Raw genomic sequence first — 108,391 nt, 5'->3', positions numbered from 1 at the left:
GACCGTTGCCCTCACAACGCTGGCTAGTATAGCGAATGCCGCCGATTTTGTCAAGCGCCCTCGTCATACGACGGTTTGCTGCATCAGAATGCGATCTGTCGCCATACAAGCCAGCTTGGGCGCGCCGGCAAATTGAGCGAAATTTCCGCGAATCTTTTGGCGATCTCGCGCGGTTTCATTCATGCAAGGTGTTTTTCGCTGGAATTGACAGGAGGTTGGATATGAGCGACCGGGTACTTTCGACGGCGGCGGCACGTGAGGCGATTGAGCGGTTTCAGCGGATTGTGCAGGGGCCATTGTTGCAGCAGATTGGCGATCTGAACCGGGAAGGGCAGCTTTTGTCGGATCCGAACAATTGGGATGGGCGGCTGGCGGCACAATTCCGTGCTCATTGGGCGGAAACGCACCAAAAGTTAATGGCTATTCAGAGTGCGTTGGAGGATTTGCGCCGGCAGGTTGCCCAGATCAATCAGAACATTATGCAGGCGGGCGGGCAGTAGTAGCAGATGGCCGGCGAGATGCGCTCTCGCCGGCCCATCACACGTCACTAGGAGTGAAACGGAGAAACCGAGATGTCACTTGCTTTTCAAATCAGCCACGCCGAGTTGCTCTTATTGCTGGGCCTGCTCGAATTGCCGCGCCCCTTTGCCCTTGGGCAGGGGACATTGCCGGCGCGGCCAGCGTTAGAGGGTGCGCTGAGCGCAGCGGCCGGCAGTCTGGTGGCGCGCGATCTCTTGGTTTTGCCCCCGTCGCCAGAAAGCCTGCCTACACCGCATGCCGCCTTGGCTGACATGCTTCGCACCGCCGCACTCGCCGACAGCCTGCTCATTGTAGCCAGCGGCCCGCCCACCCAGCTCGGCCATATCAGTCGCGCTGGCAATCGGTTTGTGCTGCACAGCAGTCCGGCGCCCGATGTGCATCGGTTCGAGGCACTTACCGGCGCCGACCAAGTGACCGGCACGATGTTGGGCATGCTGGCGCCGGTCAACCTGCATGAACCAGAACGTCAGACGCCGTTGCTACTTAACGGTGAAACGCTGCTGACCGCATTCAATGCGTTGCAACACAACGATGAACACATAGCGGTTTGGGCGTTAGAACAGCAAGGCCATCCCACAACACTGGCGCGCAGTTTTGTAACAGCGATCGGCCCGCAACCGGCCCGCTACGCGCTGGCAGCTATCAGGCACATGCGGCAACCCCAACCGGAAGCACGCGGCGCATTGCTGATTGCTGGACGCAACAGCGGGTGGTGGGCCGTGCCGGCATCAGATCGCGATGATCGCTTGGCCTTGTGGCCGGTTGGCGGTGAGGGCCTACGCCAACGGATAAGTGAACTTGGCGCTTGGATCTGTGAGGCTGCATGAATACTGTCGCTGCAATTCCCGCCCAGTTGCGCCAATATGCGACGGCCATCACCGCCGAACAGGAACAACTGCTGGCCGAAGCGCGCAGTTTGGCGACAGCGCTGAACCATTTCGGCAGCCGCTGCCGCGAGTATGCGGTCGCGGGGGTGGACGGTCTCAGCGATTCACTATTTAGCCATTGCCGCACCATCAACGAGGTAGCGGCATGGGTGAGCGATACCGCCAACCGGATTGAAGCTGCCGATCGCGGTGGCCTAACTTCGCCGCTCCTTGGGGCCACGGTTGTAATGATGAGCGCCGGTATCGCTCATCGCTTAGCGGGGCAGCGCCCCTTGTGGCCACGGTTGCCCACGCTTGATCTTGGCGCCCGCTTCGCCTTCCGGTTCATCTGGGAACTGCGCGTACCGGCGCGACCCTTCGCACCGGCCAGCCTAAACTTACGGATCGCGGCGCGGCTGGTGACGCAATGGTCAAGCCAAACGGCGAGCCGCTGGAACCCAACGTGGCTCAGCGGCGTTTGGCCCGCTCTGCGCGACGGAGCCGTACAGCAAGGACGCTGGTTAGTGCAAGCCGGCTTGGTGACGATGGTGCCATGGTTGCCTTGGCAAACGGCGCTGAGCCTGATTGCCACCCGGCAGTGGCTGGTGCAGGCGCTAGAACACCTGCACACGTGGTCAGCGCCAATCACACTCTTGCCCCAACCCGGCTGGCCGGCGCGTTTCACCCCTGCTAGCTTCGGCGCATTGGCCCAATGGATCGCGCCGCTCGTGTGGCAAGCGGCTCCGACCTTGTTGTCACCGGCGATGCAGCAACGGCTCGCCGATGCTTGTACTGAGCTTGTCCAGCGCGGCACGAGGATGGCATGGCAATCCGCATATTTCCAAGCGATGCAATGGCTTGGGCCATGGCTGCCACTCGTGCCCAACCGCGCGCAGATTTGGCACCTGTTGCAGCAAAGTCTCGTGATGAGCGGCACGATCGCCACGATCAGACCCGATCTGGCGCTTCATCCGGCTATGCTCTGGCTCACCTGCGCCCAAGCAGGCGGGATGCTTGGTCTCATTAACGGCCCGCGTTTGCCTGCCATCATCCATAATCCGGCTGACGTGCTGAAGCTGTTAGAAAGCGGTTTTTGGATCGACGCCTTCCAATACCTATCACTGGATGAAATGCGTGTGTTGGTGAGCTACCTCGAACAGCTCAACCGCAATACGCGCTCTAACCTGATGCTGAGGCCGCTCACCCGACCAAGCGCAGGGCCGGAAGCCGAGCCAGACGGCTACGCCGATGTGAACGCAGTCTTCCCGCCACACGAATGCATGGTCGATCCGAACCGGCCATACCGGATCACACCGGGAGCATTGCAGGCAACCCCGCACAGCCTGATCAGCCCCTACCTCGGCGAAGAAGTGCGGGCAGCGCGGGTCGGCAAAGACGAATACGTCGTTGGGATCGGCGGTCTCAATCTCGACAATATGGCGTACGGGACCAATGGGCTGGTTTCGGTGATCGAGACGGCCAGTGGGAAAGAGCGACTTGAGCACAATGCCTACTATCATACCGTGCGCGAGCGCATCTTGCGGCTGATCGAGCAGATACCGGCAGGCAGCACCTTCCACCTGATGGGACACAGCATGGGAGGCGGGATGAGCATTCTGTTAAGTAACGATCCGGTGGTGCAGGCGGCATTGGCCCAGCGCCAGATTCACTTAGCCAGCGTCGTCACACTAGGAGCAGTGCGCCCGCAAGGCGAATGGGATGACGTGCCGCCGGAGATTAACAACCAACCGGTGACGGTGCGGCATTACGTTGACAGTGACGATACGCTGGCTCAATCGGTCGGTGCCGGGCACGATGACGCGCGCTACCGCGATGTGGTGTTCAAGCTCAACAACCACCAGCTCGATCAACCGAGTGTGGCGCATAGCGCCTACGAAACGTTCGACTACAGCCGACTGCCGGTTGAGGCGCAGACCTTGCCATTCACAGTTGATCCCACCGAATTCGATTTGCTGCCTCTGCCGGTATTGCCCGCACTACCGCCGGTCGAACCCGACTGGTTTCAGGAACCGCCGTTATCGGCATAGCAGGAGCTGTCTATGTCAGGCCGGAGCGATGTCTGGTGGGATTGGAACGCCACCGATGAGGCAATTGGCGCATTGCGGCGCATCGCAAGCGCGATCGATGCAGCGGCCCGGCAACGGGCGAGCGCAGCCAGCGCATTACTAGCCGGATGGGAAGGGCCGCGCCAACGCGAATGGGCCGCGCGCCACGCTGCGTTACAGGCTGAGGCGATTCGCTTGCGCGAACAATGCTTGCACGCAGCCAATGCGATTGCCCAAGCCAGCGCGCGGGCGCGTGCTGAACAAGATCGGATCAACCGTGAACGACAAGCCGCTCAGCAAGCAACGCAGTATGCAGGACAACCCTAGTTTGTTTAACCGGCCACCCCGTCTGCGCCCGCGCTGGCGCGCCGAGACGGTGGAATTGCCCGCTCCACCCAACCCGCCGCAGCCACGCCCTGCCACGATGTGGCTACAGGCATTGTTGCCGGTGATCGCGGCATTGCTGTTCAGCGCCGGCGCACTGATTGGTTACGGTTCATGGGTAGCAGCCTTGCCGGCGCTGATATTAGGAGTGCTCAGCAGCGGCATCACGCTCCTCAACGAGCGAGACACTGTCCAGCGCAACGCACGCACCCATGCTGAGCAGCAGACGCTCTTTACCGATCGACTAGCCGCAGCACGTACCCGCTTACGCCGCCTACACGAAGAAGAGCGCGCGGCCCGGCGCTACTTAGCGCCCGATCCGGCGGAACTGTTGCGGATCGCCGGCGCCGATGGCCGGCCCCGCACACCGGAGCCGCGATTGTGGGAACGACGGCTGAGCGATGATGATGCGCTGGAATTGCGTTTGGGCAGCGGAACGCTGCCGGCAACGAGCTGCGCCGTACTCCCGCCGGGAGCGCCGGCTGACCGCCGGATCGACCAGCTTCTGGCTGAATACGCCACCTTGCATCAGGTGCCGATCTGCCTGCCCTTACGCCAGCTCGGCTCACTCGGCATTGCCGGATCGCGACCGGCGGTTGTGGGGTTAGCATACGCGCTGCTAGCGCAAGCGGCCACCTTACATGCGCCGACTGAACTGCGCATCGCGCTGATTGCGCAAACGAACACAGCGACCGACTGGCAATGGATAGCGCGCCTACCCCACTGCCAGACACCGGGCGAACCACAGGCCGGGAGGGTACTGGCTGCGATTGAACCGGCGGCGATCGATCGCCTCTTAACCTTCCTGCTCGACGAATTGAGCCGGCGGCGCGAAGCAGCTACGGCTAATCCAGTGCCGGTAGTGATCATGGTCGACAGCGCCGCGCTGGTCGCTGCCTACACCGCGCTCGGCCAGATCCTTCGCGATGGCGGTGCGTATGGTCTGATGGTAGTAGTGTTAACTGATGATTGGGCCAACGTGCCCGAATACTGCGCGGCAGTGATCGAAGTTGATCAGCAGATGGGACGGTGGACACGAGCGGGGGAGGCATGGCCGGCCACTCCCTTCCAACCCGACCTGCTCAATCGAACCAGCATTGAGCAACTCGCCAACCGGCTGGCAACGATCCGCCTGACTGAAATCGGGGCCGGCCAGCATCTGCCGCGCCATACCCGCTTGCTCGAGCTGCTTGAGTTGCCGACCGGCGATGGCCTGCCACCCCACTGGTTGCAACCTCCGACACTGGCATGGCACGAAGCGCCGATCGGCGCGTTGGGGGAAGGCAAGCCGTTTTCCCTCAATCTGAACGAACAATGCCACGGCCCGCACGGCATCATTGCTGGTGCGACCGGCGCCGGCAAGAGCGTGTTGTTGCAAACCATCATCGTCGCGCTGGCCGCTACCCATGGCCCCGACCGGCTCAACGTGCTGCTGATCGACTTCAAAGGCGGTGCGGCGCTCGCACCGTTTGCGCATCTCCCTCACACCACGGGATTGGTGACCGATCTCGACGATCGCTTGGCAACACGAGCCATCGCCGCCATCAGCAGCGAATTGCGACGGCGCAAGACCATGCTGCGCACCGTTGCCGAACAGTATGGCATCCATCTTGAGAACATCGCCGATTATCGCGCACTGGCGCGCCAACACCCGCTGGAACCGTTGCCGAACCTGTTGATCGTGCTCGATGAATTTGACGAAATGGCCCGCAGTTGTCCCGATTTTGTCAGCGCACTGGTGCGCGTCGTCAAGCAGGGACGTTCGCTGGGAGTACATCTGTTGATCGCCACCCAACAACCGGCGCGCGTAGTCAGCGACGAGATCCGTAGCCAACTGAGCTACTTCATCGCGTTGCGGCTGGGCAGCAGCGAAGACAGCCGCGAAATGCTGCAACGTCCTGACGCCGCCTTTTTGCCGCCGCAACTGCCGGGACGGGCCTATGTGCGCAGCGGCGGTGAGGTACGGCTTATGCAAGTGGCCCGGCTAGCCACCCAACCTGACGGCCAGAGTGATCTTGAGGCGATCACCCAACAACTCTGCACAGCCGGTCGCGCTCATCTCACCGCGCTTAACTGGCAACCACCGCCTATTTGGCAGCCGCCGCTACCGGCGCACTTGACCCTCCATACACCGGCGAGCGGCTTGCAGGCAGTGGCCGGTCTGCTCGACATCCCGCAGCAGAGCCGACAAATCCCGTTGGTGATCGATCTCAACGCCGGCCATTTAGCGATCTTCGGCGGGCCAGCCAGCGGCAAGAGCGTGACATTGGCCCGCATCATCCTCGACCTTGCCGGAAGATGTGGTCCCGATGCGCTCTGGTGCTATCTGATCGATGGCGATGGCCGGCTCTTAAGCGCCTTGGCCGATCTCCCGCACGTTGGCGCCGTGGTGCAACCCTTCGATCGCGAAGCGTTACTCACCCTCTTGCGCCAGCTCGATAACCACCTGCGCGAACGGCGCATGCGCGTGAGCGCCAGCCAGCCGCCGGGACCGCCAGTACTGCTCGTCATTGACCGGCTGGCAGTGGTACGCGATGAACTGCGCGACACCTACGGCGAGAGCGATTTAGCCGAATTGGTCCGACTAGCCCGCAACGGGCGCGATCTGGGGTTACGCCTGATCGTAAGCGCCGAGCGGCCATCCGACCTCCCCTACCGGTTGGCGGCGCAGTTCGAGCAACGGCTGGCCCTGCGCATGCCCGATCGCAACGACTACGCCGATGCCTTTGGTCAGCGGCCGCCATCCCAACTGCCACCAGCTATAGCGGGGCGCGGCTATTGGCAGCATAGCGACGAGGGTCTGTTGGAAGTGCAGATTGCGCTGCCGGCAGGAGCCGTCGAAGCTGGCGACAGCCGCGAGCTGGCGCTGGCTATTCGGACACAAGCGACGGCACTAGTGCATACCATGCCGCCAACCGCCGGCGGCGCGCCACCATTGGCATTGTTGCCCGAACGCTTGGCGAAAAGCGCCTTACCGTCAGCCAGCCAATACGCTACCGGCCTCCAACTACCGTGCAGTTGGGCGGCAGAACCTTGCGGCCCAGCAGCGCTGCGCCTCAGTCCGGAAACCCCGCACGCACTGGTGATCGGGCCGCGTCGCAGCGGCAAAAGCACGGCTCTGCTCACGCTGGCCCACAGCGCATTGACCGCATCACCGCCAGCGCATTTGATCATCATTGACGGGCCGCGCCGCAGTCTGAACCAGTTGCGCGCACTTGCACCAACGGCGCGCTACATCGCTGACGAAGCTGGGCTGGCGGCGCTAAACGCCGAACTCAGCGCATTGCGCCACGAGGCAACCAACCGGCACCTTTTGATCATTGACGATTACCACCTATGTCGCGAACGCTGGCGCGACCACTTCACCCAAAGCTACGGCGCAACGCCCAACCTGTTCAATCAGTTGGTCGAATTGGCCCAAACCGGCAACGAATCCTTCCACTTGATCATCGCTGCCGGGATCAGCTATGCTGATGACCCGCTGCTGCGTGCGCTTGACGGCGCGCGTAACGGGATCGTACTCTGGCCGGGCCGGTACGACACCGGCACACGCTTGCTCGGCCTCAACCTGCCGCTGCCTGATCAGCGCCACAGCGAGCAACCGCCGGGACGGGCGCTGTTGGTGAATGGTGATGATGAACCGGTGATGATGCAGGTAGCGGGAGAGTAAGCATTTGAGGAGAACGATAGATGTTCCCGTATGCTCATGCCGTAGTTGCTCTCATCACCCTTCTCCCAAAAGGGGAGCTCAAGGGCGGACAGAAGCCATGAGTACAGATGTGGTTGATGACTTTGTGAGATACCGGTTCGCCCTCACCCTCAACCCCGCTCCCACTGGCGCAGAAGCGGAGAGTAAAGAGCTAAGCGTTGCGGCATTGCACAGCGATCAACGGTTGTGCTCGATCAAATATCCGGTCCGCCCTTGAACCCACTAGCGCGGGCAAGGGGGCAGAGCTAAGCGTTGCGGCATCGCACAGCGATCAACGGTTGTACTCAACCAAGTGTTCTGTCCGCCACTCAACAAAAGGGGAAGTTTATCCATCCGTCTGAGCAAACCGAACGCTACGCCATGAAAGCTTGCCGAAAACGCTCTAACGCTCCGCTTCAGCAAAGCAGAGCATAGCGATCACTGATCGCAACGGAGTAAAGCAGCACCAGACTAAAGCCAGTTCAAGCAAGCGGTGCAGCGCCGTTTGACATGACGTAAGAGACATGGTACATTGCTGGTATCTGTGCGGTATATCACAATCGGATAAGAGGCAACTATACGACAACGAAGGAGTGCGCCGTGAGTGAACCTCTGGGAAGCGCTCAGCGCCCGCTGCGCGTCGCTATTATTGGCGCCGGCCCAGCCGGTTTCTACACTGTTGAAGCTCTACTCAAACAAAAAGATCTAGTCTGCCAAATCGACATCTTCAACCGCTTCCCCACACCTTATGGATTGGTGCGCGAGGGAGTCGCCCCTGATCACCAGTCGATCAAGGCGGTTACGCGCATTTACGACAAGCTGGCCGCCCACGCCTACGTTCGCTATTTCGGGAACGTCACTTTTGGGGTTGATATCACCCACGCTGACTTACGCGCATATTATGATCAGATTGTTTACGCCGTCGGCGCACAGTCAGATCGGCGCATGGGCATTACCGGCGAGGATTTGTTCGGCAGCATGCCGGCGACCGCCTTCGTTGGCTGGTATAATGGCCGGCCCGACTACCGCGATCTTGACGTTGATTTGAATGTTGAGCGGGTCGTGGTGGTGGGCAACGGTAATGTCGCGATGGATGTGACGCGCATTTTGGTGAGCGATCCCGATGAGCTGGCCAAAACCGATATTGCCGACCACGCGCTAGCCGCGCTGCGCCAGAGCAAGGTGCACGAAGTGGTGATGTTAGGCCGGCGCGGGCCGGTGCAGGCCGCTTTCACCAACCCAGAGTTGAAGGAGTTTGGCGAGCTGAAGGGGGTTGACGTCATTGTCGATCCGGCTGACCTTGAGCTTGATCCGCTGAGTGAAGCGGCAATGGCTGAGGATAAGACAGCAGCGAAGAATGTGGAGCTGTTGCGCGAATATGCCGCCCGCGGCGATACCGGTGCGCCGCGCCGGATCGTGATGCGCTTCCTCGTTTCGCCTATCGCTGTTCACGGTGTGGATGGCCGGGTGACCGGCGTGACGATCGAACGAAACCGGTTGGTGCAGGCCGCCGATGGCAGCTTGCGCCCGCGTGGCACCGGCGTGACCGAGGAGTTGAGCTGCGGGATGATTCTGCGTTCGGTCGGGTATCGCGGCGAGCCGTTGCCTGATGTGCCGTTCGATGAAGCGAGCGGCACCATTCCTAATCGCGATGGCCGGGTGCTGAATGGGCCCAACGGTGAGCCGATCCTCGGCGAGTATGTGGTCGGCTGGATCAAGCGCGGTCCGTCAGGGGTGATCGGAACCAACAAACCCGACGCAGTTGCCACGGTCAACAGCATGCTGGCTGACTTGCCCAACCTGCCGAACACGCCGCCCGCCGGCGACATTGCCAATCTGTTGCGCGAACGCGGGGTTGATTTTGTCACCTATGCCGATTGGCAGCGGCTGAACGAGTATGAAACAGCGCAGGGAACGGCACAGGGCCGGCCACGGGTGAAGGTGACGCGGGTGGAAGAGATGATGGAGATTATCCGAGCTAGCCGCTGATGCGCATTGTGATGATCGCGCCCTTCGGCATCAGACCGAAGGGCACCCTACTGGCCCGAATGTTGCCCTTGGCGCAGGCGTTGCACCGGCGCGGCCACACCGTTACGATTGTGGCGCCGCCGGTGCATAATCCGGCTGATGGCGGTACAACCCGCGACTACGGCGGGGTAACGGTGACGCATACCCCCACGCCACCTCTAGGCGGCCCGCCGGCGGCCCTCTGGCATACCGCAGCCCTCTGGCACAGCGCGGGCCGGTTACGGCCCGATGTGCTCCATCTCTTCAAACCCAAAGGCTTCGGCGGCTTAGCAATGCTGGCCCGCGGCAGAGTGCCGCTCGTGGTTGATTGCGACGATTGGGAAGGGCCGGGTGGGTGGAACGACTTGCTACCGTATCCGCCACCAGCCAAAGCATTGTTTGCGTGGCAAGAGCGTGATCTGCCGCGCCGCGCCGGCGCGGTCACGGTCGTTTGGCAAACGCTGGTAACTTTGGTCTGGGCTATGGGTGTTCCCCCGCAGCGCGTCTTTTATCTACCCAACGGCGCGCCAACCATCGAACCTTTACCGCCACAACCAGCCTCTCACCCCACCATTGTGCTCTACACCCGCTTCTGGGAACTCGATCTGGCCGAAGTCGCCGCGGCGCTGGCCGCGATATACCGCGCCCGACCTGACGCACGCCTCTTGCTGATCGGCAAAGGCGAGCGCGGCGAAGAGCAGCAGCTTGTGGCGCTGGCAACGGCGCAAGGTTGGGCGACGATGATCGACAACCGCGGCTGGCAAGAACCGGCAGCGATTCCGCGGTTGCTCGCCAGCGCCGATGTCGCGTTGGCACCGATTCGCGACACGCTGATTAACCGCGCGCGCGGGATGGCCAAACTGGTCGAGCTGATCGCAGCCGGGTTGCCGATCGTGGCGAGCGATGTCGGTACAGCCCGCGACTACCTCGCCCCAGACACCGGCATCCTCGTGCCACCCGGTGATGCACAGGCGCTGGCCGCCGCCACGCTTGAATTGTTGGCCGATGAAACGGCGCGCACCCGGTTACGCGCCGCTGCAACAGCGGCAGCAAACCGCTTGGCGTGGCCTAACCTTGCCCCTATTGCCGAAGTAGCCTACCGGCAAGCCACGGTTCGCGCATAACAGCACCGCGGACTATGGTATGATAGTCACTTAGTTATACATGACATGACGAAGATGGCTGCTTAAAAGTAGGATTTGGTACGCCACAGACTCCATCTAATCCAAGCGAAACCAAGTTTCTCGCTTCCCGCAAGAGTTTCATTCCGGCATCTGATGGAGTGAGGTCAGCGACGTGGCATCTCTCGATACCACGTCGCGTGTTCGGTTACGATGCGCCATTGACTCACAAAGTGGGATGACCAATGATCGCTGGAAGATGCTGAAACTGGTTTCGTAACGATCGCCTATGACAGACCAACCCACCGGCCGGATACTCATCATTGACGACAGTGAACACAATCGATATCTGCTCGCACGCCAACTCGACCGGCTCGGCCATACGGTCGTCACAGCTATCCACGGGCGGCAGGGATTGGAATATGTGCAGCAGCAACCCTTCGATGTCATCCTGCTTGATCTCATGATGCCCGAAATGGATGGGTTTACGGTGCTGGATCAGCTCAAGCGCGATTCGCAGATGCGCCACATTCCGGTCATCGTGATTTCGGCGATTGATGAGATCGACGATGTGGTGCGGTGCATTGATACCGGCGCCGAAGATTACCTCACGAAGCCGATTAACACTACCTTGCTGCACGCCAAAGTGAATGCTTGTCTGGAACGAAAACGGTTGCGCGACCAAGAGCAAGCGTATCTGATGGCGATCCGCTATGAACTCGAGCTAGGGCGGCGCATGCAAGCCGATTTCCTGCCAGAACGACTACCGCACATTGCCGGCTGGGAGATTGCGGCAGCGTTTGTACCGGCGCGAGAAGTGGCCGGTGATTTCTATGACGCCTTTATCTTGCCCAATCAACGGCTAGTTTGTCTGCTTGGCGATGTGTGTGATAAAGGCGTAGGGGCGGCGATCTTTATGGCGTTAACGCGATCGCTCTTGCGCGCCTTTGCTGAACAAGCGGTGCTGAACGGCGACGATCCGCTGCGCGCGGTGGCGATGACCAATGAATATATTGCGCGCCACCATCATGCGAGTCGTACCTTCTCGACCATTTTCTGCGCGATCATCGATCCGGCCAGCGGAACCGTGCGGTATGTGAATGCCGGCCACCCAGTGCCGATATTGCTCCGTGCCGATGGTGGCGTTGAAATGCTGTCATCGACTGGGCCAGCAGTCGGCTGGATCAGGAATGCGCACTTTGCCACTGAGACAACCACGCTCGAGATAGGCGATACGCTCTTCGCCTACACCGATGGCGTCACCGAGGCGCGATTGCCCAACGGCGCATTATTTGGCGAGGATCGGCTGCTGGCAATGCTCGATCCGTCATTAGGCGGCAGTAGTAACCACCTCGAATCGGTTCAACAAGCAGTCATGGCGTATACTGGCCGCCAGCAGCCTGAGGATGATTTGACGATGTTGGTCGTCTGCCGACGCAGCGCGGTGTGAGGTGAAGGTTTGAACCGTACCGCTGCGGAGCAGCTACAGCGGGCAGGCTGCCTGCGCTTCTAGCGCCCCATGGCGGGTAGGCTACCTGCGTTCCTCTGCGCGGGCTGCCGGCCCTCACCCCCAGCCCCTCTCCCACTGGCGCGGGAGAGGGGAGGGCAGCGCTGGGCTTTCAGGCATTGCACAGCGATCAACGGTCGCAACCGAACACCTGTTCTTCCCGCCCCTCAACTACGGTGGGTAGGCTACCTAAGCTCCTCGTAGCGCTTATAAACTCCAACACCGGCGTTCAGTCCTCTGGAGGAAGGAGCGACGTTGGCGGGCAACGTCGCTCCGGTTGGGATTAAAACACTTCCACTTCCAGCGCGACGGCTTCACCACCACCAAGGCACAGAGCAGCGATACCGCGCTTGCCGCCGCGTTGGCGCAAGGCTGAGATCAGCGTCACTAACACCCGCGTACCGCTCGCACCGATCGGATGGCCAAGCGCAATCGCGCCACCGTGGACATTCACCCGGTCGGCGTCGAGCGCCAGCGCGCGGAGATTCGCAATGACTTGGGCCGCAAACGCCTCATTAATTTCAAACAGATCGTAATCGTCGAGCATGCGCCCGGCCCGTTTCATCAGCCGTTCGATTGCAAACGCCGGTGCGGTGAAGACTTCGAGCGGCTTGACCGCCGCCTGCGCAGCCGCGCCGATCCGGGCCAGCGGTTGTAAACCCAATTGGGCCGCCCGGCTAGCGCTCATCAAGACCACCGCCGCCGCGCCATCGGTAATGCCGGGAGCGTTGCCAGCGGTGACGGTGCCATCAGCGACAAAGGCCGGTTTGAGCTTGGCCAGCGCCGCCAGCGAACTATCGCGCCGCGGCCCTTCATCAACCGTCACCACGTTAGCCTGCCCTTTCGGCCCCGGCACCGTCACCGGCACAATCTCCTCGTCAAAAGCGCCGCGGTCTTGGGCCGCAATCGCGCGCTGGTGCGATTGCAGCGCGTAAGCGTCTTGCTGTTCGCGGGTGACGTGAAAGGTGCGGGCAATCCACTCGGCGGCAGCACCCATGTGATGGTTTTCAAATGCGCACCACAACCCATCGTGAACCACGGCATCGATCACTTGGCCGTGACCCAGCCGGTAGCCGTGCCGCGCCTGCGGCAACAGGTAGGGGCCGCTGCTCATGTGCTCCATGCCGCCAGCCACCAGCACCTCAGCTTCACCGGCTTTGATCAGAGCAGCGCCAACCATGACGGCTTTCAACCCGCTACCGCACACCTTGTTGATCGTCAACCCACCGACCGAGTCCGGCAAGCCACCGCGGATCGCTGCTTGCCGGGCCGGCGATTGGCCCAAACCGGCGGTAACAACGCAACCCATGATACATTCATCGACCATCGCCGGTTCGATCCCGGCCCGTTGCACAGCAGCCCGCACGGCGGCTGCGCCTAAATCAATCGTGCCAAGACCGCTATAGGCGTTGTTAAAGCGGCCAATCGGCGTGCGCGCTGCGCTCACAATGACTACGTCGTCCATAAACTATTCCTCACGGTGCAGGAATGGGTAGTGATAGCCACCGGTCATGATACCGGATATTATAGCGGGCGATGTTTCAAGATACCAACCCGCGCAATTGCCGGTAGAGGGACACAACGCTACTACCGTTGTCGTACCCCGGCGGCAGCCAAGACGCTGATCGCAACAGCCACAAACCGGCTTGCGCTGCCGGCAGGCGGGCCGGCGGGACGGTTGGATTGCGAAGCAGAGCGGTCGTCAACCCGGCCAGCTTCCCGTTCGCTAGACTTGGCAGCGCAGTTGCAACCGCGGCTTGCAAGACCACGCCGAATGCCTGCCGGAGCTGGCGCCGTTCATACGGGGCGGCATGGTTTAACTGTGCGGCTTCGGCGCTGGAGAGGCGCATCGCGACGGTCACCCGCCAGTGCGTATTTGTTTCAGCAGCCGGGGAGAGACCGATTGTCACCGGTAGCGAAGCACCGGCCACAATCTGGTAGCGAGGTATATCAGTGGGCAGGCACGAGCGTTCAACGGCGAGGTAGCCGGTCGCGATGAGCGGCGAACGCGCGCTGGCGCGCGCGGCCAAGCGCAACGCCGCCGGGCCGAGGACGATGGCGCGAGCAAACACCTCTTCGCCACCGGCTAAGCGCACCCCCGCCACCCGGATCGGCGTGGTGATCAGAGCGACTGCCCGCTGGTGAGCGCGCCATTCACCGCCGGCGCGGATCAAGGCATCGGTAAAGAGGCGCATGAGCGTCGCGGCATCGCCAATCACTGTTTCGGCAGGAGGCAGGAGCGCCACACTGCCAGCCGGCCACGGACAATGATCGCTCGCCGGCAGACCGCTGGCCGTAAGGATCGTATCCACAACGTTACGCAGCGCCGGATCGACAATACCGTAGCGGCGCAACATATCGCCGGCTGTCAGCCTTTGCTGGCGCAACACTTGCAGTTGGGCCAGCGGATCGAACCGATCGGCCAAGCACAACGCCGCGGCAGCCGCCGTCTCTTGGGCTTGCCAAAACCGACCGGCAGCATCGGCTTGGGCCGGAAAGAGCGCGCGCCGGCTCCGGCGCCACTGGCCCGGATCGCTGGGCACGTCAATTACCCGTTGCGCCAGATGCAGCCGCCACGCCGGGTTACGCCGCGCCACCGGCAGATAGACCCCTAGACGCGCCGCAATCTGCGCATACGGCCCATCGCGCACACCGGCCCACTGCGGCGGGAGGGTATCGTGCCAAGCATTGCCGCAGCGCACCACCGGCTGCAAGCCGCCGACGCCGGCGAGCAGCACCGCGTGGCCGTCGTTGGCTAAGAGCGCAGCGAGGGCCGCTTCAGCAGCAGTATTGCCAACGATGATGAAATCAAAATGTGCGGACAATGCTCATCCTCCGGTCTCGTAGAGCCGCGCCACCACGATCAAGAGCATCAACAAGATGCCGGCATACGACAACCCGACCACACGCACGGGCCGGTCACGCACTGCCAGCGCGGTGGCCGGGATGAGTGCCACCGCCACCACACCGTAGATGAGATGTAACGCCATCCGGGTTAGATCGGCTTGCCACAGTAAGGGAAGACCGATGGCCGCCTGCGCCATGATCAGGAGTTGCAAAATACCGCTCAGCGGCTGCATCCCGCCACGATTGCGCCATGCTATCACCAAGGCCCAGAGCACGCCAACCGCGATCACGATCGTAATGGTGAGTTGTAACCGGCTGTGCAAAGCAACGATTCGCTCCATAACGGCGCTATTGTAGCACGACCGGCAGCGAGGCCAAATACAGTATACTGGAACAAGGCGGAACTACCGCTAAATATCATTTCGTGATGATGAGAGGTTGTCACGGTGAGCGCAGCGAGATCCTCCGTATATCACTACCTCTCGACATTACGCGAAATGATATGCCGATCCCCGCAATGAGTATATGCCAAACATTAGCATTGTCGAATGCCTCATCGTCTTGATCCTCGTGGCGGTTGTGGCCGCGATTGCCTTTCGCACCGGCTATTTTCGCGGGCGAAGGCAGTAGACGATATATGTCTTACCGGTAATGGCGCTCGTGCAGGACTGATACCCGGCCCGGAAGAGGTCAAGGGATACCAGAACCTATGAGTGTAGATATGGTTGATGGCGTTGCGATGCGAACCCTCACCCCCAACCCCTCTCCCGCTGGCGCGGGAGAGGGGCGCTGCTCCGTTCCGCGGCAGCAGTGCCTTTGCCGCCAATCCGGTGGCTCCCCTGCTCCCGCCGTGAGGTGGGAGCAGGGGCCGGGAGGTGAGGGCCATCAGCTCGCACAGCGAGCCATAGTTCGCTCATGCAATGGTTGGACGCGATCCGTGGAAGAGCCGCCAAAAGCGACAACATTTGTGAGTTTTGTGTCTTTTTGTGGCTATTCCAGCACCTCAGAGAGGCGATTTAAGACATCACTATGGGCATTATCTACGGCTTAATCGCTGCGTTAGGGTGGGGAACCGGTGATTTCCTGATCACCCGCGCCACGCGCCAGCTCGGCTAGCAATGGACACTCTTGTTCGCACAGATGGCCGGTATCGTGGCCATTCGTCTGGTGCTGCTTGGTCGCGGCGATCCGCTGCCGCCGTGGGGGCCGGACTGGTTGGCAGCGGTGGCGGTCAACCTGCTCAATGTCACCGGCACCCTGTTGCTCTACCGCGCGTTCACGATCGGTACGCTAGCAATCGTCTCGCCGATCTCGGCCAGTTTTGCGGCGGTGACGGCAGCGTTGGCCCTCCTCGATGGCGAGACGTTGGGAATGATCACGCTAGCCGGCACTGGCTTCGTGATCGGTGGGGTGGCGGTCGTGTCTCGCGGGACGGGGACAACGCCCACCAATCTGCGCGGTGTACCGGAAGCGATTGGGGTGGCGATCAGTTTTGGCCTCTTCTTTTGGTTGATCGGCGATGTCACGGCCACGTTCGGGATTGCATGGCCGGTTTTAATCGGGCGGGTTGTTACCGTGAGCGCGGCAGCGATCATCCTCGCCGTCAGCCGCTCGGCGCTGCCACGGTTGACAGCGGCGCACGGCAAACTGATCATCGCGGCCAGTGCGCTCGACACCATCGCCTTCCTCAGCTTCAACACCGGCATTGCTACGGCCTACGTCAGCGTCGTCACAGCCCTAGCCTCGATCTTTAGCGCCGTGACGGTTATGCTGGCGTGGCTAGTGCTGCGCGAGCAACTGGCACGCAGCCAATGGCTCGGCGTGACCGGGATTTTGGTGGGGGTTTTGTTGGTGAGTTTGGCGTGACATATAGGTACGGCAGTAAAACTGCCGCACTCCATAATCGATCGTTGCGCTACCGCTCAGCCGTCACTGGCTGGCCTGCCGGCTGCCGGCTCGTAGCCGGCCACCACCAGATGATCGCCATACTCACTACCAGCACCAGCGTGGTGGCAATCCCGCCTTCGGGGCCAAACGCGCCGCCAGTCAACCAATCAGGGCCGGTCTCTATCAAATTGAACAGCATCCCGCCACTTGCCACCTGCCCACTCACTTCAAGGCCAAAGAAATTCCCTTGTACCCAGTTCCAGATGGAATGGAACGCGCAAATCCCCCACAACGACTCCTCGCGCAGGGCATACAGCGCGGCGAAGAGGCCGTAGAGAAAGAGATTCAAGAGGGCCAGCGCGCTGAGATTGGGATTGAGGCCGTGCATCACGGCAAAGAAGAGCGATGAAATCACTACGCCAACCCAAGGCCGGTAGCGCACCGCAAGGGTCGGCAACATCCAGCCGCGGGTGAGCACCTCTTCAGCAGCGCCTTGGATCAGCCAGCCGGGGATGAGCACCAGCAATACCCCACCAAGCGCGGCTAAGCCAACTTGCGCTGGATCGCTAGGCTCGACCGCAGCAAAACCAAACGGCGCTAACAAGCCGATGACGGCACAAAACGCAGCAAAACCCAAAAGCAACCCGCGCCCATACAAGAACCATACCCGCTGCGGCTCAAACCCAATGGTGACGATCCCCCGCCGCTCGTAGAACCGGATCCACAACCAAACGAGCAGAATCATCGCACCAAACGAGACGGTCAGGAGGAGTGACAGCCAAAAGCCAGAGACCAGCGGGGAAACAGTAGCAGCCCATTGATCAAAATCAAGACTGCCGCCGTTCAACATCATTTGGGCTAGCACCAGCGGAAACGACAGTACCTGCGAGAGGATGATAATGAGAATGCCGGCCACGATCACGCCCCACCACGGCGTTAAGCGGCGACCGCTGCGGGCGAGATCGTAGAGACGGTTGTGCGTGAACCATGCCGGAACCATGCACCATTCCTTTCCAAAGAGCTGTTACATAATTATCGTTATCAATCTTAATAACGATATTCGCTCTTTGTCAAGAGGACAATCATCAACACATTGTGCTATGATAAGGAAGCTGGTAGTGAACCATGACACATCTTCTGCGCGCGACTCTCCACCGGTTGACTTCGTCAATAACAAAGACAAGATTTAAGCAATTAGAAGGGAGGCGTCCTGTGAGCGAGCCACAATCCTCTGACGACTATGGACGTTACCAGCCTAGCCAGCAACCTCACCAGCAGCCGTATCAACAACCCTACCAACCAGCCCAAATTCAATACCAAGCCACGCCGGGCCACCCCACGTATGGCGCAACGAAGCCTGATGCAGTATTAGCGATCGGGATTATGGCGATTGTCGATGCCGTGCTCAGCGGCCTCAGTGGAATTGTCTGGCTGTTCACCATTTGCGGTATTCCACTGGGCATCTATTCAATCGCGGTGGCAATCTTGGCAGGGATGTACGCTTACAAACTGATGAGCAACCCGCCGCAGCCGGTGCAACCGAACAAGACGCTGGCGATTATGCAGATCGTCAATATCATCACCGGCAATATCTTTTCGATGGTGTTCGGAATTGTCAGTTTGGTGTTCTACAACCAGCCTAATGTGCAGGCCTATTTTGCTTATCGTAACGGCCAACCATTGCCGCCCCCGCCGCAGTACCAACCGCCGCAGTTCTGAGCCGAGGGGCAGGTTTGAAACCCGGCTTCTGCGATACCGGACACTGTAAGGGCGGGTTTAAAACCCGCCCTTACGATCCCCGCCCCTACCAACATCCGCCCTACAATGCCCGCCACACCTGCGCGCCGGTCGCCGGCAGACTGCTGATGTCCAACATACCATTGCGCGCGACCGTCTCGGCGCTGGTGAATAGTTCGCGCAAGGTCACGCCATCGACCAGACCGGCGTGGCGCACCGGCAATACCCGCAAGCCATCGTCGCTGCGGCGCGCGACCACAATCAAGCGTTCTTCCGGCGCTTCGCGCTGAAAGGCGATCGTCTCGCCTTGGGCGTAGAGCTGCTGGAAACCGCCCCAGCGCAACGCCGGCGCGCTACGCCGCAAATGCGCCAGCCGCCGCACAAACGCGCGCAGATCGTGATCCCATTCTGCTTCATCCCACGGCATCGTCCGCCGGCAATCGGGATCGCCGCCGCCGGCCAGCCCAATCTCGTCGCCATAGTAGATGCACGGCACGCCGGGGTAACAGAAGAGCAGCGTCATTGCGACCCGCACCCGCGCCAGATCGTCACCGACGATCGTGCGCAGCCGCGGGGTATCGTGACTGCCGAGGAGGTTAAACTGCTGGGTCGCCACTTGCCACGGAATCGCCGCCCGGAAGACTATCCACTGGGCAGCGACTGTCTCGGCGGCGATCGGGCGCGGATCAGCTTCGGGCCGATTCGGGTTGAATTCAAACCCGCCTAGCCAGCGCCAGATCGGGAAGGTGAAGCCTTGATAGTTCATCGTGGCATCCAGCTCTTCCCCTTGCAGGTGGGGGGTGCCATCAAAGAAGTGCTCGCCGAGCAGGTAGGCGTTAGGTTGTTCGGCCTTGACCGCCCGCCGGATGCCGCGCCCGATCTTGTGGCCGAGGTTGTCGGGGCCGAGCCGGCCTAGCATATTGGCGACATCGATCCGCCAGCCATCAATGCGGTAGGGTGGGCGCAACCAGCGCCGCATAATCGCGTCGGGTCCGGCGTACATCACTTCGCGCAGGCGCACGCTGCGGTAATTGAGCTTGGGCAGCGTCTTGACCCCTAACCAGCTTTCGTAGTCGTCAGGGTGGCGGCGGAAGGTGAAGAATTCGGCGGTTGGCGCGCGCGGGTCAGCCTGCGCGGCGACAAACCACGGATGAGTGATACCGCAGTGGTTGGGCACGATATCGAGCACCAACCGCATCGCGCGCTCGTCAAGCGCCTGCCGCAGCAGCAACAAGCCCGCTTCGCCGCCGAGGTGCGGATCGATGGTCGTGTAGTCTTCGACATCGTACTTGTGGTTCGACGGCGCGCGAAAGATGGGGTTGAGATAGAGGGCCGAAACCCCCAAATCGGTCAGATAGTCGAGGCGCTGGGCAATGCCTTGCAAATCACCGCCAAAAAACTCAATCTGCCCCGTCTCCCGGTTAGGCAATTCGCCCCAACGCCGCGCCACCACCGGCTTCCCCCGATAGAGATACTCGCCATCGCGCACATTGTTAGACGGATCGCCGTCGGCGAAGCGGTCGGGAAAGATTTGGTAGAACACCGCATCGCGCACCCAATCCGGCGCGTGGTAGTTTGCCAACACCACGAAGTCGTTGGCGTCGGTCGGGTAGTGGCGGGTAACTCCACCGGCGCTGTACCAGCGCGTGCCATCTTCAGCCCGTAGGAGAAAGCGGTAATTGGTGCGCAGCATGCGGATCGGCAGCTCGCCTTCCCACCAGCGGCACACCCCATTGCGGCCCAGATCACGCATCGGCGTGATCTGCTGTTCGCCGTCGGGACAGGTGCGCACAAAGACGCTGCTGACCGGCGCATCAGCAGCGAGGCGGAGCCGGATCACGGCGGTATCGCCTAACCTCCCGCTAAAGCGCAAGTAGGTGGGCGAACCGTCGTGATGAATGCTAGACTCCCAATACAGCTCGCTCATACCATCTGCTCCAATGCGGCAATAGCCGCCGCGATCCGCGCCAGTGAGCGCTCGCAACCCACGCCGGCCAGTGTATCGAACAGCGGCGGCGCGACGCTACGCCCGGTGATGGCAATGCGGATCGCGCCGAAGAGCGGCCCCGGTTTCACAGCCAGTTGCTCGCACAACCCGCGCAACGTCGCCTCCAACGCCGGCGGCGTCCAGTCTTCTTGCCGGCTCAGCGCCTCGTGCGCCGCGCGCAGCATAGCAATGGTCTGGGCAGCATCGTGCTTCTTGGGGATCAGGTCAGCCGGATTGTACATCTCGCCCGGCGTCACGTCGCGGTAAAAGAAGAGGAGCAAGTCTGGCGCTTCCTGCAATTCTTCCAGCCGCTCGTGGATGAGTGGGATCAGCCGCAACAGGTAGTCGCGCTCGGCGTCGCTGGCCGGATCGCCGATCAACCCGGCCCGCTGCATAAACGGCAACACCAGCTCAGCCACTTCCGCCGCCGTTCGCTTGCGGATGTAGATGCCGTTCATATCGCGCAGCTTTTCCGGGTTCCAGCGCGCCGGCGAGGGTTGGATGCGGTCAAGGGTAAAGCGCTCAATCAGCTCGTCGCGGCTCATGATCTCGGTCACGCCGTCGTAGCTCCACCCTTGCAAGGCCAGATAATTGAGCATCGTTTCCGGCAGATAGCCGCGCTCGCGGAAACGTTGCGCGGCAACGTCATCTTTGCGCTTCGACAGTTTGCCTTTGCCGTCGTGACGAAGAATGGCCGGCAAATGAGCAAAGATCGGGCGTTGCCAGCCAAAATAGTCGTAGAGCAAGACGTGGTACGGCGTGCTCGGCACCCACTCTTCGCCACGCATCACGTGGGTAATCTTCATGAGATGGTCGTCAACCAGATGGGCAAAGTGGTAGACCGGCATCCCAGTCGATTTAATCAACACAATATCTTGCAACTGGTCATTTTGCACGACGATCTCATCGCCGCCGCGAACAAGATCGCGGAAGCGGGTTTCCCCCTCTAACGGCGCCTTCAGGCGCACCGTGTACGGCTTGCCGCTGGCCGCCAGCTCGCGCTGTCGCTCGAGCGGCCAATCGCGTTCGGGGCCGCGAAAGCGAAACGCCTTGATCCCGGCGGCTTCGGCAGCGGCCCGCATCTGCGCCAGCTCCTCTTCGGTCGTAAACGACATATAGGCGAGACCGGCCTCGAGCAACTGGTCGATGTAGGGCCGGTAGATACCGAGCTCAAACCGTTCCGACTGAACGTAAGGGCCATACGGGCCACCCACATCGGGGCCTTCATCCCAATCGATGCCGACCCAGCGCAGCGAAATACTAATATCGTCGGCAGCGCCGGGCACAAACCGCTTCTCGTCGGTATCTTCGATGCGCAGAATAAACTGGCCGCCGTAGTGCCGAGCACAGAGCCAGTTAAACAAGGCGGTGCGCACGCCGCCGATGTGCAAGCTGCCGGTTGGGCTAGGCGCAAACCGCACCCGCACCGGCCCGTCGATTGAAGTCATGAGCTACTCCTTGTCAAACCTCTGGTGCGACGTCGCTATTGGAACGTCTCTATCCGCTCCTCACCCAGCAGAAGGTATCAGGGTAAGGTACATGAGAGAGGCGTATCTCCACTGCTCGTCTGTGCGCTATGATCCGGCCAACACGACCATATCGTCGCGATGAACGACTTCCGGCCCATAATCATACCCTAAAACCGAGACGATCTGGTGTGAGCGCAGACCGGCAATCATACGCATATCGTTCGAGCGATACTGGGTGAGACCGCGAGCGATTTCGCGGCCAGCAGGGTCGAAGATCCGCACCGTCTGGCCACGATCAAACTCGCCGCTCACCTCTCGGATGCCAGCGGCGAGCAAGCTCTTGCCGTGGCGGGTAAGCGCCGTAGCCGCGCCTTCATCCACCACAATTCGCGAATGGCGCACCGTTTCGGCCAAGATCCAGCGTTGGCGCGCATCGGGATGGGTCGTTGCCGCCGGAAAGAAGGTGCCGATCCGCTCGCCGTTGGCCACGCGCGCGATCACATCCGACTCATGGCCGGCAGCGATAATCACTGCCACACCGGAGCGAGTGGCGAGATCGGCAGCCTGTATCTTGGTCTGCATCCCGCCAGTGCCGCGATGTGTCCCACTGCCGCCGGCCATCGCCCAAATCCGTTCATCGATCACCGGCACCTCGCGCAACAGCTCGGCGGTGGGATCGCTGCGTGGATCGGCGCTGTAGAGACCGGCAATATCGGTCAGGATCAAGAGCAGGTCGGCGTCGATCAAGCCGGACACCAGCGCCGAGAGATTATCGTTATCGCCGACCCGAATCTCGGCGGTCGCCACCGCGTCATTCTCATTGATAATTGGCACGATTCCTTGCGCAAGGCAGAGGGTGAGGGTATTGCGGGCATTGAGATACCGGCGGCGGTCGCGCAAGTCGTCGCGGGTAAGCAGCGCCTGCGCCACCTGCAAGCCGTACAGCTCGAAAATCTGCTCGTAGAGGTGCATCAACCGGCTCTGCCCAACAGCGGCGAACACCTGCTTGAGCGGGATGTTACTACGCTGTCGCGGCGCGACGCCGAGCCGCTCCTTGCCGGCGGCAACTGCACCCGACGAGACCAGCACCACTTCGTGGCCATCTGCTTTGAGGCGGGTAATCTGGCGGGCCAACTCGACAAAATAGGGCCGGTGCAGCCGGTCAGTGCCGGCGGTCAGCACGCTAGTACCCAACTTGACGACGAATCTGGTCATATCAGTATGCGATGATATTTACGAATGTAGTCAATCATTTCGATCATGGCATGTAATAGAGACCGCACAGCCGTGCGACCCTCTATGATTGCCGCCCCCCTGAGTAGACAGTGCTACAGGATTATCCCCAATTCGGCCAAGCGAGCCGGCGTCGGATCGCCGCGGGCATCCCACCCATGCCGGGCGTAATACTCGGCCAACAACGCCTCTAGCGGCGGGGTATGGCCAGCGGTTGGCCCGCTGCTCAGCGGTTCGCGGAGATAACGGTCGGGCAAGGTATCTTGGCTATTGCTGGCATAGCGGCGAGTAAAGAGCCGGTCAAGGGTGACAATCCGCTCGCCGATCCGCACCAGATCAGCGCCGGTGATGGCGCGCCCGGTCACTGCACCGATCAGCGCGATCAACTCGCCGGGAGTAATCTGATAGGCCATCAAGCCGAGCCGGCGGCAAAAGCCGCTGGCATCGAGCGCAGCAGCAAAGCGTTCATGCCAAATCAAGCGCAACGCTTTCCCCTCGCTCTCACGCGGCCCACTGGCCGGCGGCGGCAACCATGCCGGCGGTTCGGCCACCAATTCTTCAAAGGCCATCGCATAGCGATAATCGCCGCCAATCGGACTCGTCGCCATTGCCAAGCCAATCTCGGTGAGTGCGCGCGGATCGAGTGCCGGCATCGCCAAGCCTTTCACCTGCGGGGCGAATGCCGCCGACCCCCACACCGCCTCTTGCATCTCGCCGACGCCAAGGGAAAGAATATCGCGCTTCTCTTGGCGCTGGCTGATCCGGTCGAGAGCCGCAATCACCGCCGCGCCGTCACCCCAATTGAGCGTGCGCTGGCGCACCAAGCCTTCGTCTTGGGCTTCGGTCATAAACGCGATCGCAGCAGCGGCGGCAGCCGGATCAATCCCCAGTCGCAAACAACGATCGGCAATCGCCAGCATCGCGTCGGGGTCGGTAATACCCACCCGAGCGGCAAAGCCGGCAATCAGTTCGAGACTAGGCAACGGATGGGTCTCGCCGCTTTTGGTGCGCAGATCGATATAGCACGGCAACGGGCACTCGGCGCAACCCCGTTCGAGTCGCCCGCCGCGCCGCGCAATCTCGCTGAAGGTGCGGGCAATCGCGACGCCGTCAGCCAGCGCACGCGCATCGCGGCTGGTCAGGGCACCGAGTTTGATCGCCGCCGGCAACAAACCAGCGCTGCCGATGGCCCGAATCGCGTTAGCGGTTGGATGCCGCTCACCGCGCTGCCGGATCGATTGCAGCACGGTCTGCATACGAGCAGCGTCAGCGACCGGCAACAGCGCACGGTCGCGCACCACAATCGCTTTTAGCTTCTTATCGGCCATCACCGCGCCGGTGCCAGCCGGTTCAACCAGATACAGCCCCTCAGCAACAATACTGGCATACGCGACCCCAGCTTCACCGGCTGGCCCAACCACCAGTACACGCACATTGCCGCCCAATTCAGCGGCCAGCGTCGCAGCGGTTGCCACCGTGTCGCGCCCGACTAAATGGCGGGCCGAACGCAAACGCACCGTATCACCATCGATCAGCAGATAACACCAATCAGGCGCTTCACCGCGGATAACCAACACATCAATGTTATTGCGGCGCAGTGCAGCGCCCCAATGCCCCGGAGCCCAGCCATAACCAATCCCGCCGGTGAGGGGCGAGCGGGTGCCAACCGTGAAGCCGCTAGTCGCAAAACCGGCGCTGCCGGCCAGCGGCCCAGCAGCAAAGATCAGCAAATTCTCCGCCGACAACGGCGGGGTATCTGGTTCCAATTGATGCCAGAGCAACCAAGCGATCGCCCCGCGCCCGCCCAAATAGTCACGTTCCACTTCATCGGGCAACAACTGGCGAGCGTGGCCGCGAGCCAAATCAACGGTAAGACTGCGCAACGGCATGCGAGTATCCTGTGTGGGTGCGATTTCCGCCGTTCTATTATACCGCTCCTCGGCAACGTGTATGGTACAATGCAAGGCAGATTGCGCCATCCCCGTCATTGTACCGCAGAGCCGGCTATGTCGTTGCTGAAGCGCCCTCCCCACAACCAACTCGATCAAGCGCGCGCTGCGCAGCGCCAACAGCGCCAACAAGCCGCGATTGCGGCTCTGGCTGCGCTTGATTGCTTGCGCGGCGTGCCAGCGACCGAGCTAATCACGCTCTATGAACGTGGCATCTTCCGGGTGTTTCCTAGCGGCGCCACCGTGATCGGCCAACGCCGCGGCTATCGCTACCTGTTCTTTCTGCTGCGCGGGTCGTTGCAATTGCGTTTACGCGACAAAGATGGTCGCGAAGTACTGATGGGGGTGATCGGGAAGGGTGATTGTTTTGGCGAAGGACCGCTGTTTGGCAAATTCTTCCGCCACATGAGCGCGCTCACCCAAAGCTCGTGCTATTTGCTGCAAATCGAAATTGCCACGCTGCGCGATGAACTAGCGGCCTTACCCCTCTTGGTCACTGCCCTGCGCCAAGTCTATCGCCGGCGTATGGTCGAAGCCACCCTCGCCCGTATGCCGGTTCTCAGCCAGTTGCTGCCGCTCGAACGGATCGCAATCGCTGCCCGCCTGCAACCGCGCCACGTGCCGCGCGGCACGTTGGTGATCAAGCAAGGCGAACCCGCCGACTCGCTCTACCTGATCGAGAGCGGGCAGGTGGTGATCGAGCAGAGCGGGCAGATGATCGCGAGCCTGAGCGAAGGCGATCTGTTTGGCGAAATCTCGCTGCTCACCGGCGAGCCGCACCGGGCCAATGCCCGCACCCTCACCACCACCGACCTGCTCGAACTGCCCGGCGCCGACTTCTACCGCTTGATCCAAGAGCATCCGGCGCTGGAAGCCGATCTGCGCGCGATGGCCGAACGGCGGCTGAAACACTCAGCCGCCGTGCGCAGCGACGCTGCCCGCGCCCGCGACATCGGGCTGGCAGTCAATCGCGGCTTGTTGCGCGCCACCCACATCCTCGTGCGCGATCCCACCCGTTGCCCGCCCGGCTGCCGGATGTGCGAAACCGGCTGCGCCAGTCGCCATGGCCATAGCCGTCTGCACTTACATGGTACGCCGATCGACCGGTTTGATGTGCTCGAAACCTGCCGCCAGTGCAGCGTCGGCGCGGAATGTGTCGAGGCTTGCCCGGAAGACGCGATCGAGCGGGTTGATACCGGCGCCTTGCGCATCACCGCCCGCTGCACCGGCTGCGGCGAATGCGTCACCGCCTGCCCCTACGACGCGGTGCAATCGGTGCCGCGCGCCAAACACACCACCGGCCCGCTCTGGGATCTCTTCCGCCGGCTGCAACAGCGCATCCGGCCCACGATTCCTCTCACCCCCACCGGCCCCACCCACCGCGCCGACAAATGCGATCTCTGCTACGGCTACACCGACCTCGCCTGCGTCACCGCCTGCCCGATCGGCAACCTGCGGCTGGCCCCGGTCGAAGAAATCGTGCCGGTGTAGCGACGCACGAACGTTCGCCTATAGAGCCGCACGGCTATGCGCCATCTTAGACGAACGTTCGCTTTACCCTCTTGACAAGTGCAATTGGCCGGTGTATGATAAAGGCGAACGTTCGCCTAGAAAGAATCGAACCGCCCTATGACAGCCACCAAAGTCACGCTCAAAGACGTAGCGGCGCGCGCCGGAGTCAGTTACCAAACCGTTTCTAAGGTGCTGAACGGTGAGATGCAGGTTGCGCCTGAAACGATGGAGCGGATTCAGGCGGCGGTGCAAGAACTCGGCTACCGGCCCAACCGCATTGCGCGCAATATGCGGGCCGGGCGCAGCTTTATGATCGGGTATTCGTGGACGCAAACCGAACCCGGTCAGGTTAATCACATCCTCGACCAATTCTTGAGCAGCATGGTGCGCGAAGCCGGCGCGGTTGGCTACTATGTCTTGCCATTCCCCTTCCGCGAAGGCAACGCGCAGGTCGAAACCTACCGCGATCTGATCAAAAGCGGCAATGTCGACGGCTTTGTGCTGTCGAGCGTGAATTATCACGATCCCCGGATTCAGTTTCTCTTGAAACAGCAGTTTCCGTTTGTCGCGTTTGGCCGTTCCAACCCGGAATGGGATTTTGCGTGGGTCGATATTGATGGGGCCGCCGGCACGCGGCAAGCAGTAGAATATTTGATCGGGCGCGGCCATCGCCGGATCGCGATCTTGGCATGGCCCGAAGATTCGCGGGTCGGCAATGATCGCTTTCAGGGGTATCTCGATGCGATGCAAGCTGCCCAGCTCGCACCCGAACCCAGCTATATCTTGCGCGGCGAGGGTATCTTCGAGGTTGGCCGGGCCATGACGTTGCACCTGCTCGATCTGCCCGCCGATCGCCGTCCAACCGCGATCATGGCCCTCAACGACACGATGGCGATTGGCGCGATGGCGGCGGCCCGCGAACGCGGCCTGACAATTGGAACCGATCTGGTCATCATCGGCTTCGATGATGCGCCGATGGCGCAGTATCTCTTCCCGCCGCTGAGCAGCGTGCGGCAGCCGATTGCCGAGGCTGGCCGCAAATGCATCGAACTGCTGGTGGCGCTTGTTGAGGGGCGAGAACCGGAACAAAGACACGTCCTGCTCCAACCTTCCTTGATCATCCGCGCTTCGTCCTGATAACTCACGACAATTTGCGTTCCTGATCATCCGCCATTGATCGGGTAGCCGGTTATTGTGTAAAAAAAGGAGGGTAAAAAATGATCTAAGATCGCATCATTGTCCACAGCCAAAATGTATTAGCTTGATATTGCAAAGGAGCAAGTATGAATCGCATAATCAAATTCCTGCTCATCTTGACCGTGTTGGCGCTGGGATTGAGCGCCTGCGGCCAGACAACCACGCAACAACCCACCCCACAACCGCAGACAATCCGTGAGACGGTGACCGTCAAGGAAACTGTCGTTGTGCCCGCCGAAAAGGTGACGGTGCGCCTGTCCGGTTGGGCATCCAGCCCGGCGGAAACCGCGTTGCTTGAGTCGCTGCTGTATAAGTTTTCGGTCGAAAATCCTGACATTTTGGTCAAGTACGAGCCGATTACCGGCGATTACAAGCAGGTGCTGCTGACCTCGATCGCGTCGGGAACCGAGCCTGATATCTTCTACGTTGACATCTTCTGGTGGCTGGAGCTGGCCGCCAATGATGCGCTGCTCCCGCTCGATGACCTTATGGCTGCCAGCGGCGTCTCGCGCAGCGATTTCATCCCGGCGCTGATTGACGCCTTCACCTACGAGGGCAAAACCTACGGTATTCCCAAGGACTTCAACACCCTTGGCATGTTCTACAACAAGGATCTGTTCGATAAGGCTGGCCTTGCCTACCCAACCGACGACTGGACGTGGAACGATCTGCGCGAGGCGGCGGCGAAGCTGACCGATCTGAGCGATCCGAATAAGCCGATCTATGGCTTCTGCACCCCGCCCGATCCGGGCCGGTTCCCGGTCTTCGTCTTCCAGAATGGCGGTACGGTGATGAACAGCGACTTCACCGACACCACGCTTGACAACGAAGCAGCAGTGAAGGCAGCCGAGTTCTACGCCTCGTTCCGCACCAATCAGATCGGCGCGCTGCCGTCGGATCTCGGCGAGGGTTGGCAAGGCACGCTCTTCGGCAAAGGCCAGTGTGCGATGGTCTATGAAGGCGGCTGGCTGATCCCTTATCTGCGCGATCAGTTCCCCAACACCAAGTACGGCGTGGTGATGCCGCCGGCTGGGCCGGGTGGCGAAGGCAACCTGATCTTCACCGTGGCGTGGGGTATCTCGGCCAACACCAAGAACGCCGAGGCGGCGTGGAAGGTGGTCAACTTCTTGACCAGCGAAGCCAGCCAGAAGGCGGTGCTTGAGAGCGGCTTTGCGTTGCCGTCACGCCAAGCGTTGCAGAACAGTGACTACCTGAAGAATAACCCCAACTCGGCGGCGATCTTCAACGGTTCGTTCTTCGGCGCTAAACCCTTCTTCTGGGGAGCGGTCGGCTCGGATGTGAACGATCAGATGGCTAAGGCGCTGGAGCGCATGTTCAAAGAGAACCAGCCGGCACCGGACGCGATGCAGCAGGCTGCTGAGTCGATCCGCAAGGCGATGCGCTGATGGCAATGCGTGGAGTGCGGCAGTTGAACTGCCGCACTCCACGACGCAGAGGTTGAAAAGTCCGGCCAAGATGCCGCCATGGAGCGGACATGCACTGGGGTGACACCCATACCCCGCCACCGACGGAGACGAGGCTATGCGAACGAGAACTGACCGCCGCAAATGGGTTGATGCCCTGAACGGCTATCTCTTTATTTCGCCATGGTTGATCATTTTTCTGATCTTTAGTTTGATCTCACTGGGGTACGCGGTCTATCTCTCGTTCACCGAGTACAACTTGCTCAGACCGCCGCGCTGGTGGGGTCTCGAAGGGTACCAGCGCGTGCTGGAAGATGAACTCTTTATCTCGAAGGCACTGCCGAACACCTTCAAGTATGTGCTGATCGTAGTGCCGATCCAGACCTTTCTCAGTCTGGTGCTGGCCTTCGCGATGGATCAGAATCTGCGTTTCCAGCGCTTCTTTCGCACCATCTTTTATTTGCCGTCGGTCACGTCGTCGGTGGTGATTTCGCTCATCTTCATCTGGATCTTCGCCCCGCAAGGCATCTTCAACCAGATCACCGGCCTGACGGTCAACTGGCTCGATGACCCGCGCACCGCGTTTTACGTGATTATGGGCATGAATATCTTTACCACCAGCGGTACGCTCATGCTCATTTTCTTAGCCGGCTTACAAGATATCCCGTTAGCCGTCTATGAAGCGGCTGAGATCGACGGCGCGAACGGCTTGCAGAAATTCTTCTACATCACGGTGCCGATGTTGCGTCCGGTGATCTTTTTCGTGGTGACAGTCGGCGTGATCGGGTGCTTTCAAGTCTTCGACCAGATCTTTGTTATGACCAACGGCGGCCCGCTCGATAGCACGACCACCATCACCTATCTGATCTACAAGTGGGCCTTCCGCGATACCCGCATCCAGATGGGGCAAGCCTCGGCACTGGCGGTGATTTTGACCCTGATCATTCTGGCGGTGACGCTGTTGCAGCGGCGGGTGATTGAAGGCAGCGGCAGCGGGGCTGAGCGATAGAAAGGCAGGCGACGATGGCAGTGACAACCAGTTCTCCTCAAGCGCAGGTCTATGCACGCACCGTCTTCTTCGACCGTCTGCGCAAGTATCTCTTCTTCGCGATGCTGGCCTTCTGGGCCGCGCTCTCAGTGGCACCGCTCTACTTTACGCTGGTCTTCTCGTTCAAGCCGGTGGCCGATATCTATACGCCGCCGATCTGGGCGCCGACTCCCTTTACGCTCGATAACTACATCACTATTCTCGGCACCTTCCAGCTCTTCCCGCGTTGGGTATGGAATAGCGTCTTTATCTCGGTCATTATCACGATCTTCCGCGTCCTCTTTTGCGCGATGGCCGGCTACGCCTTCGCCCGGATCGAGTTCCCGCTCAAGAGCTTCTGGTTCAACCTGCTCTTGATCTCGATGATGATGCCGGGGGTGGTCACGCTCATCCCCTCGTTCCTGATCATCGGGCCGGGATTGATCCGCGGCGGTTTGCAACTGGGAGATCTGCGCATCCCGACCGGCTTTGGCCTGATTGACAACCCGTGGGGCGTGATTCTGCCCGGCATAGCCGACGCCTTTGGCGTCTTTATGATGACCCAGTTCTACAAGTCGTTCCCCAGAGAGCTGGAAGAGGCGGCGATGATGGACGGTTCGGGCCGCTGGGGCACCTTCTTCCGCATCGTGCTACCGATCAGCCAAACCCAATTGATTACCCTCGCCCTGCTCACCTTCCAAGGGGCGTGGAATAACTTTATGTGGCCGCTGCTGGTGCTGCGTTCGCCCGAACAATTCACGCTACCAATCGGGTTGCAGTGGTTCCGCGGCGAGTACTACACACTCTATTCGGTCATTCTGGCCGGTTCGATCTTTAACACGCTGCCCATCCTGATCATCTTCTTCGTCTTCCAGCAATACTTCGTGCGCAGCATTGCCGCCACCGGCTCGAAAGAGGGGTAAACGAGCGGCTTGACACACAGGTGAACTATGTGGATCCTTTCTGAAGACACCTTCGACCCAGCGAAACAACACCACAAAGAGACGATCTTCACGATCGGCAATGGCTATCTCGCGACCCGCGGCGCGTTCGAGGAGGGCTACCCCAACGACCGCCGCGCGACCTTTATCCACGGCGTCTTCGACGACGCGCCGATCGTGGTCACGGAGTTGGCCAACGCACCCGACTGGCTCGCGCTGCACGTCGTGCTCGACGGTGAGAAGTTCTCGCTCGCGACGGGCGCCATTCTCGCCTACCGGCGCGAACTCGATTTGCAGAGCGGCGTGCTGCGGCGCGAGGTGCGCTGGCGTTCGCCGCAGGGCCGGGTGGCGACGCTGATCTTCACCCGCTTCGCATCACTGGCCGACCAACACCTGCTGGCGCTGTGCTGCGAGATCATCCCCGAATTTGACGGGCAAATCGAGCTACGCGCCGCCGTTAACGGCCAGATGGACAACGAAGGGTTGCTGCATTGGCGTCCGCTCGCCCAAGGCCAACTCGCCGATGGCACGATCTTTTTGCGCACCCGCACCCGCAAGAGCGGGATTGAAGTGGCGCTAGCGATGCGCTTGCTCGGCGACACCTCCCAGACCGCCTTCTGGGATGCCGAGAACGTTCCGACGCTGCAACAGGTCTACCCGGCGCGGGCCGGCCAGCCGATCGTGGCGACGAAATTCGTGGGGATTGCAACCTCGCGCGATGCTGCCGCACCGCTTGAGCTGGCCCATCGCCACGTCCAAGCCGCCACCGATTGGGAGAGCGTGCTAGCCGCGCAACAGCAGGCATGGGCGCGCGAGTGGGAGCGCTGTCACGTCGTGATCGAAGGCGACGCCGAGGCCGATCTAGCGGTGCGATTCAGCATCTTCCAATTACTGATCGCCGCCCCCCGCCGCGACAACCGGGTCAACATCGGCGCCAAAACCCTCTCTGGCTTCGGTTATCGCGGCCATGCCTTCTGGGATACCGAAATCTTCATGCTGCCGCTCTTCACCTACACCGCACCCGACATCGCGCGCAATCTGCTCGACTACCGCCACCTCACCCTGCCGGCTGCCCGCGCCAAAGCCCGCGCCGCCGGCTACGAGGGCGCATGGTACGCTTGGGAGAGCGCCGATACCGGCGATGAGGTGACGCCAACGTGGGTGCCGGATTTCCATGACAAAAAGAAGCTGGCCCGCGTCTGGACGGGCGATCTGGCGATTCACATCTCAGCAGATGTGGCCTACGCCGTGCAGCAGTTCTGGCAGGCTACCGGCGACGATGGGTGGCACATCGAGCGCGGAGCCGAGATCGTGCTCGACACGGCCAAATTCTTTGCCTCACGGGCCGAATGGCTGGCCGAACGCGGCTGCTACGGCTACACCGACGTGATCGGCCCCGACGAATACCACGATCACGTCAACAACAACGCCTACACCAACCTGCTGGCCCAATGGAACCTACGCGCCGGCCTTGAGACGCTGGCATGGCTCGATCAGCACGCACCGCACAAAGCCGCCGAGCTGCGCCAACGGCTCGACCTGACGCCGGAACGCTTACAGCAGTGGCAGACGGTGGCCGAAAAGATGTGCCTCAATGTGAGCGCCAACGGTCTCATCGAGCAATTCGACGGCTTCTTCAAACTGAAGGATGTCAATCTAGCCGACTACGAACCGCGCACCAAATCGATGCACGAAATCTTTGGCATCGAGGGGGCCAACGAGTATCAGGCGATCAAGCAACCCGACGTGCTGATGCTGCAATTCCTCTTGCGCGAACAGTACAGCGACAGCCAGATTCGGGTCAACTACGACTACTACACCCCCCGCACCGACCACACCTACGGCTCATCGCTCGGCCCGCCGATTCAGGCCATTGTCGCCTGCCAGATGGGAGACGTAGCCGAAGCCTACGAACACTTCATCCGGGCAGCGCGGGCCGACCTGCGCGACGTACGCGGCAATGCCGGCGACGGCATCCACGCTGCGTCAGCAGGCGGGGTCTGGCAAGCGGTGGTGTTTGGCTTTGGCGGGTTGCGCATCCACCCCGACGGCACGTGGGAAGTGCATCCGCGCCTGCCCAACCACTGGCGGCGGTTGACCTACCGCTTCACTTTGCGCGGGCAAACCCACACCGTCACCGGCTACCCGGATGGCAGCTACACGATAGGCTAAGACGCAGAGGAGGCAGAGACGCGAAGGGTTTTTAACGCAAAGACGCAGAGGTTTTTAACGCAAAGGCGCAAAGGTATTTGAGGTTGGGTACAAGCGTGGTCACAATTCCAAAACCTTTGCGTTTTCTGTGTCCTTCACGCCGTTGCGTTTGACATGCTTTGCGTTCTCTGCGACCTTCGCACCTTTGCACCGTAAATGATGAGGACTGCGTGATGTCGATCAAAGGATTTATCTTCGATCTTGACGGTGTACTCACCGACACTGCCGAATACCATTACCGGGCATGGAAGCGGCTCGCCGATGAACTCGGCATTCCATTCACCCGTGCAGAGAACGAAGCGCTGCGCGGCATTCCGCGCCGCGAGTCGCTATTGCTGCTGCTCAAAGGGCGCACCTTCCCCGAAGCGACGCTCAACGATCTGATGGAGCGCAAAAACAGCTACTACCTCGAATACATTCGCGAAATCTCACCCCGCGATGTCTTGCCCGGCGCGCGCGAGCTACTGAGCGAAATCCGCGCCGCCGGCCTCAAAGCGGCGCTCGGTTCGGCGAGTAAAAACGCGCGCGAAGTGATCGAGCGGCTCGGCATCGCCGATCTGCTCGACGCGGTTGCCGACGGCTACAGCGTCACGCGACAGAAACCGGCGCCTGACCTCTTCTCGCACGCAGCGGCACTGCTCGGCTTAGCGCCGGCGGAATGCGTTGTGGTCGAAGACGCCGCCGCCGGCGTCGAAGCGGCACTGGCCGGCGGCTTCGCCGTGATCGGGATCGGCCCGCACGAGCGGGTGGGCAAAGCGCACGTCGTGCTGCCCAGTCTGGCTGGCGCGCGTCTCGCCGATCTGTTGGCGCGGCTGCCGATGCATGTATGACGCACCAGCGTATCGGAACAACCATGGGGAAGAGCCGGACAGCCGTCCGGCTCTACATAGAACCTTCGCACCCTTCGCGTTCTTGGCGCCTTTGCGTTACCCGTCTTTGCCCCCTTTGCGTCTTGGCATTATCCCTCTTGCCAACCAGCGTACTTTCTGTCACACTGCTCTTGCAACTGTCATTCGGTCACAAGGAGCATCTGTTATGTCAGAACCGCTGGTTCTCACCTCTGAACAACCTCCTACTCACCGTCCGGGTCTCTGGATAGCTGGTGTAGCAACGTACATTCTGCTCATCAGCGTTGGCTCCAGTCTTGGCGGCGAGTTGGGTATCTTCACCACCGCCAGCTTCAACGCGCTACCCTTCGTCGGGTTGGCTGTGTTTGCCTATTTCGCTGGTTCGCAGTTCAATTGGGCGTGGCTCGCCACCGGTCTCTGGTTGGCGCTCGTGCTGGGCTTGGCATCGCTCTACACATTTGGTCTCGGCGTAATTACTCTGCTCGATCTGCCGCCGGGAGGGATTAATCCAGAACAACCGCCCAATCTCGCACCAGCAGATCTTCGCAGCATCGTGCTCTTAATCTTGAGCATCTTCGCCGCCATCGGCATTGGCATGTTCACCCTGTTGCCGCCGGTCCGGCGAGGATTAGCGCGGGTGCTGCCGATCGATCCCGGTTCATTTGTCCATGCCATCGCATTGATGGCAATTGTCAGCATCACCCTCATGATGTTTGTGCCGCTGCTGATAACCGGCGAACCGCCCTTGCTGGCGCTGGTTAACACCATCAGCGGCACAGAGCTGAGTGATCTGAGCGCTGATGAACAGTTACGCAGCCAACTTTACAGCTTGGTCTGGACGATCCCAGCGGCGTTTCTGGCGGTTGGCTTTGGCATTCGCCGCCATCTGGCCGCTACACTGGAAAGGCTGGGGTTGGTGCGCCTGACGCTGCGCCATCTGCTCATCGGGCTTGGGATTGGGTTGGGATTGGCCGGGTTGATGTCGCTCGCACTACCGCTGATGGAATCGCTCTGGCAAGCGCTCGGCTGGCCAACCACCGACGAAGAAGCCTTCGGTGAACTGATGGCTTTCGCGATTAGCCCGATCGGGGCGCTGGTGATCGGCGTTACGGCTGGCCTTGGCGAAGAGTTAGGCGTACGTGGCGTCTTGCAGCCGCGACTGGGAATTTGGCTCTCGAACCTCTTCTTCACTAGTCTGCACGCTTTTCAATACCACTGGGACGCCCTGGTGGTGGTGTTTGTGATTGGAATGGCATGCGGGTTGGTGCGCAAGCATACCAACACCACCACCGCCGCAATCGTGCATGGGGTATACAACTTCATTATGGTGATGCTTGCGGTGGTGTTTGGCCAGTAAGAAAACTAGGTCATCGGCTGGTGATTCCCGCCGCTAGAAAAAAGAGGGAACACCTATCCACGAAAGCTGGAGGAGGCATTCACCATCCCTCTTCCGGCCACCGTCGCTACGGCACCTGATACGAGCTGACCAAACGGCCTTGCGCATCGAGCAAGTGCGCCGTGTCACCGCTGCGCCAAACCGGCGCGCGCTGATTCCAGTAAAAATCGCCGGTGGTCAGATTGCTCGTACCACTCCCGCTGTAGAGATAGACGTCTACTTCCGGTTGGAGGATAAATGCCGGAAAGGTAAAGGTAGGCTGTTCAGGGCGTGAAATATTCACAATCCGCCAACCTTCAATCGTAAGGTCGTTGTCTTCTTCACTTCTGAGGGTGATACGTTCGTCATTTAATGTGGTTGACGTGTTTGGATCGTAAGGTTCGATCAACAACGTCACCACCAATCCAGCCGGTACAGAGGTCGGTGTGCGCCCCGGTACAACGCTAGCCGAGCCGGATGTAGCGGTAGGGGAGGGCGTACTAGTAGCCCGCGCCGGTGTGACTGTACTGACCGCTACCGGCGTGGGCGTGCTCGTGCCCCGCGTGGTTGGCGCCGGCGTGCTCGTGCCCCGCGTGGTTGGCGTCGGCGTGCTGGCGCCACCCGCTGCCAGCGTCGGCGTGCTGGTAACCCGCGAGGTTGGCGTCGGCGTTTGCGTCGGGCGTGGTACCGTGGCAATGCTGGTTGCGGTGGCGGTTGGCGAGGGTTGCGAACCTGGCTGACTGGCGACCGGAGTATCAGTTGGTACGAGCGTTGCCATCGCCGGCAACGGCGCATTAACATAACATAGCAGACTGGCGATCACCTGTTGGCTAGCCCGCACCCGCACCTCAACCGGGTAGATGCCGGGTGGCTCGTTGGTGCGCAGCGGAATCTGCCAACTGCCTGCCGCATCGCTAAACCCGCCGCCAACCGGTTGGCCGGCAAAGAGCATGATCAACCCTTGCAGCGGTGGCGCATTCGCTCCGCTCAGAGTGACGGTTTGGTTGCGGGGGCAAGCAAGAGGGGTAGGTTGCGCGTACACCTGTTGCGCTGCCAATGCAATAGCACTGGCCAAAGCCAGCGTTGCCAAAAGAGCTATCCAAAACCGGTAATGCTGATGTGGCATGGGGTACGATACAACTGATGTGGTGGGCGATAGTGGATTCGAACCACTGACCTCCACGATGTCAACGTGGCGCTCTAACCAACTGAGCTAATCGCCCATGCGTGCCTTATCCTACCATTGAATGCCGGGCCTGTCAAGCGGCCCACCTGTCATTGCGCGGTGGCAATAAGGGCAGCGCGACGCGCTGCCTACGCCCGACCGCAGCACTCTCCCCCTGTGGCGGCTCGCACTGACAAAGGGGAGTGGCGGCAGGGCATGTTGACCACGGGACAGCAGACCAGAGCCCTCTTGTCATTGCGAGGGCGCGCAGCCCCCGCAGCACTCTCCCCCTGTGGCGGAAAGGATCCGCTGCCGTGCTCGCAGGAGATTGCTTCGCCGCTTTCGGCGGCTCGCACTGACAAGAAAGTATCAGCAAATTACGCTTACTTTCAGCAAAGACCACTATAATGTTATAGATACTATCACACGTCCATTCACCGCAATAGAGGCGTCACAACCCGCTATGATCTCGAACGTTTTCGCATGTTCGCCGCTATGTCAAACCGCATCGTATGAATGATCTCATCTTCCGCCTCGATCCGGCCTTGCAGTACCTGCTGGCCCGCGCCGCCGAGATCGCGCCAACCATTGATGCCACCATCTGGCTAGTTGGTGGGGTCGTGCGCGATCTGTTGCTCGAGCTACCCATCGGGCGCGATATTGATTTGGCCGTTGAGGGCGATGTTAACCAACTGGCTTCCATGTTGGCCGAAGCATGGGGCGGCCATATTGCTGCCCGCCATCCACCATTTGGCACGGCAACCATTGTGATCGATCAATGGGTGATCGACCTTGCACAGAGCCGCATCGAACACTACCCGCATCCGGCAGTGCTACCGGAAGTACAACCGGCGCCAATCACCCTCGATCTCCATCGCCGCGACTATAGCATTAATGCGATGGCCATTAGGTTGGCAGCCGCACATGGCCGGCTCTTGCCGATGCCGCTGTTCGACCCGCTTGGCGGCGTCGCCGATCTGACTACGCGCCGGCTGCGCCTCTTGCATAGCCAAAGTCTGCGCGATGACCCGACCCGGATGTTGCGCGGCGTGCGCCTCGCTTCCCGTCTCAATCTCACCCCCGACGAAGCGACCACAGCCCAGATCACCGATGCGCTAAAGGCAGGATACTTGACGCTATTGACACCAGAACGGATCCAGACGGAATTGTGCCTGACCCTCGCTGAACCCGATCCGGCAGCAGTGGTGGCGCTGGCCGACCGCTGGGGTATGACCCAACAGATCATTCCCGGTTTGCGTTGGACGGCGACGCTCGCTGATCGCTTGGCGCGCTATCGCCGTGACGAGTACGGTATCGCTGTGCTCGCGCCGGCTGAAGTGGTGATCGCCGGATTGCTGCTCTACGACCTCAGCGACGCTGAGCTAGCAATGATTCTGCAACGCTATCATCTCCCGGCCACCATTCGCGACCTGATCAACGATCTTACCCGATTACGTCGCTTGACCGCTGCCATCGTCGCTGCCGCTAGCCCAAGCCAGCTTGACCACACGTTACAACCGTATAGCGTCGCGACTATCGCTGTGCTACACTACGCGACAGATACGCCAATTCCGCAGCTTACGGCACGTTATCTGCGCGAATGGCGCCCATTTCGACCGCCACTGAACGGCGATGATCTGCGTGAATTGGGGGTAGCGCCGGGACCGCAACTGGGCCGGTTGTTGCGTGAGCTGCGCGCCGCCACGCTGGACGGTTTGGTGACTGATCGCGCTGCTGCCGAACAATGGGTGCGACAACAATTGGCTACTTCATCGAGTTGAACAAAGGAAACATCTGTGGATGCGATGCTGCAACTGTTGCGAGACTTAACCGAAGCTCCCGGCGCTTCCGGCTACGAAGGGCCGGTGCGTGAGGTGATGCGCCGCTATCTTGAGCCAATCGGTGAGATTGAGATCGACCATTTGGGCAGCATTATTGCCCACCGCACCGGCGTCGCCGATGGCCCGCGCATCGCGCTGGCCGCCCACCTCGACGAAATTGGCTTCATGGTGACGCGCATCACTGACGATGGCTTTCTCAAGTTTCAACCGCTAGGAGGCTGGTGGGATCACGTCCTGTTGGGATTGCGTGTCGAAGTACATACGCGCTCCGGCCCGATCATCGGCGTGATCGGCGTCAAACCGCCACACATTCTGAGCAACGATGAACGCACCCGGCTGGTTGAAAAGAAGGCGATGTCCATCGACATCGGCGCTGCTTCGCGTGACGAGGCAGTTGCATGGGGGGTGCGCCCCGGCGATCCGGTGGTGCCGGTAGGGCCATTCACCCCAATGCGCAACCCCGATCTGCTGTTGGCAAAGGCGTGGGACAACCGGGTTGGCTGCGCGATAGTGGTCGAGACATTGCGCCGCTTGGCCGGCGAACAGCACCCCAACATAGTCTTCGGCATCGGCAATGCCCAAGAAGAGGTTGGTTTGCGCGGCGCGGCCACCACGACCTACATCACCAAACCCGATATCGGCTTCGCAATCGACACTGCCATTGCCGGCGATATGCCCGGCGTCGGCGCCGATGACGCTATGAGCCGGCTCGGCCAAGGGCCAGCCATTCTCTTGATTGATGGTTCCATGATCGCGCACGCCGGTCTGCGCCATCTCGTGATCGATGTCGCTGCCGAAGAAGGCATTCCACTCCAATTCGATCTGATGCCCGGCGGCGGCACTGATGGCGGCAGGATACACATCTTTGGCAGCGGCGTGCCCACCGTGGTCATTGGGCCACCGGTACGCTATATCCACTCGGCATCAGCAATCGTTCATCGCCGCGACATCGAGCAAACGGTGCAATTGCTCTTGGCGCTGATTCGCCGGCTCGATCGCGAGGCCGTGCAGCGGCTACAAACGGGGATGTAAGCGATGGCCTTCATACGCATCCTTCAGGTTCGCCTCCCGCTTTGGATAACAGGTTTCTTCTTATTCGTGACGCTGATCGGCGGCCTCAGCGGCGGAATATGGCTCGGCATCTGGCTCAGCCGGCCCCAAACCGCCAGCGCCTGCCCTGAAACGGAAACCGTCTGCGCTGACTTTGCCATCTTTTGGGATGTGTGGCGCTTGGCCCGTGAACGATACGTTGATCCGGCTGCCGCCGATCCGGCTCGTATGCTCGAAGGCGCCGTCGATGGCATGCTGGCGACACTCGGCGACGAAGGCCACACCCGCTTTCTCACCGCCACCGAGGCGGCCCAATGGCAAGAGTCGCTCAGCGGCGAGTTTGAAGGCATTGGTATTTATGTTGGGCAACGCAACGGCGAGCTGTTGATTTTGGCGCTGATCGAAGGATCACCCGCCGCCACTTCCGGCCTCCGCGCTGGCGACCGCATCTTGTCGGTTGATGGCACTACCGTTGATGGTTGGACGATCGATCAATTGGTTGCGCGCGTGCGTGGCCCAGCCGGCACCCCAGTGACGCTTGAAGTGAGCCGGCCTAATGCCGAACCGCTGCGGTTTACCATCACGCGGGCCAAAATCACGGCGCCGAGCGTCAGTTGGGCCATGCTGCCCAATCAGATCGCCCTCATCCGTATCACCTCGTTCGATGAACAGGCAGCCAGCGGGTTGCGCAAAGCGCTCACCGAAGCCAAAGCTGCCGGCGCGCAGCGGTTGATTCTCGATCTGCGCAACAATCCGGGCGGGTTGCTCAGCGCCTTGATCACCATCGCCGGCGAATTTTTGCCAGCCGAAACGCCGGTGCTGATCGAACGCAACCGTGACGGTTCGCAGCGTGTGACCACCACCCGCACAACGGGCATTGCCCAAGCTCTGCCGCTGGTCGTGCTGATCAACGGCGGTTCGGCCAGCGCCGCCGAGATTCTGGCCGGCGCGTTGCAAGATGCCGGTCGGGCGGTTTTGGTGGGGGAAACAACAGTGGGTACCGGTACCGTCCTCACCCCGTTTCGACTGAGCGGCGGAGCGCAACTGCTGCTCGGCACGCAAGAGTGGCGAACGCCGGCAGGTCGCCAAATTCGCGGCAAAGGCATCGAGCCGGATCAAGTCGTGACACAGCCGCTTGACGCGCCGATCTTACTGCCAGCCGAAGCGCGCAACCTGAGCGCCGAAGCGTTGGCTGCGAGCGGCGATGCGCAATTGTTAGCGGCAATTGCCGCACTCCAACGAGAGTAGACAGCGGCGCAGTAGAGTCAGACGGCTGTCCGACTTCCCAAAAACGCCAAGCCAGCCAAGCCGCAAAGGGGTGAAACGCAAAGCCGCCAAGGCCGCAGAGAACGCCAAGGGTTGAGAAGGGGATCACCTTCCGCGTCCGCGGCGGCAAACCGATTACTAACATAAAACAACACCAGCCGGCAATCGCCGGCTGGTGTTGTTTCCGCCTTTTGGCGGGCCCGACGGGATTCGAACCCGCGACCTCCACCTTGACAGGGTGGCATCCTAACCGCTAGACGACGGGCCCATTGGTGACCCCAGCGGGATTCGAACCCGCGATCTCCACCTTGAGAGGGTGGCGTCCTAGGCCGCTAGACGATGGGGCCAACCCGCTCAACACGCTTGGGAGTATACCACAGGTTTGGAAATAATGCAAATCGGCGAAAGAGGCTGGGCTAGGAGCCATGCATACATAGCACCTACCCACCCCATTACTCTAGTCATCCCCATTCCATTCAAACACGTGACCGAAGATTAGCCGGCAGCTACTTCTTCCCATCCTCACCGCATTCTATTCTTGTGACAGGTCGAACAAATTTCGTTACCGGCAAGGAGTGTTCCGCTATGGCTCGCACCGTTCCCGCCACCGAACCAAAACTGGAAAAATCACCGCTGGAAAAATTTGTGGTCTTGTTAATCGTGCTGTTACCCTTCCTTGGCACCATCTACGCGATGGTCATGCTCTGGCAGCAGTATGTCGATTGGCTCGATGTCACCTTGATGCTCGTGTTGTACGTTATTTCCGGCCTCGGCATCACCATCGGCTTTCACCGCATGCTCACTCACAAGAGCTTTGAAACCTCGCGTCCACTGAAGGCGCTCTTTTTGATTATGGGGTGCATGGCGCTGGAAGGCGACCCGATTTCATGGGCTTCGACCCACATCCAGCACCATGCCCACTCCGACGACGAAGAGGATCCGCATAGCCCGCTCGAAGGCTTGTGGCATTCGCACGTAGGTTGGCTGTTTACCCACAAGAATAACATCGAAATGTACGGCAAGTGGCTGCTGAAGGATCCAACCATCGTCTGGGTGAGCCAGACGTGGTATTTGTGGGCGGCGCTCGGCATTCTGATCCCGACCCTGATCGCGGGCTGGAGCGGTTTGATCTGGGGTGGCTTGGTGCGGATCTTCCTCACCCACCATATCACGTGGAGCGTGAATTCGATCTGCCACACCTTTGGCCGCCGCGACTACAACACGCGCGATGCTAGCCGCAACAACTTCATCGTCGGCTTGCTCGCCTTCGGCGAAGGCTGGCACAATAATCATCACGCCTTCCCCCGCTCGGCCTTCCACGGCCTGCGCTGGTGGCAGATCGATATTTCGGCCTATATCATCCGCGCCCTTGAGAAGGTGGGGCTGGTGTGGAACGTGTACCGCGTGAAGCCGGAAGATATGCATAAGCGCCAAGCGACGCCGGCTCTGCACGAGGTGATGGGCGATTAGTTGGCAAAGTATGGAGTGCGGCAGTTTGACTGCCGCACTCCATATCATTCGCTCAGATAAGGCTTGAAACCTCTTGCTATGCGCAAGGGATTTGCAAGTGCTTTTGACACCCTCCTCCCTCCTAGTTGACGAAGAGCGCCATCGGCGTTACCATAGTCAGTATTATTTCACGCCGGCAAATGAAGACGATCGGGCAACGTTGCCCACGGCTGGCCGGGCGCAATCACTCTGTTGAAGATATATGCGACGAGTATGCCCGACGCCACCATTCCGCTTGTTGGCCAACCGCCATTTGAACAGTACACCTTAACTGGCGCTTATGACGAGATGTTTGCGCCAGACGGCAGCGTGCGCCCGGCCTACGCCGAGTTGGCCCGCCACCTCAGCGCCCTGAGCCGGGAAGAATTGCAGCAGCGGCAACGCTACGCTGACCTAACCTTCCTCAATCAGGGGATCACGTTTACGGTCTATGGCAACGAATCCGGCACCGAACGGGTCTTCCCCTACGACCTGTTACCCCGTATCATCACCGCTGACGAATGGCAGCAGATCGAGCGCGGTTTAAGCCAACGCATTATCGCGCTCAATCACTTCTTGCGCGACATTTACCACGATCAGCAGATTCTGCGCGATGGCGTCATTCCCCGCGAGCTGGTCTACAGTTGCCGCCATTACCGGCGCGAGATGCGCGGCTTGCCCGTGCCGCGCAATGTGTATACCGCAATTGTCGGCACCGATCTCGTGCGTTTGCCCGATGGCCAGTTCGTGGTGCTCGAAGATAATCTGCGCGTACCGAGCGGCGTCAGCTATATGCTGACCAACCGGGCAGTGATGAAACGCGCCTTTCCACGTCTGTTCGGCGCCCACGGGGTACGCCCGATCGACCATTACGGGCAGGCGTTGCTCGCCACCTTGCGCGCCTTGGCCCCCGACCACCGGCCTGAACCAACGATTGCGTTGCTCACCCCCGGCGTCTTTAATTCAGCTTACTTTGAACACACCTTCCTTGCCCGCCAGATGGGGATCGAGCTGGTCGAAGGGCGTGACCTGCTCGCCCACGATAATGTGGTCTATATGCGCACCACCGGCGGCTTACGGCGGGTTGACGTGATCTACCGCCGGATCGACGACGATTTTCTCGACCCGATGGTCTTCCGGCCTGACTCGGTGCTCGGCGTGCCCGGCTTGCTCAACGCTTACCGCGCCGGCAACGTCGTGCTGGCTAACGCGATTGGCACCGGCGTCGCTGATGATAAGGCAATCTATGCCTATGTGCCGGCGATCATTCGCTATTACCTCGGCGAGGAACCGATCTTGCCTAATGTGCCGACCTATCTCTGCGACCGGCCAGACGAACGAGCGTATGTGCTCGAACACTTGGATGAATTGGTCGTCAAGGCAGTCGGTGAATCGGGCGGCTACGATATGCTGATCGGCCCGCACAGCACGCGCGAGCAACAAGCCCAATTCGCCGAACGCATCCGCGCCAATCCGCGCAACTATATCGCGCAGCCGACCTTGCAACTCTCGTGCGCGCCGTGTTTTATCGATGGCGGCATCGAACCGCGCCACGTCGATCTGCGCCCGTTCATCCTCTTTGACGACGAGGCCATCACGATTGTGCCCGGCGGGTTGAGCCGCGTCGCCCTCCGGCGTGGCTCGCTGGTGGTCAATTCGTCGCAAGGCGGCGGCAGTAAGGATACGTGGGTGTTGTATTGATACTATCCGGCAGGATCACCCTATGCTCTCACGAGTTGCTGATAATCTCTACTGGATGAGCCGTTACCTTGAGCGCACCGAGCATACGGCGCGCCTAATCGGGGTCGGTCTCACCCAGATCCTTGACCAAACTCCGCAGGCGATCGCGCCGCGCTGGGGCCGGCTGCTCGCCGCGCTGCACGTCGAACCGCCGGAGACTGGTCTCGACGATCCGCAGGCTATCACCCGCCTGCTCACCACCGACGCCGCTAACCCCGCTTCTCTCGTATCGTGCATTACGTTGGCGCGCGAAAATGCCCGCCAAGTGCGCGAGCAGATTAGCTCGGAGATGTGGGAGCATATTAACCAGCTCTACCTGCGTATGCGCACCACAACCATCGAGCAGATCTGGCACGACGAGCCGGTCGAGTTTTATCAGATGGTCAAAGAGCGGTTGCACCTGATCCAAGGCATTACCGATGCCACGATGAACCACGGCGAGGGTTGGCGCTTTATTCAGGTCGGGCGGTATCTCGAACGGATCTGGGCCACCACCCTACTGCTCGAAGTCTTCTTTCAGCCCTACCTCAACGGCGACGAAGGCGCTATCGACTCGATTGATTGGGTGGTGCTGCTCAAGAGTTGCACCGCCTTCGAGGCGTATTGCAAAGTCTACACTGCCGATGTGCAACCGGCTCAGATCGCTGAATTTCTCTTGTTGAACGCCGAAAGCCCGCGCTCGATCCGGTTTGCCGCCGACCAACTGCAAGATAGTCTCGAACAGATCTCGCAACGTGCCGGCAGTCGCCACGCTGGCAGGGCCGAGCGGCTGGCGGGCCGGTTGCGCGCTCAACTTGACTATGGTCAGGTCGATGAGATTATCGCTGACGATTTGCCGCTGTTCTTGCAGCAGATCCGGCAGCAATGCACCGCCATTCACGAAGCGATCTATCAAGCGTATATTACCTATCCGATCGAGCAGGCGCTACTCCGATAGCGCACTGTTGGAGCGCTGAGCCAGCGTCACCCTATGTACTATTCGATCCTGCATAAGACGCGCTTTCGCTATAGCGCGCCGGTCACCGAAAGCCAGACCGAAGTGCGGATGTGTCCCCGCAATGAGGGAACGCAGCGCCTGATCGAGTTCCGCCTCACCACCGCCCCGTTCGCGCGCATTAATCACTACCACGATTGGCTCGGCAACGAAGTCTACCACTTCGATGTTGCGGCGGCCCACCGGCAATTGCTGATCATCGCCGAATCCATCGTCCAACTCACACCGCCGCCGCCACCGCCCGACCGGCTCGATAGCACCGCATGGCTGGCGCTCGATCAGCTATCTACCAATGACGAGTTCTGGGATTTTTTGATGCCCAGTCACTTCATCCAAACCACGCCGACCTTGCTCGATCTGGCACGTGAAATTGGCGCTGAACGCCGATCCGATCCGCTCACCCTCCTCCGCGAACTGACTCACAGCATTGCCCAAACCTTTGCTTACGCGCCACAAACGACGCGCGTCGATTCGCCGATCGACGAGGCGCTGCTGGCACGCAAGGGGGTGTGCCAAGACTTCGCCCACATTATGATTGCACTCGTGCGACGGATCGGGATTCCATGCCGGTACGTCAGCGGCTACCTCTTTCACCGCACCGAAGACCACGACCGTTCGGAAGAAGACGCGACCCATGCGTGGGTGGAGGCGTATTTGCCGGAAGTGGGATGGGTCGGCTTCGACCCGACCAACGACCTCATCGCCGGCGAACGCCATATCTGGGTGGCGGTTGGCCGCGACTACGCCGACGTGCCGCCGTCTCGCGGCATCTACCGCGGCCAAGCGACCAGCCAGCTCGAAGTCGGGGTGAAGGTGGTGCCAACCGTCGTCCATATCGACGAAACCGAAGTGTTGCCCCAAATCACTACCGCCTCTGTCCAAGCTGAATTGCAACAACAGTAGGGGCACACAGCAGTACGCCCGCACGCCCCCGCGGTGTGCCCCATGATGCATCCTGCAACACAAACACCGTCTTGCGGTACAATAGATATCATGAACGTTTTGCTCATCTCCACCTACGAACTTGGTCACCAACCGTTGAGTCTCGCCTCGCCCGCGGCATGGCTGCGGCGGGCCGGCGCTGCCGTGACCTGCGTTGATGCCAGTGTGTCGCCATTGACCGCGGCAATGGCGGCTGAAGCCGGGTTGATTGCTATCTCAGTGCCCATGCACACCGCCACCCGGCTGGCGCTCGAACTGTTACCGCGCCTACGCGCTGCCGCCCCCAATGCCTTTATCGTCTGCTACGGCCTCTACGCGCCGCTCAACGCCGCGATGCTGCGCGCCGCCGGCGCCGATTGCTGCCTCGGCGGCGAAGTCGAAGAACTGCTCACCACGATCTGGCAACGCCTAGCCGCCGGCGAACGTCCGCCCGCCGTTGACGCCATCGCGCTCAACCGGCTCGATCTCGTTCCGCCCGATCGCAGCGGCTTGCCACCGCTCAACCGGTACGCCACTCTGATCAATGGCGCCGAAACGCGCCTCGCCGGCTATACCGAAACGACCCGCGGCTGCAAACACCTCTGCCGCCATTGCCCGGTCGTGCCGGTCTACAATGGCCGCTTCCGCGTGGTGCCGCGCGAAACGGTGCTGGCCGACATCCGTGACCAAGTGGCTGCCGGCGCGCGCCACATCACCTTTGGCGACCCCGACTTTCTCAACGGCCCCGGCCACGTCTTGCCGATCGTGCGCGCGATGCATGCCGAGTTCCCTGACCTGACCTACGATGTGACGATCAAAGTCGAGCACATTCTGCGCTACGCCCATCTGCTGCCGGAATTGCGCGCCACCGGCTGCATCATGGCGGTCAGCGCCGTCGAAGTGCTCGATGACGAGATTCTCGCCCGCTTTGCCAAACGCCACACCCGCGCCGATGTCGTCCGCGCCGTCGCGCTGCTGCGCGCCAATGATATTGCGCTTAACGCGACGTTTGTCGCGTTTACGCCGTGGACAACCCGCCAGATCTATCGCGATCTGTTGCTGGGAATCGCCGAATTGGGGTTGATCGAAAGCGTCGCGCCGGTGCAGTACGGCCTGCGCCTGCTCATCCCCGCCGGCTCGCGCCTGCTCGAACTGCCCGACGTGCGCGGGCTGGTCGGGCCATTCGATCCCGCCGGCTTGGTCTATCCGTGGCGTCACCCCGACCCGACCATGGATACGTTGCAGCAGGCCGTGCTCGAATTGGCCCAATGCGGCGACCATTGCGGTATGTCGCGCACCGCTTTCTACCAGCGCCTGCTCGATCTGTGCGATCAGGTGATCGGGCCGGGGCCGCGCCCGGCTACCCTCCCGCCATCTCCGCCCATCCCCCGCCTCAGCGAACCGTGGTACTGCTGCGCCGAGCCGAATAATCAGCAATTGGCGGCCCGGTATTTGTGAGGTGGCAGCGTGATGTTGGTGCATTGAACATCAATGTGAGCGAGGAGATTCGTAGTATAGATCACACTATTCTTTGTTATAGCGAGAGCAGTTAGATAAACCCCAGTACGCGCGTTGGCTTCTGTCATTGCGAGGGGGGCGGGCACACCACAGAATGCATGTTGGCTTCTGTCACTGCGAAGGTGTACCTGCCGCCCGAAGCAATCTCCCCCGCCAGCGCACATAATGCCTGCAAGGGATCAAGCGTTCGCAATATAAAACCCTAGAAGGATCATCATTTCCTGAGACAGCCTTGAATAAGGCTATTCTGCTACTAGTATACACTTTCGCATATGTTTTGAGCAACCAGATAGCACTGATAGCTTGAAACGACAACGATACACGGTGCTTACGCACCCATCCAAAACCGCATTTGGCGATTTTCAAACGCTGCTGGAGCTAGTGCGAGCCGTTTGTGCGCTGATTGCACAGACCGGATTCGATCCTGCTTCCATTCTTGAACCAACGTGCAGGATAGGGGCATTTCTGCAAGCAGCGTTGGAGACGTTTCCTAACGCACGTCGCGTGCTCAGTTTTGAGATAAACCCGAACTATGTGTCACAGGCGCAACCCGTTTGCTCAAGGATATGTTCGTAGGCGCGGGTTGAAATCCATCAAGCTAAGTTCTTTCTCACCGATTGACCGGCAATCATTGCCACATTGCCTGAGCCAATGCTCGTGATCGGAAATTCGCCATGAGTGACCAATTCGGCATTGAGCGAGCTAGGCAGCGCAAATACGCTGGTGAAAGCGAATCTTGATAATCTGCGTGGCATTGATGCGCTCACCGGTAAAAGCAATTTTGATATCTCAGAATGGATGTTGCGCAAAAACCTTGAATGGCTGGATGGCAAGCACGGCGTGCTGGCTGTGCTGTGCAAAACTACTGTCGCGCGTAAAGTGCTCGCGTATGCTTGGCAACGTGGGATGCGAATCGCATCGGCATCGCTGTATCACTTCGATTCGCGCGCGTATTTCGGCGTCGCAGTTGATGCTTGCCTGCTGCTTGTGCATAGCCATCCTGCCGGCAACAGTCAGCAATGCGCTGTTTTCTCGACCCTTCAGGCGCACTATCCCGCTAGTATGTTCGGTTGGCAAGATGGAGTCATGGTAGCTGATCTTGCCCTGTATCAAAAGTGGTGCTCTCTGTTCGGGACTGGTCTGAAAGGTTAGCATTCAGGGATCAAGCACGACAGCAGCCAGCTCTTTGAACTGCGGGTTGAGCATGGCAAGCTCATCAATGGCTTGAGTGAGGTCGTTGATCTTGAGCCTGACGTGCTCTTGCCGTTGCTGAAAAGTTCTGATCTCGCCGCACGCCGGCAACCGCGCTTGTGGATGGTTGTTCCCCACCAAACTATGAGTGATGACTTCAGTTCGATGCACCGAAAACGTGGCATTATCTGACCCAACACGCGGATTTGCTCGATCAACGTAAGAGTTCGATATGTACAAATCGGCCACGTTTCTCGATTTTTGGAGTGTGACGTACTCGTTTGCTCCTTGGACGATCGCAATCTCTGGCTTATATAAAAACTCGAATTTGTTAAGGTACCGCCTTACCAAGGGCGTCCGGTGGTTCTTGATGATACTTGCTACTTCTTTCCGTGCGACTCTGAAGAGGAGTGCGATCTCTTGTACGAACTCGTGGTGTCCGATCCGGCGCAAGAGTGCTGGTCTGCCTTGACGTTCTGGGGTACCAAGCGTCCCATCACTGCGCAGTCGCTCAATTCGCCGAATCTGTTGACATTAGCCTAAATCTTAGGCAAAGAGAGTGCTACCGCTCGTACTTTAGCAGAGCGACAGGTGGTAGAATACGCGACAGGGAACTATCAACGGCTGCTTTTTTAAACGTAAGCGCATCGTATGCCACCCACCCGCCCGCACCTGTTACTCCTCACCACGCCATCGTCGTACCGGTTGCCGGCTTTTCTGGCCGCTGCCGAACGGATCGGCGCGCAGGCGACGGTCGCCGAAGATACGCCGCCGGCCTTGGCCCGCCCGTTGCCGGGACGCTTGCTGATTGACTTCAGCGATCAGGCAGCCGCATTGCGTGCCATCCGTGCGTTGCACGCCAGCCAGTCGCTCACCGCGATTCTGCCGGTTGATGATAGCGGGGTTGAGTTAGCGGCGCTGGCTTGCGCCGAACTCGGTCTGCCTTTCAATCGGCCCGAAGCTGCCGCTGCCGCGCGCGACAAGCATCTGATGCACCAGCTCTTTGCTCGCGCTGGCGTCCCCTCACCGGCATTTCGCCTCTGCACCACCGCCGATGACCTCGCTGCACTGGCACCGACCGTTCCCTTCCCCTGCGTAGTCAAACCGCTGCGGCTCAACGGCAGCCGCGGCGTGATCCGGGCCGATAACCCCGACCAATTCGTCGCCGCCGCGCGCCGGTTGGCGGCGCTGCTTGACCGGGTTGAGGGGCCGGGAACGCATGAGTTTCTGGTCGAGGAATTTGTGCCGGGGTTTGAAGTGGCGCTGGAGGGATTGATCGACCGCGGGCAGGTGCAGGTGCTGGCGCTGTTCGACAAGCCCGATCCGCTCGACGGGCCGTTCTTTGAAGAGACGATCTACGTCACGCCGTCACGCTTACCCGTAGCGACCCAAACCGCGATTTGCGACGTAACAGCAGCAGCGGCGCGAGCGGTTGGTCTCGAACAGGGGCCGCTGCACGCTGAGTTGCGCATCAACGACCGCGGGCCGTGGATGATCGAGCTGGCTAACCGCAGCATTGGCGGTCTGTGCTCGCGCACGTTACGGTTCGGCGCCGATGCGCCGCTCGAAGAGTTGATCGTGCGCCAAGCCACCGGCTTGCCGATCGAGTCGCTCAGCCGGGCCGGACAGGCCGGCGGCGTGATGATGATCCCAATTCCGCAGGCCGGAATCTTGCGCGGGGTCGCCGGGGTGGAAGCGGCGCAAGCAATTCCCGGCATCGAGTCGGTTGAAATCACTGCCCCGCTCAACTACCCGTTAACTCCGCTGCCCGAAGGCAATAGCTACCTCGGCTTCATCTTCGCTCGCGGCCCCGATCCGGCCACGGTCGAAGCGGCATTGCGCGCCGCTCATGCCCAGTTGCAGTTTACGATCGTGCCGGCGATTACGTTGATGGCACAATAGAGACGCACGGCCGTACGTCTCTACTGCGCCGCCCCGTTATTTGCGGCGAGGGCCGCCTTTGGCCGGCGCGGCAGATGGCGGTGTCCACCCTTCGGGCATACGCGCGTTCTCGCCGAAGAAGAACTCTTCCATCGCCTTCATCAAGATTTGTTGCGCGTTGGGATCGCCGAGGCTGAGGCCATAATGGTTGATAATCAGCGTCGCTTGCTGCGGCCACAGCCGCCACGCCTGCGCCGAGACCTGCTCATAGATGCGCTGGCCGAGCGGGCCGGGGAACGGCGGCTTGTCGAGGCCGGGCAGTTCACGACCGAGCTTGACACAATTCACCATGCGCGGCATAGGGTTTTCTTTCTTTCAAACTAGCGTGATACCATAATCATTATACCCGAAAGAAAAGGTCGGCCATGCGAATCGTGCTCTTTGCCATGCCGGGGCCGATGGCCTTGCCCATCTTGCAACGCTTGCTGGAGTTGCCGGTACATGTGGCGGGATTGGTTCACCCGGCGCCACCGGGTCTGCCGACGCTGACCCGCCTGCTACCGGCCACGCCAACCACCCGCCAAGAGGTGGTAACGCCGGCGAATCTGGCGATACTCGCTGACCGGGCCGGCATCCCGCGCTGGGCCGTTGGGCGGGCCGGCATGCTGGCGCTGGCCGAGCAGCTTGCAGCGCAACAGATCGATCTGGCGCTGGTTGCCTGCTGGCCATGGCGTATTCCTGCTGACCTGCTGCGCTTACCGCAGCGCGGCTTCTTGAACGTGCATCCCTCGCCATTACCGGCCATGCGCGGGCCGGAACCGCTCTTCTGGGCGCTGCGGTTGGGCTGGACGCGCACGGCAATGACGCTACACCTGATGGACGAAGCGCTTGATCACGGGCCAATAGTGCGGCAGGAATGGTTTGAGCTGCCGCTCGGCAAGCGGCTCAGCGCAATGGAAGCACTCGCGGGACGGGTTGCCGCGCAGATGCTGCCGGCGGCGTTGGCCGATCTCGCCACCGCGGATTGGCAACCACAGCCGCAACCTACCGGCGGGAGCTATTACCCAGCGCCGCAAGCCACCGACTTCACCTTCACCGCCGATTGGGCAGTCCAACGCGCCTACGTATTCGTGCATGCCGTTGCCGAATGGGGCCAACCGTTCACCTTCATCGCGACTGACAATCAAACGGTGACCATCGCTGACGCTATTACCTACCGAAAGGCCGAACAGCAAACTAGACCGATCGTCACCGGTAACGATCAAATCGCTTTACAACTGCGCGATGGAATATTACTAGCAACACCTGCTTCTCGATCGCAATCGTCGTAGACCGCACGATTAACGCATCTTTAAATATTTGTCAATTCAATCACGATAGTGATACAATACGTAACGAGTTTGCGCAAGGCAGCACCAAATGATCCATTCCTGCGCTCGTCCAAGACTCACCATCGTTCTTTGCAACCAAGGCAACCCGACGCCATGGAGATACTTGAATGTCCAATCCCCAACCACCTTCCATACCAACATCTGAACATGCCAGCACAGTGATTGCCCAATGGCGGCTACAGACTCTCAACAATCTGCTTTGGGTACTGGTTGTGCTTGGCGGCCTGGCGCTTGTCGTCGGGTCGTGGTCAGATTACAACGCGATGGGTGAACGGGCGCTACCGTATATCGCCATCTATGCCATTGCCTACGTGTTGGTTATATCCGCGGCTTCCCTCCGCCAGCTTCGTCTAACAATCCGTGCCATCTTCGTGCTCACGATTTTAGGCGCATTGGCAACCTTTCTGCTGATCTTCTATGGCCTTGTCGGCAGCGGGCGTTTGCTGTGGATCGGCGTGATCGTCCTGGCACTGGTCTATTTTGGCAGCCGAGGCGGGATCAGCGCGTTAGCAATATCGCTCGTAACGATAATCATCACCGCTGCCATCTATATTTCTGGCAATGCCACGTTTGTGACAGCAGAGACCCTCGCGGTACAAGATAGCATTTCTGATTGGACTGGCGCCATCGGCATCTACCTCGCCAGTGCATCGCTTGCCTTCGCACCGTTCCTTTATTTGTTACGGCGAATGGAGGGGCTGGCGTTGCAAGCAACTGCTGAAGCGGCTCGCGCGCGGATGCATGCCCAACAGGTTGAGGCATCTGCCGCCCAACTCGAACAGCAAACGGCGCAATTGCAGGCCACCGAACAAATGCTGCGCAATCTGGTGCAGTCCCTCGAAACGCCCACAGTTGAGATCGGGCGTGATATATTGCTGGCGCCGGTCGTCGGTCAGATCGATAGCCAACGCGCCGAGCTACTGTTGAAGCGACTGCTCGATGTGGTCAGCGAGCGCCGGGTGCGCATGGTCGTAATTGATGTCGCCGGTGTGCCGGCCTTCGACACCATGGCCGCACAAAGTTTGATTCAAACCGTCCAAGCGCTACGCTTGATCGGGTGCGAGGCGGTGATCACCGGCATTTCCCCTACCACCGCTCAAACCATCACTGCGCTAGGCATTGACATGAACACCATCGCCACTGCCCGCTCGCCGCAAGAGGTGCTGGTGCGCACAGCGGTGTAGCACACACCGATAGGACATTTTTCCGAATTTTTTGTCAAGCGCGCAACTTTTGCCCTCCTCGCGCGGTTTCCATGATGAGAGGATTGCTGTGCGAGGAGATTATTATGCGCCGCCGAACCCCGCTCTTGGCTCTGCTCATGCTGATCATCGTTTGGCCAGTATTGACAGCCGCTCACGTCATACCCCCAACTCCATCCGCTGCCCCGCCTCGCCTCATTCTCGGCATCGAGCAGATCTCGGCCACAGCATGGGCGCTGCTAGTCGGTTGCCCCGTTCATCCGCACGATCTGCACGTGTGGGCGGAAGCAGCGCCGCCGCAGCACCCGCAAACCCTCACCGCTCTCGCGCCGGGGCGCTGGCGCGCGCAATTCGACGGCGCATTGCCAGCGTCAGCGATAGTGTACGGCTGCGGCCAAAGCGCCGCGCTTGTGGTCGCATCGTCGGCGCTGCCGCTGTGGATGCAAGGCGTCTTTGCGCTTAGCGCCGTTGCAGCGGTGCTGCTTAGCACGCAGCTCGTCCGGCGTACTCGCCGTGTGACGAGCTTACCGCCCCCAGCGCCGGCAGTGGCCGCATGGCAAGCACATATTACCGACGAACAAGGCGAGCGCACGCTCGCCCTCCCTACCGGTATGCTCACAGCCGGCAGCGATCCGGCTTGCCACATTATCGTCTTGGGAGCAGATATTGCCCTGCGCCATGCGCACCTCATCCTGACCGCGGAACAGGCCCACATCGTCGATCTCGCCAGCCCTTCCGGCGTCTTTTGCGGCCCCGTCCGGCGGCGGTTACGTCCGCACACGCCAACGCCAGTTGACGACGAGGATATCTGGCTCGGCGCCACGGTGCGCTTGCGGCTGGTCAAAAACCGAGGGGAATGAACGCAACAAACCAACTGACGTGCGGCAGTGGCACTGCCGCACTCTATCCATCGAACAAGGTATAAGCTACCAACGTGGATTTACGCTATCCGCCGGCTGGCGCCAAGGAAGACCGGCGGGCGCACACGCAGCATCAAGCCAAGATCGACCAAAATATGAATGAAGATCACCGTCCAGATATCTTGATACAGATAAAAACAGAGGCTCCACCCCAAGACCAGCGCCATCTCGGCCAGCGGGCGCAACTTGCGGATGCGCATCGATTGCGGCGAATCGTCGAGATGGGGCGGCAGGTATTGCAGCCAAAACATGCCATGAATCACACCGCCGTAAATGACGAAGGCCGTAAACCCAATTGCAAACCCAAGCGGCTCCACCAGATTTGGCCAGAACTGCATCGCGATCCCGTCGCCGATCCATGCACCAATGCGATACACAATCGCAAAGGCAAACGTCTCGATCACGCCATTGCCGATACTAAAGATGACAGTCGGCCCCCACAGGAATGGACGGCCATCGTGACGCGCGACCAACACATACAAAACTTGACTAAAGGCAAAACTCGCCAGCAAGAACACCACGAACCACGGGTTCGCCAAGGTGGCAGGAACATTCCAACTCTTCAGCCAATCACCCAACAAGGGGATGCCTATAACCAACGAGATGAGCCAGTAGAACAAGATGTACTGATCTAGACGACTGAGGGCGCGTTGTTCGGTCAGCTCGTACTCCATAATGATCGTGCTCCACGTGTTTTTGATTTCCATGTACAAGTGTTGTTTATATGAAATATATTACCACATCCAAGAGCGCTTGCCTAGAGGAAAAGTGAACAAATCGGGGCGTAGATGTGTGCATTTCTAGCTCGTTCTCTGCCGCGCGGTCATTGCAGCACGACGAAATAATTCCTGTCCTGCCGATATGGTGCTATCATTGGGGCGCTGAGCCTGGCAACCCTCAGACCAGCGGTGGACATTGCTTCGATACATGGGCAGGCATGGTTGCAAGTCGTATAAGGAAACCACCGTATGCGTCGCAGCAATCGCCGGCAAGCAAACGCATGCTCTTGTGGTTGCCAATTGCTAGCTTCAACCGTTGACACACTTGGCGCGTTATACTCGTGCAATGATCAAGCGTGAGGGTGGAAGCGCAGGAGTTTGGCAGCGACGTTTGCTTGATGTATCCCTCACCCTTTCGGCAACGATTGCAGCGGGGACAAAACCAACGTAGCCGAGATACACTTCCCGTGCCCTCGCCAGCACAGTTAAGGAGTGGAAAGAACATTTGGTCGATGATCATCGTTGATCGCGGTGCAATGCCTCAAAGCGTAGCTCTACCCTGCCCCTCTCCCGCGCTAGTGGGAGAGGGGCAGAGGGCGAAGGCGAACCGGCGCATCGCAACGCCATCAACCGTATCTGCACTCATGCGTTCTGTCCGCCCTTGAACCAGAACAGGGCAGGGCCACGGGCAAACAGGCCGAACCTGTTTCAGATCGATGTTAAGGAGATGGCAGTGCGATTGGTCAGCTTCATCCCGCCCGCTGGATCCACAGCGCGAGCCGGCGTCTTGCTCGGCGATGCGATCATCGATTTAGCAGCGGCGGCGGCATTGATCAGCGAAGAGGCCGCCACAGCGCAGTGGGATATGCTCTCGCTGTTGCGGGGCGATCACCCCGATGCCACCATCGCTGCCGCCGCTGCTATCGTACAGGCGGTAATCAATGTCATGGGAGGCACCGATCCGTCCGAAGCGCCGCTCGGCGAGTTCGATTGGCACGAGGGATTGACCATTGGCGATACGGCGCTGGTGATCCCGGCCACCCAAGTACGCCTTGTCGCCCCCTTGCCGCAGGCGGTTTCGTTGCGCGAGTTTGATGCACTCGCCGATGACCGCACTGTGATGATGCGCCAAGCGGCTGGGTATTGGGTTGGCAACCGCAACTGGCCCGCGTTTCGCTTCGCTAGCCATACCACCATCCTCGGCCCCGGCGAACCGATCGAGCTGCCAATGACCGAACCGCTCGATTGCGGCATGGCGCTCGGATGCGTGATCGGACGGGCCGGGCGCGATATTGCGCCGGAAGATGCCGATGCGTACATCGCTGGTTATTTGTTGGTCAATGCGTGGACGATTCGCGATCCGTTGGCAGCATCACTCCGCCCGCGCGATCGCGCCACTTCGCTTGGCCCGTGGCTGGTAACGCCTGACGAGCTAGAATACTACCGCGATGACGATGGCCGGCTGATACTGGAGTTGCGGCTGCGGCTGAACGGGCGTGAGATCACTCGCACCAATACGGCGCTCATGCGATGGTCGTTCGCCGAGCTGATCGCATTCGCCAGCCGTGATACGATGCTCTACCCCGGCGAGGTGATCGTCAGTGGCATAGCCCCCGGCGGTTGTCTGCTTGATCTGCATGGCGATGATGGCCCATGGCTGCGTGCCGGCGATGAAGTCGTGATCGAATGTGCTGAGCTGGGGCAGTTGCGTTCACCGGTTGGGTTGGGGTTAGAGCTGGAGTAACGCACCCGTGCAGCACTAAGTGAGGAGAGCTGGCTGTTGTTACCAGTGCGTCGTTTCGCGATCGGGATTGCGCTCGCGATCGCAGAGGATAGCTTCACCGCAACCGATAGTAGCACGCGCTGGACAGGTATCGCAGCACATCGTGACAACAGAACGAGCAGGTAAGGAAATCCTTACCGTTGCAGTGACGAGCGCCACTTGCCAGCTTGCCCGCTATCTGGTATAGTCCGCCCCGGTTATGGAAAAGAACGAGTACATAACAATGGCAGCGGTCGAGCTGCAACACTGGTGGTACGGCGGCATGCGCGCCATCAATGCGGCTATGCTTGACCGTGTGTTTGGCGGACGCCGCGATCTGCGCATCCTCGACGCCGGCTGCGGCACCGGTGGCGACGCGCTGTTTTTGCGCCGCTACGGCACAGTGGTTGGGCTGGATCTCGCCACCGAAGCGCTCACGCTTGCGCGTGGGCGCATTCCGGGCCGGTTGGCGCGCGGGTCGGTGCTGCAACTGCCATTTGCCAATCACAGCTTTGATCTCGTAACATCGTTCGATGTGTTGTATCATCGCGCTGTGATCGACGAGCGGCAAGCGCTCGCCGAGGTGCGGCGGGTCTTGCGCCGTGATGGCCGGCTGCTCATCCGGTTGCCGGCCTACCAATGGCTGCGATCGCGCCATGATCGCCAAGTCCATACCCGCCATCGGTACACGGCTGGCGAAGTCGCGCGGTTGCTGCGTGAAAACGGCTTTACCGTCGAACAGCTTACCTACGCGCTAACGTTGCTCTTCCCGATCTCGGCAGCGGTGCGCCTGCTTGAGCGGGTGTTGCCGGAACCGCAGACTGAGTCGGCGATGGAGTTGCCTTCTCGTCCGGTCAATGCTGCGTTACGCTTGCCAATGATGCTTGAAGCGGCGTACATTGCGCGTGGCGGGAAATGGCCGTTTGGGTTGTCAATCGTTGCACTGGCGCGGGTCTAACGTGATCATGAACACTGCCGCGTCATTGCGACCGGTATCATCACTCCGGCTGCGGCAAGGGTTGCTGTGGGGGTTCCTCCCTCGCACGAATGTGATGATCGTGGTATCCAAATCAACATTCTGCCGGCTATGACCCTGCTAAGGCTTCTATTGCCGGCGCCTCATTGCAGACTGGTTACCTATGATGCTTAATCCTGTCCTCAATCGCTTAAGCGCCACTCCTGAATTGTGGAACCGGCTGCGCTGGCTGGTCGAAGCCGGCTTCACTGGCGAACATCTGGCCATTGCCCGCGAGCTACGTCCGTGGCACGGCGACCACCGCCGGTTTCTCGATCTCGGCTGCGGCACCGGCGAGTTCGCAGCCGACTTTCCACCGCATCGCTATGTCGGCATTGACCCATCGCTCACCTATCTCCGCTTTGCGGTTCAACGCCGGCCGGGAACGTACCTTGCCGCCAGCGGCGATGCGCTGCCATTCACCGATCAGACCTTTGACGCCGGCTTGATCCTCGGCGTGTTGCACCATCTGCCCGATGCCACTGCCCGCGCCGTGATGCGCGAAGTCTACCGGGTTATGCGACCGGGGGCCACAGTGCTGGTGATGGAAGATACACCACCGCCAGCCGGCCAAAACCCGCTCGGCCACTTGATGCATGCGCTTGATCGCGGCGGCTATATCCGGCATGACGCCGATTATCAGGCAATGTTCGGCAATGGCTTTGATATCGCGCGCAACTATCACCTCCGCTCTGGAATTTGCGATTATGCCGTGTATGTTCTCCGCCGGCGACCATAATGATGAAACCGTTATTCGCTGTCTCAACCAAAGTGCGTACTATGCTGCTGGTTCTCGCTCTGTTGATTACGGCCAGCGCCCTCACCGTGACGGGTGAGGTGTTGCTCAAGATCGGCATTAACCACGTCACCACTCACGTTGGCGCTTTCTCGCTCGAACCGCGGGTGCTGTGGGCGACATTCACTGACTGGCGCGTTATTCTCGGCTTTACCCTCGTCTTTGGCGGAGCCATTTTTTGGCTGGGAGTCATTTCGCGGGTAGACCTTTCCTTTGCGTACCCGCTATTGGCGCTCAATTACGTGATCATCCTGATCCCCTCACGAGTGTTGCTGAATGAGCCAATCACGATGATCCGCCTCGTTGGCGCACTCATCATTGTGATTGGCGTGATTGTGATTACGTGGGGCAGCGGTAAATCGTGACTCTGGCGCACACCTTAGCTGATCCGCGCACGGCATTGGCAATGCGATTGCGCCACGATTGGCGGCCTGCGCTCCTGCTGCTGGCGCTCGTCCTGATTGGCTGCGGTCTGGCGTACCAAACCCCGCTCAGCGTCCACCTCGCTGTTGGCGGCGATCCGCTCACCCGCCGACGGGAAGACGATGCACCGTTTTTGCAGATGGTGCATGCGGCTGAACCGGCGCTACCGTCGGTGGCAGCGTGGTGGGAATTACCCGGCGCTGCCGATCCCTACCGCTGGACACAACCGGAGAGCGTGATTAGTTTGCCCGGCCTTGGCGGCGGATACTGGTTGATGAAGGTACGCGCGCAGGGCGGGCGGCCCGACGGCGCGCCAACTGCTACCACGTGGCACGCCGGCGCATCTCCCCCAGTGGCATTTGAACTGCCGGCAACGCCGAGCCGTCGCTATACGCTGCTCGTCCCAGCCGACGGAACGGTACGGCTGGTTATGCGGAGCGATGCGTTCCAAGCGGCCGGCGATCCGCGCGCGTTAGGCTTTGTCTTGCGCAGTACACACGTCCAGACGATCGGCGGCTGGCGCGCGCCGGATTGGGGCCAGCTCGGCTGGATTGGGCTGACCCTCGCGGCGGCGTGGTTGTGGAGCCAAATGGCGGCGCTTCCGCCACGATGGGCGCTGGGGGTGATCGGCCTCAGCGGTGGCGCCGCGATCGCGGCGATTGCGCTGGTCCGACCAGCCTTTGCGCTGCTAATGCCAATTCTGGCGGCACTAAGCACTGGCGCAACCGCTATTAACGTGGGCCTCGCGCTGCGCTGGCCGCAGCAATTGGCGTGGCGGCAAGCGATTGGGCTGGCGCTGCTCGCTCTCATTGTGCGCTTGGCCGGTTTGCTCCACCCGCATGCGATCAGCAGTGACACCGGCTTTCACGCGAATAACCTCTTGCGGTTTGGTCTCGGTCACGTCTTTCTCACTGCCGGTCTGCCCGCCGAAGCCGGCGGGGGCGTAGCGCCGTATCCAGCCGGTTTTTACCTCATAGCCCTCCCCTTCCAGTTCATGTTTGGTAACGATTTTGCCGCGCGCCGGCTAGTAGTGACGATCGTGGCCGCTGCTCTTGATAGTCTCTTCTGCTTAGCAATCTGGTGGTGGGTGCGGCAAGCCGGATTCGGGCAGCGGGCCGCACTCTTGAGCGCCGCTTGCTACCTCTTTGCCACCCAAGCGCTCGAAGCATTAGCGATTGGCGAGCTGGCTAACATAGGCGGGCAGGCCCTGATCTTGCCGGCGTTGCTTGGGCTTAGCATTGGCGCAGCGGCACACAGCAGCCGCCGGCTGGAGCTGAGCGGATTGGCGCTCGCGATTGCCGCCGGTTTGATGGCCCATTCCGGCGTGACGCTCGGCTTTGGCTTACTGATCGGCTGGGCATGGTTGTTGGCATGGCGGCAGCCAGCGGCAATCGTCACACCGGCCCGCCTCTTCATCGCCGCTGCCGGTGGGATAGCGTTGGCCTTGATCGTGATGTACACCACACCACTGTATCTCGAACTGATCAGTGGGCGTGGCGGGCAAGGCGCGAGCGGCGGGCAAGCGCCAATGCAGATCATTACCGAAACCATCCTTGCCCTTACCGGCTTGCAACCGCCACAACGGCGCGGATTACCGGTGCCGCTAGGTTTAGCGCTGGCCAATCTAGCCGGCCTTTGGATAATCTGGCGCACCCAGCAACCAACGACCACCACGCTGCGCTGGCTGCTCGGCGCGTGGTGGGGCGGCGCGCTCAGCGGTCTTGTCCTGCTCCTCATCGCCGACCAAGGGTTGCGCTGGATGCTCTTCCTCTACCCGGCGCTGTGCATACCAGCAGGCATTGCCCTCGACCGGTTAGCGACGCGCGCTGCGTGGGGCCGGGTTGCCGCAACTGCGTGGCTGATAGCAATGAACGGGCAGGGCGCACTCCTATGGGTTGGGCAAATCAGGGATTATCTGCATTAAACGGCAGGTTTGACGCTGCTGATGAGCCATGACTGGCGGGCAAGCCGCCCACACCCCCTTGCCCACGGAGCGCGGGCCGCTGGCCCGCCAAAGTGTGTTGCTAAAGACACTGCTTTGCCCCACCCCCTCCCCCACAGGAGTTGAGGATCCTCCCTCACCCCCTGCCCCGCTCTCGCTCGTGCGGGAGCGGGGCGCTGCTCCGTTCAGCGCCAGCAATACCGTGCCCGAATGGAAGGCAGATCCCCTCGCCCGCCGTCAGGTGGGCAAGGGGGGTGGTGGGTGAGGGCCATCTGCCCGCAAAGCGGGAGCCGTAATCTTAGCCCGGTCCTTCAAAGCCGGACGCCCTACACCGCTACCGGCGGGCAGGCCGCCGGCGCTCCCCTTCCCTCGGAGCACGGGCCGCTGGCCCGCCAAAGCGCGTTGCTAAAGGCCGCCCGCGCTCCGCATCCTAGCACGTAAGGGCGGGTTGCAAACCCACCCTTACGCTCGTTGCAGCGATGCAGGAACCCGCTGCTACTCTTTGGCAATATCGCGCACCACGTCCGTCACTGACAGCACACCGATTGGACGCAGGCCCTTTTCGCCCGGTTCGACGACCACCACTCGATGGATCCGGCGTTCCATCATCAGGCGACTAGCATGTTGCAGCGTATCTTGGGGCGTCACTGCTACCACATCGGTAATCATAATATGGCCGGCCGTCAAGCCGCGCCAATGCTTCCAGTACTGTTCATACAGGCGTGCATTCACCAGATCGGTGCGCGAGACCAAGCCGACCATATACCCTTCATCATCAACGACCACCAGTGCGCTGATGTCTTGTTCCGACATCTGACGGGCGACATCTTGGATCGGGGTCTCGCGCCGGCAGGTCAACACACCAACATGCATCACCTCGCCAACCGTCCGCTCCATGGGGCCTTCCTTTCACGAAACAAAGATTCCGTAAACAGTCATGATTTCCATAGTGTAATCAATCTGACACACCGCGTCAATATGGAAAGTGGTCAGCGTAGTTTGCATCATATCAACTATAGTCACAACTGACAAGCATTTGCGCAGGATGACCCTTCATGCTAGAATCACATTATCGTGAGTTATACTTTCATCAGTCGGCGGGTAGATGTATGCCAGAGCCAACGACCAATCAGCGCCAACCTTCCCTACCCGGCCTTGATGCCGAAGCGACGGCTGTGGTCGGCATCGGTTTGGGCTTGACCGGTCTTGCGCTTGGATTACGGCCAAGGCTAGCACCGGCAACCTTGGCGCTCACGGCCTTGGCAGCGGCGCTCTTCCGCAATCCGCGTCGCATCCCGCCCGACGAATCGCGCACCGTCTTTGCGATTGCTGATGGCCGCATCCAAGGGGTGCGCGAGGTCTATGAACATCGCTTCGTCCACAGTGATTGTCTCCGCCTTACCACGGTGATCGGCCCGCTTGATGTGCCGATCTGCCGCGCTCCGGTCGCCGGGAGGGTCGCGTACATTGAGCAGGTAAGGGGTGATTACCGCCCGTTGCGCGATCCGCAAGCCCCAGAACGCAACCAACGCCTCTACATCGGGATCGAGACCGTTTGGGGGCCGGTGTTGCTCTCCATTATTGCCGCGCCACTAGGGCGCTGGTTGCGGTGCGAGACAACCCAAAGCGCAACCCTTGCCGCCGGCACCCGCATCGCCAGTGTCCGGTTTGGCGGGCAAGTTGATCTCTACATCCAGCGTGATGTGATCGAACCGCAGGTGACGCCGGGTGATCGCACACTCGCCGGGCAAAGCCGGCTCGGTGCAGTGGTAGCCTGAGCGCATTCGCATGATTAGCCCGTTTACCCTCTTGTTTGAAGCGGAACCCAATCACGGTCCCGGTTTGCCGGCAGAGCTGCGCGCCATTTACGGCGGTGATTGGCGACTGCCAGCGATTCCTGCGTACCGTCCCGCCGTGTGGACGAACTTTGTCATCTCGCACGATGGCCGGATCGCGTTCAACCAGCCGGGATGGAATGGCGGCAATGCGATCAGCCGCAATAGCCGTCACGATCACTGGTTGATGGAACTGGTGCGCGCCCGCGCCGATGCGATCCTCGTCGGCGCCACCACCTTGCGCGCTGCGCGCCGCCATCGTTGGGAAGCGGGGGAATTGGTTGATTGGCCGGCTTTTGCCGCCTTGCGCGCTAGCGAAGAGCGACCTCCGCTACCGGCGCTGGTGATCCTCTCGGCAACCGGTGCGTTGCCGGCAGCGACTGCGCTGACCTTGCCGCGATCACTCTTTCTCATCACCACCGCGCCCGGCGCCGAGCGCGCGCTCGCCACTCACCCCCAGCTCACGTGTCTGGTTGGCGCTGACGGCCAGATCGATCTACCCGCTGCATTCGCTACGCTTCGCCAACGCTACGGCATTCGCACCCTCCTTAGCGAAGGCGGCGGGCGCACCTACGGTACCCTGCTCTTTACCCAACTTATTGATGAAGTCTTTCTGACCCTTAGCCCGATCATCGTCGGCAATCCATCCCCGCCAGCGCCACCCCGCCCCGGCTTGGTCGAAGGCGTTGGGTTTACCCCGCAGCATCCGCCGCGTCTCCGCCTGATCAGTCTCCGGCGCGCCGGAGATATGCTCTTCCAGCGCGCGCAATTGCACTTTGCAACCGCTGTCGAGGCGGTATAATAGAGCGCAGGCTAGCACGGAAAACGAGCGATTGCATGGCAAACGAAGAACAACGCCTAATCAGCGCGGCGCAAGCGGGCGACCTCAATGCATTTAACCAGATTGTGCGGCTGTACGAGACGCGCGTCTACAACCTTTGCTATCGTATGTTGGGTGATGCCGATGCGGCCGCTGATGCCACCCAAGACGCTTTTATCGCCGCTTTTCGCAATGTGCGCAACTTTCGCGGCGGCGTATTCAAAGCATGGCTGCTGCGAATTGCCACGAACGCCTGCTACGATGTCCTGCGCACACGCAAACGACGACCAGCGGTTTCGCTTGACAGCACGGATAACGACGACGACAACACCCGCACCGAGGTGCCCGATCCGGGTGAGAGCCTCGATGATATGGTGGTACGGCAAGAATTGAGCGCCGCTATCCAACAAGGGTTAGCCGAACTCCCGGAAGACCAGCGCATTGTTATTATCCTGAGCGATATTCAGGGCTTAGCCTATGAGGAGATTGCGCAAATTACCGGGGTGCAATTGGGTACGGTGAAATCGCGGTTGAGCCGGGCGCGAGCCAGATTGCGCGATATTTTGCGCGCCGGGGAACTCTTGCCGGCCAAATTCCGTCTAGATGATGAGTCAGATAAATCAAAATGATACCCGGCTGATAGCCGAGTGAGAAATCGATGACAACGTCGCCAGCTCCCCAATCAGAACTGCCAGAGCGCGATCTCGAATTGCTCTCGGCCTACATAGACAACGAATTAGCCCCCGCCGACCGCACTGCGCTTGAGCAACGTCTGGCGAGCGAGCCGCAGCTGCACCGCGAACTAGCTGAACTACGCGCAACCCGCGACCTCTTGCGTGAACAACCATGGGTCACGCCACCCCGATCATTTACACTCACCCCAGACATGGCCGGCATGCGCCCACACCGGTTTGCCTTGCCAAGCTGGTTGCAACCGCTCAGCGGGTTAGCCGTGCTGGCATTGGTGATGCTGATTGGTTGGCAAGTGCTGCGCCTCACCAGTGGCGCCTCGACTGCCGGCCAACCGCAGGTGATGATGGATCCGGAAATGACACCGGCTGCGATGAGTGCTGCAAGGATCGAGCCAACCGAAACGGCTGCGGCGCTCGCGGCAGCCGCCGCGATGAATGAACGCAACGAGCAGGCCCCTGAAGCAACGGCTGGAATCCTAGCGAGCGAGCCTACGGACGAAAAGGAAACGACGGTGATGCAACAACCCGCGCAGGGAGTCGGCGCAGACGGTATTGCGCCGGGAGCAGGTGGCAACGCTGGCCCGCCGCCCGATGCGCAACACCAAGCACCGCCACCAACCCAACCGCCTAGCCCGCCACCACTGCCGATCGTGATTGGCTTGGCTATGCTGATCCTCATTGCCGCTGGGGTCTGGTTCGCGCACCGCAAAGCTGAGTAACCGGCCCTCTGGTAACAAGAGCTTGTGTTCATCGCGTGCGGTAGCCAAACTGCCGCACGAGATCATTTACGGCAGCCTGTAACGTTACCTATTCTGCGCTCATCAAGCCGAACCAACCGGGTTGGATTTCATTGCCACCCTGGTTCCAATTGTCTCGATTTGCCATCAACTCGCAATGTTTCAGGCAGTACTTGCTCAATCATCTATTAGCCGCAATGTGCTATAATTAGCAAAAATAGCCTTCCTCTCCTCTGTGGGTATTAGGAACCGCAGGCATGATCGCTGCCCATCTTGCCATAGCCGACGCGCTGCGCGCTTGGTGTACCAACGCGCCTTCGTCTGATCGCCCCCTTCTTGTTGCATTGGCTGACGCGCTCAGCACGAATGACCCCTCGCATCTGCTCGCCGTGATTCGAAGTGAAGGCTCGATTGCAGCCGGTTTTCAGCGGCTCGACGCCACCCGCCGCCAAGCAACCAAACTACTGAGCGATCAACCTGCCGCTGCCGGGCCCATTGCTGATATTATTGCATCCGCCCAGCAAATTTTGATCGCTGAAGAGGAAGCATTACTACGGCGTGAACACATGCTCAACCAGCGCCTTGAGCAGAGCTTTCTCACCTCGCCGTTAGCGATGATCGAAGCCAACGAGTATGGTATTATCACGCACTGGAACCCGGCTGCCGAGCGCATTTTTGGCTGGAGCGCCGCCGAGGCGATTGGCAAAAACGCGATTGAATTGCTCGTACCCAACATTGCCCGCGAGCATGTGGAAGCGATTGTGCATGCCCTGCTGAGCGGGCAAGCCGCTAATAGCCGGAATGTCAATATCACCAAAGATGGTCGGATCATCATCTGCCAGTGGTACAACGCCGTCCTCCACCATCCTGATGGCCGGGTCGCCGGTTGGATATCACAAACCGAAGATATTACCGATCAGATCCGCGCCGAAGAGGCATTACACGAAAGCCAGCGCCGGCTCGATAGCTTGATCCGTAATTTGCCCGGCATTGCCTATCGTGTGCGCAACGACGCCAAGTGGACGACAGAGTTCATGAGTGAAGGCACGCTTGATATTACTGGCTATCCAGCGAGCGATTTTCTGCCTGCAGAAGGTCAAATGCCCCGACTTTCCTTTGGTGATCTCATTTTGTCCGAGGATGCAGAGGCAATAAGGGAAAGTGTGCATGCAGCATTAGCGCAACATCGCCAATTCGAAATCACGTACCGCATTCGCCACGCCAATGGCAGCATCCGTTGGTTGTGGGAACGCGGGGCAGGCGTATTCGATGAAGATGGCAATATCATTGCGATTGAAGGATTTATTACTGATGTCACCGCCGAACGGCAGGCCGCCGAAGAGCGGCAAGCGCTGAACGAGCGTATCATTGCGGCCCAGCAAGCTGCGCTACGCGAATTGAGCACGCCGATCGTGCCAATCAGTCAGGGGGTGATTGCGATGCCGTTGATCGGCAGCATCGACAGCATGCGCGCTCAGCAAATCATTGAGACATTGCTTGAAGGGGTGAACACGACCGGCGCCCATATTGTCATTCTCGATGTCACCGGTGTGCCGGTGGTCGACACCCAAGTCGCCAATACCCTCCTGCGCTCGGCACAGGCGGTGCGTTTGCTTGGCGCAGAAGTGTTGCTCACCGGTATCAGACCTGAAGTCGCCCAAACCATCGTCGGCTTGGGGTTAGATCTGAGCCATATCCGCACCATGGCGTCCCTGCAAGACGGTATCTTGTACGCACTAGGCCGGCAAGAAAAAGCTCGTCTTCGATCGCAACGCATTGTGTGACCGTTGTTTAGACGACCGGCGGTGACGCACATTGTTACCGCGCTTGCCTGTATCTGGAGGATAAATGAGTATCGCTCGTGTTGAGGAATAAACATAGGAGAGAATTATGATGCTGGAACGCGCGCGCGCGCTGGCTGATGAAATTGTCCGCCTTCGCCGCAATATTCACGCTCACCCCGAACTCGGTTTTCAAGAGCACCGCACTGCGGCGCTCGTTGCCGACACCTTGCACGAGATCGGCGGCATTAAGGTGACCACCGGCGTGGCCAAGACTGGCGTGGTCGGTGAGCTTGGCGATGGCGACGGGCCAGTGATCGCGATCCGGGCCGATATGGATGCGTTGCCTATCCTCGAAGAGAATCAGGTCGAATATGCCTCCACCAACCACGGTGTGATGCATGCCTGCGGCCACGATGCCCATACCGCGATGTTGCTCGGCACCGCCCACCTCTTGCGCGAGCGGTTCGCCGCCGAGAATCTGCGCGGGAAGGTGCGCTTCCTCTTTCAGCCTTCCGAAGAAGGGTGGGACGACGAGGCCAAGAGCGGCGGCCTGCGTATGGTCGAAGAGGGTGCGCTCGATGGGGTTGATGCGGTGATTGCTCTCCACGTCGATTCAACGCTGCCGCTAGGGCAGGTCACGATCCGCGGCGGGTGGACATCGGCGGCGGTGGATGATTTCAAGGGCTACATTCGCGGCACCGGCGGCCACGGCGCCTACCCGCATCTCGGCACCGACCCGGTCTTTATGCTGTCGCATGTGCTCAATGCGCTCTTCGGCATCCGCGCCCGCCTGATCAATCCGATGGAACCGGCGATCTTGAGTGTGGGTACGGTGCGCGGCGGCCATGCCTCCAACGTCATCCCCAGCGAGATCTTTGTCCAAGGCACGTTGCGCAGTTTTAGCGAAGAGGTGCGGGCCAAACTCGCTCGCGAGGTCGAACGGGCCTTCGCCGTGGCCGAAGCCTTCGGCGGCAGCGCTGAGGTCAAGATTACCCGTGGCTACCCCGCCGGCTGGAATGATGAACGAGTGGCGGAATGGATGAGCAATGTGGCCGGCGAATTTCTTGGCCCCGACGCCATTGACCGTTCGCGCACCGGTATGGGAGCCGAGGATTTCGCCTATATGACCAAGAAGGCTCCCGGCGCGATGCTGATGCTCGGTGCAGCCATTGATGACGGTATCATGCGCGCTCACCACACCCCCATCTTCGACATTGACGAGCGCGCGCTGCCGGTAGGCACGGCGATCTTGGCCGAAACGGCCCTGCGCTTCTTGCGCGGTGAAGTAACGTTGTAGGGAGAATGTGGAAATGGGACACGGATGAACACGGATCAAACGGATTGGCACGGTTGTCCGAACCGTACCAATCCGTGTCCCATTCTACTTACCTCGCCCCTAATCCCCCCAGTTTCTGCCAATAACGCGCCAAGCCGCGCCAACTCAGGTTAAGCGGGCCAGTCTGTTGAACAATCGCCAACTGCTCAGCCGGTGAGAGGGTGGCCGCTTCGCTGGCCAGCGCAGCCTCAAGCGCGGCGACGCCGGTCGCTTCATCGTGGCCGGCCAGCAGACTCTGCCGCACAATCTCGGCCCACTGCCGCAACCGCAAGCGGGCATCGACTAAATGAAACGCGACATCGTCATACGCACCGAAATGGGTCAGACACAGCCATTGCGGGTGCAACTGCTCGATCAGATCGTGGGTGCGTCCCCATGCTTCTAGATCAACATCGGGTGGTGGCGTTGCCGGACGGGTCATGCGCACGCCGGGCAAGCGAACCCCAGTATTGTCACCCACAAACGCCACCCCGTTTGACTCATCAAACCAGACCAGATGGTGCTTAGCATGGCCGGGAGCGTCAAATGCGCGCAAGGTATGGCCATTGAGCCGCAACGTCTCACCGCCGGTATAGACCCGAATGCGTTCCGGCGCAACTGGCCGTACATCGCCCCACAACACCTTCATCTGATCGCGGTACAGTAGGCCGGCGCTGTCGAGCAAGCGCGACGGATCAATGAGATGCGGCGCGCCACGTGCATGCACATGCACCACCAGATGCGGATTCTCTGCCGCCAGCAACCCGGTCGCCCCGGCATGATCGAGGTGAATGTGCGACAACACCACGGCCCGCAAATCGGCTACCGTGAGACCCTGCGCATCAAGCCCAGCTTTCAGCGCCGGCAAGGTGCTGGCCGGCCCCGGATCAACCAGCGCCGGCTCATCACCGAGCAGAAGGAAAGTACCGATCACATGTGGACGGCCAAGATGGCAAACATCGATCAGGGCAATATTGTGTGGGGTGGGGTAGACATCCATACGGTTTGGACAATGCCTTTCTGGTACAAAATTAGCTTGTTTGTATTATATGCACAGCGATGGCTGGTGGCGAATCAACCATGAGCGCCGCACGTTTGTACGGCGCTCATGTCCTGCGCTGATATGTTCAAGGGCAGACAGAATACATGAGCATAGACACAGTTAATGGCTCTGAGATACGCTATTTCACCCTCACCCCCAGCCTCTCCCATTGGCGCGGGAGAGGGGAGCAGAGCTAAGCTTTGAGGCATTGCACAGCGATCAACGGCCACACTCGATCATATGTTCTGTCCACCCCTCAACGCTGGCATGATTGTGGGGCGAAGCACGCAGCCATGCTGCCGGCCATCCTGCTGCGCTGACGCGGTATGTTTGGAGCCGCACGCCCGTGCGACCTTCATACCCTGCTAGAACCGTATGGGGCGAACCGTATGGCCGGGCCGCCGGCCTGCCCCATACGCTGACATGGTATTGTTTGGAACCGCACGGCCGTGCGGCTCTACGGGTATGGTTGGCGATTTACGATGATTGGCGGCCATACGGATACCACCACGGCTTGCGCACCATGGTGAAATCCCAATGGACGTGCTTGGTTTCGAGAAATTCTTCTAACCCCTCTTCACCCAACTCGCGCGCGCCGCCGCTGAACTTCATCCCGCCAAACGGCCCGGCGTCGTTATCGGTCAGGGGATCGTTGACCCAGCAGGTGCCGGCCTTCACCTCTTCGTAGTACTGCTTGACCTTGCGTGGGTCGTTGGTGTAGAGGTTGGCCCCTAACCCGTAATCGCAATCATTGACCAGCTCGATCGCCTCGTCGAAGGTGCGGTAGGTCATGATCGGGATCGTCGGGCCGAAGGTTTCTTCGCGCATAATGCGGAAGCTGTGATCAACGTTGGTCAGCACGGTCGGTTCGTAGAAGAAGCCACGGCTGAATTGCGGCGGCCGTCTCCCGCCGGTCAGGATGGTCGCACCGCGCGCTCGCGCCTCTTCAACGTGATCCTCAACCTTGGCGCGGTATTTCTCGCCGACCAGCGGGCCAATGTCGGTATCGGGATCCATCCCCGGCCCTAACCGCAGTGAGCGTACAAACTCCACCAACCGCTCGGTGAAGGGGCGGGCAATCGACTCATGCACGTAGACCCGTTCGGTGCTGGTGCAGACTTGGCCGGCATTGAGCAGCGCCGCCCATGCCACGCCGGGCACTGCCACGTCGAGATTAGCGTCTTCGGCAACGATAAACGCATCTTTGCCGCCCAATTCGAGGTGTGTCTTCTTGACCCGCTCGGCGGCCAGCCGGGCAATCTCGCGCCCGGTGGCAAAGCTTCCGGTGAATGCGATCATCTGGGTGCGCGGGCTGACCACCAACTCACGGCCCACATCACCAAAACCGGTCAGAATGTTGAGCACGCCGGGAGGCAGGTGATCGCAGCACAATTCGGCGAAGCGCAACGTCGCCAGCGGCGTCATCTCGCTTGGCTTGAGCACGACGGTATTGCCGGCAGCCAGCGCCGGCGCCACCTTCCACGACATCAGCAGCAATGGGTAGTTCCACGGCACAATCGCCGCCACTACCCCATACGGCTCTTTCAACACCATCGCCAGTTGGGTCGGCTCAACCGACGGAATCACCCGCCCGCGCGTGTTACGCTGCAACTCGGCGTAGTAGTCAAAACAGGCCGCGCACCAGCCAATCTCATCGCGGTTTTCGACCAGCGGCTTGCCACCCTCCAGCGTCAATAGCGTCGCCAGCTCTTCGGCATGCGCCCGCATCTTGTGGGCAATCTCGTGCAACGCATGGGCTTTATCGTGCGCCGTCGCACGCCGCCACTCACGAAACGCCCGTTCGGCGGCAATCATCGCCTGTTCGGCATCAGCAGCCGTCGCCCGCGGCACGTACTCGATCACCTCTTCGGTGGCCGGGTTATGCACCGGAAAGACCTCGCCTTGCGCTGCTGCCTGCCATTGACCGTTAATGAGCATTGCCGGCATGAAACCTCCTTGTTTCGCTTGGGTAATAAGTGGACGTATACTGCCCCACAGAGGGCGCAGAGGGACATGGCACAACTAAGGATGTGTCGTTTGTGCCCGCCCAGCGGAATCCGTGGCATCCTTATTCGCTGTTCAGCATGATCACAGTGTTTGTAAAGGAAATGCCATTATTTCCCAACTTGACGAAGCGCGTCATAACCTCTATAGTAAGATTGTGAGCAATAGCACAAATGGTGGAGACCTCAAATGATTATCCGGCTGTTTGGTTCTGAACCGACGACTGCTACCCCCGCCTGCCAAGGGCGCCGGCGGCGCTGCCGGCTCGTGCATGGCTCGCCGCACGTCTACCGCCGCGCATTGCTCTACCGGCTCGGCATTGCCGATGGTCGCCGCCCAGCGGTGGTCTTTAATACGATTGCCCAAGCACTGCGCAACGCTCGCGTCTAAAACCTATTCTACCGCCACGCCTTGCTTTACCGGCTTGGCATTGCCAATGGTCACCGACCGGCGGTGGTCTTCAACCTCATTGCCCCAACCCTGCGCAATGCCCACCTCTAAGCTGTCTCCGCCGGCGCTTGCTCAAGCAGGCGCAAGGCCTGCCGCTTCATATAGACCAGCAGCGCACCAATCCCGTTCAAGCGCTGCGGGCTCAGCACCTGATGCAACCCCATCTGCTGAATAAAGTCGCTCGATACCGCTAGCGCCTGCGCGGGGGTTAAGCCGTTCATCCCCTCGCGCAAGATGGCGGCGAAGCCACGGATCGTCGGCGCTTCCGGCGGCACATCAATATGGTAGACGATCTGATCGTCATCGCGCTGCGCGATCACAAACACCGGCGACATGCACTCATGCACCTGTTCCATACCGCGGTGATCGCGCAATTCGGGCGGCAACGGCGGCAATTGATCAGAAAACTCCAGCAACAGTTCTAGCTTCTCTTCACGGCTGGCTGCGCCGAAATCAGCCGCGATCTCGGCCAGCCGCGGCGGGATGAAGGTGTGGTCATTCATGTTGGTGATTCCGTTACTAACGAAATGAATGTCATCCTGCATAGCGAGATGGCGCCAACCAACCCTCTGCACATCTAGCGATTAGCGATCACGGTGGCAGAACGCGCGGGTTCGTTTTTCATTCCCCACTCCCATCGCTTCACCGCCGTTGCAGCAGACCAATCAACGCACCCAACACGCGCGCCCGATATTCCGTTGCAGTGGCGACATTGGCCTGATGAATCTCGAACAGTCCGCTGTCTACCTCCAACATGCCACCCGGCCCTTCCCGCATCGGCACGGTCGCTTCGCAATCGCCATCGAGCCGGATGATGGTCTTGGCCGCCGGGCGCGGTGTTTCAGCACTGGCTACCGGCCCAACCACGACATACGACGTCGTGACCTCCATCACAGCCGCATCGGCCACGTAAGCGGCCACTTTTGCCGCGGCGCTGCGGATCGAATTTTCTAGTTCGCTGGCCATCACGATGCTCCTTATTCGGCGCGGGAGTAGCGAGACGTTGTGAGGCAGCGTCTCTATAGGCATCATACCATCGGTTGGGGCACTTCGGCCAATACTTCTTGCACAAATCGCCAGACTGCCGGCAGCGCCATAATTACGCCAGCCGGTGATGTAACCATAGTGGCGACGATCGCGGCGCCACGCCCGACCAACCCGAACAAGCGCAACAGTCCGGCGCGCGAGCGGAGGGCTAGCGCCAGCGTTTGGTGGTGGAGCTCCGCTTGGGTGGAGTCGATCCCGGCTATCAGCAGCGAACGGGCATCGCCGTGCCAGTTGATCCGGGTGCGCCCGATCAATCGCCCACCCTGCACCGTTTCGACCGTCGCGTACCCGCCGAGCGCCTCACGGGTCTGCGCGCTCAGGGCCGCAATCTGCTCTTGCGCCGCCTGACACTGCGCTTGCAGCGTATCGCTCAAGCCAAAACTCGCCTCCTCCGGCTGCACTGCCCACAACCCGTTCAGCAAGGCTTGTTCGGCAGGTGGCAGCGCCAAACTAAAACTGACGGCCCCGCTCACCACCCGCTGCAAACGGAGCTCGATCGTCGCCAGCGCCGCTTCGTGTGCACCAAGCTGGGCCAGCGCCGCGCGCAAGGCCGCCTGCGCCGCCGCCGGATCGTCCGGCAAACGCGCCTGCCAAATCACATCGGGTTGTTCGCCAAGTGAAAACGAGCTGCCAACGGCCTGCGCTTGCCACGGCCCCGGCGGTGCGATGGCCGCCGGCAACGGCTCGATAACGGTAAACACCGTGTTCATTTGCCTTGCAATGCACTCAACAGACCTGCCGCCGCTGCGGCAATAGCCTTCACCATCTCGGCCCGGTTGGCTTGCGCCTGTTGTACCATACTTACGTGGATGGCCCACAAGCGCTCATCAACCCCCTCATCACTCAGCGGCACCAGCACCTGCGTATCGCCGTCAAGGCTCATCCGGGTGACAGCGCGGAGCGTCGCACCGCGGAAATCGCCTTGCCGGTAGTTGATCGTCTCCGGTGCTTCAGCGACGTAGGTCTCAACCTCCAGATGGGCGGCATTGGTAATTACCTGCTGCAACGTCGCCGCCAACCGCTCGCCGAATTGCTGCAACGACTCAGTCAGCTTCTGCACAGCTTCCGCCGGTTTGTTGCCGAATAAGCCAAAACTGGCCGCCGCATCGGGTAGCGCCACCGGAATGACCGGCGTCTCCGGCGGCAGGCTGCCGGCAGGTACCGGCACTGCTACCTGTACCACCGGCGTGACCGGCGCTGCCGGCGGTGGCGTGACCGGCGCTGCCGGCGGTGGCTCGGCCCCAACCGGCGTACTCGCCAAACGCGGCGCCTCGGCTACCGGCGCAGCTGTCGCCTGCGGGCACAGCCGCGCTGCTGGATCGCCAACAATGATATAACTCCGCGCATCGTTATGTTCAGTCCAGCGCGTCGCCAACTCAACCGGATCGGGGGATTGGCCCCAGCGTGCATTCTCAACCTCTTCGGTCAGCACGGTCGCCAATTCGGCATACCGTTCGTTGAAAAACTCCAGCGCATAGCCGACCGGCGTCCCGGCAAAGAGCAACCGGCGCAAGGCGCTGCTAAACGTCTCGATCTGCTTGCCGCCGCGCGCATCGCTAAACGAGAATGTCCACGCTCGTTCGACATGGCCGATGAAGGCCAGCGCGCCGCCGCGCGGCAAACCGAGCAAGCGGCGGGGCAAGCCAGCCACAAACGCATGCGGCGCAATGGCCGAGCGAACACCGCGCAGATGGGGAAAATCGTCGTCGCGCGGGCAACCGGCCCCAAAACAGGCAAACTGGAACACAAACGCGCCGCGCAACGAGGCATCGCTGGCGATGTCTTCACCGGCGAGGTAAAACCGCGGCGGGATCGCGCGGTTGCGCCATGCCTGCGGGCCGGGCCAATCGGCGCACAAGATCGCGCCTTGATGCGGCAACTGGCGCGGATCAACCGCTTCAAACTCGACGCCGTGGCTGGCAGTGAAGAGCAAGGCAGGCGGTTCGGCGTGCAACAGGTGGAGCAGCCGGTCTTTGGTGGCCTCGGCGCCGGTAATGGTCGCAAACGACCAATTGCCGCGTTGCGGGTGGTTGGCCAATGCAGCAGCCAGCGGTTGCACCAACCCGTGCAAACTGCGGCTGGTTGCCATATCGTCGGGGTTCTGCACCCCGGCGAACACCACGCGCCGCGGCAACGTCACCCCGTCGCGTTCGGCCTGCACAACGCTGCGAGCATAGGCAGCGTATTCCTCAAGCGTATCAAAGTAGATGCGCCCAACCGCATACTGCACATCGAGTTGGTACTGAAAACGGAAGTGAATCTCTTCAGGCGAACCGACCAACAACAGATAATAGGGAAACCGATCCGGATCGACCGGCCCGCTGGTCGCCGCACCCTGCCGGCGTAAAAACGCCGCCTTGCTTTCGCCGGGCCGATAGCCTTGCGGGCCGAAACACTCGCGGTAGCGCGGGCCGGCTTGCGCCTGCCGCCACTGCAACAACTCGCTAAGCGCCTCACGCAGCGGCGCCGCATCAACCGTAGCCGGAAAGATCACTCCCCAACCGGCTTCGGCCAGATCGGTGGGATCAACCCCTTCTTTCACGCGAAACGCGCCACTCGCATCGGCCAGATGCCGTTCGCGCAATGCGGCGCGCTGTTCAGGGTCGGGGTCGATCTGATCGGGCGATGGCCGTTCACCGAGGATCAAGCGAGCCAACTCGGCGATTGCAAGCGGCTCGTGGGCGTACTCGCCGCGGCTCGCATTCACGCCATTGAAATAGAGCCACTCATCGGCCATACTGCTTTCCTAACCGCGAGTGCCGTTGCAATGCAATGGCGCTCACCTTAGCTGTCGCGAAGGAAGCCACTCGTTGGCTCTTAGTGATGGAGCACGCTTAAATCTGCAAAATATACCCCTTGCCGCGCACATTCAACAAATAGCGCGGCGCGCTCGGTTCGGGTTCGATCTTCTGGCGCAGATGGTGAATATGCGGCTTAATCAGCTCACCCGCCTCGAGATCGGTCGTATCGTAACCCTGCGCGCAGCGCACCAACTGGGTGTACGACAGCATCTGCCCGGCGTGCTCGGCAAGACAGAGCAACAGGCGAAACTCGGTCGGCGTCAGGTTGAGTGAACGCCCGTTGAGCGTCGCCGTCTGGTGCCACGTATCGAGCGTCAGCGGGCCAATGGTCAGCGTGCGCCCAGCCGGTTCGGCTTGCGCCGGCTGTGGCGGAGGCGGCGGGGTTGCTGCCGGCTGCGCCGGCGCCACTGGCGGCGCCGTAACCGCCACCTTGCCGCCGGTCAGCTCCTGTACCGCCGCGCCGATCGTATCAAGCAGATCGCTCTGGCGGCGACGGGCAGCTCGCTCTTCGAGACCAGCAGCCACGCGCGCCAAAATTTGATTGGGATCGCTGGTCTTCAAGAGATAATCGAAAATTCCGAACCGGATGCCTTCGATGGCCGAATCAAGCGAGCCGTGTCCGGTCAAGACAATAATAATCGCATCATGACCGGCTTCGCGCACTTTGGTCACCACTTCCATTCCCTTCATGCCGGGCATCTGCAAATCGACCAGCATGAGATCAAACGGTTCCCGCTCAAACAACGCCACCGCCTCTTCGCCGGAGGCCGCCGTGGTCACTGAATAACCGGCCCGGCTGAGCAAGGCATTCAGAGTCAAGCGGATATTCTGCTCATCATCAACTACCAACACCCGGGGCTGGTTCGTCATAGGAATTTGCGCTCCGTCCCGATTGCGACTATAGTTGGGATTATTATTGGCTTATCATAGCATGAGCTGGTAGCATGGTCAACGGTAGGCGGAAGAGCATTCCCTAGAGGGGAGCGGACAGGTATGATCGAGCGCGATGATGCGGTCGCATACATTGCCAAGTTGGAGCGAGACTTGCAGGCAGCGCAGAGCCGGATTGCCGCGTTGGAACGAGAAGCGGAGTTGCACGCACGCTACGTCCGCGACCTTGACCGGCGACTAGCAGCCTTGTTATCAGTGTCGGCGGCGCTATTGATTAGCCACGACATTGATGCCATCATTAAGCTCGTCGTTCAGCAGGCCGTCGAGCTCTTTCCGGGCACCGCGACCGCCCATATCTACTTGATGGAGAATGAGCAAGAAGGTCGTTTACGATTACGCGCCTCTGCGCCTGAACATGCGCCAGCGCCGGCATTCTCGATTTTAGCCGAGATGGCGGCCAAAGCGCCACGCGCGCTCTTGCTGAGCGGGCCAGAGCTAGAATATATCATCCACCAACAGAATACTGCCCATCCGCTATCGATCGAGGATTGCCTTTGGCCGCAAAGCGTTTTGCTAGCGCCATTGCGCATCGAGCAACAGCGGCTCGGCGCGCTCGTCATCTGTGGCGAGCAGCTCTCACATCTGTATCACCCGCGCGATCTGCCCTTCGTGCAGGCCTTGGCCGATCTGACGGTGATCGCGATCGACGAGGTGCAACAGCGCCAACGGGCCGCCGCCTTGCAGCGCGATCTGGTGCATACCCAATCGCTGCGCGCCGAAGCCGAAGCCCGTCTCAGCGCCGCCCAAGCCCAACTGTTGCAGAGCGCCAAGCTCGCCGCTGTCGGCGAACTGTCTGCCTCGGTCGCCCACGAGATTAACAATCCGCTCTATGCTGCGCGGAATAGTCTGTATCTGGTGGAACAAGACCTGCCTCCCGATGCGCCGCAACGCACCTTTCTCGCCATTGCCCAGCAAGAGTTGGGCCGGATTGCCCGCATCATCACCCGCATGCGCGATTTCTACCGCCCCTCACGCGGTGAGTTGACTAGCGCCAATATCAATGCTCTGTTGCGCGAGACGCTCGAATTGGTGACGACCCACCTCCGCCATAATCACGTCACCGTGCGCACACGCTTAGCCAATGACCTGCCGCCGATTGTGGCCCATGCCGATCAATTGCGCCAAGTATTCCTCAACGTGATCTTGAACGCTTGTGATGCAATGCCGAACGGCGGCGAATTGACCGTCAGCAGCGAGCTGATTGCTGCCCGTGCCGGCACACCCGCCACGCTCGCCATCTCGATTACCGATACCGGCGTGGGTATTGCCCCCGAACACATTCCCCATCTGTTCGAGCCGTTCTACACTACCAAACCGCACGGCACCGGTCTTGGCCTCGCAATCAGCGCCCATATCGTCACCCAACACGGCGGTCGCATCACGGTTGACAGCCAGCCCGGCGTGGGGACGACCTTTACTATTTTGTTGCCGTTGGAACCGCCGGTCACAGCAAGCTGACCGGGCAGGCACTGTTGGCGTGCGGCAATCTGACTGCCGTATGCCAACGTACCGTGGCACCGGCCAATCACCCCACCGGATTGCCTCAGCAGCAATGGTCGATCCGAACCCGCAAGACAATTCCGATGATCTGGATTAAAGAAAAATATCACAAAGTGGCAGTCGCCTTTGTTATCGCTTCACTACTACACGTTGTTGCCTCAGGTCTCGCCGATCGCGCGGCAACCGAGTAGCATTAAAGTCAGAGCATGGCCTTCTGCTACCACCAATACCCTCCATAATCTGGAAGCTGGTACCATGGCTGCTTATCGCATTCAGATATACGACGACGATCCAACCGCAGCACTCGTCACCCAGCGTGGCTTGCAGGCATTGCTTGGCGATGAGGTGATTGTGCAAGCGACAACCAACGCCAACGAAGCATGGCTAGCATGCGCCAACGGCAACGTTGACCTGCTGATTGTCGATCCTAGCCCATACGGCGCGGCTGCCGCCTTGATCCGGGCAGTGCGCACCTATCGGCCCTACCTGCCAATCCTCGCGCTCACTGCCTACGACACCCCCGGTCTACGCGCGCGGATGCAAGCGCTCGGTGTTGAGCTGTACGCAGCCAAACCCATTGAGCTGCGCGAGCTTGCGCCGTTAGTTTCACAGGCGCTGCATCAGGTCGTGTAACCCCCAGCCACAACGCTCTTCGCGGATGCACCGCTACATGTGTTATCATGCGCCATATCGGGAAAGGAGAAGCGTATGCCTGCCCTCCGCTTCGATTGGCGCTGGCTCGCGTTGTTTGCTATCATCATTGTGCTTGCCAATACTCGCAGCCTGCCGTGGCCGTTCACTGCGTTGGCGTTAGCTTTGCCCGCCGGCTGGCTGCTCTATCAGGCGGCGCAGACGCTTGGCATTTCATTGCCCGGCGGGCGGCCATCCACCCGCGTGACCTATTGGCGTGGCCGCCGGATTGAGACCAGTGGCCCGCCACGCCGCAATGCGCTCTGGGATCGCGCTAACCTTGCGCCCGGCTTGCTCTATGGCGTGATCGGGCTGGCTTTGGCGCTGGCGGCGCTGGCGGTCGTGGCCCGCAACCTCGGCATCTAATGCGCGCCTGTTGAATACTCTTGCGAGGAGCAACGTGATTACTCTGCCCTTCGGTCTCTTTCGCCGCCGCCGCTTGACGACCGAACAGCAAGATGCGCTGCTGAATGAGCTCGATGCGCTCTTGCAACGGATCGAGGTGGCGCTCGACCGGTTCGGCTCCGATGTTGAGACTGCTGACCGCAATGCGCTCGCCGGCAGCCGCGCCAGCTTGCGCGAGCTGTTCCTGATTGTGGTCGCCGGCGAGTTTAATTCCGGCAAATCGACCTTTCTTAACGCGCTGCTCGGCGCGCAGGTGCTGCCCGAAGGCGTTACCCCTACCACCGATGCGATTACGTTGCTCAAGTATGGTGATGAGCCGTTCGACGAACTGATCGAACCCGGTCTGCGTCTGCACCATTATCCCGCCGAGATGCTCCGCCAATTGACCGTGGTTGACACCCCCGGCACCAATGCCGTCATCCGCCAGCACGAGCGGTTGACCCGCGAGTATATTCCGCGCGCCGATCTCGTTCTCTTTCTCACCTCGGCGGATCGCCCGTTTACCGAGAGCGAACGCACGTTTCTTGAGTTGATCAAAGAATGGGGGAAGAAGGTGGTCGTGGCGATCAACAAAGCCGACATCCTCACCCCCGCCGAACAAGACCAAGTGGCCCAGTTTGTCCGCGAGCATGTCAACCGGGTGCTCGAACAATCTCCCGAATTGTTTATGGTCTCGGCTCGCCGCGCCCTCCAAGCCCGCCAACAGGCCGGCGGCACCGCTACCGAACAATGGCAAGACAGCGGGATGGCGGCTATCGAACATTTCGTGGTCGATACGCTCGACGAAGAGACCCGCTTCCGCCTCAAGGTGCTCTCGCCGCTTGGTGTGGCTCGCCGGATTTCGACCAAGTATCTCGATGCCACCGAAACGCGCCTCGCCACCCTGCGCGACGATATTCAGGCCATCGACCAGATCGACCGCCAACTGGCCCTGTTTGGCGATGAGTTGAAACAAGATGCCGAATATCATCTCACCGAGATTGATCGCGTGCTGACCACGATCCAAGAGCGCGGCGAGCGGTTTTGCGATGAGACGATCCGGCTCAGCCGCATCCGCGAACTCATTGACGGCAACCGGCTGCGCGCCGCGTTCGAGCAAGAGGTGATCGGCGATTCGTACCAACAACTCGACCAGCGTGTGCAAAAACTGATCGACTGGTTGATGGAAAAGAATCTGCGCTTGCAACAGAGTGTTGATGAGTTTATCCAACAACGCGCGCTGGCCCATCGCGAACGGATGCTCGGCAGCGTCGGCGGCAGTTTCGCTTACAACCGGCAAGCTTTGCTTGAGAGCATCGGCCAAGCGGCGCAGACGGCGATGGCTGGCTATAACCGGCAGGCTGAAGCCCACCAATTGGCATCCGAAGTGCAGTCATCGGTCGCGGCTACCGCCATCACCGGCGTGGGTGCGTTGGGGTTGGGCGCCACCCTCGTCGCCCTCTTCCATACCGTTTTGCTCGATATGACCGGCATTCTGGCGGCGCTGACCGTCGCCGGACTGGGGTTGGCGATCTTGCCGGCCAAACGTCGCCAAGCCAAAGAGACCATCCGCAAGAAGATTGACGAGGTGCGGAACCAGTTGCGCGCCGATCTGCGCCAACAGATCGAGCGCGAGAGCGAGCGCACCATCTTGCAGATTCGCGAGCGCAACGCGCCGTTTATCCGCTTTGTGCGCGCTCAGCAAGAGCAGTTGATCGATCTGCAACGAACGTTTTCCGATCTCGCCGTCGCGGTTGAGAAGTTGAGCAAGCAGGCAGGCTAGGTGGAGCAGGGTTGCGCACGTACCCTTGATGAGCTTTATTGTCCGCGACGAGCCATGCACTGCTGGAGAGCGCGGGCCGCTAGTCCGCCGCACATTGCTCGTGCCACAGAGCGCAAGCCGCTGGCCCGCCGCGCCCCGTTGCCATTGCGAGAGGCACTGATCCGATGCGGAACAAGCGGCGCCGCACGGCGAAGCGACGCCCGGCGTGTGCAGAAGGCAGCCGCTCGTAGTATGGTGCACAAACGTTGACGATGATGCGCATTCTCATCCCATCCGATGTCTTCCCGCCCGACGGGCGCGGCGGCGCGGCTTGGAGCACGTATGCCCTTGCTACCGGCTTGCATGCCCGCGGCCATCAGGTGCAGATCATCGTACCCTGCCGCCACCCATGCCGGCGACCGTTGGTCGATCGGGTTGATGGCCTGCCTGTACGGCGCGTCCCATACTACGCGCCTGCGCTGCCCTTTGTGCAAAACTACTTTCGCCACGAACGGTTCTGGCCACGGCTGGCGCACGCCATCATCGCCGCTGGTCACGAGCTCGGCGGGGTTGATGTGATCCATGCCCAGCATACCCAAGCCGCCGCCGCCGCCGTCCTCGCCTGCACCGCGCTCAAGGCGCCGGTGGTGGTAACGGTGCGCGATCATTGGCCATGGGACTACTTCGCTACCGGGTTGCACGGCAACCGCATTCCGCATCCGGGTGGCTCGTGGCCGGCGCTGGTCACCGATCTGGTTGCCCGCCTCGGCCCGCTACGCGGCACGCTGGCCTTACCGGCCATCCCCTATCTGCGATCGCACGTCGCCGCTCGCGCCGCCCTGCTCGGCAAGGCTGACGCAGTGATCGCACCGAGCCAGTACATCGCCCGCCGGCTAGCCGGCATCGTTGATCCGGCCCGCATCCACGTGCTACCCAACATGGTTGACATCGCCGCCAGCGATGCGATCGCCGCCGCCGCGCCGCAGATCACGTGGGAGGGAGCGCTGTTACTGTTTGCCGGCAAGTTGGAAGCGAACAAAGGCGCAGGGTTGCTGATCGAGCTGATTACGGCGCTAGACACTCGCCGGGCCGAGTTACCGCCGCTGACCCTGCTGATCGCCGGCGATGGCGCGCTACGGCCAGCAATTGAGGCAGCGCTGAAGGCCAGCGGTCTACCCGGACGGGTGCTGGCATGGGTTGAGCACGACGAACTGCTCCGGCTCACGGCGCGTTGCGATCTGCTGCTCTTTCCCTCGAACTGGGGCGAACCGCTGGCGCGCGCATTGATCGAAGCGGCGGCGCTGGGAGCCCCAATTGTGGCGATGCCGACCGGCGGCACGCCTGATATTGTCACCCACGGCGAAACCGGCATCCTCGCCCCGACCTTGCCGGCAATGGGAGAGTGGATCGTTCGCCTGCTCAACGACCCCGCCACCCGCCGGCGGCTCGGCGCCGCTGCCCGCGCCGCCGCCTGCGAGCGCTTCGCCGCCGATCGCCTGTTGCCACGCTACGAGGCGTTGTACGCCGGGCTAGCGCAATGACGCAGAGGCGTCGATACAAAGCGATGCAGACGCGAGCATACGTAACTACCGCATCAGCAGCCTGATAAGCATGTCGCATCGCTCGCTTCACGCTATGTACACAACATCTCTTTGCGGAGCCGGACAGCCGTCCGGCTCTACATCGCCCCTTCTGCGCCTCGCCGTTACGGCAAGACGCCAAACTCGTTGAAGGTGCGCACCGCCGCCGCAAACAGATCCGGCAGCAACAGCGTCAGCGGCTCCCCCAGCCGCAGCATCCAGCCGGCCAAGAGCGAACTCTGCAACCACCCGCTCCATGGTTCAACCGGAAACACCACCAGCACAATCAGCACCGCCGTCACCGCGATCACGCCCTGCACCAAACCCAACAACGCGCCCAACAGATGGTCGAGCCAGCCAAGAAACATCAAACCGGCCATCGAATGCAACAGCGACGCGATCAGGCTGGCAGTGCTGCTAACCAGCAACAACACCGCAATAAAGCCTAACGCCTGCGCCAGATTCGGATCGGTGATGAACGAACCCAGCCACACCGCCACCTTCGTCCCATATTGGCCAGCCAGCATAAACCCGACCACGCCCCCCACCACTGCCAGCACCTGCCGGATCAACCCCCAATACAGGCCCAGCATCGCAAATAATCCCAGCGCCACGAAAATCGCAATATCAACATTCGTCATTGACACACCTCCTTGAACAAATGATCAACACGACATAAAGTCCTTGACGGGCGATTGACACCTTGCTATAATACCTTCACCTGTAAAGATTCCTCGTTCCGCTTCCCAGAGCACGCAAAGCTGTCACATACGGCGCGCGAGCTCACTGGCACGCGGCATCACCGCCGCATTACTGCCAGTTCGCACCCTGCACGTTGGCATCCCGGTTGTGGCCGTGCATCACCACGCAGATGATGGCTGTCCGCGACCCATCAAACGCTCCGCCGGAACGCCGGCGGGGACATCCCTCAGCAGGAGGACGTATGAACATGACCCTATCCGGTTTCGAGCTGATGAAGATGATAGGCGAGCAGCAGGATCGCCGCCACTTTCAACAGCTCAACTGGCGCGGCACCTTTGCCGAGTATCTCGACATTGTCGCCCGCAAGCCGCAAGTCGCCCGCAACGCCTTTCAACGGGTCTACGACATGATTATGTCGTATGGCACCGAGGAATTTATCGACGCCAAGAAGCGCCTCATCCGCTACAAGTTCTTCTCCGATGAGTCATTTGACGGCGATGATGCCGTCTTCGGGCTTGAGATCCCGCTCATGCGGCTGGTCAACTTCTTCAAAGGGGCCGCCCGCGGTTACGGCACCGAAAAGCGCGTGTTGCTCTTGCACGGCCCGGTCGGTTCGTCGAAATCAACCATCGTGCGCCGGCTGAAACGTGGCCTCGAACACTATTCACGCACCGAAGACGGCGCATTATACACCTACGACTGGTACCCCGGCGTGATCGAGCACCACGACACCTTCGATTGGCGCCAAGTGCCGGAGTCGGAATGGGAAAAGTGCCCGATGCACGAAGAGCCGCTGCACCTGATCCCGCGCGACCTGCGCGCCAGCTTTATCGAGCGGCTGAACGAGAACCTTGACCCTGATCGCCAGATCCGGATTGAAGGCGACCTCTGCCCGGTCTGCCGCTTCCACTTCCGCGAGCTGATGCAGCGTTATAATGGCGATTGGCTCAAGGTTATGAACCATGTGCGCATCCGCCGGCTGGTCTTCAGCGAGCAGGATCGGGTCGGGATCGGTACCTTCCAGCCCAAAGACGAGAAGAATCAGGATAGCACCGAGCTGACCGGTGATATTAACTATCGCAAGATCGCGATCTACGGCTCCGACTCCGATCCGCGTGCCTTCAACTTCGACGGCGAGTTTAATATCGCCAACCGCGGCATCATCGAGTTTGTCGAGATGCTCAAGCTCGATGTCGCCTTCCTCTACGACTTGCTCGGCGCGTCGCAAGAGCATCGTATCAAGTCGAAGAAGTTTGCGCAAACCGACATCGACGAGGTGATCATCGGCCACACCAACGAGCCGGAATACCGCCGCCTCGAGAATAACGAGTTTATGGAGGCGCTGAAAGACCGCACGGTGCGCATCGATATTCCCTACGTCACCCGCTTGCGCGACGAGGTGCGGATCTACGAGCGCGACTTCAACAAGAAGAAGGTGCGCGTCCATATTGCGCCCCATACCCTTGAGATGGCGGCGATGTGGGCCGTGCTGACCCGCCTCGAAGAGCCGAAGAAGCCGAATCTGACCCTGTTGCAGAAGCTGAAGCTGTACAACGGTAAGACGTTGCCCGGCTTCACCGAAGACAATATCAAGGAGCTGCGCAAAGAGGCGGTGCGCGAAGGTATGGAGGGTATTTCGCCGCGCTACATCCAAGACAAGATCTCGAATGCGCTAGTCAGCAATCAGGAAGAGGGTTATATCAACCCCTTCATGGTGCTGAACGAGCTTGAAAGCGGCCTCAAGAACCATGCCCTGATCACCGACGAAGAGCAGCGCAAACGCTACCGCGACCTGCTGGCCGTCGTGCGCGAGGAATATACCGAGATTGTGAAGAACGAAGTGCAACGCGCCATCTCGGCTGATGAAGAGGCGATTAAGCGCCTGTGCGCCAACTACATCGATAACATCAAAGCCTACACCCAGCGCGAGAAAGTGCGCAATCGCTACACCGGCCAGTACGAAGAACCCGATGAGCGCCTCATGCGCAGCATCGAGGAGAAGATCGATATTCCCGAGTCGCGCAAGGATGACTTCCGCCGCGAGATTATGAACTACATCGGCGCACTGGCGATCGAGGGCAAGACCTTCGATTACCGCACCAACGAGCGACTGCATAAGGCGCTGGAGCTGAAGCTGTTCGAGGATCAGAAGGATAGCATCAAGCTCACCTCGCTCGTCTCGCGGGTGATCGATAAAGACACCCAAGAGAAGATTGATGTGGTTAAGGCGCGCCTGATCCGCGACTTCGGCTACAACGAGCAGTCGGCGACCGATGTGCTCAACTACGTGGCCTCGATCTTCGCCCGCGGCGATGCGCGCCGTTAAGGGCAACCCATGCCACGCTGCTAGGGGCAAGGCACGCCTTGTTCCTAGCAGCGCCCTATCGTTGCCGCGTAGCATACGGTGTTCTCAACTCATCGCAGGGTGCCGTCTATGTCGATGTCAATGAAACGTGCTGAACGCGACCTGAGCCGCTTTCGCGAGATTGTGCGCGGCCGGATTAAGAAAGACCTGCGCAAGTATATGTCACAGGGAGAGTTGATCGGGCGGCAGGGCAAACGCTACGTCAGCATTCCCATCCCGCAGATCGACATCCCGCAATTCCGCTATGGCGCGAAACAGGGTGGCGGCGTCGGGCAGGGTGATGGCGACGTCGGCGATCCGATCGCGCAAGGTGATGGTCAGCAAGGCACCGGGCAGGCTGGCGCCGAACCCGGCCAGCATATCCTCGAGGTTGATATCACCATCGAGGAGCTGGCCCAGATTCTCGGCGAAGAGCTGCAATTGCCCAATATTCAGCCGAAAGGCAAGAAGAATCTGATCAGCGAGAAGGATAAGTACAGCGGCATTCGCCGCACCGGCCCTAACTCGCTGCGCCACTTTAAGCGCACCTACCGCGAGGCGCTCCGCCGCCAGATCGCCGCCGGCGAGTATGACCTCGACGATCCGGTCGTGGTGCCCATTCCCGAGGATATGCGCTATCGCTCGTGGAAAGAGACCCTCATGCCCGAAAGCAACGCCGTCATTATCTATATGATGGACGTGTCGGGATCGATGGGGGCCGAGCAAAAAGAGCTGGTGCGTATGACGGCGTTCTGGATCGAGACGTGGCTGCGCTCGCAGTATAAATCGATCGAGATTCGCTATATCGTGCATGATGCCGCCGCTAAAGAGGTCGATCAGCAGACCTTCTACCACATTCGCGAAGGCGGCGGCACCAAGATTTCGTCGGCGTACAAGCTCTGCAATCGCTTGATCGACGAGCGTTACCCGGCCACTGAATGGAATATCTATCCGTTCCATTTTTCCGATGGCGACAACTGGGGCGGCGGCGATACCCGCGAGTGCGTTGAGCTGCTCAAACGCGAGCTGTTGCCCAAGGTGAATTTGTTCTGCTACGGTCAGGTGCGTTCGCTCTACGGTTCAGGTCGCTTCGCCCACGACCTCGAAGAGTATCTGCGCGGCGACGACCGGGTGGTGATTGCTGAAATTGCCGATCGTGACGATATCTACGACGCGATCCGCGCCTTCCTCGGCAAAGGTCGCTGATCGCTCTATTCCTTTGGTGTGCGTATGAAGAGTACCCGCCTTCCCGCTCATCTCGAACAGGCGCGCCAAGAGATCGAGCAGATTGCCCGTGAATACGGCCTCGATTTCTTTCCCATCATTTACGAAGTGCTCGATTACCGCACGCTCTATGAGACGGCGGCGTTCGGCGGTTTCCCGACGCGCTATCCGCATTGGCGCTTCGGCATGGAGTACGATCAGTTGCTGAAGGGCCATATCTGGGCCGGCAGCACCATCTACGAGATGGTGATTAACAATAATCCGGCCTATGCCTATCTGCTCGAAGGCAACGAAGATGTGACCCAGAAGATGGTGATGGCCCACGTGACTGGGCACGTCGATTTCTTCAAGAACAATATGTGGTTTGCCCATACCAACCGTAAAATGCTCGATACCATGGCAAACCACGCCGCCCGCATCCAGCGCATCATCGACCGCATCGGCTACGATCAGGTGGAAGAGTTTATTGACATCTGTCTGTCGCTGGAAAATCTGATCGACTACCATGCGCCCTACATCCGCCGTCCCGAAGCTGTCACTCCGCGTCCGATCGTCAACGACGAGGAGCCGCCGGTGGTCGAGGGCTTGCCGGTCGAGCGCGAGTATATGCGCGATTACATTAACCCGCCAGAGTTTCTGGAAAAGCAGCGGCGCAAACTCGAAGAGGAGCGCGCCCGCCAGCGCCGCTTCCCAGAGAATCCGCAGCGCGATGTGCTGCTGTTCCTGATGAATTTTGCCCCGCTTGAGAGCTGGCAACATACGGTGCTGGAAATTATCCGCGATGAATCGTATTACTTCGCGCCGCAAGGCATGACCAAGATTCTCAATGAGGGTTGGGCATGTCTGACCGGAGAGAGTTTGATCATCACTGACCGCGGCCTGATCCCGATGCGCGAAGTAGTGACCCAGCGCCGCCGCGCCCGCGTTAGCGATGGCGAGCGCGCGCAGACGGTCTACGACTGGAATGTCTTTGCCGCCTACCCGACAGTCACCATCCGCACACGTGCCGGCTTGACGCTCTCTGGTTCGCATAACCACCGCATTCTGCTCGCCAATGGCGAGTGGCGGCGGCTAGATGCGCTACGCATCGGCGATCAGGTGCGCATCGCCGGCGGTACCGAGCTGTGGGCCACTGCGCCGGCCACCCTCCGTCGCCGTCCGGCGCTCAAGCGGGTTGCGGTAATGGCGCCCGTACCGGCAATGACGTCCGCCGCTGCCGATCCTGCCCGTCGCCACGGCTACCGGCGCGCGCCAGCGACCGTGGTTGATGAGACATTGGCCGCCCAGCGCGGCGCGCAGTGCGTCGCTCGCCCCGACCAGCACGCGCTGGCCGCGATCTGCCGCTCGCCGCGCCCGCACGTGGTCGCCTTCCTGCGCGCCTTCTGCGCCGGCGCCAGCCAAACGAATGGCGCCGGGATGCAGCTTACGTGCGCCGATCACGCGCAGGCGACAACCGTGCAGTTGCTGTTGCTGAACCTTGGCGTGATGGCGCGGCGCGAAGGTGTGATCCTGCACATTGCCGATACTGCTGCGCTGGAACGCGCCTTCACCACCCCTGCTGCGCCAACGGCATGGGCCGATGAGGTCGTCGCCATCGAGCACGGCGTCGCCGATGTCTACGACATCTCGGTCACGGAAACGCACCGCTACGCTGCGCAAGGCTTCATCAACCACAACAGCTACTGGCACAGCACCATCATGACCCAGCGCGTCGCGTCGGCGGCTGAGATCGTCTCGTTCGCTGATCTCCACTCAGGGGTGGTGGCTACCGGCGGCGGCAGGCTGAATCCGTACAAATTAGGCTTGGAATTGCTACGTGACATCGAAGATCGCTGGAACAAGGGCAAATTCGGCAAAGAGTACGAAGAGTGCGACGATATCCGGCTCAAACGCTCGTGGGATAGGCAGCTCGGCCTTGGCCGCCAAAAGATCTTCGAGGTACGCCGGCTCTACAACGATGTCACCTTCATTGACGAATTCCTCACGCCGGAATTCGTGATGGAACATAAGCTCTTCACCTTCCGCTATAATCGGGATACTGACCTCTACGAAATCGCTTCCCGCGAGTTCAAAGAGGTCAAAGAGAAGCTGCTCTTCCGGCTCACCAACTTCGGCCAGCCGGTGATCCTCGTCGAAGACGGCAACTATGGCAATCGCGGCGAGCTGTACTTACGCCACCGCCACGAAGGCGTTGATCTCAAGATCGATTACGCCCGCGAGACGATGCGCAACCTGTTCAAAATTTGGACGCGCCCCGTCCTTCTCGAGACGGTGATCGACGAGAAACGCCGCTTGCTGTCATTCGATGGGCGTGATTTTAGCGAACGGCGATTAGATTGAGCGATATAGTCACGATCCAACACGCTTTACGCCTTGCGAGCGAACAGTTGCGGGCCGTCAGCGCGACGGCCCGCCTCGATGCCGAGCTGCTCCTTGGTCATACGTTAGGCTGGTCGCGGGCAAAAGTAGTCGCCGAGCGCGACTACCTGCTGACGCCTGAACAGCAGGCGACGTTTGCCGCGTTAGTTGCCCGCCGCGTCGCCCGCGAACCGGTCGCCTATCTGATTGGCCATCGCGAATTCTTTGGCCTTGACCTGCTGGTTGACCAGCGCGTCCTCATTCCCCGCCCCGAAACGGAAGTGCTGGTTGAGCTGGCGCTGGTCGAAGCACGGCGCTACGGCAATGCACCGATCACCATCGCCGATATTGGCGTCGGCAGCGGCGCCATCGCGATTGCGCTGGCGATACATCTGCCGCATGCGATCATCTATGGGGTCGATCTGAGCGCCGGCGCGCTGGAGGTGGCCGCAGCTAATGTTGCGCGCTACCGCTACCGCCTGCACGATCGCATCACCCTGCTCGAAGGTGATCTGCTGGAGCCGCTGCCCGGCCCGGTCGATCTGATCGTTAGCAATCCCCCTTACACGATTCTCAACGAGATCGAAGAAGGCGTCTACCGCTACGAACCGCACCTCGCCCTCGATGGCGGGGCGGACGGACTAGACTGCTACCGCCGGTTAATCGCTGCTGCACCTGCGTACCTCAAATCGGATGGGGCTATCCTATTAGAGATTGGCGCATGGCAGGCGACGGCTGTGGTACACTTACTCCATCAAGCACTACCGCAGGCTGACGTTGGGATCCAGCGCGATCTGGCCGGACGCGATCGAGTGGTGTGGGCGCGTAATCCAGATGTCATCCGCTGATCTATCTCGCGATTGCCAGATAAAGGTATACTACGAGTGGAGATCAGGAGGATTGCTATGACTGCGCTCTTTGTCGCGCTCGGTATTGCCATCATCACGCTACTCTTCATTCTACTCTGGTATGTGCCGCATCTGTTGCAACAACAGGCGGCGCGGAGCGAGCAAGAAGCGTCACAACTGCGACTCATGCTGCTCGATATGCTCAACGAGCAAGAAGCCGTGATGCAACGACAATCACAACTCAGCGCGGCGATGACCAATTTGCAACAACAGCTCACCCAACTCATAGCAACCCCGCCGCAACGGGCCAGCGGCGAGATAGATATGACGGCGATGCACCAGTTGGAAGAGCGGATCACGGCGCTGCAACAGCAAATTCAACGCTGGATTGAAGCGCGTGGTCAGCAGCAACGCCAGCACGAAGTCAACGACAACGAAGCGTGGGCCAACCTGCTCAGCCTACTGGCAGCCATTCAAGAGCGCATCGCCCACCTTTCAACCGAACGCACCGCGGTTTCCGCTGGCTTGCAAGCGCGCACGTTATTGGAAGAGCTCGAGCAAGAGATGGCGCACTTGCGCAGCATCTCGGAAGATATTGCCACCTTGCAATGGCGCCTGCGCCGGTCGCTGCACGAACGCGAAACCAGCGTTGCCCAGTTGCGCGCCCGCGCAGTGAATTCTTCCTCAACGGCGAGGCCAGCATGAGCATCATCGTCATCGACAATCAGCGGGTGCATTACGAAGTGTTCGGACGCGGGAGGCCAGTCGTCTTCCTGCATGGCTGGCTCGGCAGTTGGCGCTATTGGTACACCTCGATGGAGGTTGTTTCGCGCCATTTCCGCACCTACTCGTTTGACTTTTGGGGTTTCGGCGAGTCGCGCACCCAAGAGATGCCGACCATCCAAGGCTATTCCAATCAGGTCATCCGTTTCCTCGATGCAATGGGAATCGAGCGGGCAGCGCTAGTTGGACACTCGATGGGCGGTATGGTCGCGATGAAGACGGCGATCGAACACCCTGAGCGCGTCACCCGCGTGGTCACGGTGGGAGCGCCGATCAACGGCAACTCGCTCTCGTGGATGTTGAAGCTGGTTGACCGCCCCTTCTTCGCCGAATTCTTCGCCCGCCGGCCATGGCTGCGACGCTCCCTCTTCCGCTTCTTCTTCAGCGACTCACTCGACCCCGAAGTGGACGAAGTGCTCGAAGACAGCACCAAATCCACCGCCAACACCATTCGCGGCGCGATCCATTCGATGTGGCGCACCGATTTGACCCCGATGCTCGAAAAGCTGCGCGTACCGGCGCTAGTAGTGCATGGCGCGCGCGACGATATTGTCAACCCCAACCAACTCCAGCTCTTTACCCACGTGCCGATGGCGCAAGTGGTGCGCATGGAGAATAGCCGCCACTTCCCGTTTGTGGACGAAGCCGACCACTTCCACGAGATTTTGCTGGAGTTCTTGCAGCAGTCTGATCTAATCCCTACCACGCCCAAACCAGACCCGAAGCCAGCCGCCACTGCCGTGCCACCCCGAACCGAACCACCGGCGCCGCCAGCGCCTGAATGCAGCACCCCCATTGACGGCAGCGAAGCGCCGCCACCGCCACGACCCGCGCCGCCACCGCCACGACCCGCGCCGCCACCGCCACGTTCTGCCGTGCCGCCGGGAAGGATGTAGCTCACCTTTATATTAGTGCGCGGGGGCGGCGCCCCTTTGTCATTGCGAGGGGGCGCCGCCCTTCTGTCATTGCGAGGGAGCGGCGGCCCGCGCCGAGCGGGGGCCGCCCGACCGAAGCAATCTCCTCCTTTGGTGGAAGCAACCGATGAGCGGGATCAGCCCACGTGAGCGGGGGATTGCTTCGCCGCCTCCGGCGGCTCGCAATGACAGCGGGAGCGCGGGACGCCCCCCACCACACACAGCAACCGGCCAAGAATTGGTATAATCTGCATGCGGCGCGGGCAGAGCAGCCACACGGCACGACCGGATACCGTATGCAGCTTCACGTTTCGCAACTGAGCGCTGGGTATGGCGCGCGCACGATTGTGCGCGATATTAGCTTTACCCTCCACCGGGGTGAGGTGTTGTTGGTCAGCGGCCCCAACGGCAGCGGCAAAAGTACCTTGTTGCGAATATTGGCCGGTTTGCAAGCGTCGACGGCTGGCACCGCCTATTACGAGGCCGGCGGCAACCGGTTTGATCCGCGTGACGCGCGCCATTTGATCGGTTGGGTTGCGCCTGATTTGGCGCTGTACCGTGAATTGAGCGGGATCGAGAATCTGCGCTTTTTTGCCCGTGTGCGCGGATTGGCTATTTCTGATGCTGCGCTGTACGATCTGCTCGCGCAGGTGGGTTTGGGTAAGCGCGGCGATGACCGGTTGGCGGCGTATTCGTCAGGCATGACCCAGCGTCTACGCTACGCCTTCGCTCTGCTCCATCGCCCGCCAGCGCTCTTGCTCGATGAGCCGACGGTGACGCTCGACGAGTGGGGGGCAGCGGTGGTTGATCAGATTATCGCTGAGCAGCGCCGGCGTGGTCTCACGGTGATCGCGACCAACGACCCGCGTGAGCTGCGCTATGCTGACCTTGTCCTGCAACTAGGGGGCTCGTAAGGGTGACGCATGCCACGCCCCGATAGAGACATAACCGTGATCGAACAAGAATCCTCTCTGATCGACATCCCTGCGCCGCCGCCGCGCGGGATCAGCGCGACGCTCCGCGCCGCTTGGGCGATTTTTCGTAAAGACATCGCCTGCGAACTACGTACACGCTATGCCATCAATACCCTGCTACTCTTTGCGATCAGCGCCGCCACTGCGGTCAGCCTTGGAGTCGGCTTCCTCGGTTTGCGCCGCACCGAAGAGGCGTTGCTGATTCAGTCGGCCCTACTGTGGATTGCGCTGCTGTTCGCTGCCCTCAACGGCCTCTCGCGCAGCTTTGTCTACGAAGAAGAGGCGCGGACGATGGCGGCCTTGCGCTTGTCGGCAGCGCCTACGGCGGTGTTTCTGGGCAAGTTTTGTTTCAACCTGACGCTGGTGATGGCGCTGAGCGCCGTCACTACGCTGCTCTTCATCGTCTTGCTGCGGGTGAAGGTTGGCAGCCCGCTCGCGTTTAGCGCGATGCTGGTCGCCGGCGGGTTGGCCCTCACTTCGGCCACTACCATCATTGCCGCGATCATTGCTCGCGCGAGCTTCAAGGGCGCGCTCTTCGCGGTACTGGCCTTCCCGTTGCTGGTAGCGCCCTTGATCGTCGCGATTCAAGGCACTGCGCAAACGCTTGAGAATGTCGCGATTGATGTGGTGTTTGGGCCGATCCGCTTTTTGCTGGCCTATGTGGTGGTGACGTTCACCGCCTCGTTGATACTATTCCCGTTTGTGTGGGAGGCATGAGGGAGTGGAGAACCATGGAGTGCGGCAGTGCGACTGCCGCACTCCATACACGGGCTAACCCGTCATCACTGGCTTACACGATCACGGTATCTTGCTGGTAGACGCCAAACACCTCGCGCAGCACATCGCACATCTCGCCCAACGTGCAGTAAGCACGCACACAATTGAGGATGGCTGGCATCATGTTCTCGTTGCCCTGCGCGGCGGCGCGGAGTTCAGCCAGCCGACGGGAGACTAGCTCCTGATCACGCTCGCGGCGGACGCGGTTGAGCCGTTCGAGGTGCCGCTTTTCGCCTTCGGGATCCATTTGCAAGATCGGAATCTCGAGCGGCTCGTCGGCTTGGAAGGCGTTGACGCCAACGATAATCCGCTCGCCGCAGTCGGTCTCTTGCTGGTAGCGATAGGCAGCATCGGCGATCTCGCGGTGGAAGTAGCCGTTGCGGATGGCGGCAATCACCCCGCCTTGAGCATTGATCGCGTCGAAGATCGCCTGCGCCTCGCGCTCCATCCGGTCGGTCAGCGCCTCGACAAAATAGCTGCCGCCGAGCGGATCAACGGTATTGGCGACTCCGCTCTCGTACGCGATAATCTGCTGCGTGCGCAGCGCAATCGTGACCGCCTTTTCCGACGGCAACGCCAGCGCCTCGTCCATCGAATTGGTATGCAAGCTCTGGGTTCCGCCGAGCACCGCCGCCAGCGCCTGAATCGCGGTGCGCACGATGTTGATTTCGGGTTGCTGCGCGGTGAGCGAACAACCAGCGGTTTGGGTGTGGAAGCGCAGCCACCACGACCGCTCGTTCTTGGCGCCGTAGCGTTCGCGCATCGCCCGCGCCCAGATCCGGCGCGCCGCCCGGTATTTCGCAATCTCCTCGAAGAAGTCGTTGTGGGCGTTAAAGAAGAAGCTGATCCGCGGCGCGAATTCATCGATGTCGAGCCCGCGCTCGAGCGCCGCTTCGACGTAGGCAAAGCCATCGGCCAGCGTAAAGGCCAGCTCTTGCACGGCGGTGCTGCCGGCCTCGCGAATGTGATAGCCGCTGACGCTGATCGGGTTCCACTGCGGCACATGGCGGGCAGCGAACTCGATGGTATCAACCACCAAGCGCATGCTCGGCTCAGGCGGGAAGATATACTCGTTCTGGGCAATGTACTCTTTGAGAATGTCGTTCTGGATCGTGCCGCGCAACTGGTTCCACGGAATGCCGCGCTTCTCGGCCACCACCAGATACATCGCCCAAATCATCGCCGCCGGCGAATTGATCGTCATCGAGGTACTGACCTGATCGAGCGGCAACCCATCGAGCAGAATCTCCATATCGGCCAGCGACGAGACCGCCACGCCGCACTTGCCGAATTCGCCCTCGACCAGCGGGTGATCGGTATCGCGCCCGTACAGGGTGGGCATATCAAACGCGATCGATAACCCAGTCTGACCTTGTTCGAGCAAAAACTTAAAGCGGGCATTGGTCTCTTCGGCACTACCGAACCCGGCAAACATGCGCATCGTCCACAATTTGCCGCGGTAGCCGGTGGGGTGAATGCCGCGGGTGAAGGGGTACTGGCCGGGGTAGCTGACATTGCGCAGAAAATGCTCGGTAGGAGTCATGCCATCGCGGGCCAGATCGAGCGGGGTATAGAGCCGTTCGATCGGCGCGCTGCTGGTGGTCATGAACGGGCCAGTGCGTTCAGGGGCGCGCTTGAGAGCCGGCCAGAGACAGTGCTGTTCCCATTGTTGATGGGCGGCAGAAAGCTGCTCGATGTCAGACATCATTGACCCTCCTGACAGACGAATGGTGGATGGCCGCAACTAGATGCACGACTATACCTCATTGTACACCTAATCGAGCTGGCCCGGCGAGGCCAGCGTGCGAACGAGATCAGCGGATGCGCGGACGCCTTTATTGTACACCGGTTTTGGCAATCACCGAGCGGGCGAGGGCGAGCGCCGTCACCGACTGTGCGCCGGCGGCGCGCAAGGCGGCAGCGCCGGCAGCGAGGGTGGCACCAGTCGTCAACACGTCGTCGATCAGGATGAGGCGCGGTGGCGGCGGTGAGCGGCCAACCCAGACAAACGCGCCGGTGACATTAGCCGTGCGGTCGTGGGCCGCGAGCCGCGCTTGCCGGTTGGTGGCGCGCACCCGAACTAAGCCGTCAATTAGCGGCGGGTTGCCGGGGCGTTGCAAGCGCGCAGCCAGCTCGGCGGCCTGATTAAAGCCGCGTTCGCGCAACCGGTCAGCGTGCAGCGGCACCGCCACCAACGCATCGGCGGCCAGTGGGCCGGCGGCGGCAGCCAGCAGATCGCCGAGGGCGTGGGCCACCCGGCGGCAGCGGCCATACTTGAGCTGGTGGATCGCCGCCACCAAGCTGCCCTCGTAGCGAAACGCCACCCACGCCGCGTCAAGACCGGTTGGCGGCGCGAAGGGCGGATATGGCCTCAGCCGCGCCCGGCATGCCGCGCAGAAAAGGTCACCGGTCAGCCGCCGGCACCCGGCGCAACGGTCAGGAAAGAGCCAGTTGAGGATACGTTCAAGCATAGGGTTGACACCACGATAAACCTGCACGACGATGATCAGAGGCCCGCACTATGCGCAGCGCCGGACGGCCCGCGCCATGCGTGCTCTATCTATGAAACCGTTGCAGATCGGCAAAGGATTCGCTATGGCGCGCACCAAACTCACCACCGCGACGGCCAACACTCCCAAACGCAAAGGCCAACTGCCGACCAAAATCTGCGCTACCTGCGGGAGACCGTTTGAATGGCGCAAAAAGTGGGCGCGCTGTTGGGAAGAGGTGCGCTACTGCTCGGATCGCTGCCGGAATAGCGCGCGGCGCTAAATATTGCCCCGTAGAGGGAACAGAAGGCGCGAAGATACGAACCAGCGGCGCACCCCAAGCGCTGCCGGCAAGCCGTGATATAATTGCAATATCCGGTACTCGCCGGCAGAAACGGATGGGAACGACAAGCATGCCGCGATTCGGCGCACACATGTCTATTTCGGGCGGCGTCTCGAAGTCGTTTGCTCGCGGAGAATCGGTCGGGCTCGAGGCGATGCAAATCTTCGCCAAAAACGAACGGCAGTGGACGGCTAAGCCCATCCCGGCGGAAGAGGCGGCAGCGTTTCGCGCTGAACAGGAGCGCACCGGCATTCACCCGGTGGTTGTCCATGACTCCTACCTCATCAACCTCGCTGCCCCCGCCGACGAACTGCGCGAAAAGTCGATCGCTGCGTTTGCTGACGAGTTGGAACGCTGCGCGCAGCTCAACATTCCGTACCTCGTCACCCACCCCGGTGCGCATACCGGGATTGGCGAAGAGGCCGGGTTGGCCCGCGTCGCCGATGCGATTAATCGTCTGTTGAAGGAAGGGATCGGCGGCCCAACCATGATCTTGCTTGAGACGACCGCCGGGCAGGGCACGGCACTCGGCTACCGCTTCGAGCATTTGACCCGCCTGTTCGAGCTGATTCCTCACCACGACCGGTTAGGGGTGTGCGTTGACACCTGCCACATCTTCGCCGCCGGGTACGACATTCGTGACGAAGCGAGCTATCACGCCACCTTTGCCGAACTAGACCGGCTAGTTGGGCTCGAACGGGTCAAGTGTTTTCATTTGAACGACTCGCAGAAGGATGTGGGCAGCCGGGTTGATCGCCATGCTCATATCGGCCAAGGCTGCATCGGCGTCGAAACCTTTCGGATGCTGGTGAACGATCCGCGCTTCGCTGATCTGCCGATGATCATTGAGACGCCCAAAGGCGAAGATATGGTGGAAGATCGCATGAATCTGGCCTTGCTACGGTCGCTGGTGCAGGCCAGTGCGCACTAATGCGGGTTCAGATGGCGGCAGAGAGACCCTTATTAAAAAACCGGCATCGACACAGCGCAATAACGAACATTGATTGGATTCGCGCCTACAAACTGGGGAGCACACTGTTATGTGGCGTAAGTTGCTGTTGGTTGTTCTCCTATTCGGAATCGGGTACCTGATTTGGCGCCGGATGCAGAGCAGCAGCGAGGCGATTCCTGCGCTACCGCTCACCCCGCCGGCAAGCCCGCCACCTGCGCCGGTGATGCCTCCGCCGGCCCCGCCAGCCGCGTCGCCATCACCTAGCGCCGAACCGCGCCCGGTTACTACCCGTATCCATCGCAGCGAACCGCCCAAAACCCCGCCGGTCAGCGCGCCGGCAAGCAGCGACACCCCGATCACGCCTCGCCCGATCGCTACCCGCGTCCACCGGGGTGCACCGCCTGAGCGGCGCAGTCCGGCTGGCGTAGAAAGCGCGGCTGCTGCGCGCAACGGCGCCAGTGAGTCGGTTGCCCCCCCGCCTGCCGAGGCAACTCCATCGGAGCCAGTCGCGGCAACGGACGCCACGCTTGCCATCACCCAAGACGTGACCACTCCGGCGGTTGCTACGCCAGAGCCGGCCCCGGCCACACCCGAAACGCCAGTCGCTGCCGCACCTACCGGTGAGGACGCAGCAACTGTCACCGTGGCCGAAACTGCCGCGCCAGCGCCTGCCGAGACACCTGCCGTCGCCGCCGAGCCAGCGCCGGGCCACGAGGAAGAGTCGGTTGCCGCCGTGCTGGCAACCGCTGAGACGACTGGCATTGAACCGATCGACATCAATCGCGCCGACCGGGAGGCGTTGATCGCGCTGCCCGGCATCGGGCCGGTGCTGGCCGACCGGATCATCGCCTACCGCGAAACGAACGGCCCATTCAAGAGTGTTGATGATCTGATCGCCATTCCCGGCATCGGTGAACGCAATATCAACACCTTCCGCAAACTGGTCTACGTTGCGCATGATTGAACCATACCTGTTGCGGCGCGGCGAGCACGCCTGCCTCCTCATCCACGGCTTCGTCGGCGATCCCGGCGAGATGCGCGATCTGGCCGAGCATCTCGCCGGCGCCGGTTATACGGTGTTGGGTATGCGCCTGCCCGGCCATACCGGCCAACCCGAAGACCTGATGCTGGTGCGCTGGCCGGATTGGTTGGCTGCAGCTACGCATGCGTTTAATCGCCTCTCAACCAGCTATGCTACCGTCTCGGTGATCGGATTTTCGCTCGGTGGCGCGCTCGCCGCCCTGCTTGCCGCCGAACGACCGGCGCACCGGCTGGTGATGTTAGCGACTCCTTACCGATTGGGGGGTGATTGGCGTGTCAATGTATTAGGCCTTGCCCGCCACGTGACGCCGTGGTTCTACTTGCTAGCCCAAGCCGATTTCTCAGACCCCGAACTACGCACCTCGATCTGGCGCCGCCAGCCCGGCCTCGATCTCGATGACCCCGCTATCCAACAGATGTTGCGCCAATCGGTAAAGGTATCGGTCGCTGCTGCCGACGAATTACGCTTGGCGCTGGCCGCCGCCGGGAACGCATTGCCGCGGGTGCGAACGCCAGTGCTGCTGATGCACGGCCAGAGCGACACGACCGCTGACCCGGCGAGCGCGGTGGCGATTGCGCGACGCATCGGCAGCGCGCACTGCGAACTCGTCTACTGGCCGGCAACCGGCCATCAATTACTGGTGGCCGGGCCGTACCGCGAAGCGATTTTTCGCCGGATTGAGCGGTTTTTGAGTCGCCCCATAGGGGCAGAGCGGCGCGCTGCCCCTATGGGGCGCGTTTGATGACGATGAGGGTAATGTCGTCGAACGGCGGCTGGCCGTGGCTATGGCGGGCAATCGCGGCCAAAATCGCTTGCACGATCGCGCCTGCCGGAGCAGCGGCGTAGGTCTTGATAACAGCACGCAACCCCTCGATATCGAGCGGCATCAGCACCTCGTTTACCGTCTCGGTCACGCCATCGGTGTAGCACACCAAGACATCACCCGGCGCGAGCGCCGTCTCGGCTTCGTGCAAGGTCACTTCAGCCAGCACCCCCAGCGCAATGCCGGGAGTGCGCAGCTCTTCGATTGCGCCGGTCGCTGAGCGATAGACCAGCGGCGGATTATGGCCGGCGCAGGTGTAGCATAGACGACCACTGGCGAGATCAAGCCGGGCATAGAAGAGTGTGACAAACATCCCCGACTCGGAATCGCGGTAGAGCCAGCGATTGGCCCGTTCCATGGCGCGGGCCGGCGGTGATCCATCAAGGGCGGCGGCGCGCACCAACGAGCGGGCCATGGTCATAAACATCGCCGCCGGAACGCCTTTATCGCTGACATCGGCAATCACAAAGCCCAATTCATGCGTCGGATCGGTGCCAGCCGGCAGAGGCCAAAAATCGTAGAAATCGCCGCCGACCAAGCGGGCCGATTGCCATGCCGCGTCGATCTGCCACCCCTGCGCTACCGGCAACCGGGTCGGCAGCAACGATTGCTGTATCTCGCGGGCCACGCGCAGCTCTTGTTCGAGCCGGGCCGCTTCAGCGGCTTCGGCAGCCAGCAGCAAGCTTTCCAACGCGCCGGCAATTTGGGCCGCTGCGCCGGTGCATAAATTCTGCTGGCGGGAGCTGAGCGACATAAACGGGTCATCGTAATCGAGCACCAGCACCCCTAGCAAGGCATTGCGCGCGCTAATCGGCAACCCTACCAACGACCCACTCTGGGCGACCGCAAGTAAGCCCGGCCACTGATCAGGGTTATCGCGCACTTGCCAGAGCATTTCCAGTCGCGGTTGATCAGCTTCGGCAGCGCGTTCGCGTAACCGCCACAGAAAGGGCGACCGCGCCGGTGCGTCAATGATCGCGGCGCGGGCAGCCACCGGCAACCCATAGACAGCGCGCACCACAAAATCACCTTGTTCGCGATCCCACAGCGCAACGTAGCAGCGCGGGCAACCCAGCAATAACGGCGGCAACCGCACTACCGTCGCCAACAGATCGGGCAAGGTCGTGGCCCGGCCAATATTTTCGGCGATCTGCAACAGCGCATTGAGCGTCCACGCTTCTTCTTGCTGGGCCGTATAGGCATTGGCGCTCTCGATCGCAATCGCGATCTGATCGGCCAGCGTGCGCATCACAAACAGATCGTCTTCATTGAAATCATCCGGCTCATCACTCTGCACATCGAGCACGCCGATCACGGTCGCGCCAACGCGCAACGGTACCGCCAGCTCCGAACGGGTTTGCAGCGTATCGCGGATCACGCGCCGATCGCTGAGCACATCGCCGGCCAATAGCGGCTCACCGCACTGCACCGCCTCGCCGACCAGCCCCTGCCCCACCCGCAGCGAAAGCGCGCGCAGCCGTTCGAGATCAGCGCCATCGGCGGTCGAAGCGCGGAAGTAGATCCGGCCATCATCGGGCGAAACGGTAAAGATATGGACTGGATGGTAGCCGAACCGCTCGCGAATCAGCCGCACAATCGAGGGCAACAACAGGTCGAGATTGAGAATCGCAGTAATCTGCTGGCTCACCTCACGAATGGCCTGCAACTGGTTGGCGCGCTGGCGCGCCTCGTGGAAGGCGCGGGCGCGGGCAATCGCCACCGCCGCCTGATCGGCGATCAGCGAGATCAAGCGCAGATCGTTGGCGTCAAACGCCGCCGGCTCATAACTCTGCACCGAGATCGAACCAATCACGGTCTCACCGGCGATCAGCGGCACGTAAATTCCCGATCGGGGTGGGCGTTCGCTCTGATAACGGGGCCGGGCCGGCAGCCGATCCATCTCGCGCGTAAAATCCTCAACCAGAATCGCTCGGCCAGTCTCGCGGATCCAGCCAATCAGACCGCTATTTTCCGATAGATCGACCGTCAAGCGCGGCAAGCGCACCCGATCCTGCACCCGCACCATCAGGGTATAGTGATTGCCATTGAACAGGCCGAGGTGAAACGACGAGGTGTCAACAATCCGGCTCGCCTCGCGGTAGATCAACTCGCAGAGGGCATCAACATCGAGTTCGCTGCGGATAATCGCCCGGCTCACCTCGTTAAGCCGGGCCAATTCGCGCACCGAACGGCGTTGGCGTTGGAGATTGAGCGATGAGCGGCGTAAAATGGCCGCCGACGCGATCAGGGCTAAGCCGGCCAGCGCCAGATGGAGCACACCGAGATCGTGAGCAATCGCCGCGCCCAGCCATGCCAGCGGCAATGGCGCCAACTCAGCGCCGAGAATAGCGCGCCACGCCGAACGCCACCACGTTGCCAACCCACTGCGCCCGCCCTGCAACAGCTCGCGCAACACCCGCCCGGCCTGCGTCACCACCGGAAACATGATCAATGTCCAGCCAAATAACGCCTCGGCAGGCAGATTGGTGAACGGTTGGCCGCTGAATAGCGCGGCGAACCAAGCGCCCGCCAGCAAGCCAAGCGCGCGCAGACCGCCGCGCAAGACGGGCCGGCCCAGCAACCAAAACAACGTGCGCGGGCGATTGGTCAGCAAGAGGATCACAACCCCGGAAATGACACCCTCGATGGCCGCCAGCCACGCGCCGGCCACCGGCCCCAACGCCAGACCGGCGCTGACAATCACCAGCGGGGCAAGGCTATGGACATCGGCGGGAGGAATACGAAAGGCGAGCAGATCAGTCACAAAGGCGATGATGGCAAACAGTGCGACCAAGGCCGGCGCGACCGGCGCGACCGGCAGCATGAGCAAGCAGCCCAACGCAACCCCGCCGACGAGCAGACCATACCATGTCAGCAGGTGTTCACGCGCCACTCAACGCCTCTGCGAAAACGCTGACCGAGCTTCCGCCACCGAAGGATGGATATTAAACACCTGCGTAAAGCCGGTGATCGCAAAGACCTCTTGCACCTGCGGTTGCAGCGCTGCCAGCCGCAACTCGCCGCCGAGGGTCATCAACTCTTTGCGGATGAGGAGAAGCGCGCGCAGGCCACTACTCGACAAGAACGAAACATTGCTCAGATCAAGCACCATCTGGCGAGCGCCCTTCGCGATCTGTTCACTCGCTTGCTTAGCCAGCCGGGGTGCTGTCTGCGCGTCGATCCGGTCAGCAATGGGAATCACCACCACTTCATCAGGCGGATCAGGCTGATCATGCGGCAGATATTTGACCATCGTCAACAGATTGCCGCCTTGGGGCGAAAACTCAAACCGAACTTCATCCATCAGGCGGGTGATGAGATAGATTCCCAAACCACCGACCTGCCGTTCTTCCAGCGGAGAGGTAATATCGGGCGGCGGCACCGCCGCCGGATCGAACTGGCGACCATGATCACGCACGGTAATGATAAACCGGTGATCGCGGCACTGCCAGCTTAAGGTTAAATCGCCGGGTTGGTCAGGATCGTAGGCATGCTGGATGACATTGGTAACGGCTTCATCAACGGCGAGCTGCACCTGCCACGTCGCCCGTTCATCGAGACCGCACCGTTCGGCAGCGGTGGTGATAAACGCACTAATCTTGGCAAGGGCATCGAGATCGGCGGTAAGGGTGATGCTATCCATGGCGATCATAGAGCCGGACGCTGGCGTGCCCGGCGTGGTGGCAGCGTTAAAATGATCCGACGGCTTCGACGGTGTCGCCATAGATCTCGAACAATGAGCTAAAGCCGGTGAGATCAAACACCTCTTTGATCCGAGGCGGCAGATTGGCGATCCGCACATCGCCACCCTCAAGATCGGTCAGCTTCCACTCACGCGCCTTCTTGCGCGCTTCTATCAACACCCGCAGACCGGGGCTGCTAATATATTCGAGCCGGCTGAGATCCAAGACAATGCGATACCGTCCGTCGGCAAAGATCGACTCAAGCAATTGCTTGAGTTGCGGCGCAGTGGCAGCGTCAACGCGCCCAACGACCCCAATGAGGTCAACCCGGTTGAGCCGGCGGTGATTCAGTTCCATTTCGTCCCTCCTCGTGCAGGCGCTGGTGGCGCGTCACGCATAACTGACGGGTATTATAACACACTGTTGCCGGTTGAACGGAATGTGCTGCCGCCCATGCTATAATGACGCCGCGAACGCCCACCGAGGAGCGGATATGGCCAAGTGGAACGATCTCAGCGTTGCCTTCAATACCTTGCGCGAAATTGATGTCGCCGCCATCCGCGCCGAAGCCGAACGCCCGCTGGCGATCGTGTGCGTAGGATCGCCGCGGGTCTGCCAAACGATCGCTGCCCGGCTCGAAAGCGGCCCACAGCGGTATGGCGCGACCGGGCCATCACCGATTCAGCTCGCTAGCCTGACGACGATTATTCCCGACGAACTGCGCGGCGTCGATCTGATCGTGCTTGGGCTCGACCGGAACACGCGCCTCTCGGCGCGTGAATTAGCGACGATCGACCGGTTGGCGGCGCTGGCCTTGCCCACCGTGGTGGTCGTGTGGGGGACGGCCTTGCCCGCCGATGCCGGCCCGCTCCACCCGCGGGTGGCCCATGCCCGCCTGTTGGTCGTGCCCGACCCGGACGCGCTTGACCTCGATGCGCAATTGGCTGAAGCCGTGCTTGACCGGCTGCCCGGCGAATTGCATCTGGCGGCGGCGCGCCGGTTGCCCGGCCTGCGCGCTGCGGTGGCGCGCCAACTGATCAACAGCGTCTCGTTTACCAATGCGACGTATGTGCTAGCCACCGCCCTGCCATCCCAAATCCCGATCTTCAATGTTCCCTTTGCTGCTGCCGATATTCTGGTGCTGACCAAAAATCAGGCGATTCTAGTGTATCGCCTCAGCCTTGCTTACGGCGCGCCGCCTGACATCCGCGAACGGCTGCGCGAAGTATTGCCGGTCATCGGCGGCGCGTTTGTCTGGCGGCAACTGGCCCGCGCACTGGTGGGGCTGATTCCGATCTGGGGGGTAGCGCCCAAGGTGGCGATCGCCTATGCCGGCACGTATACCACCGGTATGGCGGCATGGCGTTGGTTTGCCGAAGGCGAAATTGTCGATCAAACTCGTTTAAAAGAGTTAGGATCCGAAGCTTTGGCATTGGGCCGCGAACGAGCTGCCGAGTTGATTGCCGCAGCTCGATCTGGCAGCAGCCAGCAAATGAATCGTTGGCGCCGGTTGTGGGAAGGAATCAAAGCTCGCTTCCGACGCCCACGCAAACCGCTCGATTGAGGATACCCCATCGCACCTCGGCTGCCGAATGCCTGTAGAGACGGCCCGCTGGGCTGTTTCACTATGGATACGACCAGATTACACCACTAGGAAAGCACACTATGGATCACTTCGTCATCGAAGGTGACCACCGGTTATCGGGATCGATCCGGCCCGCCGGCAACAAGAATGCGGCCCTGCCCTTGCTCGCGGCCGGCCTTTTGACCGATGAACCGGTCACGCTGCGCAATATCCCCGACATTGGCGATGTACGCACCAAACTGGCGCTCCTGTCGCAGCTCGGCGTGCAGGTCGAGAGGCCAGAGCCGAATGTGGTGCGTCTGCACGCGGCACGATTAGCGCCGGTTGAACCAGATACTGCGCTGGCGCGGCGCATCCGCACCTCGCCGCTCTTGGCCGGCCCGCTGCTCGTCCGGCGCGGGTATGTCACCCTGCCGCGACCCGGCGGCGACGCGATTGGCCGGCGCCGGCTCGACACGCACTTGTTGGCGTTGCAAGCCTTGGGGGTGCAGATTGAAGTCACCCCGGCCAGCTACATTCTGACCACCGATGGCTTGCGCGGCGCTGATATCTTCCTCGACGAGATGAGCGTCACCGGCACCGAACAGGCGATTATCGCGGCAGTGACTGCCGAAGGCCATACGACCATTGGCAACGCCGCCTCGGAACCGCACGTGCAAGACTTATGTCACTTGCTCAACCGGATGGGGGCGAAGATCAGCGGCATCGGCACCAACCTGCTCGAAATCGAGGGTGTGAGCCGGCTGCATGGAGCTGACTACACCATCGGCCCCGATTTTATGGAAGTTGGCTCGCTGATCGGATTGGCCGCCGTCACCCGCAGCGAACTGCGAATTGTAGGCGCGCGCCCGCGTGAGCATCGTATGACCAAGATCATGTTTGGCCGGCTCGGAGTCATGTGGCATGAAGAGGGTGACGACATCATTGTGCCGCCCGATCAAGAGCTAGTGGTGCGCCATGATCTGCACGGCGCCATTCCGAAGATCGAATCAGCGCCCTGGCCCGGTTTTAACCCCGATCTCATCAGCACCGCGATCGTGGTCGCGACCCAAGCCCGCGGCACCGTGCTCATCCACGAGAAGATGTTTGAGAGCCGGCTGTTCTTCGTTGACCGGCTGATCGGCATGGGAGCGCGGATCGTGCTCTGTGACCCGCACCGGGCAGTGGTCGTCGGGCCATCGCAACTCTACGGCGAACCCGACGGCCTGCCGAGCCCCGACATCCGCGCCGGCATGGCGCTAGTCACGGCGGCGCTGTGCGCGAAGGGGCGCAGCGTCATTTACAACATTGGCCAAATCGACCGTGGCTATGAGCGGATCGACGAGCGGCTCGCCGCGCTCGGCGCCCGGATCGAACGGGTGCGCGGGGGATGATGGATAGAGGCGGCCTCCACCCCGTAGCAGGATCACGACCCGACCACCCTACGAGGTTTGAGAGGAGGACAGAACCTTTGGTTGATCACAACTGTTGTGCGATGCCGCAACGCTCGACGCTACGTTCTCCTCTCCCGCGATAGTAGGAGCGGGGCTGGGGGTGAGGGTACACCGGTGCATCGCATAGCCATCAACTATGCGCATACGTTCTGTCCGCTCTTGAACCCAGCGGGGGTAGGGCCGCTGAATGCTTACTGCGGAGGGCGCAGGGGATGTAGAACGCTCGCTCACACTCATCACCACCTCTCCATCCCTTTGCGTCTTTGGCGTTCTCTGCGTCTTTGCGTTAAAACCTTTGCGCCTTGGCCCCCTTTGCGCCTTAAAGTTAGCTCTCACCCCCAACCCCCTCTCCCACCTGACGGCGGGCGAGGGGGCACCGCTGGGGAGCGGTCACGCCATTGCGAGAGCGGAACGGAGCTGCCCCCTCTCCCACTGGTGCGGGAGAGGGACAGGGGGTGAGGGCCAGCAGCTCATGCTCGCGGGAGATGGCTTCGCCTCCTCCGCCGGCTCGCAATGACAACCGGAGAGCGGGGCGGCGTGCCCTGTTGTCATCGCGAGAGCGCGGATGCGCCCGCAGCAATCTCTCGCTTCGGCGCGAACGAACACTGTGGGAACATCTCTTGAACCTATGGGGTAACAGGTTGGATTAACCCCTCGCCATCGTTGCGCACCTGATTGACTGCCTTACTCACCGGATAAACGCGCAACGCGACTGGCGGCGGCGTAAGGCAAAGATGGTGGAGGCGGGCCACATCGGCAGCAGGGTCAAGCCACAGTTTATCGAGATCAGGCGGCAGAATCACCGGCATCCGATCGTGGATCGGGGCAACCACCTCGTTAGCGGCAGTCGTCAGAATGGTATAGCTTTCGAGCAATGCGCCATCAGGCGCGCGCCACTGTTCCCACAAACCGGCGAAAGCCATCAGAGCGCCATCAACCGGCGTGAAATAGAACGGCTGCTTGCCGGCAGTCTGCTGCTGCCATTCGTAAAAGCCAGAGGCTGGGATCAGGCAGCGCCGGCGGCGAAACGCCGTGCGAAAGGCCGGCTTTTCGAGCACCGTCTCGCTACGGGCATTGATCAGGCGCGCACCGATAGCAGCATCATGCGCCCACGACGGGATCAAGCCCCAGCGCAGCAACGCCAATTCGCGCGCACCATCGCTTGCGCGCACGACCGGCGCCGGCTGGGTAGGCGCAATGTTGTAACGGGGCTGGAGTTCGAGCGACGCCACTCCGAACCGGGCAGCGAGCTGAGCAGGTGAAACGGCTAACGTATAACGACCGCACATAGCATTGAGTGATGACTCATAGAGATGATGTACTGCTGCAAGCACCGTGGACGCGGAGCAACAGGAGAAAAACTGGATAATGGCGGGAAGCGCCGGCATCGGTGGCTTTTGACCACCGGCTCCACTCCCGGCGGCAGTTTAAGGATTGACAACGCACTTACGCTAGCACAGCCCCCTACCGCCGTGCCCCCAAACCTTGGCGCAACTCTCCTCTCGCCCACGTTATAGGTTGAGGGTTGGGCATACCATTGGCTGAGTACAACCGTTGATCGCTATGCCATACCGCAAAGCTAGGCTCTGCGCTCCCCTCTCCCGCGCCAGTAGGAGCGAGGTTGGGGGTGAGGGTACACCGGCGCATCGCAAAGCCATCAACTCCATCTGCGCTCGCGGATTCTGTCCAACCTTGAACGTTATAGGAGAGGAGCAGGGATGGTCAAAGCCATCACCTGCACCAACCGCATAGGTTGTGGCCGCCGTTGAAGTGCGGGCAGGCGAGGAGCGATGATCGCTAGCGCCAACCCATCACGACCGGCTTAGAAATCATCTTTGTCTGGATCGAGGCGGGTCGTCTCGCCGGTCGCCGGTTCACCGCCGGCAGGCGACTGCATCCGTTTGATAAACTCAGCCAACTGCTCGTTGAGTTGGGCAATTCCCTGTGCCAAGGTTTGTTGGAGATCGTTGGCCGCTTGCGACTGCTGGAACTGGTGCAGTGTCTGCTGGCCACGCTCGGCCAACTCTTGCACACGGGGATCATTGGCGATCGCCTTGACCGCCACCTGCACCTGCTCACCGATCATACGCAGGCCATTTAGCAATTCCTGCTGCAACTGGCGAGCGCGTTCACTTTCCAGCGCAGTACGGAGCGCCGCTTCGATCTGCTGCCCCAATTCGCGCAATTCGGCGCCCAAATCAGGGGTCTGATCGGGCTTCTGGTCAGGCTGGCTCATCGTCTTACTCCTTAGTATATTATCACTGACAGCCATCAGCGATACGACGAAGGCTTCTATGAAAACGTTGCGCCGGCCCGTAACACACTTACCGTCGCCGGCGCAACAACAGCCAGAGACTGGCCGCCACAGCGAGCGCGCCAAGGGCAGGCCGGGTGCCGCGAGCCGGGCCTTGGGCCACCAGCGCCGCCACCTCAGCCACACCTGACGGACGGACAGGAATGCTCTGCGCCGGCAGCGCGATCTGGCCGATCACATAGTTCCGGCGGCGCGCCACGGCATAGAGGTGAGCCAGCGGCGGCGCCGGCTCGCCATCACCCGGCAAGAGATCGACCAGCTCGGCGCGGAAGAGGGCAAGTGGCAAGAGTGGGTCGTCTTGATCACTTGCCAACACCCGGCGCAACAACGCCGTATGCGCGTGGTGCAGCGGATGGGCCGG

Annotated in this window: 91 protein-coding genes, 3 tRNA genes and 1 pseudogene (1 of these 95 running past the window's edge); 63 read left to right on the top strand and 32 right to left on the bottom strand. The window is 60.8% G+C overall.

Annotated features, from left to right (window positions below; genetic code table 11):
• Nucleotides 1-221: 221 nt before the first annotated feature.
• The 8 genes from U9R61_RS19070 to U9R61_RS19035 all read left to right on the top strand — a co-directional run bounded on the left by U9R61_RS19070 (nucleotide 222) and on the right by U9R61_RS19035 (nucleotide 12,122).
• A complete protein-coding gene (locus U9R61_RS19070) occupies nucleotides 222-500 on the top strand; it encodes a pyrophosphorylase (RefSeq protein WP_066783883.1) in 279 nt (92 codons plus the stop codon).
• Between the two features lie 72 nt (nucleotides 501-572).
• Nucleotides 573-1,367, top strand: coding sequence for a hypothetical protein (locus tag U9R61_RS19065; protein ID WP_322490395.1), 795 nt, complete (start codon nucleotides 573-575; stop codon nucleotides 1,365-1,367).
• Nucleotides 1,364-3,454 carry a hypothetical protein gene (locus U9R61_RS19060; RefSeq protein WP_322490394.1) on the top strand — a complete coding sequence of 697 codons (2,091 nt, stop codon included), beginning with the start codon at nucleotides 1,364-1,366 and terminating at the stop codon, nucleotides 3,452-3,454. The genes U9R61_RS19065 and U9R61_RS19060 overlap by 4 nt, the downstream gene beginning before the upstream one ends.
• A gap of 12 nt (nucleotides 3,455-3,466) precedes the next feature.
• On the top strand, nucleotides 3,467-3,799 hold the full coding sequence (locus U9R61_RS19055) for a hypothetical protein (protein ID WP_322490393.1): 333 nt from the start codon (nucleotides 3,467-3,469) through the stop codon (nucleotides 3,797-3,799).
• Nucleotides 3,783-7,526, top strand: coding sequence for an FtsK/SpoIIIE domain-containing protein (locus U9R61_RS19050; protein WP_322490392.1), 3,744 nt, complete (start codon nucleotides 3,783-3,785; stop codon nucleotides 7,524-7,526). The genes U9R61_RS19055 and U9R61_RS19050 overlap by 17 nt, the downstream gene beginning before the upstream one ends.
• Before the next feature lie 618 nt (nucleotides 7,527-8,144).
• Nucleotides 8,145-9,533 carry an FAD-dependent oxidoreductase gene (locus U9R61_RS19045; protein ID WP_322490391.1) on the top strand — a complete coding sequence of 463 codons (1,389 nt, stop codon included), beginning with the start codon at nucleotides 8,145-8,147 and terminating at the stop codon, nucleotides 9,531-9,533.
• Nucleotides 9,533-10,675 carry a glycosyltransferase family 4 protein gene (locus U9R61_RS19040; RefSeq protein WP_322490390.1) on the top strand — a complete coding sequence of 381 codons (1,143 nt, stop codon included), beginning with the start codon at nucleotides 9,533-9,535 and terminating at the stop codon, nucleotides 10,673-10,675. Before U9R61_RS19045 ends, U9R61_RS19040 begins: the two co-directional genes overlap by 1 nt.
• A gap of 286 nt (nucleotides 10,676-10,961) precedes the next feature.
• The gene (locus tag U9R61_RS19035) at nucleotides 10,962-12,122 is read left to right on the top strand and encodes a fused response regulator/phosphatase (RefSeq protein ID WP_322490389.1); all 1,161 of its coding nucleotides are present in this window, start codon (nucleotides 10,962-10,964) and stop codon (nucleotides 12,120-12,122) included.
• A gap of 340 nt (nucleotides 12,123-12,462) precedes the next feature.
• Here the strand turns inward: U9R61_RS19035 and U9R61_RS19030 are convergent, their stop codons facing one another.
• The 3 genes from U9R61_RS19030 to U9R61_RS19020 form a co-directional block, all read right to left on the bottom strand.
• Nucleotides 12,463-13,644: an acetyl-CoA C-acyltransferase gene (locus U9R61_RS19030; protein ID WP_322490388.1), complete on the bottom strand. Its 1,182-nt coding sequence runs from the start codon at nucleotides 13,642-13,644 to the stop codon at nucleotides 12,463-12,465.
• 76 nt (nucleotides 13,645-13,720) lie between these two features.
• Nucleotides 13,721-15,004: a hypothetical protein gene (locus tag U9R61_RS19025; RefSeq protein ID WP_322490387.1), complete on the bottom strand. Its 1,284-nt coding sequence runs from the start codon at nucleotides 15,002-15,004 to the stop codon at nucleotides 13,721-13,723.
• Between the two features lie 3 nt (nucleotides 15,005-15,007).
• Nucleotides 15,008-15,367, bottom strand: coding sequence for a hypothetical protein (locus tag U9R61_RS19020; protein WP_322490386.1), 360 nt, complete (start codon nucleotides 15,365-15,367; stop codon nucleotides 15,008-15,010).
• 799 nt (nucleotides 15,368-16,166) lie between these two features.
• Between U9R61_RS19020 and U9R61_RS19015 the strand changes: the two genes are divergently transcribed.
• Nucleotides 16,167-16,892 carry a DMT family transporter gene (locus tag U9R61_RS19015; RefSeq protein WP_322490385.1) on the top strand — a complete coding sequence of 242 codons (726 nt, stop codon included), beginning with the start codon at nucleotides 16,167-16,169 and terminating at the stop codon, nucleotides 16,890-16,892.
• Between the two features lie 49 nt (nucleotides 16,893-16,941).
• Here U9R61_RS19015 and U9R61_RS19010 read toward each other — a convergent pair whose 3' ends face one another.
• Nucleotides 16,942-17,913 (bottom strand): type II CAAX endopeptidase family protein, encoded by a 972-nt coding sequence (locus tag U9R61_RS19010; protein WP_322490384.1) that lies wholly within the window; start codon nucleotides 17,911-17,913, stop codon nucleotides 16,942-16,944.
• Between the two features lie 212 nt (nucleotides 17,914-18,125).
• Here U9R61_RS19010 and U9R61_RS19005 point away from each other — a divergent pair, with 212 nt between their 5' ends.
• Complete coding sequence (locus U9R61_RS19005; RefSeq protein WP_322490383.1) at nucleotides 18,126-18,632, top strand: hypothetical protein; 507 nt, start codon at nucleotides 18,126-18,128, stop codon at nucleotides 18,630-18,632.
• A 100-nt stretch (nucleotides 18,633-18,732) separates the two neighbouring features.
• Here the strand turns inward: U9R61_RS19005 and malZ are convergent, their stop codons facing one another.
• The 4 genes from malZ to U9R61_RS18985 form a co-directional block, all read right to left on the bottom strand.
• Nucleotides 18,733-20,577: a maltodextrin glucosidase gene (malZ, locus tag U9R61_RS19000; RefSeq protein ID WP_322490382.1), complete on the bottom strand. Its 1,845-nt coding sequence runs from the start codon at nucleotides 20,575-20,577 to the stop codon at nucleotides 18,733-18,735.
• Entirely contained in the window at nucleotides 20,574-22,085 is a 1,512-nt protein-coding gene (gene gltX / locus U9R61_RS18995) for a glutamate--tRNA ligase (RefSeq protein ID WP_322490381.1), read from the bottom strand. Before gltX ends, malZ begins: the two co-directional genes overlap by 4 nt.
• A 126-nt stretch (nucleotides 22,086-22,211) precedes the next feature.
• Nucleotides 22,212-23,321 (bottom strand): glutamate 5-kinase, encoded by a 1,110-nt coding sequence (gene proB / locus U9R61_RS18990; RefSeq protein ID WP_322490380.1) that lies wholly within the window; start codon nucleotides 23,319-23,321, stop codon nucleotides 22,212-22,214.
• A gap of 113 nt (nucleotides 23,322-23,434) precedes the next feature.
• Nucleotides 23,435-25,228 (bottom strand): aldehyde ferredoxin oxidoreductase C-terminal domain-containing protein, encoded by a 1,794-nt coding sequence (locus U9R61_RS18985; RefSeq protein ID WP_322490379.1) that lies wholly within the window; start codon nucleotides 25,226-25,228, stop codon nucleotides 23,435-23,437.
• 117 nt (nucleotides 25,229-25,345) lie between these two features.
• On the opposite strand from U9R61_RS18985, the gene U9R61_RS18980 reads away from it, so the two are divergent.
• From U9R61_RS18980 to U9R61_RS18945, 8 genes are all read left to right on the top strand, one after another.
• Nucleotides 25,346-26,779 (top strand): cyclic nucleotide-binding domain-containing protein, encoded by a 1,434-nt coding sequence (locus U9R61_RS18980; RefSeq protein WP_322490378.1) that lies wholly within the window; start codon nucleotides 25,346-25,348, stop codon nucleotides 26,777-26,779.
• Nucleotides 26,780-26,917: 138 nt separating this feature from the next.
• Nucleotides 26,918-27,937: a LacI family DNA-binding transcriptional regulator gene (locus U9R61_RS18975; RefSeq protein WP_322490377.1), complete on the top strand. Its 1,020-nt coding sequence runs from the start codon at nucleotides 26,918-26,920 to the stop codon at nucleotides 27,935-27,937.
• A 146-nt stretch (nucleotides 27,938-28,083) separates the two neighbouring features.
• Nucleotides 28,084-29,403, top strand: coding sequence for an ABC transporter substrate-binding protein (locus tag U9R61_RS18970; protein WP_322490376.1), 1,320 nt, complete (start codon nucleotides 28,084-28,086; stop codon nucleotides 29,401-29,403).
• 136 nt (nucleotides 29,404-29,539) lie between these two features.
• On the top strand, nucleotides 29,540-30,430 hold the full coding sequence (locus U9R61_RS18965) for a sugar ABC transporter permease (protein ID WP_322490375.1): 891 nt from the start codon (nucleotides 29,540-29,542) through the stop codon (nucleotides 30,428-30,430).
• Between the two features lie 14 nt (nucleotides 30,431-30,444).
• The gene (locus tag U9R61_RS18960; protein WP_322490374.1) at nucleotides 30,445-31,371 is read left to right on the top strand and encodes a carbohydrate ABC transporter permease; all 927 of its coding nucleotides are present in this window, start codon (nucleotides 30,445-30,447) and stop codon (nucleotides 31,369-31,371) included.
• Between the two features lie 27 nt (nucleotides 31,372-31,398).
• Nucleotides 31,399-33,561, top strand: a complete 2,163-nt coding sequence (locus U9R61_RS18955; RefSeq protein WP_322490373.1) for a glycoside hydrolase family 65 protein — start codon at nucleotides 31,399-31,401, stop codon at nucleotides 33,559-33,561.
• 212 nt (nucleotides 33,562-33,773) lie between these two features.
• Nucleotides 33,774-34,430 (top strand): beta-phosphoglucomutase, encoded by a 657-nt coding sequence (gene pgmB / locus U9R61_RS18950; RefSeq protein ID WP_322490372.1) that lies wholly within the window; start codon nucleotides 33,774-33,776, stop codon nucleotides 34,428-34,430.
• 205 nt (nucleotides 34,431-34,635) lie between these two features.
• Nucleotides 34,636-35,805 (top strand): CPBP family intramembrane glutamic endopeptidase, encoded by a 1,170-nt coding sequence (locus U9R61_RS18945; RefSeq protein ID WP_322490371.1) that lies wholly within the window; start codon nucleotides 34,636-34,638, stop codon nucleotides 35,803-35,805.
• A 106-nt stretch (nucleotides 35,806-35,911) separates the two neighbouring features.
• Here U9R61_RS18945 and U9R61_RS18940 read toward each other — a convergent pair whose 3' ends face one another.
• Together U9R61_RS18940 and U9R61_RS18935 are read right to left on the bottom strand one after the other, a co-directional pair.
• On the bottom strand, nucleotides 35,912-36,913 hold the full coding sequence (locus U9R61_RS18940; RefSeq protein ID WP_322490370.1) for a lamin tail domain-containing protein: 1,002 nt from the start codon (nucleotides 36,911-36,913) through the stop codon (nucleotides 35,912-35,914).
• A 56-nt stretch (nucleotides 36,914-36,969) separates the two neighbouring features.
• Nucleotides 36,970-37,046: transfer RNA gene (locus tag U9R61_RS18935), tRNA-Val, on the bottom strand.
• Nucleotides 37,047-37,500: 454 nt separating this feature from the next.
• On the opposite strand from U9R61_RS18935, the gene U9R61_RS18930 reads away from it, so the two are divergent.
• The 3 genes from U9R61_RS18930 to U9R61_RS18920 are packed head-to-tail and all read left to right on the top strand — an operon-like array spanning nucleotide 37,501 to nucleotide 41,127.
• Nucleotides 37,501-38,769, top strand: coding sequence for a CCA tRNA nucleotidyltransferase (locus tag U9R61_RS18930; RefSeq protein ID WP_322490369.1), 1,269 nt, complete (start codon nucleotides 37,501-37,503; stop codon nucleotides 38,767-38,769).
• 15 nt (nucleotides 38,770-38,784) lie between these two features.
• Nucleotides 38,785-39,861: a M42 family metallopeptidase gene (locus U9R61_RS18925; protein WP_416208873.1), complete on the top strand. Its 1,077-nt coding sequence runs from the start codon at nucleotides 38,785-38,787 to the stop codon at nucleotides 39,859-39,861.
• 3 nt (nucleotides 39,862-39,864) lie between these two features.
• Nucleotides 39,865-41,127, top strand: a complete 1,263-nt coding sequence (locus U9R61_RS18920) for a S41 family peptidase (RefSeq protein WP_322490368.1) — start codon at nucleotides 39,865-39,867, stop codon at nucleotides 41,125-41,127.
• 210 nt (nucleotides 41,128-41,337) lie between these two features.
• Here the strand turns inward: U9R61_RS18920 and U9R61_RS18915 are convergent.
• Nucleotides 41,338-41,413 (bottom strand) — tRNA-Asp (locus tag U9R61_RS18915).
• 2 nt (nucleotides 41,414-41,415) lie between these two features.
• Nucleotides 41,416-41,492 (bottom strand) — tRNA-Glu (locus U9R61_RS18910).
• Between the two features lie 238 nt (nucleotides 41,493-41,730).
• Between U9R61_RS18910 and U9R61_RS18905 the strand changes: the two genes are divergently transcribed.
• The 6 genes from U9R61_RS18905 to U9R61_RS18880 all read left to right on the top strand — a co-directional run bounded on the left by U9R61_RS18905 (nucleotide 41,731) and on the right by U9R61_RS18880 (nucleotide 48,958).
• Complete coding sequence (locus tag U9R61_RS18905; RefSeq protein ID WP_322490367.1) at nucleotides 41,731-42,615, top strand: acyl-CoA desaturase; 885 nt, start codon at nucleotides 41,731-41,733, stop codon at nucleotides 42,613-42,615.
• Between the two features lie 252 nt (nucleotides 42,616-42,867).
• On the top strand, nucleotides 42,868-44,334 hold the full coding sequence (locus U9R61_RS18900) for a circularly permuted type 2 ATP-grasp protein (RefSeq protein ID WP_322490366.1): 1,467 nt from the start codon (nucleotides 42,868-42,870) through the stop codon (nucleotides 44,332-44,334).
• Nucleotides 44,335-44,356: 22 nt separating this feature from the next.
• Nucleotides 44,357-45,310 carry an alpha-E domain-containing protein gene (locus U9R61_RS18895; RefSeq protein WP_322490365.1) on the top strand — a complete coding sequence of 318 codons (954 nt, stop codon included), beginning with the start codon at nucleotides 44,357-44,359 and terminating at the stop codon, nucleotides 45,308-45,310.
• A 33-nt stretch (nucleotides 45,311-45,343) separates the two neighbouring features.
• Nucleotides 45,344-46,270, top strand: a complete 927-nt coding sequence (locus U9R61_RS18890) for a transglutaminase family protein (protein ID WP_322490364.1) — start codon at nucleotides 45,344-45,346, stop codon at nucleotides 46,268-46,270.
• Nucleotides 46,271-46,360: 90 nt separating this feature from the next.
• Entirely contained in the window at nucleotides 46,361-47,746 is a 1,386-nt protein-coding gene (locus U9R61_RS18885; protein ID WP_322490363.1) for a CUAEP/CCAEP-tail radical SAM (seleno)protein, read from the top strand.
• A gap of 738 nt (nucleotides 47,747-48,484) precedes the next feature.
• Nucleotides 48,485-48,958, top strand: coding sequence for a hypothetical protein (locus U9R61_RS18880; protein WP_322490362.1), 474 nt, complete (start codon nucleotides 48,485-48,487; stop codon nucleotides 48,956-48,958).
• Nucleotides 48,959-48,961: 3 nt separating this feature from the next.
• On the opposite strand, the gene U9R61_RS18875 is transcribed toward U9R61_RS18880, so the two are convergent.
• Nucleotides 48,962-49,246: a hypothetical protein gene (locus U9R61_RS18875; RefSeq protein ID WP_322490361.1), complete on the bottom strand. Its 285-nt coding sequence runs from the start codon at nucleotides 49,244-49,246 to the stop codon at nucleotides 48,962-48,964.
• A 171-nt stretch (nucleotides 49,247-49,417) separates the two neighbouring features.
• On the opposite strand from U9R61_RS18875, the gene U9R61_RS18870 reads away from it, so the two are divergent.
• On the top strand, nucleotides 49,418-49,540 hold the full coding sequence (locus tag U9R61_RS18870) for a hypothetical protein (RefSeq protein WP_322490360.1): 123 nt from the start codon (nucleotides 49,418-49,420) through the stop codon (nucleotides 49,538-49,540).
• A 108-nt stretch (nucleotides 49,541-49,648) separates the two neighbouring features.
• Nucleotides 49,649-50,899 carry an ATP-grasp domain-containing protein gene (locus tag U9R61_RS18865; protein WP_322490359.1) on the top strand — a complete coding sequence of 417 codons (1,251 nt, stop codon included), beginning with the start codon at nucleotides 49,649-49,651 and terminating at the stop codon, nucleotides 50,897-50,899.
• 36 nt (nucleotides 50,900-50,935) lie between these two features.
• Here the strand turns inward: U9R61_RS18865 and U9R61_RS18860 are convergent, their stop codons facing one another.
• The gene (locus tag U9R61_RS18860) at nucleotides 50,936-51,238 is read right to left on the bottom strand and encodes an oxidative damage protection protein (protein ID WP_318777217.1); all 303 of its coding nucleotides are present in this window, start codon (nucleotides 51,236-51,238) and stop codon (nucleotides 50,936-50,938) included.
• 65 nt (nucleotides 51,239-51,303) lie between these two features.
• Between U9R61_RS18860 and U9R61_RS18855 the strand changes: the two genes are divergently transcribed.
• The 3 genes from U9R61_RS18855 to U9R61_RS18845 all read left to right on the top strand — a co-directional run bounded on the left by U9R61_RS18855 (nucleotide 51,304) and on the right by U9R61_RS18845 (nucleotide 54,331).
• The gene (locus U9R61_RS18855; RefSeq protein WP_322490358.1) at nucleotides 51,304-52,209 is read left to right on the top strand and encodes a formyltransferase family protein; all 906 of its coding nucleotides are present in this window, start codon (nucleotides 51,304-51,306) and stop codon (nucleotides 52,207-52,209) included.
• Between the two features lie 167 nt (nucleotides 52,210-52,376).
• Complete coding sequence (locus tag U9R61_RS18850) at nucleotides 52,377-53,453, top strand: STAS domain-containing protein (RefSeq protein ID WP_322490357.1); 1,077 nt, start codon at nucleotides 52,377-52,379, stop codon at nucleotides 53,451-53,453.
• Between the two features lie 104 nt (nucleotides 53,454-53,557).
• Nucleotides 53,558-54,331, top strand: a complete 774-nt coding sequence (locus U9R61_RS18845) for an FHA domain-containing protein (protein ID WP_322490356.1) — start codon at nucleotides 53,558-53,560, stop codon at nucleotides 54,329-54,331.
• Nucleotides 54,332-54,411: 80 nt separating this feature from the next.
• Here U9R61_RS18845 and U9R61_RS18840 read toward each other — a convergent pair whose 3' ends face one another.
• Nucleotides 54,412-55,098, bottom strand: coding sequence for a hypothetical protein (locus tag U9R61_RS18840; protein WP_322490355.1), 687 nt, complete (start codon nucleotides 55,096-55,098; stop codon nucleotides 54,412-54,414).
• Between the two features lie 739 nt (nucleotides 55,099-55,837).
• Between U9R61_RS18840 and U9R61_RS18835 the strand changes: the two genes are divergently transcribed.
• The 5 genes from U9R61_RS18835 (at nucleotide 55,838) to U9R61_RS18815 (ending at nucleotide 61,030) form a co-directional block, all read left to right on the top strand.
• Complete coding sequence (locus U9R61_RS18835) at nucleotides 55,838-56,854, top strand: fumarylacetoacetate hydrolase family protein (protein ID WP_322490354.1); 1,017 nt, start codon at nucleotides 55,838-55,840, stop codon at nucleotides 56,852-56,854.
• Nucleotides 56,855-57,116: 262 nt separating this feature from the next.
• Nucleotides 57,117-57,830 (top strand): class I SAM-dependent methyltransferase, encoded by a 714-nt coding sequence (locus tag U9R61_RS18830; RefSeq protein ID WP_322490353.1) that lies wholly within the window; start codon nucleotides 57,117-57,119, stop codon nucleotides 57,828-57,830.
• Nucleotides 57,831-58,011: 181 nt separating this feature from the next.
• The gene (locus U9R61_RS18825; RefSeq protein ID WP_322490352.1) at nucleotides 58,012-58,626 is read left to right on the top strand and encodes a class I SAM-dependent methyltransferase; all 615 of its coding nucleotides are present in this window, start codon (nucleotides 58,012-58,014) and stop codon (nucleotides 58,624-58,626) included.
• 41 nt (nucleotides 58,627-58,667) lie between these two features.
• On the top strand, nucleotides 58,668-59,048 hold the full coding sequence (locus tag U9R61_RS18820; RefSeq protein WP_322490351.1) for an EamA family transporter: 381 nt from the start codon (nucleotides 58,668-58,670) through the stop codon (nucleotides 59,046-59,048).
• A complete protein-coding gene (locus U9R61_RS18815; protein WP_322490350.1) occupies nucleotides 59,045-61,030 on the top strand; it encodes a hypothetical protein in 1,986 nt (661 codons plus the stop codon). Before U9R61_RS18820 ends, U9R61_RS18815 begins: the two co-directional genes overlap by 4 nt.
• A gap of 513 nt (nucleotides 61,031-61,543) precedes the next feature.
• Here the strand turns inward: U9R61_RS18815 and U9R61_RS18810 are convergent.
• Entirely contained in the window at nucleotides 61,544-61,945 is a 402-nt protein-coding gene (locus tag U9R61_RS18810; RefSeq protein WP_322490349.1) for a cyclic nucleotide-binding/CBS domain-containing protein, read from the bottom strand.
• Between the two features lie 212 nt (nucleotides 61,946-62,157).
• Between U9R61_RS18810 and U9R61_RS18805 the strand changes: the two genes are divergently transcribed.
• From U9R61_RS18805 to U9R61_RS18780, 6 genes are all read left to right on the top strand, one after another.
• Nucleotides 62,158-62,826 (top strand): phosphatidylserine decarboxylase, encoded by a 669-nt coding sequence (locus U9R61_RS18805; RefSeq protein ID WP_322490348.1) that lies wholly within the window; start codon nucleotides 62,158-62,160, stop codon nucleotides 62,824-62,826.
• Between the two features lie 10 nt (nucleotides 62,827-62,836).
• Nucleotides 62,837-63,685: a RibD family protein gene (locus U9R61_RS18800; RefSeq protein ID WP_322490347.1), complete on the top strand. Its 849-nt coding sequence runs from the start codon at nucleotides 62,837-62,839 to the stop codon at nucleotides 63,683-63,685.
• Nucleotides 63,686-63,720: 35 nt separating this feature from the next.
• Complete coding sequence (locus U9R61_RS18795) at nucleotides 63,721-64,332, top strand: sigma-70 family RNA polymerase sigma factor (protein WP_322490346.1); 612 nt, start codon at nucleotides 63,721-63,723, stop codon at nucleotides 64,330-64,332.
• Nucleotides 64,333-64,361: 29 nt separating this feature from the next.
• Complete coding sequence (locus tag U9R61_RS18790) at nucleotides 64,362-65,114, top strand: anti-sigma factor (RefSeq protein WP_322490345.1); 753 nt, start codon at nucleotides 64,362-64,364, stop codon at nucleotides 65,112-65,114.
• Between the two features lie 275 nt (nucleotides 65,115-65,389).
• On the top strand, nucleotides 65,390-66,916 hold the full coding sequence (locus U9R61_RS18785; protein WP_322490344.1) for a PAS domain S-box protein: 1,527 nt from the start codon (nucleotides 65,390-65,392) through the stop codon (nucleotides 66,914-66,916).
• A 106-nt stretch (nucleotides 66,917-67,022) separates the two neighbouring features.
• Entirely contained in the window at nucleotides 67,023-68,213 is a 1,191-nt protein-coding gene (locus U9R61_RS18780) for an amidohydrolase (protein WP_322490343.1), read from the top strand.
• 88 nt (nucleotides 68,214-68,301) lie between these two features.
• Here the strand turns inward: U9R61_RS18780 and U9R61_RS18775 are convergent, their stop codons facing one another.
• Nucleotides 68,302-69,231, bottom strand: a complete 930-nt coding sequence (locus tag U9R61_RS18775) for an MBL fold metallo-hydrolase (protein WP_322490342.1) — start codon at nucleotides 69,229-69,231, stop codon at nucleotides 68,302-68,304.
• A 519-nt stretch (nucleotides 69,232-69,750) separates the two neighbouring features.
• On the bottom strand, nucleotides 69,751-71,220 hold the full coding sequence (locus tag U9R61_RS18770; RefSeq protein ID WP_322490341.1) for an aldehyde dehydrogenase family protein: 1,470 nt from the start codon (nucleotides 71,218-71,220) through the stop codon (nucleotides 69,751-69,753).
• Nucleotides 71,221-71,466: 246 nt separating this feature from the next.
• Here U9R61_RS18770 and U9R61_RS18765 point away from each other — a divergent pair, with 246 nt between their 5' ends.
• On the top strand, nucleotides 71,467-71,667 hold the full coding sequence (locus tag U9R61_RS18765; RefSeq protein WP_322490340.1) for a hypothetical protein: 201 nt from the start codon (nucleotides 71,467-71,469) through the stop codon (nucleotides 71,665-71,667).
• 107 nt (nucleotides 71,668-71,774) lie between these two features.
• On the opposite strand, the gene U9R61_RS18760 is transcribed toward U9R61_RS18765, so the two are convergent.
• From U9R61_RS18760 to U9R61_RS18740, 5 genes are all read right to left on the bottom strand, one after another.
• The gene (locus tag U9R61_RS18760; RefSeq protein ID WP_322490339.1) at nucleotides 71,775-72,230 is read right to left on the bottom strand and encodes a SufE family protein; all 456 of its coding nucleotides are present in this window, start codon (nucleotides 72,228-72,230) and stop codon (nucleotides 71,775-71,777) included.
• A 139-nt stretch (nucleotides 72,231-72,369) separates the two neighbouring features.
• The gene (locus U9R61_RS18755; protein ID WP_322490338.1) at nucleotides 72,370-72,693 is read right to left on the bottom strand and encodes a hypothetical protein; all 324 of its coding nucleotides are present in this window, start codon (nucleotides 72,691-72,693) and stop codon (nucleotides 72,370-72,372) included.
• A gap of 62 nt (nucleotides 72,694-72,755) precedes the next feature.
• On the bottom strand, nucleotides 72,756-73,484 hold the full coding sequence (locus U9R61_RS18750) for a hypothetical protein (protein ID WP_322490337.1): 729 nt from the start codon (nucleotides 73,482-73,484) through the stop codon (nucleotides 72,756-72,758).
• Complete coding sequence (locus U9R61_RS18745) at nucleotides 73,481-75,511, bottom strand: hypothetical protein (RefSeq protein ID WP_322490336.1); 2,031 nt, start codon at nucleotides 75,509-75,511, stop codon at nucleotides 73,481-73,483. The genes U9R61_RS18750 and U9R61_RS18745 overlap by 4 nt, the downstream gene beginning before the upstream one ends.
• Before the next feature lie 97 nt (nucleotides 75,512-75,608).
• Complete coding sequence (locus U9R61_RS18740) at nucleotides 75,609-76,445, bottom strand: response regulator transcription factor (RefSeq protein WP_322490335.1); 837 nt, start codon at nucleotides 76,443-76,445, stop codon at nucleotides 75,609-75,611.
• 123 nt (nucleotides 76,446-76,568) lie between these two features.
• Between U9R61_RS18740 and U9R61_RS18735 the strand changes: the two genes are divergently transcribed.
• The 5 genes from U9R61_RS18735 (at nucleotide 76,569) to U9R61_RS18715 (ending at nucleotide 82,403) form a co-directional block, all read left to right on the top strand.
• Nucleotides 76,569-77,984, top strand: a complete 1,416-nt coding sequence (locus U9R61_RS18735; RefSeq protein WP_322490334.1) for a sensor histidine kinase — start codon at nucleotides 76,569-76,571, stop codon at nucleotides 77,982-77,984.
• A 297-nt stretch (nucleotides 77,985-78,281) separates the two neighbouring features.
• Entirely contained in the window at nucleotides 78,282-78,659 is a 378-nt protein-coding gene (locus tag U9R61_RS18730; protein WP_066783877.1) for a response regulator, read from the top strand.
• A 75-nt stretch (nucleotides 78,660-78,734) separates the two neighbouring features.
• A complete protein-coding gene (locus U9R61_RS18725; RefSeq protein WP_322490333.1) occupies nucleotides 78,735-79,082 on the top strand; it encodes a hypothetical protein in 348 nt (115 codons plus the stop codon).
• Between the two features lie 34 nt (nucleotides 79,083-79,116).
• The gene (locus tag U9R61_RS18720) at nucleotides 79,117-80,883 is read left to right on the top strand and encodes a dynamin family protein (protein ID WP_322490332.1); all 1,767 of its coding nucleotides are present in this window, start codon (nucleotides 79,117-79,119) and stop codon (nucleotides 80,881-80,883) included.
• 251 nt (nucleotides 80,884-81,134) lie between these two features.
• Nucleotides 81,135-82,403, top strand: coding sequence for a glycosyltransferase family 4 protein (locus tag U9R61_RS18715; protein ID WP_322490331.1), 1,269 nt, complete (start codon nucleotides 81,135-81,137; stop codon nucleotides 82,401-82,403).
• 164 nt (nucleotides 82,404-82,567) lie between these two features.
• Here the strand turns inward: U9R61_RS18715 and U9R61_RS18710 are convergent, their stop codons facing one another.
• Entirely contained in the window at nucleotides 82,568-83,083 is a 516-nt protein-coding gene (locus U9R61_RS18710; RefSeq protein ID WP_322490330.1) for a CvpA family protein, read from the bottom strand.
• A gap of 308 nt (nucleotides 83,084-83,391) precedes the next feature.
• Between U9R61_RS18710 and U9R61_RS18705 the strand changes: the two genes are divergently transcribed.
• From U9R61_RS18705 to U9R61_RS18670, 8 genes and pseudogenes are all read left to right on the top strand, one after another.
• Nucleotides 83,392-85,470 (top strand): serine protein kinase, encoded by a 2,079-nt coding sequence (locus U9R61_RS18705; RefSeq protein ID WP_322490397.1) that lies wholly within the window; start codon nucleotides 83,392-83,394, stop codon nucleotides 85,468-85,470.
• Between the two features lie 114 nt (nucleotides 85,471-85,584).
• Nucleotides 85,585-86,694 carry a DUF444 family protein gene (locus U9R61_RS18700; protein ID WP_066790018.1) on the top strand — a complete coding sequence of 370 codons (1,110 nt, stop codon included), beginning with the start codon at nucleotides 85,585-85,587 and terminating at the stop codon, nucleotides 86,692-86,694.
• A gap of 24 nt (nucleotides 86,695-86,718) precedes the next feature.
• Nucleotides 86,719-89,052, top strand: a complete 2,334-nt coding sequence (locus U9R61_RS18695; protein ID WP_322490329.1) for a SpoVR family protein — start codon at nucleotides 86,719-86,721, stop codon at nucleotides 89,050-89,052.
• 5 nt (nucleotides 89,053-89,057) lie between these two features.
• Nucleotides 89,058-89,918, top strand: a complete 861-nt coding sequence (gene prmC / locus U9R61_RS18690; protein ID WP_322490396.1) for a peptide chain release factor N(5)-glutamine methyltransferase — start codon at nucleotides 89,058-89,060, stop codon at nucleotides 89,916-89,918.
• A gap of 57 nt (nucleotides 89,919-89,975) precedes the next feature.
• Nucleotides 89,976-90,623: a hypothetical protein gene (locus U9R61_RS18685; RefSeq protein ID WP_322490328.1), complete on the top strand. Its 648-nt coding sequence runs from the start codon at nucleotides 89,976-89,978 to the stop codon at nucleotides 90,621-90,623.
• A complete protein-coding gene (locus U9R61_RS18680) occupies nucleotides 90,620-91,597 on the top strand; it encodes an alpha/beta hydrolase (protein WP_322490327.1) in 978 nt (325 codons plus the stop codon). The genes U9R61_RS18685 and U9R61_RS18680 overlap by 4 nt, the downstream gene beginning before the upstream one ends.
• A 377-nt stretch (nucleotides 91,598-91,974) precedes the next feature.
• Nucleotides 91,975-92,529: pseudogene (locus tag U9R61_RS18675) on the top strand (ABC transporter ATP-binding protein); the annotation flags it as partial.
• Between the two features lie 36 nt (nucleotides 92,530-92,565).
• Nucleotides 92,566-93,306, top strand: coding sequence for a heme exporter protein CcmB (locus U9R61_RS18670; RefSeq protein WP_322490325.1), 741 nt, complete (start codon nucleotides 92,566-92,568; stop codon nucleotides 93,304-93,306).
• Nucleotides 93,307-93,379: 73 nt separating this feature from the next.
• Here the strand turns inward: U9R61_RS18670 and U9R61_RS18665 are convergent, their stop codons facing one another.
• Together U9R61_RS18665 and U9R61_RS18660 are read right to left on the bottom strand one after the other, a co-directional pair.
• Complete coding sequence (locus tag U9R61_RS18665; RefSeq protein WP_322490324.1) at nucleotides 93,380-95,074, bottom strand: methylmalonyl-CoA mutase family protein; 1,695 nt, start codon at nucleotides 95,072-95,074, stop codon at nucleotides 93,380-93,382.
• A 127-nt stretch (nucleotides 95,075-95,201) separates the two neighbouring features.
• Entirely contained in the window at nucleotides 95,202-95,837 is a 636-nt protein-coding gene (locus tag U9R61_RS18660) for a double zinc ribbon domain-containing protein (RefSeq protein WP_322490323.1), read from the bottom strand.
• 124 nt (nucleotides 95,838-95,961) lie between these two features.
• On the opposite strand from U9R61_RS18660, the gene U9R61_RS18655 reads away from it, so the two are divergent.
• The 4 genes from U9R61_RS18655 (at nucleotide 95,962) to U9R61_RS18640 (ending at nucleotide 98,934) form a co-directional block, all read left to right on the top strand.
• Nucleotides 95,962-96,138, top strand: coding sequence for a DUF2256 domain-containing protein (locus tag U9R61_RS18655; protein WP_322490322.1), 177 nt, complete (start codon nucleotides 95,962-95,964; stop codon nucleotides 96,136-96,138).
• Nucleotides 96,139-96,268: 130 nt separating this feature from the next.
• On the top strand, nucleotides 96,269-97,129 hold the full coding sequence (locus U9R61_RS18650) for a deoxyribonuclease IV (RefSeq protein ID WP_322490321.1): 861 nt from the start codon (nucleotides 96,269-96,271) through the stop codon (nucleotides 97,127-97,129).
• 109 nt (nucleotides 97,130-97,238) lie between these two features.
• Nucleotides 97,239-98,114, top strand: a complete 876-nt coding sequence (locus tag U9R61_RS18645; protein ID WP_322490320.1) for a ComEA family DNA-binding protein — start codon at nucleotides 97,239-97,241, stop codon at nucleotides 98,112-98,114.
• A complete protein-coding gene (locus U9R61_RS18640) occupies nucleotides 98,107-98,934 on the top strand; it encodes an alpha/beta hydrolase (RefSeq protein ID WP_322490319.1) in 828 nt (275 codons plus the stop codon). The genes U9R61_RS18645 and U9R61_RS18640 overlap by 8 nt, the downstream gene beginning before the upstream one ends.
• Here the strand turns inward: U9R61_RS18640 and U9R61_RS18635 are convergent.
• The 3 genes from U9R61_RS18635 to U9R61_RS18625 are packed head-to-tail and all read right to left on the bottom strand — an operon-like array spanning nucleotide 98,918 to nucleotide 103,055.
• Nucleotides 98,918-101,908 (bottom strand): SpoIIE family protein phosphatase, encoded by a 2,991-nt coding sequence (locus U9R61_RS18635; RefSeq protein ID WP_322490318.1) that lies wholly within the window; start codon nucleotides 101,906-101,908, stop codon nucleotides 98,918-98,920. The two genes, U9R61_RS18640 and U9R61_RS18635, sit on opposite strands and share 17 nt — an antisense overlap.
• On the bottom strand, nucleotides 101,909-102,739 hold the full coding sequence (locus tag U9R61_RS18630; protein WP_322490317.1) for an anti-sigma factor antagonist: 831 nt from the start codon (nucleotides 102,737-102,739) through the stop codon (nucleotides 101,909-101,911).
• A complete protein-coding gene (locus tag U9R61_RS18625; RefSeq protein ID WP_322490316.1) occupies nucleotides 102,705-103,055 on the bottom strand; it encodes an STAS domain-containing protein in 351 nt (116 codons plus the stop codon). The genes U9R61_RS18630 and U9R61_RS18625 overlap by 35 nt, the downstream gene beginning before the upstream one ends.
• 136 nt (nucleotides 103,056-103,191) lie before the next feature.
• Between U9R61_RS18625 and U9R61_RS18620 the strand changes: the two genes are divergently transcribed.
• Together U9R61_RS18620 and murA are read left to right on the top strand one after the other, a co-directional pair.
• On the top strand, nucleotides 103,192-104,262 hold the full coding sequence (locus U9R61_RS18620) for a hypothetical protein (RefSeq protein ID WP_322490315.1): 1,071 nt from the start codon (nucleotides 103,192-103,194) through the stop codon (nucleotides 104,260-104,262).
• Between the two features lie 101 nt (nucleotides 104,263-104,363).
• The gene (gene murA, locus U9R61_RS18615) at nucleotides 104,364-105,656 is read left to right on the top strand and encodes a UDP-N-acetylglucosamine 1-carboxyvinyltransferase (protein ID WP_322490314.1); all 1,293 of its coding nucleotides are present in this window, start codon (nucleotides 104,364-104,366) and stop codon (nucleotides 105,654-105,656) included.
• 686 nt (nucleotides 105,657-106,342) lie between these two features.
• Here the strand turns inward: murA and U9R61_RS18610 are convergent.
• The 3 genes from U9R61_RS18610 to U9R61_RS18600 form a co-directional block, all read right to left on the bottom strand.
• A complete protein-coding gene (locus U9R61_RS18610; protein ID WP_322490313.1) occupies nucleotides 106,343-107,005 on the bottom strand; it encodes an SOS response-associated peptidase in 663 nt (220 codons plus the stop codon).
• 533 nt (nucleotides 107,006-107,538) lie between these two features.
• On the bottom strand, nucleotides 107,539-107,952 hold the full coding sequence (locus U9R61_RS18605; protein ID WP_322490312.1) for a hypothetical protein: 414 nt from the start codon (nucleotides 107,950-107,952) through the stop codon (nucleotides 107,539-107,541).
• Nucleotides 107,953-108,040: 88 nt separating this feature from the next.
• Nucleotides 108,041-108,391: the 3' portion of a hypothetical protein gene (locus U9R61_RS18600; RefSeq protein ID WP_322490311.1), read on the bottom strand. The gene runs 366 nt beyond the window's last position; only the last 351 of its 717 coding nucleotides appear in the window; its start codon lies beyond the right edge, outside the window — the gene reads right to left on this strand; its stop codon occupies nucleotides 108,041-108,043.

Origin of the sequence: Chloroflexus sp., from assembly GCF_034431535.1 — a bacterium.
Classification (GTDB): domain Bacteria; phylum Chloroflexota; class Chloroflexia; order Chloroflexales; family Chloroflexaceae; genus Chloroflexus.
This window is presented reverse-complemented; position numbering and strand designations above follow the sequence as displayed.

Excerpts from the sequence above, each read along its gene's own strand:
- U9R61_RS18640 (WP_322490319.1), top strand. The coding sequence starts at position 98,107 with ATGATTGAACCATACCTGTTGCGGCGCGGCGAGCACGCCTGCCTCCTC.
- U9R61_RS18680 (WP_322490327.1), top strand. The coding sequence starts at position 90,620 with ATGAGCATCATCGTCATCGACAATCAGCGGGTGCATTACGAAGTGTTC.
- U9R61_RS18770 (WP_322490341.1), bottom strand. The coding sequence starts at position 71,220 with ATGCCGGCAATGCTCATTAACGGTCAATGGCAGGCAGCAGCGCAAGGC.
- U9R61_RS18695 (WP_322490329.1), top strand. The coding sequence starts at position 86,719 with ATGAAGAGTACCCGCCTTCCCGCTCATCTCGAACAGGCGCGCCAAGAG.
- U9R61_RS18900 (WP_322490366.1), top strand. The coding sequence starts at position 42,868 with ATGCCCGACGCCACCATTCCGCTTGTTGGCCAACCGCCATTTGAACAG.
- U9R61_RS18825 (WP_322490352.1), top strand. The coding sequence starts at position 58,012 with ATGATGCTTAATCCTGTCCTCAATCGCTTAAGCGCCACTCCTGAATTG.
- U9R61_RS18685 (WP_322490328.1), top strand. The coding sequence starts at position 89,976 with ATGACTGCGCTCTTTGTCGCGCTCGGTATTGCCATCATCACGCTACTC.
- U9R61_RS18775 (WP_322490342.1), bottom strand. The coding sequence starts at position 69,231 with ATGGATGTCTACCCCACCCCACACAATATTGCCCTGATCGATGTTTGC.
- U9R61_RS18745 (WP_322490336.1), bottom strand. The coding sequence starts at position 75,511 with ATGGCCGATGAGTGGCTCTATTTCAATGGCGTGAATGCGAGCCGCGGC.
- U9R61_RS18800 (WP_322490347.1), top strand. The coding sequence starts at position 62,837 with ATGATTAGCCCGTTTACCCTCTTGTTTGAAGCGGAACCCAATCACGGT.
- U9R61_RS18945 (WP_322490371.1), top strand. The coding sequence starts at position 34,636 with ATGTCAGAACCGCTGGTTCTCACCTCTGAACAACCTCCTACTCACCGT.
- U9R61_RS18970 (WP_322490376.1), top strand. The coding sequence starts at position 28,084 with ATGAATCGCATAATCAAATTCCTGCTCATCTTGACCGTGTTGGCGCTG.
- U9R61_RS19030 (WP_322490388.1), bottom strand. The coding sequence starts at position 13,644 with ATGGACGACGTAGTCATTGTGAGCGCAGCGCGCACGCCGATTGGCCGC.
- U9R61_RS18980 (WP_322490378.1), top strand. The coding sequence starts at position 25,346 with ATGTCGTTGCTGAAGCGCCCTCCCCACAACCAACTCGATCAAGCGCGC.
- U9R61_RS19070 (WP_066783883.1), top strand. The coding sequence starts at position 222 with ATGAGCGACCGGGTACTTTCGACGGCGGCGGCACGTGAGGCGATTGAG.
- U9R61_RS19015 (WP_322490385.1), top strand. The coding sequence starts at position 16,167 with ATGGCCGGTATCGTGGCCATTCGTCTGGTGCTGCTTGGTCGCGGCGAT.
- malZ (WP_322490382.1), bottom strand. The coding sequence starts at position 20,577 with ATGAGCGAGCTGTATTGGGAGTCTAGCATTCATCACGACGGTTCGCCC.
- U9R61_RS18845 (WP_322490356.1), top strand. The coding sequence starts at position 53,558 with ATGCGCCGCCGAACCCCGCTCTTGGCTCTGCTCATGCTGATCATCGTT.
- U9R61_RS19065 (WP_322490395.1), top strand. The coding sequence starts at position 573 with ATGTCACTTGCTTTTCAAATCAGCCACGCCGAGTTGCTCTTATTGCTG.
- U9R61_RS19035 (WP_322490389.1), top strand. The coding sequence starts at position 10,962 with ATGACAGACCAACCCACCGGCCGGATACTCATCATTGACGACAGTGAA.
- U9R61_RS18630 (WP_322490317.1), bottom strand. The coding sequence starts at position 102,739 with ATGGCGACACCGTCGAAGCCGTCGGATCATTTTAACGCTGCCACCACG.
- U9R61_RS18960 (WP_322490374.1), top strand. The coding sequence starts at position 30,445 with ATGGCAGTGACAACCAGTTCTCCTCAAGCGCAGGTCTATGCACGCACC.
- U9R61_RS18700 (WP_066790018.1), top strand. The coding sequence starts at position 85,585 with ATGTCAATGAAACGTGCTGAACGCGACCTGAGCCGCTTTCGCGAGATT.
- U9R61_RS18865 (WP_322490359.1), top strand. The coding sequence starts at position 49,649 with ATGCCACCCACCCGCCCGCACCTGTTACTCCTCACCACGCCATCGTCG.
- U9R61_RS18735 (WP_322490334.1), top strand. The coding sequence starts at position 76,569 with ATGATCGAGCGCGATGATGCGGTCGCATACATTGCCAAGTTGGAGCGA.
- U9R61_RS19055 (WP_322490393.1), top strand. The coding sequence starts at position 3,467 with ATGTCAGGCCGGAGCGATGTCTGGTGGGATTGGAACGCCACCGATGAG.
- U9R61_RS18650 (WP_322490321.1), top strand. The coding sequence starts at position 96,269 with ATGCCGCGATTCGGCGCACACATGTCTATTTCGGGCGGCGTCTCGAAG.
- pgmB (WP_322490372.1), top strand. The coding sequence starts at position 33,774 with ATGTCGATCAAAGGATTTATCTTCGATCTTGACGGTGTACTCACCGAC.
- U9R61_RS18975 (WP_322490377.1), top strand. The coding sequence starts at position 26,918 with ATGACAGCCACCAAAGTCACGCTCAAAGACGTAGCGGCGCGCGCCGGA.
- U9R61_RS18620 (WP_322490315.1), top strand. The coding sequence starts at position 103,192 with ATGGCCAAGTGGAACGATCTCAGCGTTGCCTTCAATACCTTGCGCGAA.
- U9R61_RS18955 (WP_322490373.1), top strand. The coding sequence starts at position 31,399 with ATGTGGATCCTTTCTGAAGACACCTTCGACCCAGCGAAACAACACCAC.
- U9R61_RS19060 (WP_322490394.1), top strand. The coding sequence starts at position 1,364 with ATGAATACTGTCGCTGCAATTCCCGCCCAGTTGCGCCAATATGCGACG.
- U9R61_RS18890 (WP_322490364.1), top strand. The coding sequence starts at position 45,344 with ATGTACTATTCGATCCTGCATAAGACGCGCTTTCGCTATAGCGCGCCG.
- U9R61_RS19050 (WP_322490392.1), top strand. The coding sequence starts at position 3,783 with ATGCAGGACAACCCTAGTTTGTTTAACCGGCCACCCCGTCTGCGCCCG.
- U9R61_RS18625 (WP_322490316.1), bottom strand. The coding sequence starts at position 103,055 with ATGGAACTGAATCACCGCCGGCTCAACCGGGTTGACCTCATTGGGGTC.
- U9R61_RS18795 (WP_322490346.1), top strand. The coding sequence starts at position 63,721 with ATGGCAAACGAAGAACAACGCCTAATCAGCGCGGCGCAAGCGGGCGAC.
- U9R61_RS18790 (WP_322490345.1), top strand. The coding sequence starts at position 64,362 with ATGACAACGTCGCCAGCTCCCCAATCAGAACTGCCAGAGCGCGATCTC.
- U9R61_RS18715 (WP_322490331.1), top strand. The coding sequence starts at position 81,135 with ATGATGCGCATTCTCATCCCATCCGATGTCTTCCCGCCCGACGGGCGC.
- U9R61_RS18905 (WP_322490367.1), top strand. The coding sequence starts at position 41,731 with ATGGCTCGCACCGTTCCCGCCACCGAACCAAAACTGGAAAAATCACCG.
- U9R61_RS18920 (WP_322490368.1), top strand. The coding sequence starts at position 39,865 with ATGGCCTTCATACGCATCCTTCAGGTTCGCCTCCCGCTTTGGATAACA.
- U9R61_RS18885 (WP_322490363.1), top strand. The coding sequence starts at position 46,361 with ATGAACGTTTTGCTCATCTCCACCTACGAACTTGGTCACCAACCGTTG.
- U9R61_RS18985 (WP_322490379.1), bottom strand. The coding sequence starts at position 25,228 with ATGCCGTTGCGCAGTCTTACCGTTGATTTGGCTCGCGGCCACGCTCGC.
- U9R61_RS18855 (WP_322490358.1), top strand. The coding sequence starts at position 51,304 with ATGCGAATCGTGCTCTTTGCCATGCCGGGGCCGATGGCCTTGCCCATC.
- U9R61_RS18645 (WP_322490320.1), top strand. The coding sequence starts at position 97,239 with ATGTGGCGTAAGTTGCTGTTGGTTGTTCTCCTATTCGGAATCGGGTAC.
- U9R61_RS18755 (WP_322490338.1), bottom strand. The coding sequence starts at position 72,693 with ATGGCCAGCGAACTAGAAAATTCGATCCGCAGCGCCGCGGCAAAAGTG.
- U9R61_RS19010 (WP_322490384.1), bottom strand. The coding sequence starts at position 17,913 with ATGGTTCCGGCATGGTTCACGCACAACCGTCTCTACGATCTCGCCCGC.
- U9R61_RS18665 (WP_322490324.1), bottom strand. The coding sequence starts at position 95,074 with ATGATGTCTGACATCGAGCAGCTTTCTGCCGCCCATCAACAATGGGAA.
- U9R61_RS18805 (WP_322490348.1), top strand. The coding sequence starts at position 62,158 with ATGCCAGAGCCAACGACCAATCAGCGCCAACCTTCCCTACCCGGCCTT.
- U9R61_RS18930 (WP_322490369.1), top strand. The coding sequence starts at position 37,501 with ATGAATGATCTCATCTTCCGCCTCGATCCGGCCTTGCAGTACCTGCTG.
- U9R61_RS18820 (WP_322490351.1), top strand. The coding sequence starts at position 58,668 with ATGCTGCTGGTTCTCGCTCTGTTGATTACGGCCAGCGCCCTCACCGTG.
- U9R61_RS18765 (WP_322490340.1), top strand. The coding sequence starts at position 71,467 with ATGATTATCCGGCTGTTTGGTTCTGAACCGACGACTGCTACCCCCGCC.
- murA (WP_322490314.1), top strand. The coding sequence starts at position 104,364 with ATGGATCACTTCGTCATCGAAGGTGACCACCGGTTATCGGGATCGATC.
- U9R61_RS18850 (WP_322490357.1), top strand. The coding sequence starts at position 52,377 with ATGTCCAATCCCCAACCACCTTCCATACCAACATCTGAACATGCCAGC.
- U9R61_RS18780 (WP_322490343.1), top strand. The coding sequence starts at position 67,023 with ATGATGCTGGAACGCGCGCGCGCGCTGGCTGATGAAATTGTCCGCCTT.
- U9R61_RS18965 (WP_322490375.1), top strand. The coding sequence starts at position 29,540 with ATGCGAACGAGAACTGACCGCCGCAAATGGGTTGATGCCCTGAACGGC.
- U9R61_RS18750 (WP_322490337.1), bottom strand. The coding sequence starts at position 73,484 with ATGAACACGGTGTTTACCGTTATCGAGCCGTTGCCGGCGGCCATCGCA.
- U9R61_RS18840 (WP_322490355.1), bottom strand. The coding sequence starts at position 55,098 with ATGGAAATCAAAAACACGTGGAGCACGATCATTATGGAGTACGAGCTG.
- gltX (WP_322490381.1), bottom strand. The coding sequence starts at position 22,085 with ATGACTTCAATCGACGGGCCGGTGCGGGTGCGGTTTGCGCCTAGCCCA.
- U9R61_RS18730 (WP_066783877.1), top strand. The coding sequence starts at position 78,282 with ATGGCTGCTTATCGCATTCAGATATACGACGACGATCCAACCGCAGCA.
- proB (WP_322490380.1), bottom strand. The coding sequence starts at position 23,321 with ATGACCAGATTCGTCGTCAAGTTGGGTACTAGCGTGCTGACCGCCGGC.
- U9R61_RS18785 (WP_322490344.1), top strand. The coding sequence starts at position 65,390 with ATGATCGCTGCCCATCTTGCCATAGCCGACGCGCTGCGCGCTTGGTGT.
- U9R61_RS18760 (WP_322490339.1), bottom strand. The coding sequence starts at position 72,230 with ATGAATGACCACACCTTCATCCCGCCGCGGCTGGCCGAGATCGCGGCT.
- U9R61_RS18860 (WP_318777217.1), bottom strand. The coding sequence starts at position 51,238 with ATGCCGCGCATGGTGAATTGTGTCAAGCTCGGTCGTGAACTGCCCGGC.
- U9R61_RS19040 (WP_322490390.1), top strand. The coding sequence starts at position 9,533 with ATGCGCATTGTGATGATCGCGCCCTTCGGCATCAGACCGAAGGGCACC.
- U9R61_RS18895 (WP_322490365.1), top strand. The coding sequence starts at position 44,357 with ATGCTCTCACGAGTTGCTGATAATCTCTACTGGATGAGCCGTTACCTT.
- U9R61_RS18705 (WP_322490397.1), top strand. The coding sequence starts at position 83,392 with ATGACCCTATCCGGTTTCGAGCTGATGAAGATGATAGGCGAGCAGCAG.
- U9R61_RS18660 (WP_322490323.1), bottom strand. The coding sequence starts at position 95,837 with ATGCTTGAACGTATCCTCAACTGGCTCTTTCCTGACCGTTGCGCCGGG.
- U9R61_RS18725 (WP_322490333.1), top strand. The coding sequence starts at position 78,735 with ATGCCTGCCCTCCGCTTCGATTGGCGCTGGCTCGCGTTGTTTGCTATC.
- U9R61_RS18830 (WP_322490353.1), top strand. The coding sequence starts at position 57,117 with ATGGCAGCGGTCGAGCTGCAACACTGGTGGTACGGCGGCATGCGCGCC.
- U9R61_RS18740 (WP_322490335.1), bottom strand. The coding sequence starts at position 76,445 with ATGACGAACCAGCCCCGGGTGTTGGTAGTTGATGATGAGCAGAATATC.
- U9R61_RS18810 (WP_322490349.1), bottom strand. The coding sequence starts at position 61,945 with ATGGAGCGGACGGTTGGCGAGGTGATGCATGTTGGTGTGTTGACCTGC.
- U9R61_RS18605 (WP_322490312.1), bottom strand. The coding sequence starts at position 107,952 with ATGAGCCAGCCTGACCAGAAGCCCGATCAGACCCCTGATTTGGGCGCC.
- U9R61_RS18710 (WP_322490330.1), bottom strand. The coding sequence starts at position 83,083 with ATGACGAATGTTGATATTGCGATTTTCGTGGCGCTGGGATTATTTGCG.
- U9R61_RS18835 (WP_322490354.1), top strand. The coding sequence starts at position 55,838 with ATGGCAGTGCGATTGGTCAGCTTCATCCCGCCCGCTGGATCCACAGCG.
- U9R61_RS18610 (WP_322490313.1), bottom strand. The coding sequence starts at position 107,005 with ATGTGCGGTCGTTATACGTTAGCCGTTTCACCTGCTCAGCTCGCTGCC.
- U9R61_RS18655 (WP_322490322.1), top strand. The coding sequence starts at position 95,962 with ATGGCGCGCACCAAACTCACCACCGCGACGGCCAACACTCCCAAACGC.
- U9R61_RS19020 (WP_322490386.1), bottom strand. The coding sequence starts at position 15,367 with ATGGAGCGAATCGTTGCTTTGCACAGCCGGTTACAACTCACCATTACG.